General features: G+C 73.6%; 94 protein-coding genes and 2 tRNA genes (1 of these 96 only partly in view). 32 read left to right on the top strand and 64 right to left on the bottom strand.

What is annotated here, in order from left to right; genetic code table 11:
• Together AC6CH9_RS16955 and lpdA are read right to left on the bottom strand one after the other, a co-directional pair.
• Nucleotides 1-837 carry the 5' portion of an SDR family oxidoreductase gene (locus AC6CH9_RS16955; protein WP_498155944.1) on the bottom strand. It extends 54 nt beyond the left edge of the window, so 837 of the gene's 891 nt are visible here — the first part of the coding sequence; its start codon is at nucleotides 835-837; its stop codon lies beyond the left edge, outside the window.
• A gap of 194 nt (nucleotides 838-1031) precedes the next feature.
• On the bottom strand, nucleotides 1032-2438 hold the full coding sequence (lpdA, locus tag AC6CH9_RS16950; RefSeq protein WP_154798340.1) for a dihydrolipoyl dehydrogenase: 1407 nt from the start codon (nucleotides 2436-2438) through the stop codon (nucleotides 1032-1034).
• 269 nt (nucleotides 2439-2707) lie between these two features.
• On the opposite strand from lpdA, the gene AC6CH9_RS16945 reads away from it, so the two are divergent.
• The 4 genes from AC6CH9_RS16945 to AC6CH9_RS16930 all read left to right on the top strand — a co-directional run bounded on the left by AC6CH9_RS16945 (nucleotide 2708) and on the right by AC6CH9_RS16930 (nucleotide 8727).
• Nucleotides 2708-5269, top strand: coding sequence for a leucine--tRNA ligase (locus AC6CH9_RS16945; RefSeq protein ID WP_498155943.1), 2562 nt, complete (start codon nucleotides 2708-2710; stop codon nucleotides 5267-5269).
• Between the two features lie 107 nt (nucleotides 5270-5376).
• On the top strand, nucleotides 5377-6378 hold the full coding sequence (locus AC6CH9_RS16940; RefSeq protein ID WP_498155942.1) for a DUF808 domain-containing protein: 1002 nt from the start codon (nucleotides 5377-5379) through the stop codon (nucleotides 6376-6378).
• Nucleotides 6379-6414: 36 nt separating this feature from the next.
• The gene (locus AC6CH9_RS16935) at nucleotides 6415-7722 is read left to right on the top strand and encodes a hemolysin family protein (protein WP_498155941.1); all 1308 of its coding nucleotides are present in this window, start codon (nucleotides 6415-6417) and stop codon (nucleotides 7720-7722) included.
• Nucleotides 7723-7815: 93 nt separating this feature from the next.
• Nucleotides 7816-8727 carry an LLM class flavin-dependent oxidoreductase gene (locus AC6CH9_RS16930; RefSeq protein WP_498155940.1) on the top strand — a complete coding sequence of 304 codons (912 nt, stop codon included), beginning with the start codon at nucleotides 7816-7818 and terminating at the stop codon, nucleotides 8725-8727.
• A 179-nt stretch (nucleotides 8728-8906) separates the two neighbouring features.
• On the opposite strand, the gene leuD is transcribed toward AC6CH9_RS16930, so the two are convergent.
• Both leuD and leuC read right to left on the bottom strand, forming a co-directional pair.
• Nucleotides 8907-9545, bottom strand: coding sequence for a 3-isopropylmalate dehydratase small subunit (gene leuD, locus AC6CH9_RS16925; protein WP_375807090.1), 639 nt, complete (start codon nucleotides 9543-9545; stop codon nucleotides 8907-8909).
• A gap of 57 nt (nucleotides 9546-9602) precedes the next feature.
• A complete protein-coding gene (leuC, locus tag AC6CH9_RS16920) occupies nucleotides 9603-11084 on the bottom strand; it encodes a 3-isopropylmalate dehydratase large subunit (protein WP_047232599.1) in 1482 nt (493 codons plus the stop codon).
• Between the two features lie 178 nt (nucleotides 11085-11262).
• Here leuC and AC6CH9_RS16915 point away from each other — a divergent pair, with 178 nt between their 5' ends.
• The 3 genes from AC6CH9_RS16915 to AC6CH9_RS16905 all read left to right on the top strand — a co-directional run bounded on the left by AC6CH9_RS16915 (nucleotide 11263) and on the right by AC6CH9_RS16905 (nucleotide 13311).
• Nucleotides 11263-11982 (top strand): IclR family transcriptional regulator, encoded by a 720-nt coding sequence (locus AC6CH9_RS16915; RefSeq protein WP_024840729.1) that lies wholly within the window; start codon nucleotides 11263-11265, stop codon nucleotides 11980-11982.
• A gap of 175 nt (nucleotides 11983-12157) precedes the next feature.
• Nucleotides 12158-12325, top strand: coding sequence for a hypothetical protein (locus AC6CH9_RS16910; RefSeq protein ID WP_498155939.1), 168 nt, complete (start codon nucleotides 12158-12160; stop codon nucleotides 12323-12325).
• Nucleotides 12326-12327: 2 nt separating this feature from the next.
• Nucleotides 12328-13311, top strand: coding sequence for a PH domain-containing protein (locus AC6CH9_RS16905; protein ID WP_498155938.1), 984 nt, complete (start codon nucleotides 12328-12330; stop codon nucleotides 13309-13311).
• 197 nt (nucleotides 13312-13508) lie between these two features.
• Here the strand turns inward: AC6CH9_RS16905 and AC6CH9_RS16900 are convergent.
• Both AC6CH9_RS16900 and AC6CH9_RS16895 read right to left on the bottom strand, forming a co-directional pair.
• Nucleotides 13509-13581, bottom strand: a tRNA-Glu gene (locus tag AC6CH9_RS16900).
• A gap of 99 nt (nucleotides 13582-13680) precedes the next feature.
• A tRNA-Gln gene (locus AC6CH9_RS16895) sits at nucleotides 13681-13752 on the bottom strand.
• Between the two features lie 201 nt (nucleotides 13753-13953).
• Here AC6CH9_RS16895 and AC6CH9_RS16890 point away from each other — a divergent pair.
• Nucleotides 13954-14733: a class I SAM-dependent methyltransferase gene (locus tag AC6CH9_RS16890; protein ID WP_498155937.1), complete on the top strand. Its 780-nt coding sequence runs from the start codon at nucleotides 13954-13956 to the stop codon at nucleotides 14731-14733.
• Entirely contained in the window at nucleotides 14730-15368 is a 639-nt protein-coding gene (locus tag AC6CH9_RS16885; protein WP_498155936.1) for a hypothetical protein, read from the top strand. The genes AC6CH9_RS16890 and AC6CH9_RS16885 overlap by 4 nt, the downstream gene beginning before the upstream one ends.
• Before the next feature lie 25 nt (nucleotides 15369-15393).
• On the opposite strand, the gene AC6CH9_RS16880 is transcribed toward AC6CH9_RS16885, so the two are convergent.
• Complete coding sequence (locus tag AC6CH9_RS16880) at nucleotides 15394-16320, bottom strand: LysR family transcriptional regulator (RefSeq protein WP_498155935.1); 927 nt, start codon at nucleotides 16318-16320, stop codon at nucleotides 15394-15396.
• A gap of 70 nt (nucleotides 16321-16390) precedes the next feature.
• Here AC6CH9_RS16880 and AC6CH9_RS16875 point away from each other — a divergent pair, with 70 nt between their 5' ends.
• Complete coding sequence (locus AC6CH9_RS16875) at nucleotides 16391-17572, top strand: YeiH family protein (protein WP_498155934.1); 1182 nt, start codon at nucleotides 16391-16393, stop codon at nucleotides 17570-17572.
• 105 nt (nucleotides 17573-17677) lie between these two features.
• On the opposite strand, the gene AC6CH9_RS16870 is transcribed toward AC6CH9_RS16875, so the two are convergent.
• The 5 genes from AC6CH9_RS16870 to AC6CH9_RS16850 all read right to left on the bottom strand — a co-directional run bounded on the left by AC6CH9_RS16870 (nucleotide 17678) and on the right by AC6CH9_RS16850 (nucleotide 22015).
• Nucleotides 17678-18472, bottom strand: a complete 795-nt coding sequence (locus AC6CH9_RS16870; RefSeq protein ID WP_498155933.1) for an HAD family hydrolase — start codon at nucleotides 18470-18472, stop codon at nucleotides 17678-17680.
• Nucleotides 18469-19971, bottom strand: coding sequence for a glutamate--tRNA ligase (gene gltX / locus AC6CH9_RS16865; protein WP_498155932.1), 1503 nt, complete (start codon nucleotides 19969-19971; stop codon nucleotides 18469-18471). The genes AC6CH9_RS16870 and gltX overlap by 4 nt, the downstream gene beginning before the upstream one ends.
• A gap of 66 nt (nucleotides 19972-20037) precedes the next feature.
• A complete protein-coding gene (locus tag AC6CH9_RS16860; protein ID WP_498155931.1) occupies nucleotides 20038-20322 on the bottom strand; it encodes a hypothetical protein in 285 nt (94 codons plus the stop codon).
• A gap of 2 nt (nucleotides 20323-20324) precedes the next feature.
• Nucleotides 20325-21107: a fumarylacetoacetate hydrolase family protein gene (locus AC6CH9_RS16855; RefSeq protein WP_498155930.1), complete on the bottom strand. Its 783-nt coding sequence runs from the start codon at nucleotides 21105-21107 to the stop codon at nucleotides 20325-20327.
• 17 nt (nucleotides 21108-21124) lie between these two features.
• A complete protein-coding gene (locus AC6CH9_RS16850; protein WP_498155929.1) occupies nucleotides 21125-22015 on the bottom strand; it encodes a class I SAM-dependent methyltransferase in 891 nt (296 codons plus the stop codon).
• A 140-nt stretch (nucleotides 22016-22155) separates the two neighbouring features.
• Here AC6CH9_RS16850 and AC6CH9_RS16845 point away from each other — a divergent pair, with 140 nt between their 5' ends.
• From AC6CH9_RS16845 to AC6CH9_RS16835, 3 genes are all read left to right on the top strand, one after another.
• The gene (locus AC6CH9_RS16845; RefSeq protein ID WP_498155928.1) at nucleotides 22156-23376 is read left to right on the top strand and encodes a heparan-alpha-glucosaminide N-acetyltransferase domain-containing protein; all 1221 of its coding nucleotides are present in this window, start codon (nucleotides 22156-22158) and stop codon (nucleotides 23374-23376) included.
• 9 nt (nucleotides 23377-23385) lie between these two features.
• Nucleotides 23386-24393 carry an aldo/keto reductase gene (locus AC6CH9_RS16840; protein ID WP_498155927.1) on the top strand — a complete coding sequence of 336 codons (1008 nt, stop codon included), beginning with the start codon at nucleotides 23386-23388 and terminating at the stop codon, nucleotides 24391-24393.
• A gap of 61 nt (nucleotides 24394-24454) precedes the next feature.
• Nucleotides 24455-24835 carry an MmcQ/YjbR family DNA-binding protein gene (locus tag AC6CH9_RS16835; RefSeq protein WP_498155926.1) on the top strand — a complete coding sequence of 127 codons (381 nt, stop codon included), beginning with the start codon at nucleotides 24455-24457 and terminating at the stop codon, nucleotides 24833-24835.
• Nucleotides 24836-24862: 27 nt separating this feature from the next.
• Here the strand turns inward: AC6CH9_RS16835 and AC6CH9_RS16830 are convergent, their stop codons facing one another.
• On the bottom strand, nucleotides 24863-25783 hold the full coding sequence (locus tag AC6CH9_RS16830; protein ID WP_498155925.1) for a hypothetical protein: 921 nt from the start codon (nucleotides 25781-25783) through the stop codon (nucleotides 24863-24865).
• Nucleotides 25784-25811: 28 nt separating this feature from the next.
• A complete protein-coding gene (locus tag AC6CH9_RS16825) occupies nucleotides 25812-26843 on the bottom strand; it encodes a hypothetical protein (RefSeq protein WP_498155924.1) in 1032 nt (343 codons plus the stop codon).
• A gap of 277 nt (nucleotides 26844-27120) precedes the next feature.
• Here AC6CH9_RS16825 and AC6CH9_RS16820 point away from each other — a divergent pair, with 277 nt between their 5' ends.
• Entirely contained in the window at nucleotides 27121-28080 is a 960-nt protein-coding gene (locus tag AC6CH9_RS16820) for a 3-methyladenine DNA glycosylase (RefSeq protein WP_498155987.1), read from the top strand.
• Here the strand turns inward: AC6CH9_RS16820 and AC6CH9_RS16815 are convergent.
• Nucleotides 28058-28528 carry a peptidoglycan-binding domain-containing protein gene (locus AC6CH9_RS16815; RefSeq protein WP_498155923.1) on the bottom strand — a complete coding sequence of 157 codons (471 nt, stop codon included), beginning with the start codon at nucleotides 28526-28528 and terminating at the stop codon, nucleotides 28058-28060. The two genes, AC6CH9_RS16820 and AC6CH9_RS16815, sit on opposite strands and share 23 nt — an antisense overlap.
• Before the next feature lie 126 nt (nucleotides 28529-28654).
• On the opposite strand from AC6CH9_RS16815, the gene AC6CH9_RS16810 reads away from it, so the two are divergent.
• Nucleotides 28655-29464 carry an aminoglycoside 3'-phosphotransferase gene (locus AC6CH9_RS16810; protein ID WP_498155922.1) on the top strand — a complete coding sequence of 270 codons (810 nt, stop codon included), beginning with the start codon at nucleotides 28655-28657 and terminating at the stop codon, nucleotides 29462-29464.
• A 74-nt stretch (nucleotides 29465-29538) separates the two neighbouring features.
• On the opposite strand, the gene AC6CH9_RS16805 is transcribed toward AC6CH9_RS16810, so the two are convergent.
• Nucleotides 29539-29934 (bottom strand): isomerase, encoded by a 396-nt coding sequence (locus AC6CH9_RS16805; RefSeq protein ID WP_498155921.1) that lies wholly within the window; start codon nucleotides 29932-29934, stop codon nucleotides 29539-29541.
• A 143-nt stretch (nucleotides 29935-30077) separates the two neighbouring features.
• On the opposite strand from AC6CH9_RS16805, the gene AC6CH9_RS16800 reads away from it, so the two are divergent.
• The 3 genes from AC6CH9_RS16800 to AC6CH9_RS16790 all read left to right on the top strand — a co-directional run bounded on the left by AC6CH9_RS16800 (nucleotide 30078) and on the right by AC6CH9_RS16790 (nucleotide 31822).
• The gene (locus tag AC6CH9_RS16800) at nucleotides 30078-30887 is read left to right on the top strand and encodes a helix-turn-helix domain-containing protein (RefSeq protein ID WP_498155920.1); all 810 of its coding nucleotides are present in this window, start codon (nucleotides 30078-30080) and stop codon (nucleotides 30885-30887) included.
• Between the two features lie 207 nt (nucleotides 30888-31094).
• On the top strand, nucleotides 31095-31319 hold the full coding sequence (locus AC6CH9_RS16795; RefSeq protein ID WP_498155919.1) for a hypothetical protein: 225 nt from the start codon (nucleotides 31095-31097) through the stop codon (nucleotides 31317-31319).
• Between the two features lie 128 nt (nucleotides 31320-31447).
• On the top strand, nucleotides 31448-31822 hold the full coding sequence (locus AC6CH9_RS16790) for a hypothetical protein (RefSeq protein WP_498155918.1): 375 nt from the start codon (nucleotides 31448-31450) through the stop codon (nucleotides 31820-31822).
• A 6-nt stretch (nucleotides 31823-31828) separates the two neighbouring features.
• Here the strand turns inward: AC6CH9_RS16790 and AC6CH9_RS16785 are convergent, their stop codons facing one another.
• The 4 genes from AC6CH9_RS16785 to AC6CH9_RS16770 all read right to left on the bottom strand — a co-directional run bounded on the left by AC6CH9_RS16785 (nucleotide 31829) and on the right by AC6CH9_RS16770 (nucleotide 42093).
• The gene (locus AC6CH9_RS16785) at nucleotides 31829-32422 is read right to left on the bottom strand and encodes a YdeI/OmpD-associated family protein (protein ID WP_498155917.1); all 594 of its coding nucleotides are present in this window, start codon (nucleotides 32420-32422) and stop codon (nucleotides 31829-31831) included.
• 157 nt (nucleotides 32423-32579) lie between these two features.
• Entirely contained in the window at nucleotides 32580-34712 is a 2133-nt protein-coding gene (locus AC6CH9_RS16780) for an acid phosphatase (RefSeq protein ID WP_498155916.1), read from the bottom strand.
• Nucleotides 34713-34843: 131 nt separating this feature from the next.
• Complete coding sequence (locus AC6CH9_RS16775; protein WP_498155915.1) at nucleotides 34844-38329, bottom strand: GH92 family glycosyl hydrolase; 3486 nt, start codon at nucleotides 38327-38329, stop codon at nucleotides 34844-34846.
• Between the two features lie 80 nt (nucleotides 38330-38409).
• Nucleotides 38410-42093 carry a GH92 family glycosyl hydrolase gene (locus AC6CH9_RS16770; RefSeq protein WP_498155914.1) on the bottom strand — a complete coding sequence of 1228 codons (3684 nt, stop codon included), beginning with the start codon at nucleotides 42091-42093 and terminating at the stop codon, nucleotides 38410-38412.
• 313 nt (nucleotides 42094-42406) lie between these two features.
• Here AC6CH9_RS16770 and AC6CH9_RS16765 point away from each other — a divergent pair, with 313 nt between their 5' ends.
• On the top strand, nucleotides 42407-45142 hold the full coding sequence (locus AC6CH9_RS16765; protein ID WP_498155913.1) for a DEAD/DEAH box helicase: 2736 nt from the start codon (nucleotides 42407-42409) through the stop codon (nucleotides 45140-45142).
• Nucleotides 45143-45220: 78 nt separating this feature from the next.
• Here the strand turns inward: AC6CH9_RS16765 and AC6CH9_RS16760 are convergent, their stop codons facing one another.
• Nucleotides 45221-45646, bottom strand: coding sequence for a carboxymuconolactone decarboxylase family protein (locus tag AC6CH9_RS16760; protein ID WP_498155912.1), 426 nt, complete (start codon nucleotides 45644-45646; stop codon nucleotides 45221-45223).
• A 70-nt stretch (nucleotides 45647-45716) separates the two neighbouring features.
• On the bottom strand, nucleotides 45717-46646 hold the full coding sequence (locus AC6CH9_RS16755) for a GNAT family N-acetyltransferase (protein WP_498155911.1): 930 nt from the start codon (nucleotides 46644-46646) through the stop codon (nucleotides 45717-45719).
• A gap of 120 nt (nucleotides 46647-46766) precedes the next feature.
• Here AC6CH9_RS16755 and AC6CH9_RS16750 point away from each other — a divergent pair, with 120 nt between their 5' ends.
• The gene (locus tag AC6CH9_RS16750) at nucleotides 46767-47492 is read left to right on the top strand and encodes a VIT1/CCC1 transporter family protein (protein WP_498155910.1); all 726 of its coding nucleotides are present in this window, start codon (nucleotides 46767-46769) and stop codon (nucleotides 47490-47492) included.
• 25 nt (nucleotides 47493-47517) lie between these two features.
• Complete coding sequence (gene ybaK / locus AC6CH9_RS16745) at nucleotides 47518-48021, top strand: Cys-tRNA(Pro) deacylase (protein WP_498155909.1); 504 nt, start codon at nucleotides 47518-47520, stop codon at nucleotides 48019-48021.
• Between the two features lie 12 nt (nucleotides 48022-48033).
• Here the strand turns inward: ybaK and AC6CH9_RS16740 are convergent, their stop codons facing one another.
• Nucleotides 48034-48432 carry a YccF domain-containing protein gene (locus AC6CH9_RS16740; protein WP_047232538.1) on the bottom strand — a complete coding sequence of 133 codons (399 nt, stop codon included), beginning with the start codon at nucleotides 48430-48432 and terminating at the stop codon, nucleotides 48034-48036.
• 109 nt (nucleotides 48433-48541) lie between these two features.
• Between AC6CH9_RS16740 and AC6CH9_RS16735 the strand changes: the two genes are divergently transcribed.
• A complete protein-coding gene (locus AC6CH9_RS16735) occupies nucleotides 48542-49297 on the top strand; it encodes a YggS family pyridoxal phosphate-dependent enzyme (RefSeq protein WP_498155908.1) in 756 nt (251 codons plus the stop codon).
• Nucleotides 49298-49323: 26 nt separating this feature from the next.
• Here AC6CH9_RS16735 and AC6CH9_RS16730 read toward each other — a convergent pair whose 3' ends face one another.
• From AC6CH9_RS16730 to lplAB, 7 genes are all read right to left on the bottom strand, one after another.
• Nucleotides 49324-50316, bottom strand: coding sequence for an N-acetylmuramic acid 6-phosphate etherase (locus AC6CH9_RS16730; RefSeq protein ID WP_498155907.1), 993 nt, complete (start codon nucleotides 50314-50316; stop codon nucleotides 49324-49326).
• Nucleotides 50313-51620: an anhydro-N-acetylmuramic acid kinase gene (locus AC6CH9_RS16725; RefSeq protein WP_498155906.1), complete on the bottom strand. Its 1308-nt coding sequence runs from the start codon at nucleotides 51618-51620 to the stop codon at nucleotides 50313-50315. The genes AC6CH9_RS16730 and AC6CH9_RS16725 overlap by 4 nt, the downstream gene beginning before the upstream one ends.
• Nucleotides 51620-53371, bottom strand: coding sequence for a glycoside hydrolase family 3 N-terminal domain-containing protein (locus tag AC6CH9_RS16720; protein ID WP_498155905.1), 1752 nt, complete (start codon nucleotides 53369-53371; stop codon nucleotides 51620-51622). The genes AC6CH9_RS16725 and AC6CH9_RS16720 overlap by 1 nt, the downstream gene beginning before the upstream one ends.
• On the bottom strand, nucleotides 53368-54201 hold the full coding sequence (locus AC6CH9_RS16715) for a carbohydrate ABC transporter permease (RefSeq protein WP_498155986.1): 834 nt from the start codon (nucleotides 54199-54201) through the stop codon (nucleotides 53368-53370). The genes AC6CH9_RS16720 and AC6CH9_RS16715 overlap by 4 nt, the downstream gene beginning before the upstream one ends.
• 56 nt (nucleotides 54202-54257) lie before the next feature.
• Nucleotides 54258-55265, bottom strand: coding sequence for a carbohydrate ABC transporter permease (locus tag AC6CH9_RS16710; protein WP_277513314.1), 1008 nt, complete (start codon nucleotides 55263-55265; stop codon nucleotides 54258-54260).
• 86 nt (nucleotides 55266-55351) lie between these two features.
• Nucleotides 55352-56659, bottom strand: a complete 1308-nt coding sequence (locus tag AC6CH9_RS16705; protein ID WP_498155904.1) for a sugar ABC transporter substrate-binding protein — start codon at nucleotides 56657-56659, stop codon at nucleotides 55352-55354.
• A gap of 258 nt (nucleotides 56660-56917) precedes the next feature.
• Nucleotides 56918-57967 carry a lipoate-protein ligase LplAB gene (gene lplAB, locus AC6CH9_RS16700; protein WP_498155903.1) on the bottom strand — a complete coding sequence of 350 codons (1050 nt, stop codon included), beginning with the start codon at nucleotides 57965-57967 and terminating at the stop codon, nucleotides 56918-56920.
• Nucleotides 57968-58139: 172 nt separating this feature from the next.
• Here lplAB and AC6CH9_RS16695 point away from each other — a divergent pair, with 172 nt between their 5' ends.
• Entirely contained in the window at nucleotides 58140-61157 is a 3018-nt protein-coding gene (locus AC6CH9_RS16695) for a non-ribosomal peptide synthetase (protein WP_498155902.1), read from the top strand.
• A gap of 25 nt (nucleotides 61158-61182) precedes the next feature.
• Here AC6CH9_RS16695 and cimA read toward each other — a convergent pair whose 3' ends face one another.
• The gene (gene cimA / locus AC6CH9_RS16690; RefSeq protein ID WP_498155901.1) at nucleotides 61183-62841 is read right to left on the bottom strand and encodes a citramalate synthase; all 1659 of its coding nucleotides are present in this window, start codon (nucleotides 62839-62841) and stop codon (nucleotides 61183-61185) included.
• A 337-nt stretch (nucleotides 62842-63178) separates the two neighbouring features.
• Here cimA and AC6CH9_RS16685 point away from each other — a divergent pair, with 337 nt between their 5' ends.
• Entirely contained in the window at nucleotides 63179-63760 is a 582-nt protein-coding gene (locus AC6CH9_RS16685; protein WP_498155900.1) for a hypothetical protein, read from the top strand.
• A 102-nt stretch (nucleotides 63761-63862) separates the two neighbouring features.
• Here AC6CH9_RS16685 and AC6CH9_RS16680 read toward each other — a convergent pair whose 3' ends face one another.
• Together AC6CH9_RS16680 and AC6CH9_RS16675 are read right to left on the bottom strand one after the other, a co-directional pair.
• Entirely contained in the window at nucleotides 63863-64996 is a 1134-nt protein-coding gene (locus AC6CH9_RS16680) for a branched-chain amino acid aminotransferase (RefSeq protein WP_498155899.1), read from the bottom strand.
• 210 nt (nucleotides 64997-65206) lie between these two features.
• Nucleotides 65207-66250: a 3-isopropylmalate dehydrogenase gene (locus AC6CH9_RS16675; protein WP_498155898.1), complete on the bottom strand. Its 1044-nt coding sequence runs from the start codon at nucleotides 66248-66250 to the stop codon at nucleotides 65207-65209.
• 130 nt (nucleotides 66251-66380) lie between these two features.
• Between AC6CH9_RS16675 and AC6CH9_RS16670 the strand changes: the two genes are divergently transcribed.
• Nucleotides 66381-67598 (top strand): ROK family transcriptional regulator, encoded by a 1218-nt coding sequence (locus AC6CH9_RS16670; RefSeq protein ID WP_498155897.1) that lies wholly within the window; start codon nucleotides 66381-66383, stop codon nucleotides 67596-67598.
• Nucleotides 67599-67666: 68 nt separating this feature from the next.
• On the opposite strand, the gene AC6CH9_RS16665 is transcribed toward AC6CH9_RS16670, so the two are convergent.
• The 11 genes from AC6CH9_RS16665 to AC6CH9_RS16615 all read right to left on the bottom strand — a co-directional run bounded on the left by AC6CH9_RS16665 (nucleotide 67667) and on the right by AC6CH9_RS16615 (nucleotide 81884).
• The gene (locus tag AC6CH9_RS16665) at nucleotides 67667-68206 is read right to left on the bottom strand and encodes an ASCH domain-containing protein (protein WP_498155896.1); all 540 of its coding nucleotides are present in this window, start codon (nucleotides 68204-68206) and stop codon (nucleotides 67667-67669) included.
• 288 nt (nucleotides 68207-68494) lie between these two features.
• Nucleotides 68495-69520, bottom strand: coding sequence for a ketol-acid reductoisomerase (ilvC, locus tag AC6CH9_RS16660; RefSeq protein WP_047232531.1), 1026 nt, complete (start codon nucleotides 69518-69520; stop codon nucleotides 68495-68497).
• 119 nt (nucleotides 69521-69639) lie between these two features.
• Entirely contained in the window at nucleotides 69640-70164 is a 525-nt protein-coding gene (ilvN, locus tag AC6CH9_RS16655) for an acetolactate synthase small subunit (protein WP_047232530.1), read from the bottom strand.
• 98 nt (nucleotides 70165-70262) lie between these two features.
• Nucleotides 70263-72176: an acetolactate synthase large subunit gene (locus AC6CH9_RS16650; RefSeq protein WP_498155895.1), complete on the bottom strand. Its 1914-nt coding sequence runs from the start codon at nucleotides 72174-72176 to the stop codon at nucleotides 70263-70265.
• Between the two features lie 380 nt (nucleotides 72177-72556).
• Nucleotides 72557-74425, bottom strand: coding sequence for an alpha-glucosidase (locus AC6CH9_RS16645; protein WP_498155894.1), 1869 nt, complete (start codon nucleotides 74423-74425; stop codon nucleotides 72557-72559).
• Between the two features lie 19 nt (nucleotides 74426-74444).
• Nucleotides 74445-75905: a DUF4037 domain-containing protein gene (locus tag AC6CH9_RS16640; protein WP_498155893.1), complete on the bottom strand. Its 1461-nt coding sequence runs from the start codon at nucleotides 75903-75905 to the stop codon at nucleotides 74445-74447.
• A gap of 43 nt (nucleotides 75906-75948) precedes the next feature.
• Complete coding sequence (locus tag AC6CH9_RS16635; RefSeq protein WP_498155892.1) at nucleotides 75949-76929, bottom strand: NAD-dependent epimerase/dehydratase family protein; 981 nt, start codon at nucleotides 76927-76929, stop codon at nucleotides 75949-75951.
• Nucleotides 76926-78719 carry a class I adenylate-forming enzyme family protein gene (locus tag AC6CH9_RS16630; protein ID WP_498155891.1) on the bottom strand — a complete coding sequence of 598 codons (1794 nt, stop codon included), beginning with the start codon at nucleotides 78717-78719 and terminating at the stop codon, nucleotides 76926-76928. Before AC6CH9_RS16630 ends, AC6CH9_RS16635 begins: the two co-directional genes overlap by 4 nt.
• Nucleotides 78716-80008, bottom strand: coding sequence for a cytochrome P450 (locus tag AC6CH9_RS16625; protein WP_498155890.1), 1293 nt, complete (start codon nucleotides 80006-80008; stop codon nucleotides 78716-78718). The genes AC6CH9_RS16630 and AC6CH9_RS16625 overlap by 4 nt, the downstream gene beginning before the upstream one ends.
• A complete protein-coding gene (locus tag AC6CH9_RS16620) occupies nucleotides 80005-80796 on the bottom strand; it encodes a glycosyltransferase family 2 protein (protein ID WP_498155889.1) in 792 nt (263 codons plus the stop codon). Before AC6CH9_RS16620 ends, AC6CH9_RS16625 begins: the two co-directional genes overlap by 4 nt.
• Complete coding sequence (locus tag AC6CH9_RS16615) at nucleotides 80793-81884, bottom strand: 3-oxoacyl-ACP synthase III family protein (RefSeq protein WP_498155888.1); 1092 nt, start codon at nucleotides 81882-81884, stop codon at nucleotides 80793-80795. The genes AC6CH9_RS16620 and AC6CH9_RS16615 overlap by 4 nt, the downstream gene beginning before the upstream one ends.
• Before the next feature lie 128 nt (nucleotides 81885-82012).
• On the opposite strand from AC6CH9_RS16615, the gene AC6CH9_RS16610 reads away from it, so the two are divergent.
• Nucleotides 82013-83332 carry a cytochrome P450 gene (locus AC6CH9_RS16610; RefSeq protein WP_498155887.1) on the top strand — a complete coding sequence of 440 codons (1320 nt, stop codon included), beginning with the start codon at nucleotides 82013-82015 and terminating at the stop codon, nucleotides 83330-83332.
• A 39-nt stretch (nucleotides 83333-83371) separates the two neighbouring features.
• Here the strand turns inward: AC6CH9_RS16610 and AC6CH9_RS16605 are convergent, their stop codons facing one another.
• The 3 genes from AC6CH9_RS16605 to ilvD (AC6CH9_RS16595) all read right to left on the bottom strand — a co-directional run bounded on the left by AC6CH9_RS16605 (nucleotide 83372) and on the right by ilvD (AC6CH9_RS16595) (nucleotide 86736).
• Entirely contained in the window at nucleotides 83372-84193 is an 822-nt protein-coding gene (locus AC6CH9_RS16605; protein ID WP_498155886.1) for a hypothetical protein, read from the bottom strand.
• An 81-nt stretch (nucleotides 84194-84274) separates the two neighbouring features.
• Entirely contained in the window at nucleotides 84275-84949 is a 675-nt protein-coding gene (locus tag AC6CH9_RS16600; RefSeq protein ID WP_498155885.1) for a 4a-hydroxytetrahydrobiopterin dehydratase, read from the bottom strand.
• Nucleotides 84950-85029: 80 nt separating this feature from the next.
• Nucleotides 85030-86736: a dihydroxy-acid dehydratase gene (gene ilvD, locus AC6CH9_RS16595; protein WP_498155884.1), complete on the bottom strand. Its 1707-nt coding sequence runs from the start codon at nucleotides 86734-86736 to the stop codon at nucleotides 85030-85032.
• 118 nt (nucleotides 86737-86854) lie between these two features.
• On the opposite strand from ilvD (AC6CH9_RS16595), the gene AC6CH9_RS16590 reads away from it, so the two are divergent.
• Complete coding sequence (locus AC6CH9_RS16590; protein WP_498155883.1) at nucleotides 86855-87613, top strand: hypothetical protein; 759 nt, start codon at nucleotides 86855-86857, stop codon at nucleotides 87611-87613.
• Between the two features lie 21 nt (nucleotides 87614-87634).
• Here AC6CH9_RS16590 and ilvD (AC6CH9_RS16585) read toward each other — a convergent pair whose 3' ends face one another.
• Nucleotides 87635-89497 carry a dihydroxy-acid dehydratase gene (ilvD, locus tag AC6CH9_RS16585; RefSeq protein ID WP_498155882.1) on the bottom strand — a complete coding sequence of 621 codons (1863 nt, stop codon included), beginning with the start codon at nucleotides 89495-89497 and terminating at the stop codon, nucleotides 87635-87637.
• 320 nt (nucleotides 89498-89817) lie between these two features.
• Here ilvD (AC6CH9_RS16585) and AC6CH9_RS16580 point away from each other — a divergent pair, with 320 nt between their 5' ends.
• Nucleotides 89818-90423, top strand: a complete 606-nt coding sequence (locus tag AC6CH9_RS16580) for a DoxX family protein (protein WP_498155881.1) — start codon at nucleotides 89818-89820, stop codon at nucleotides 90421-90423.
• 89 nt (nucleotides 90424-90512) lie between these two features.
• On the opposite strand, the gene AC6CH9_RS16575 is transcribed toward AC6CH9_RS16580, so the two are convergent.
• Nucleotides 90513-92144, bottom strand: a complete 1632-nt coding sequence (locus AC6CH9_RS16575; RefSeq protein WP_498155880.1) for a peptide MFS transporter — start codon at nucleotides 92142-92144, stop codon at nucleotides 90513-90515.
• 51 nt (nucleotides 92145-92195) lie between these two features.
• On the opposite strand from AC6CH9_RS16575, the gene AC6CH9_RS16570 reads away from it, so the two are divergent.
• The 3 genes from AC6CH9_RS16570 (at nucleotide 92196) to AC6CH9_RS16560 (ending at nucleotide 94538) form a co-directional block, all read left to right on the top strand.
• Entirely contained in the window at nucleotides 92196-93575 is a 1380-nt protein-coding gene (locus AC6CH9_RS16570; protein ID WP_498155879.1) for a cryptochrome/photolyase family protein, read from the top strand.
• A 109-nt stretch (nucleotides 93576-93684) separates the two neighbouring features.
• Nucleotides 93685-94053, top strand: coding sequence for an ArsR/SmtB family transcription factor (locus AC6CH9_RS16565; RefSeq protein ID WP_047232516.1), 369 nt, complete (start codon nucleotides 93685-93687; stop codon nucleotides 94051-94053).
• A complete protein-coding gene (locus AC6CH9_RS16560) occupies nucleotides 94050-94538 on the top strand; it encodes an SRPBCC family protein (protein WP_498155878.1) in 489 nt (162 codons plus the stop codon). The genes AC6CH9_RS16565 and AC6CH9_RS16560 overlap by 4 nt, the downstream gene beginning before the upstream one ends.
• Before the next feature lie 142 nt (nucleotides 94539-94680).
• Here AC6CH9_RS16560 and allB read toward each other — a convergent pair whose 3' ends face one another.
• From allB to AC6CH9_RS16520, 8 genes are all read right to left on the bottom strand, one after another.
• Nucleotides 94681-96045 carry an allantoinase AllB gene (allB, locus tag AC6CH9_RS16555; RefSeq protein WP_498155877.1) on the bottom strand — a complete coding sequence of 455 codons (1365 nt, stop codon included), beginning with the start codon at nucleotides 96043-96045 and terminating at the stop codon, nucleotides 94681-94683.
• 42 nt (nucleotides 96046-96087) lie between these two features.
• A complete protein-coding gene (gcl, locus tag AC6CH9_RS16550; RefSeq protein ID WP_498155876.1) occupies nucleotides 96088-97863 on the bottom strand; it encodes a glyoxylate carboligase in 1776 nt (591 codons plus the stop codon).
• A 42-nt stretch (nucleotides 97864-97905) separates the two neighbouring features.
• Nucleotides 97906-98790 carry a 2-hydroxy-3-oxopropionate reductase gene (locus AC6CH9_RS16545; protein ID WP_498155875.1) on the bottom strand — a complete coding sequence of 295 codons (885 nt, stop codon included), beginning with the start codon at nucleotides 98788-98790 and terminating at the stop codon, nucleotides 97906-97908.
• Between the two features lie 63 nt (nucleotides 98791-98853).
• On the bottom strand, nucleotides 98854-99660 hold the full coding sequence (locus AC6CH9_RS16540) for a hydroxypyruvate isomerase family protein (RefSeq protein WP_498155874.1): 807 nt from the start codon (nucleotides 99658-99660) through the stop codon (nucleotides 98854-98856).
• A 202-nt stretch (nucleotides 99661-99862) separates the two neighbouring features.
• Complete coding sequence (locus AC6CH9_RS16535; protein WP_498155873.1) at nucleotides 99863-100693, bottom strand: bifunctional allantoicase/(S)-ureidoglycine aminohydrolase; 831 nt, start codon at nucleotides 100691-100693, stop codon at nucleotides 99863-99865.
• A gap of 97 nt (nucleotides 100694-100790) precedes the next feature.
• The gene (locus AC6CH9_RS16530; RefSeq protein WP_498155985.1) at nucleotides 100791-102164 is read right to left on the bottom strand and encodes a DUF6986 family protein; all 1374 of its coding nucleotides are present in this window, start codon (nucleotides 102162-102164) and stop codon (nucleotides 100791-100793) included.
• A complete protein-coding gene (aceB, locus tag AC6CH9_RS16525) occupies nucleotides 102161-103807 on the bottom strand; it encodes a malate synthase A (RefSeq protein ID WP_498155872.1) in 1647 nt (548 codons plus the stop codon). The genes AC6CH9_RS16530 and aceB overlap by 4 nt, the downstream gene beginning before the upstream one ends.
• Before the next feature lie 42 nt (nucleotides 103808-103849).
• Nucleotides 103850-105346 carry an NAD-dependent malic enzyme gene (locus AC6CH9_RS16520; protein ID WP_498155871.1) on the bottom strand — a complete coding sequence of 499 codons (1497 nt, stop codon included), beginning with the start codon at nucleotides 105344-105346 and terminating at the stop codon, nucleotides 103850-103852.
• A gap of 129 nt (nucleotides 105347-105475) precedes the next feature.
• On the opposite strand from AC6CH9_RS16520, the gene AC6CH9_RS16515 reads away from it, so the two are divergent.
• A complete protein-coding gene (locus tag AC6CH9_RS16515; protein ID WP_498155870.1) occupies nucleotides 105476-106288 on the top strand; it encodes an IclR family transcriptional regulator in 813 nt (270 codons plus the stop codon).
• Between the two features lie 91 nt (nucleotides 106289-106379).
• Here the strand turns inward: AC6CH9_RS16515 and pucL are convergent, their stop codons facing one another.
• The 7 genes from pucL to gatC form a co-directional block, all read right to left on the bottom strand.
• The gene (gene pucL / locus AC6CH9_RS16510) at nucleotides 106380-107321 is read right to left on the bottom strand and encodes a factor-independent urate hydroxylase (protein ID WP_498155869.1); all 942 of its coding nucleotides are present in this window, start codon (nucleotides 107319-107321) and stop codon (nucleotides 106380-106382) included.
• 1 nt (nucleotide 107322) lies between these two features.
• Nucleotides 107323-107691: a hydroxyisourate hydrolase gene (gene uraH / locus AC6CH9_RS16505; protein WP_498155868.1), complete on the bottom strand. Its 369-nt coding sequence runs from the start codon at nucleotides 107689-107691 to the stop codon at nucleotides 107323-107325.
• Nucleotides 107688-108185, bottom strand: coding sequence for a 2-oxo-4-hydroxy-4-carboxy-5-ureidoimidazoline decarboxylase (gene uraD, locus AC6CH9_RS16500; RefSeq protein ID WP_498155867.1), 498 nt, complete (start codon nucleotides 108183-108185; stop codon nucleotides 107688-107690). Before uraD ends, uraH begins: the two co-directional genes overlap by 4 nt.
• Before the next feature lie 341 nt (nucleotides 108186-108526).
• Nucleotides 108527-109132: a GNAT family N-acetyltransferase gene (locus AC6CH9_RS16495; RefSeq protein ID WP_498155866.1), complete on the bottom strand. Its 606-nt coding sequence runs from the start codon at nucleotides 109130-109132 to the stop codon at nucleotides 108527-108529.
• A gap of 4 nt (nucleotides 109133-109136) precedes the next feature.
• Nucleotides 109137-110642 carry an Asp-tRNA(Asn)/Glu-tRNA(Gln) amidotransferase subunit GatB gene (gatB, locus tag AC6CH9_RS16490; RefSeq protein ID WP_498155865.1) on the bottom strand — a complete coding sequence of 502 codons (1506 nt, stop codon included), beginning with the start codon at nucleotides 110640-110642 and terminating at the stop codon, nucleotides 109137-109139.
• On the bottom strand, nucleotides 110639-112180 hold the full coding sequence (gene gatA, locus AC6CH9_RS16485; protein WP_498155864.1) for an Asp-tRNA(Asn)/Glu-tRNA(Gln) amidotransferase subunit GatA: 1542 nt from the start codon (nucleotides 112178-112180) through the stop codon (nucleotides 110639-110641). Before gatA ends, gatB begins: the two co-directional genes overlap by 4 nt.
• Nucleotide 112181: 1 nt before the next feature.
• The gene (gatC, locus tag AC6CH9_RS16480) at nucleotides 112182-112478 is read right to left on the bottom strand and encodes an Asp-tRNA(Asn)/Glu-tRNA(Gln) amidotransferase subunit GatC (protein ID WP_047232578.1); all 297 of its coding nucleotides are present in this window, start codon (nucleotides 112476-112478) and stop codon (nucleotides 112182-112184) included.
• Nucleotides 112479-113568: the final 1090 nt, after the last annotated feature.

The following is a 113568-nucleotide window of genomic DNA, read 5'->3' as shown; positions in this document are numbered from 1 at the left end:
CTCCTGCGACGCGAAGAACACGTACGCCGGCGCGAGCTCGGCGGGCTGCCCGGCCCGGCCCAGCGGCGTGTCGGCGCCGAACTGCTCGACCTTCTCCTCCGGCATGGTTGCCGGGATGAGGGGCGTCCAGATCGGTCCCGGCGCCACGGCGTTGACCCGGATGCCCTCCGGCGCGAGCTGCTGCGCCAGCCCCTTCGTGAAGTTGAGGATCGCCGCCTTGGTGGTCGCGTAGTCGAGCAGCTGCGGGCTCGGCTCGAACGCCTGCACGGACGTGGTGTTGACGATCGCCCCGCCGCGGGGCAGGTGGTCGAGCGCCGCCTTCGTGATCCAGAACAGCGCGTAGACGTTGGTCTTCAGGACGCGGTCGAGCTGGTCGGTCGTGATCCCGCGCAGACCCTCGTCCTGCGACATCTGGTACGCGGCGTTGTTCACGAGGACGTCGAGGCCGCCCAGCCCCGCGACGGCGTCGGCGACGAGCTGCCGGCAGAACTCCTCGTCGCGGATGTCGCCCGGGAGCAGGACAGCCGTGCGGCCCGCGTCCTCGACCCACCGGGCCGTGGTCCGGGCGTCCTCCTCTTCGTCCGGGAGGTACGAGATCGCGACGTCGGCGCCCTCGCGGGCGAACGCGATCGCGACCGCGCGGCCGATGCCGGAGTCGCCCCCGGTGATGAGCGCGCGCTTGCCCTCGAGCCGGCCCGAGCCCTGGTACGTGGACTCCCCGTGGTCGGGCTCCTGGGACATGTCGCCCGTGAGACCCGGCGGCTCCAGCTGGTCGGCGGGCTGCTCGGGCTGCGGCTGCTGCGTGGTCGGGTCCTGGGGCGTGGTCTGGTCGGACATGTAGATCTCCCCTGTCGACGTCGGGCGGAACGTCCAGCATGCGGGTGCCCACGCCCGCTCGCAGCGCGCCGCCTGACCCGACCGCCTGCTGAAGCACCACCGTCCTGGCCCGGTTCACGGCAGCGCGAAGGGCCCGGACCTGCGGTCGCAGGTCCGGGCCCTTCGGAAAGCACTCCGCGCGGTGTGCCGGTCGATCAGAAGTTGATCATGTGCCCCGCGAGGCCGTGGATCGACTCCTGGACGGCCTCGGACAGCGTCGGGTGGGTGTGCACGTTGCGCGCGACGTCGTAGACGGTGAGGTCCCACTTCTGCGCGAGCGTGAGCTCGGGCAGCAGCTCGGACGCGTCGGGGCCGATGAGATGGCCGCCGAGGAGCTCGCCGTAGGTCTCGTCGGAGATGAGCTTGACGAAGCCGGTCGGGTCGCCGAGGCCGTGCGCCTTGCCGTTCGCCATGAACGGGAAGGTCGCGACCTTCACCTTGTAGCCCTCGTCGCGGGCCTGCTGCTCGGTGAGGCCGAAGCTCGCGACCTGCGGCTGGCAGAACGTCGCGCGCGGCATCATGCGGTAGTCGCCGAGCGTGAGGGTCTCGGCGCCGCCGATGGTCTCGGCCGCGACGACGCCCTGCGCCTCGGCGACGTGCGCGAGCATGAGCTTCGCCGTGACGTCACCGATCGCGTAGATGTGCTCGACGTTGGTGCGCATGACGTCGTCGATCGCGATGGCGCCGCGCTCGGTGAGCTGGACGCCGGTGTTCTCGAGTCCGAAGCCCTCGACGTTGGGCGCGAAGCCGACGGCCATGAGGACCTTGTCGACGACGAGCTCGCCCGGCTTGTCGTCCTTGACGCCCTTGTAGCTGACGGTGACGCCGGCCGTGCCGTTGTCCTTGACCGTCTGGACGGCGGTCGAGGTGAGCAGGTTGATGCCGAGCTTCTTGTACTGCTTGGCGATCTCCTTCGACACGTCGGCGTCCTCGTTGGGCAGCGCGCGGTCGAGGAACTCGATGATCGTGACGTCCACGCCGTAGTTCTTGAGGACGTAGCCGAACTCCATGCCGATCGCGCCGGCGCCGACGATGGCGATGGAGCGGGGCAGGTCGCGCGTGAGGATCTGCTTCTCGTACGTGACGACGTTCTCGGACAGCTCAACGCCCGGGAGCAGGCGCACCTTCGAGCCGGTCGCGATGATGACGTTGTCGAACGTCACCTGGTCGGTCGAGCCGTCGGCGAGCTTCACGTCGAGCGTGTGCGCGTCGCGGAACGTGCCGCGGCCGTCGTACTCGGTGATCTTGTTCTTCTTCATGAGGAAGTGCACGCCCTTGACGCGCCCCTCCGCGACGGTGCGCGAGCGGTCGAACGCCGCGCCGAAGTCGAAGCTGACCTCTCCGGAGATGCCGAAGGTCTTCGCGTCGTGCTGGAAGATGTGCGCGAGCTCGGCGTTGCGCAGGAGCGCCTTGGACGGGATGCAGCCCACGTTGAGGCACACCCCACCCCAGTACTTCTCCTCCACGACCGCGACCGACAGGCCCAGCTGGGCTGCACGGATCGCGGCCACGTAACCACCGGGACCTGCACCGAGGACGACGACGTCGTAGTGGGATGCCATGGCGACCAGCCTACTGGCGCCGGATCGGCCCTGGGGTGCGTGCGCGGGCGACGTCCGCCACACCTGCGCGCCCCGCGCGGGTTGACCCCGCGCCGTCGGGCGGGTCACGATGTCCGGGATGCGACACCTGCGGCTCCTCCTTCGCCGGCCGCGCTGAGCCCGCCGGGCGGGCACGCTCAGCGCGGCGGTGCCTGCGCGTCCCGGTCGAGCTACCGGCGAGCGCACGGCGAGTGCCCGACGACGAAGCCCACCTTCTCGAGGAGCCTCCCGTGGACGCCGCACACCCACCCCACCCCGCAGTACCCCCGTCTCCCCCGTCGATCCGCGAGATCGAGGACCGCTGGCAGCGGTACTGGGCCGAGCACGGCACGTTCCGCGCGCGCGACGACGGCGCGCGCCCCCGCCGCTACCTGCTGACGATGTTCCCGTACCCGTCGGGCGACCTGCACATGGGTCACGCCGAGGTGTTCGCCCTCGAGGACGTCGTCGCGCGGTACTGGCGCTTGCGCGGGTACGACGTGCTCGACCCGATCGGCTGGGACTCGTTCGGGCTGCCCGCCGAGAACGCGGCGATCCGCCGCGGCGAGAACCCCGCCGTCTTCACCGAGACCAACATCGCGACGCAGGCCGCGACGGCGCACCGGTACGGGGTGTCGTTCGACTGGTCGCGCCGCCTGGAGACCCACCGCCCGGAGTACTACCGCTGGACGCAGTGGCTGTTCCTGCGGCTGCTGGAGCGCGGCCTCGCCTACCGCGCGACGGCCCCCGTGAACTGGTGCCCCGCGGACCAGACGGTGCTCGCCAACGAGCAGGTCGTGGGCGGACGGTGCGAGCGGTGCGGGGCGGCCGTCGTGCAGCGCGAGCTCACGCAGTGGTTCGTGCGCGTCACCGCCTACGCGGACCGGCTGCTCGACGACATGGACGCGCTCGAGGGCGCGTGGCCCGCGCGCGTCCTGACGATGCAGCGGAACTGGATCGGGCGCAGCACGGGCGCGCGCGTGCGCTTCGCGGTCGTGCCCGACGACGGCCCTAGCGCCACCGCGAGCGCCGTACCCGGGGCGGGCACACACCCCGAGCATGTCGAGGTCTTCACGACGCGCCCCGACACCCTGCCCGGCGCGACGTTCGTCGCCGTCGCGCCGGACGGGCCGTTGGCGGCGGCGCTGTGCGCGCCCGAGCGAGCGGACGCGCTCGCCCGGCACCGGGAGGCCGCGCTGGCGTCCGGGGAGATCGAGCGGACGAACGCGCAGCGCCCGAGCGCCGGGACGTTCCTGGGCTCGTGGGTGCGCCACCCCGGCACGGGCGCACGACTGCCCGTCTGGGCGGCGGACCATGTGCTGCCCGGCTACGGGACGGGCGCGGTCATGGGCGTGCCCGCGCACGACGACCGCGACGCGCGATTCGCCGCCGCGCACGGCCTGCCTGCGGGGTCGGGCGAGACGTGGCCCGGAGTCGAGGACGCGATCGCCCGGCTGGAGGCCGACGGTGCGGGCGAGCACGCGACGTCGTACCGGCTGCGTGACTGGCTGGTCTCGCGCCAGCGCTACTGGGGCGCCCCGGTGCCGGTGGTGCACTGCCCGGGCTGCGGCGTCGTGCCCGTCCCCGAGGACGAGCTGCCCGTGCGGCTGCCCGACCTGGCCGGCGACGATCTCTTCCCCCGGGGCCGCTCGCCGCTCGCGTCCCCCGCTGCGGACGCGTGGCGGCGCGTGCCGTGCCCGCGCTGCAGCGCGGCCGCCGAGCGCGACCCGGACACGCTCGACACGTTCGTGGACTCGTCCTGGTACTTCCTGCGGTACTGCTCGCTGGGCGAGGGAGCACCCGTCGACGTCCCGTTCCGTCCCGAGGACGCGCGGCGGTGGATGCCCGCGGCGCAGTACGTAGGTGGCGTCGAGCACGCGATCCTGCACCTGCTGTACAGCAGGTTCGTCACGAAGTTCCTGCACGACGAGGGGTGGGTGGACGTCGTCGAGCCGTTCGCGACGCTGCTCAACCAGGGACAGGTCCTGAACGGCGGGCGGGCTATGAGCAAGTCGCTCGGCAACGGCGTCGGCCTCGGCGAGCAGCTCGACCGGCACGGCGCCGACGCGGTCCGCCTCGCGATGGTGTTCGCCGGGCCGCCGGAGGACGACGTGGACTGGGCGGACGTCGACCCCGGCGCGATGCGGCGGTTCTGCGCGCGCGTGCTGCGGCTGACTGACGCCGTCGGCCCGGTCGTGCGACCAGCCCGAGGTTCCGTCGTCGGGCCGGGCGCGCGGTCGGACGCGGCGGCGCACGACGCCGCGCTGGCCGAGGCCGCACCAGCGTCTCGCGCGCACGACCTGCGCCGCGCGACCCACGCGACCGTGCACGACGCGGAGGACCTGCTCGACCGGAGCCGGTTCAACGTGGTGGTCGCGCGTGTCATGGAGCTCGTCACCGCCGCGCGCCGCGCGAACGAGGTCGGCCCGGCACCGGACGAGGACCCCGGTGCACACGCCGCCGCCGTGCGCGAGGCCGTCGAGGCGGTCGCGGTGCTGCTGAGCCTGTTCGCGCCGCACACGGCCGAGGAGGCCTGGTTCCGGCTCGGTCGCGAACCGTCGGTGGCCGAGGCGACCTGGCCCGTCGTCGACCCGGGGCTGCTCGCCGCGGACGAGGTCGAGGCGGCCGTCCAGGTCGACGGGAAGGTCCGCGGCCGGGTCCGCGTGCGCGCGGACGTTGACGAGCGCGCGCTGCACGACCTCGCGCTCGCGACGCCCGGTGTCGCGCGGGCGACTGCCGGGCGGGAGGTCGTGCGCGTCGTCGTGCGCGCGCCGCACGTGGTGAACGTCGTGACCCGCCCTCCGGCGTCCTGACCCACCGACGCGAGCGGGGGGTGAAGTCGCTACGATGCTGCCGCCGCGTCCACTCGAACAGCGGGCCCGTGCGCGGCGACGCGGGCCGGCGCACGGAGCACCTCCCCATGGCCTTCGGACTCGCTGCCCTCCTGGACGACATCGCGGCGTTCGCCAAGCTCGCCGCGGCGTCGATCGACGACGTCGGCGCGGCCGCCGGGCGCGCGAGCGCCAAGGCGACGGGCGTCGTCATCGACGACACCGCCGTCACGCCTCGCTACGTCGAGGGCCTGGCCGCCAAGCGCGAGCTGCCCGTCGTCAAGCGGATCGCGACCGGGTCGCTGCGCAACAAGCTGCTGTTCATCCTCCCGGCGATCCTGCTGCTGAGCCAGTTCCTCCCCGACCTGCTCACGCCGCTGCTCATGCTCGGCGGGACGTACCTCGCGTTCGAGGGCGCCGAGAAGGTGTGGGAGCTCGTCTCGGGTTCCCACCACGCCGAGGTGGAGACGAAGGCCGAGAAGAAGGCCGTCGACGAGGACTCGGTGGTCTCGAGCGCGGTGCGGACCGACTTCATCCTCAGCGCCGAGATCATGGTCATCGCGCTCAACGAGGTCGCCTCCGAGGGCTTCTGGTCGCGCCTGGTCATCCTCGCGATCGTCGCCGTGCTCATCACGGTGCTCGTGTACGGGGTCGTGGCGCTCATCGTGAAGATGGACGACATCGGCCTGCACCTCGCGAAGCGCGAGACGCCGTGGGTCCAGTTGTTCGGGCGCGGGCTCGTCGGCGCGATGCCCAAGGTCATGTCCGTCATCTCGTTCGTCGGGATCGTCGCGATGCTGTGGGTCGGTGGACACATCCTGCTCCAGGGCGCCTACGACCTCGGCTGGCACGGCCCGTACGACGTCGTGCACCACCTCGAGCACGCGGTCACCGGCGTCGCGGGCGTGGGCGGGTTCCTCGGCTGGCTGGTCAACACGGCGTGCTCGGCCGTCGTCGGCATCCTCGTGGGTGGCGTCGTGGTCCTCGTGGCGCACTTCGTCCCCCGCCGCAAGCACGCCGAGCCGGCCACCACCGAGGCGACGACCGACCCCGAGGCCACGGGCACCGACCCGGAGCCCACCGACCGCTGATCCCACCGCGGGCCGGGCGGCCTGCTTGGATGAGGCATGGACTCCGGCACCTGGGCCAACATCGGCCTCGTCCTGCTCTTCATCCTCGTCGGCGGCGTGTTCGCCGGCACCGAGATCGCGCTCGTGTCCCTGCGCGAGAGCCAGGTCTCGCGCCTCGAGAAGCAGTCGGCGCGCGGCGCGCGGGTCGCGGCAGTCGCGCGCGACCCCAACCGGTTCCTCGCCGCCGTGCAGATCGGGGTCACCGTCGCGGGTTTCTTCTCCGCGGCGTACGGCGCCTCGACGCTCGCCCCCGACCTCGCGCCCGCGCTCGAGGGCCTCGGGCTGTCGGCCGCGCTCGCCGACACGGTCGCGCTCGTCGGGCTGACGCTCGTCATCGCGTACCTCTCGCTCGTGCTCGGCGAGCTCGTGCCCAAGCGCATCGCGCTCCAGCGTTCGGCCGGGGTCGCGCTCGTCGTCGCGCCGCCGCTCGACCGGTTCGCGACGCTCATGCGGCCGGTCATCTGGCTGCTCTCGCGCTCGACGGACGGCGTCGTGCGGCTGCTCGGCGGCGACCCGTCCGCGCGCAGCGAGGAGATGAGCGAGGAGGAGCTGCGCGAGATCGTGCTCGCGCACGAGTCGCTGCCCGAGGACGAGCGCCGCATCCTCGACGACGTGTTCCAGGCGGGCGACCGGTCGCTCGCCGAGGCCATGACCCCGCGCGGCGAGGTCGCGTTCCTCAGGGCCGACACGACGCTCTCCGAGGCCGCCGCGACCGTCGCGGCGGGTCCGTACTCGCGCTACCCCGTGACCGGCGACGACTTCGACGACGTCGTGGGGTTCCTCCACGTGCGCGACCTCCTCGGGCGCGACTGCCCGGACCACCCGGCGACCGACCCGACGACCGGGCGCGCCCTGGCGGTGCGCGACGTCGTCCGCCCGATCCTCGCCCTGCCCGCGACGAACACCGTGCTCCCCGCGATGTCGCAGATGCGGCGCGAGGGCGTGCACATCGCCGTGGTCGTCGACGAGTACGGCGGCACGGACGGGATCGTCACGCTCGAGGACCTCGTCGAGGAGCTCGTGGGCGACATCCGCGACGAGTACGACCCCGACGAGCCGTCACCGGCGCGCGAGCACGGCACCGCGACGAGCGTCGACGCCGGCCAGACGATCGAGGAGTTCGCCCGACACACCGGCGTCGAGCTGCCCGACGGCCCCTACGAGACCGTCGCCGGCTTCGTCCTGGCGCAGCTCGGGCGCCTCGCCGTCGTGGGCGACCACGTCGACGCGGACGGCTACCGGCTCACGGTGACCGACGTCGCGCGGCGGCGCATCGTGCGCGTGGACGTCGTCCCGCTCCCCTGACCGGTCAGCGCAGGGAACGGTCGCGTCCCGGCACCTCGGACGCGGCTGTCTCCCGCACCCAGCGGTGTGGGTGGGGTCGCGTAGCGTCGGCGGATGAGCGCAGCGACGTCGGAGACAGGGTCGGGGATCAAGGTCGGGGTGGTCGGGAGCTTCGGCTCCGCGGCACAGGTGCTGGAGATGGCGGTCGGGACGGAGGCCGCGGGCTGGGACGGGTTCTTCTCGTGGGACGGGCTGAGCCTGCTGTCCATGCCGGTCGACACGTTCGACCCGTGGGCGGTGCTCGCCGCGGCGGCGGTCCGGACCGAGCGGATCACGCTGGGCGCGATGGTCTTCGCGCTCCCCCGCCGCAAGCCGTGGGAGGTCGTGCGCCAGGCGCTGACCGTCGACCACCTGTCGGGCGGTCGCCTCGTGCTGCCGGTCGGCGTCGGCGTGCTCGACGACGGCGGGTTCTCCGCCGTGCCGGGTCAGCCGCAGTCGCTGCGCGAGCGCGCCGAGCTGCTCGACGACGCGCTCGCCTACCTCGATCGCGCGTGGACCGGCGAGCGGTTCACGTTCGAGGGGAAGCACGTGCGGACCGGGGAGATGCAGTTCCTGCCGCGCCCGGTCGAGCGCGCGGTCGTCGGCCACCACGTGCCGGAGTGGCCCGTCGGCGTGTGGGACGCCGAGCGCCCGCCGGTGCGCTCGCTCGACCGCACCCTGCGCGCCGACGGGATCGTGCTCCAGCTCCGCGGCGACCGCGGCTTCGACGTGCCCACGCCCGACGACGTCTCCGCCCTCGTCGCGTGGCTCACCACGCGTCGCGCCGAGCTGGGCCTCGACGCGGCCCGGCCGTTCGACGTCGTCGTCCAGGGCGAGCTCCCGGCGGACCGCTCCGCGGCGGCCGACCAGCTCGCCGGCCTCGCCGACGCCGGAGCGACCTGGTGGGTCGAGTCCCGCTGGAACCCCGAGTCCGCAACCCCGGACTCGCTCCTGGCCGCGATCCACGCGGGCCCGCCGCGACACTGACGCCCTGATCCAGGAAGGGACCCGGACGACGTGTCGGCGACACGATCACCGGCGGGCTCTGGGGTGGTGACGACGGGTCGTGGCGGGCCTGGCGGGAGCAGGGCGAGGGACGAGCCCTGCGGATGGTAGACCCGTCGTCACCACCCCAGAGCCCGCCCCGGCCCCGCGACGCAGAATCGTCAGCCGACCGGCCGCGCCGCCTCGATCTCGACCTTGGGCAGCGTCTTCGCCGGCAACGTCTTGGGGCGCCACGACGCGCGCGTCGCCTCGAACGCGGAGATCTCGTCCTCGTGCTGGAGGGTCAGGCCGATGTCGTCAAGGCCCTCCATGAGGCGCCAGCGCGTGTAGTCGTCGATCTGGAACGGCACCGTGACGTCCTGCGCGGACGCGGTGCGGGCGACCAGGTCCACGGTCACCTCGGTGCCCGGGTTGGTCTCGAGGATCTTCCAGAGGAGCTCGATGTCCTCCTGTGCGACGATCCCGGCGACGAGGCCCTGCTTGCCGGAGTTGCCGCGGAAGATGTCGGCGAAGCGCGACGCCAGGACGACGCGGAAGCCGTAGTCCTTGAGCGCCCACACGGCGTGCTCGCGCGACGAGCCGGTGCCGAAGTCGGGCCCGGCAACGAGGACGGAGCCCGCGCGGTAGGCGTCCTGGTTGAGGACGAACGTGGGGTCACCGCGCCAGGCGGCGAACAGCGCGTCCTCGAACCCCGTGCGCGTGACGCGCTTGAGGTAGACGGCGGGGATGATCTGGTCGGTGTCGACGTTGCTGCGGCGCAGCGGGACGCCGACGCCGGTGTGGGTCGTGAACTTCTCCATGGCAGGAACCTCTTCGAGTCTTCGGGGCGACGAGTGGGGCAGCGCGGCGCGGGTGGCTCAGACCTGCACGAGGACGCGCGGGTCGAGCGGCGCGAGCGGCGTGCCGTCGAAGGACGTGATGTCGGTGCCCTCGGGCAGGTCGAGGTCGCTCAGCGAGGAGAGCGTCCCGCGCAGCGCGGTGGCGGCGGCGACGAGCGGCGACACGAGGTGCGTGCGCCCGCCCTTACCCTGGCGGCCCTCGAAGTTGCGGTTCGACGTCGACGCGGCGCGCTCCCCCGGCTGGAGCTGGTCGGGGTTCATGCCGAGGCACATCGAGCAGCCCGCGTTGCGCCACTCGGCGCCGAAGTCGAGGAAGATCTTGTCGAGGCCCTCGGCCTCGGCCTGGAGGCGCACGCGCGCGGAGGCGGGGACGACGAGGACACGCACGCCGTCCGCCTTCTGCTTGCCCTGCACGACCTTGGCGACCGAGCGCAGGTCCTCGATGCGACCGTTGGTGCACGACCCGATGAACACGGTGTCCACGGACACCTCGCGCAGCGGCTGGCCGGGCGTGAGGCCCATGTACTCGATCGCGCGCTCGGCGGCGACGCGCTCGTTCTCGTCCGCGATCTCCTCGGGGACGGGCACGGTCGCGGAGATCGGCAGGCCCTGGCCCGGGTTGGTGCCCCAGGTGACGAAGGGCTCGAGGTCGGACGCGCGGAGCGTGACCTCGGTGTCGAAGACGGCGTCGTCGTCGGAGCGCAGCGTGCGCCAGTACTCGACGGCCGCATCCCAGTCGGCACCCTCGGGCGCGTGCGGGCGGCCCTTGAGGTACTCGAACGTCGTGTCGTCCGGGGCGATCATGCCGGCGCGCGCGCCCGCCTCGATCGACATGTTGCAGATCGTCATCCGCGCCTCCATCGAGAGCTTGCGGATGGCCTCGCCGCGGTACTCCAGGACGTAGCCCTGGCCACCGCCGGTGCCGATCTTGGCGATGATCGCGAGGATGATGTCCTTGCTCGTCGCGCCCGGGGGCAGCTCGCCGTCGACGTTGATCGCCATGGTCTTGAACGGCGCGAGCGGCAGTGTCTGCGTGGCGAGGACGTGCTCGACCTCGGACGTGCCGATGCCGAACGCGAGCGCGCCGAACGCGCCGTGCGTCGAGGTGTGCGAGTCGCCGCAGACGACCGTCAGGCCCGGCATGGTGAGGCCGAGCTGCGGCCCCACCTGGTGCACGATGCCCTGGTCGGCGTCGCCGAGCGAGTGGATGCGGACGCCGAACTCACGCGCGTTGTTGCGCAGCGTGTCGATCTGCGTGCGGCTCGTGAGGTCCGCGATCGGCAGGTCGATGTCCAGCGTCGGGGTGTTGTGGTCCTCGGTCGCGATCGTGAGGTCGGGACGGCGCACCGGGCGGCCCGCGAGGCGCAGACCCTCGAACGCCTGAGGGCTGGTGACCTCGTGCACGAGGTGGAGGTCGATGTAGAGAAGGTCGGGCGACCCGTCGGTGCCTCGTCGCACCAGGTGCGCGTCCCAGACCTTCTCCGCCAGCGTGCCGGCCATGTAGCTCATCTCCTCGTCGTCTGTCACGGTGCTCCTGGGGGTTTGGAGAACCGCCTGGGTCGATGGTCCGCCGTCCGGCAGCCTGCCGGGGAGAACGTCCAGCGGGTGGAACGTCCGTGCCGGACCTGCATCTCAGTTCTGGCTTGCATCTCAGAGCATGAGACGTCAATATCGACCTATGGACAATACTAGCGGAGTCGGAGTGTTGGACAAGGCGGCCTCCGTCCTGGGCGCCCTGGAGTCCGGACCGGCCACCCTCGCCCAGCTCGTCACGGCCACCGGCCTGGCCCGCCCGACGGCGCACCGCCTCGCGGTCGCGCTCGAGCACCACCGCATGGTCGCGCGAGACATGCAGGGCCGTTTCGTCCTCGGCCCGCGGCTCAACGAGCTCGCCACGGCCGCCGGTGAGGACCGCCTGCTCGCCGCCGCGAACCCCGTGCTCACCGCGCTGCGCGACCACACGGGCGAGAGCGCCCAGCTCTACCGCCGCCAGGGCGACCACCGCATCTGCGTCGCGGCCGCCGAGCGCCCGGTGGGCCTGCGCGACTCGATCCCCGTCGGCGCCACGCTCACGATGAACGCGGGCTCCGCGGCGCAGATCCTGCTCGCGTGGGAGGAGCCCGACCGCCTCCACCGCGGCCTGCGCGAGGCCGTCTTCACGGCCACGATCCTCTCGGGCGTCCGACGCCGCGGCTGGGCCCAGTCCGTCTCCGAGCGCGAGCTCGGCGTCGCCTCGGTGTCCGCGCCGGTCCGCGGACCGTCCGGCCGCGTCGTCGCAGCGGTCTCCATCTCCGGCCCGGTCGAGCGTCTGAGCCGTCAGCCCGGCCGCCTGCACTCCGGCTCGGTCGTCGCCGCCGCGAACCGTCTCACCGAGGTGCTGCGCCGCGCCGGCGAGTAGCAGGGGCGTCGGCGCGCCGGGTCGACGTCGGTCGGCGCGCCGTGGGCCGCAAACGGGACGTGCCCTGTCAAAATGTCACCGGCTGCTGCCATGCTGTGCGTGCCCCGGCGCCGGACGGCTCGGTAGCGGCAGGGGGCGAGCCTGACCGTCCGATCCCGAGACACGAGGAGTCCCGATGCATCCGAAGGTGAAGTTGACCCTGATCTGGGTGCTCGTGATCTTCGCCGTCTACGCGGTCATCAGGAGCCCCGACCGCGCCGCCGACATCGTCGAAGGCATCTGGGACGTCATCGTCGGCGCTTTCAGCTCCATCGGCCAGTTCTTCAACTCGCTCCTGGACTGACCGTGGCCCGCGGCCGTCCCCGCAGCAAGATCCTCGACCGCTACGTGCTGAGCGGCGAGCGGGTCGTGGTGGCCACGCGCCACCACTGGGGGATGCTGCTCGAGCCCGTCGCCACGACCGTCGCGGGGGCGGTCGTCGTCGCCTGGCTCGTGGTGCAGGCCGGGCCCGCCGTCGGAGACGGTGTGCTCTTCCTCTGGTGGCTGTGGCTGATCCTCGCCGGGCGCCTGGTGTGGAAGGTCTTCGAGTGGCGCAACGAGTGGTTCGTCGCCACCGACAAGCGCTTGCTGCTGCTGTACGGGCTCATCACGCACAAGGTCGCGATGATGCCGCTGACCAAGGTCACGGACATGAACTACGGGCGCTCGCCGGTCGGACGCGTGCTCGGCTACGGCCAGTTCCTCCTGGAGTCCGCCGGACAGGACCAGGCGCTGCGCCAGATCGACTGGGTCTCCCACCCCGACGCGACGTACCGGCTCCTGTGCGACACGCTCTTCACGCCGGGAAGCCGCCCCGGCGCGGCGCCGTCGAGCGGCTCCGGGCAGGTCCAGGGCGGCGCTCCGGGCGCTGCTCCCGCGTCGATCCCGCCGCCCGGCCCACGCCCTGCCCAGCCGGCCGAGCCGGCGCCCGTGGAGCCCGCGCCCGCGTGGGACGGCCGCAGCCCGGCCGAGACCCTGCCGCCCGTCCCCGCGCCGCCACCCGCCGACCAGCGCCTCGTCGTCGTCCCCGGGCGTGCGGCCGGCGAGTCGAGCGGGCCGACGCAGCCCATCCCGGTCGCAGGGCGGTCGGAGGCGGCGCAGGGCGCCGCCGGAGACAGGGGTGGGTGGCTCGGCGGCGAGCATCCTGCGGAGCCTCACGACGACGAGCCCGGCTGGGCGGTCTCCGGGGAGCACCGGGCGACCTACGTGCCGGTCATCCACCCGCGCCCCACGCCGACGCCGATCCCGAAGCCCTACGAGCCCGGTCCGGGTCGCGACGGCGCGCCCTGACGGCACCTCGACGGGCTCACGAGCGGGCCGACGGTTCCGTCGCGCCCAGCACGGCGATCACAGCTCCCCACCGTGGGCCCCGACCTTCGTCACACCGGCGCGCACCCGCACCACGACCCGTCGCGTCGCGCGCCGCTGAAGCCCCTGCGCACATGACAAAGGCCCGGTCACCGTGATGGTGACCGGGCCTTTCTCTGTACCCCCAACGGGATTTGAACCCGTGTTACCGCCGTGAGAGGGCGACGTCCTAGGCCGCTAGACGATGGGGGCCTGTGGATCTTCGAACCGCTTCCGGTCCGTTTCTCCGTCGAGAACTCTACCTCATGTTTCGAGCGGGTTTGACCACTCGATCTGAGCCGGAGCTCTTCGCTGGGGTACCAGGACTCGAACCTAGACTAAGTGAACCAGAATCACTCGTGCTGCCAATTACACCATACCCCAAGGGGGTAACCAGCCATCGTCGGAGAGCCTTCGCGACGAGTCGAGACTCGTCCCCTGGCTCCCTCCCGTGGAGGTCCCACCGGCCGAGAACATTACCGGACAGGACGACGCGGACCAAATGCTGCCCGAACTGCCGGGTCGGGTGCGCGAAGGGGGGCCTCCGGGTCGACGCACCCCGCCGCCGTCTGGCACCGTCGAGGCATGAGCTCAGGAGACTCTCCCGACCCCGGGTCGCGCGCCGACCGCGCCGCGTCGTTCGAGCAGGGCGCCGCCCAGTACGCGTCCACGCGGCCCTCCTACCCGGACGAGGCGGTCGACTGGCTCCTGCCCGACGGCGCACGCCGCGTCCTCGACCTCGCCGCAGGCACAGGGAAGCTCACCGAGCGGCTCGTCGCCCGCGGGCTGGACGTCGTCGCCGTCGAGCCCTCGGACGCGATGCGCGCGCGCCTCGCGGAGTCGGTCCCGGGCGCGCAGGCGCTGCCCGGCTCGGCCGAGGCGATCCCGCTCCCCGACGCGAGCGTCGACGCCGTGCTCGTCGCCCAGGCGTGGCACTGGTTCTCGCCCGCCGCCCAGCCGGAGATCGCGCGCGTGCTGCGCCCCGGCGGGCGGCTCGGCATCGTGTGGAACGTGCGGGACAACGCGGTCGACTGGGTCGGCCGGTTCACCGAGGTCATCCACCGGGGCGACACCCTCGAGCACAGCTACCGCGAGCCCGTGCTCGCCGAGCAGCTCTTCACCCCGCCCGAGCACCGCACGGTCCCCTGGGCCGACCGCGTGCCGACCTCGTCGCTCCGCCCGCTCGCCGCGTCGCGCAGCTACCTCCTGACGCTTCCCGACGCACGCCGTGAGGAGCTGCTCCGCGAGATCGACGACCTCGTCGCGACGCACCCGGCGCTCGCGGGGCGTACCGACGTGGACCTGCCGTACCTCGCCGAGTGCTGGCGGGCCGACGTGCTCACGACGGCGTCGGACGGCGCGTGAGCGCCCGCACCGACCCCTCCCCCGACGTCGTCGCCGGCGACGACGTCCGGACGGCGACACGCTGGCTCGCGGGCCACCTTGCGCAGCACCCGGTCACCGCGTTCGACGCGCAGGCCGGGCCGGTGCGGTGGTCGTGCTGGACGACGGCGGAGCACGTCGTGGACGACCTGCTCGCCTACGCCCTCCAGCTCGCCGCGCTCCCCCGCCTGGCGTACGTCCCGCTCGTCGGGCCGCGCGGGGAGGACGAGATCGCGCACGTCGACCGCGCGGCGGGGACCGCGGGCCTGTGCGAGGCGCTGCTGGGCGGTGGCGAGCTGCTCGCGACCCTCGCCGAGACCCGGCCGGTGGCCGCACGCGCCTACCACCCCTACGGGACCTCCGACGCCGCCGGCTTCGCGGCGATGGGCGTCGTCGAGGTCCTCGTGCACGGCCACGACGTCCTGCTCGGGCTCGCGGGCGCGCACGTGCCGTTCCCGGATGGCCTCGCGCCGCGGGTCCTCGCACGGCTCTTCCCGGACGTCGAGCCCGGACCGGACGACGACCCGGACCTCCTGCTCCTCTGGGCGACCGGGCGCGGCGAGCTGCCCGGCCGAGAGCGGCGCACGCGCTGGCGCTGGGACGCGTCGGTGCGCTGAGGCGCCGCAGCGGGGGGGGAGCCGGTCAGCCCGACGAGGCGGCCGCCGCGGCCGCGATACGGCGTGCGGACGAGGAGAGCGCGGTGCCGTCCTTCCACACCATGCGCAGGCGTCGGTCGAGCTCGAGCCCCGGGACGGCGACGCGGACCAGTGAGCCGCGCGCGACGTCGTCGGCGACGGCGAGGCTCGACAGGACCGCGACGGCACCGCCGTGCTGCACGGCGGTCTTGAGCGCCGCCGTGGAGCCGAGGTAGGGCAGGTGGTCGGGCAGCCGCTCGCCGACCGCCGCGAGGCCGCGCTCGAGCGTCTCGCGCGTCCCTGAGCCGCGCTCGCGCACGACCAGCCCGCCCGCGAGCAGCTCGTCCAACCGCAGCGCGCTCCGCCGTGCCCACCGGTGCGTCGGCCCGACGACCACGACGAGCCGGTCGTGGGCGACGGTGCGGCTGCGCAGCCCACGGCGCAGCGTCGCGCTCTCGACGAAGCCCAGCTCCACCGCGGCGTCGAGGACGAGGTCGGTCACCTCGCGCGAGTTGCGGACGACGAGCTCGACGTCCGGCGCTCCCCCACCGGGGCCGGACCCCTCGAGCGCCAGGCGCGCGAGCCAGCGCGGCGCGAGGTACTCGGCGACCGTGAGGCTCGCCGCGACGCGCACCCGGGCGGCGGGGGCGTCACGGAGCGCGGCGACCGACGTCTCGAAGCGGTCCGACGCCTCGATCACCTCGCGCGCCCACGCGGCCGTGGCGCGGCCGGTCTCGGTGAGGCGGGAGCCGCGCGTCGTGCGCTCGAGGAGCTCCAGCCCCAGGCGCCGCTCCAGCGCCCGCAAGCCCGCCGACGCCGTTGGCTGCGCGACCCCGAGCGCCCGGGCCGCGGCGCTGATCGAGCCGTGCGAGTCGGTCGCCACGAGCAGCTCGAGCGCGGAGAGCGACGTCCGGTCGCGAGAGGTCTGGGCCATAGGTCCACTCTATGGGTGGCAACGCAGATCGGTCTTCCGCGGCGTCGCCGCGCGCAGCAGGCTCGTGAGCATGGCCCGTCCCGCACCCCGCACGACCCGCACCGCACCGCCCGTCGCGACGGCGACCACGTCCCGCCGCGCCGCGGGCTCCCGCGCGCTGCTGCCCGGCCTCGGGCTGGTCGCCGCGGCGACGGTCGTGGTGCTGCTCGGAGCGCGGCTCGTCCCGACGGCGTCCCCGCTCGTCGTCGCCCTCGTGCTCGGCGCGCTCGTCGCGCCGGTGCTGGGCCGGGTGGGCAGGACCCGGCGCGGGACGGTCGCGGTCGCCGCGACCAGACCTGGGGTCGCGTGGACGTCCCGCGTCGTCCTGCGCACGGGCGTCGTGCTGCTCGGGTTCCAGCTCTCGGTCCCCGAGGTCCTCGCGCTCGGCTGGCGCGGGCTCGTCGTCGTCGCGACGACCCTCCTCGTCACCTTCACCGGCACGCTCACGCTCGGTCGCGTGCTCCGGGTGCCGCGCGTCACGACGCTGCTCGTCGCGACCGGGTTCTCGGTGTGCGGGGCCGCGGCGATCTCGGCCATGCAGGGCGTCGTCGCCGGCCCCGGGCGCACCCCCGGGCAGGTCCGCGAGGACGACGACGGCGTCGCCGCGTCCCTCGCGCTCGTCACCGTGTTCGGCACGCTCGCGATCGGCGTGCTGCCGTGGCTCGCCTCGCTGGTCGGGCTCACCGACGACCAGGCCGGGCTCTGGATCGGCGCGAGCGTGCAGGAGGTCGCGCAGGTCGTCACGGCCGCCGGGACGATCTCCGACCCCGCCCTGGCGACCGCCACCGTCGCCAAGCTCGCGCGCGTCGCCCTCCTCGCCCCGCTCGTCGCCGTGGCAGGGGTCGTCGTCGCGCGCGGCGCGCGGCGCGCCGCTCTCCCCCGGGTCGGCTCGGCTGGTTCGGACCTCGGTGCCGGCACGGTCACGCACCCGACCGCGGACACCGCGGCGCCACGGGTCGCGCCGGTGCCGTGGTTCGTCGTCGGGTTCGTGGCGGCGGTGGCGCTGCGCAGCCTGGGCGTCGTGCCGGCCCCGCTGCTCGCCGCGCTCGCGACCGCGACGACGCTCGCGTTCGTGGCCGCGATGTTCGCGCTCGGGCTGGGCGTGGACGTGCCCTACCTGCTGCGCACGGGGCGGCGCGCGCTCGTCCTCGGCGGGCTGTCGGCGCTCCTCGTCACGACGACAGCCCTCGTCGGCGTCCTGCTCCTCACCTGACCCGTCCCCCGCCGAGGTAGAGGCCCGGTAGGCCGAGGTAGAGGCCAGGTAGGTCGAGGTAGAGGCCTGGTCATGACCACACCTCTACCTCGGCGGACCGGGGCTCTACCTCGGCGTGGGGGATTCGGCCGGGGCCGCGACTGCGAGGGTCGCGGGCAGGTCGGCCAGGGCGTGGACCACGTAGACACCCGACGCTCGGGCCGATTCCGGGTCCTCGGGGTGCGGGCCGCCGCGCCGCGTGCCGGGGCGGTCGAGCCAGACCCCGACCAGGCCGGCCGCGCGCGCGGCGCGCGCGTCGACGTCGAGCTCGTCACCGACGTACGCCGTGCGGGCCGGGTCCGTACCGAGCCGCGCGCACGCCTCGGCGAACACGCGCGGGTCCGGCTTGCCGAAGCCGAGCGTGTCCACGCCGACGAGCAGCGGGACGTCGGGCAGGCCCGCCGCGGCGAGCTTGCGGGTCTGGAGCTCGACGCGCGCGTTCGTCAGGGACCCCACACGGACCCCTGCGGCGACGAGCGCGTCCACGACCGGACGCGCGTCCTCGAACCCTGTCCACGACGCCTCGAACGTGCCCCAGAAGAGCTCCTTCCAGTCCACGTACGTGGCGTCGTCGAGCAGCTCGCCGCCGAACGTCGCCTGGAGCTCGTTGGCTCGCGCCATGCGCTGCGCGTCGAAGTCGACCTCGCCGCGCGTGTACGCGCGGTAGTGCCCGTTGGGGTCGGCGCGCCACAACGCGAGGACCTCGTCGTACCGGTCCTCGGGCAGGTGCGGCAGCCACACGCGCGACGCGGCGGTGATCGCTGCGGCGAACGCGGCGCGCGTGTCGACGAGCGTGTCGTCGACGTCGAACAGGACGCCCTCGAGCGGCGCGGGCGCCGCCGGGGCACCGGGGTCGGTCACAGCGCGTCCCGCAGGCGCACGAGGCGCGCCAGGGTCGAACCCTTGCCGAGCAGCTCCATGGACTCGAACAGCGGCGGCGAGACGCGGCGGCCCGTGAGCGCGACGCGCAGCGGCGTGAACGCGAAGCGCGGCTTGACGCCCATGCCCTCGACGATCGCGTCGCGCAGCCGCTCCTCGATCGCCGCGGTGACGAACTCGCCGTCCTGCAGCACGTCGAGCGCGGCGATCGCCGCGGCGAGGATGTCCTTCGCGTCGTCGCGCAGCGCCCCGCGCGCGTCGTCCTCGACCGTGAGCGCGTCGTCGGCCGTGAAGAGGAAGCCGAGCATCCCGACCGACTCGCCGAGCAGCACCATGCGCTCCTGCACGAGCGGCGCGGCCGCCGTGAGGATCTCCTGGTTGCGCGGCGACAGGTCCGCGAACGAGTCCGCGGGGACCAGGCCGCCCGCGTGCAGGTACGGGACGAGGCGGTCGCGGAAGTCCTCGGGGGCGAGCAGACGCACGTGCGTCGCGTTGATCGCCTCGGCCTTCTTGAGGTCGAAGCGCGCCGGGTTGGGCAGCACGTCGTGGACGTCGAACGCCTCGACCAGCTCCGTGACGGTGAAGATGTCGTGGTCCGGCGAGATGGACCAGCCGAGCAGCGCGAGGTAGTTGAGCAGGCCCTCGGGCGTGAAGCCGCGCTCGCGGTGCAGGAACAGGTTGGACTCGGGGTCGCGCTTGGAGAGCTTCTTGTTGCCCTCCCCCATGACGTACGGGAGGTGGCCGAACTCCGGCATCACCTCGGCCACGCCGATCTCGAGCAGCGCCCGGTACAGCGCGATCTGGCGCGGCGTGGACGACAGCAGGTCCTCGCCGCGCAGCACGTGCGTGATGCCCATGAGCGCGTCGTCGACCGGGTTCACGAGCGTGTAGAGCGGCTGCCCGTTCGCGCGCACGAGCGCGTAGTCCGGGACCGAGCCTGCCTTGAACGTGATCTCCCCGCGCACCACGTCCGTGAACGTGATGTCCTCGTCCGGCATCCGCAGGCGCAGCACGGGCTCACGGCCCTCGGCGCGGAACGCGGCCTTCTGCTCGTCCGTGAGGGTGCGGTCGAAGTTGTCGTACCCCTTGGTCTTGACGCCTGCGGCGGCGTTGCGCGCGTCGGACTCCTCGGGGGTCGAGAACGACTCGTAGACGTACCCGCCCTCGACGAGCCGCGCGATGACGTCCTGGTAGATGTCCGCGCGCTGCGACTGTCGGTACGGCTCGTGCGGGCCGCCGACCTCGACGCCCTCGTCCCAGTCGAGGCCGAGCCAGCGCAGCGCGTCGAGGAGCTGCTCGTAGCTCTCCTCGCTGTCGCGGGCGGCGTCGGTGTCCTCGATGCGGAACACGAACGTGCCACCGGTGTGCCGCGCGTACGCCCAGTTGAACAGCGCGGTGCGGATGAGCCCGACGTGCGGCGTCCCGGTCGGGGACGGGCAGAAGCGGACGCGGACGGGCGAGGAACCAGGTGCGGGGATCACGGTGCCCAGCGTAGTTGCCCGACGCCGTCCGCCGCCCGGGCGTCCGGCGGCGCCTGCGCCGTCGTCTCAGTCCCGGGCGGCACCCGCCGACGGCGCACCGGTCGTCGCCGGACGAGGCCCGTCACGCCGTCGCGACCGTGCGAGCACGACGAGGCCGCCGATCGCGGTACCGACGAGGGCGCAGACCGGGACGCTGACGATCGCGAGGACGATCCCGTACGACAAGGCCTCCCCGGTCGGGACGCCCCCGGCGAGCACGGCGAGGACCACGAGCACGACGACGACCGCGCACGGCACGACCGCGCCCCAGCCTGCTGCTCGCGCGACGGTTCGACCCGGGGCGGGTCGCACGCTCAGGCCCGCCGGACGACCGGGTTGCTCAGGACGCCGATCCCCTCGACCTCGCACTCGACGCGGTCGCCCACGTCGACCAGGCCGACCCCGGCGGGCGTGCCGGTGAGGATGACGTCGCCCGGCAGGAGGGTCATCGCCTCGGAGACGTACGACACCAGGAAGGGGATGTCGAAGATCATGTCGCTCGTCCGGCCGTCCTGCCTGACCTCGCCGTTGACGCGGCTGCGGACGCCCACGTCCTCGGGGTCGAGGTCGGTGTCGATCCACGGGCCGAGCGGGCACGACGAGTCGAAGCCCTTGGCACGCGCCCACTGGCCGTCGGTGCGCTGGGCGTCGCGCGCGGTGACGTCGTTCGCGACGGTGTAGCCCAGCACGTACCCGGGCGCGGCCTCGGGCGACACGTCCTTGGCGAGCCGGCCGATGACGATCGCGAGCTCGGCCTCGTAGGAAACCTCCTGCGAGAAGTCGGGCAGGACGATCGGGTCGTCCGGGCCGACGACCGAGGTGTTCGGCTTGAGGAAGAGCAGCGGGCTCGTCGGGACGTCGTTGCCCATCTCCCTCGCGTGGTCCGCGTAGTTGCGACCCACGGCGACGATCTTGGAGCGCGGGATCACCGGCGCGAGGAGCCGGACGCCGTCGCCCAGCTCGATGCGCTCGCCCGTCGGCGTGACGGGCATGTAGAGCGGGTCGCCCGTGAGGACCGCGAGGTACGTGCGGTCCCCCTCCTGCTGGACGAGGGCGTAGCGGGGGTCGTCTCCGGTGGTGAATCTCGCGATGCGCACGGGCTCAGGCTATCGGCTCACGCGCGGGCGAGGACCTCGCCGTTGAGGACCGCGAACCAGCCCGCGGGCTCTTCGGCCCAGCGCAACCAGTCCTGCGCGAGCTGCTCGAGCGCGACGTCGTCCGCGAGCGCCGACTCCTTCGCCTGCACGGCGAAGTTCGAGGCGACGCAGCGCTCGGCCCAGAGCCCGCCCCACCAGGTGCGGTCGGCCGGGGTCGCGTAGCACCAGGTGCTCGCGGTGGGCACGATGCCGTCGAGGTCGAACCCGGCGTCCTGGACCCAGGAGAAGAGGCGACGACCGGCGTCGGCCTCGAACCCGTACGCGTGCGTGACCTCGTGGTAGAGCGTGTTCCACTCGGTGAGGCCCGGGGACTCCGGGTACCACGTCATGGCGGCGTAGTCGGCGTCGCGCACGGCGACGAGCCCGCCGGGCTTGGCGACGCGCTTCATCTCGCGCAGCGCGGCGATCGGGTCGGACAGGTGCTGAAGGAGCTGGTGCGCGTAGACGACGTCGAACGTGCCGTCCGCGAACGGCAGCTCGTACGCGTTCGCGTGCTGGAACGTGATGTTCGCGGTGCCGCGCTGCGCGGCGAGCTCGCGCGCGCTCTCGAGGACGGCCTCGGACGCGTCGACCCCGACGACGCGTCCTCCGCCCACGCGGTCGGCGAGGTCGACGGTGACCGTCGCGGGGCCGCAGCCCACGTCGAGGACGCTCATGCCCGCGCGCAGGTGCGGCAGGAGGAAGCCGGCCGAGTTCTCCGCGGTGCGCCACCGGTGGGAGCGCAGCACGGACTCGTGGTGCCCGTGCGTGTACGACTCGGACTCCTGCGCGGGGTCGCTGCCGGCCCCGGTAGGGGCGTCGGCGGGGTGCTCGGCGGCCGCGTCGGCGCCGTGGGGGGTGTGCGTCATACCCGCACCGTAGGCCGGACGTGCATCGTTCTCGACCCCGTTCTCACACTCTGGGCGCGCGGTCCGCGCGGGGATCGCACCGTCGTCCGCTCCGGCGTGGCGGCCGGGTGGGAGCGTGCCCGCGCGCGGACAATCCCCCCATGACGGCCGCGACCGGCACGACCCCCGTCCCCGGCGAACCCGCTCGCCCCTCCCTCGGGTTCGCGCGCCGCCACGTCGCGCTCCTGCTCGGCGGCCCGGGCCGCGTCACGGGGGTCGACGTCGCGCGCGGGATCGCCGTCGTCGGCATGTTCACCGCCCATGTGGGGTACACCTCCGACGACTTCGGCGAGGTGGCCGGCTGGCTCTCGCTGTCCCACGGGCGGTCGTCGATCCTCTTCGCGCTCGTGGCGGGGGTGTCGCTCGCGATCGTCTCGGGCGGGCGGACGCCCCTCGACGGGCTGCCCGCGCTCCAGGCCCGCACGCGCATCCTCGTGCGCGCCGTGATGCTTCTCGGGCTCGTGGGCCTGCTGGACCTGCTCGGGACGCGCGTCCTGCTCATCCTCGGCTTCTACGCCGCGTACTTCGTGCTCGCCCTGCCGTTCCTGCGCTGGCGCCGCCGGGACCTGCTCGCGCTCGCGGGCGCGGTCGCGCTGGTCGGGCCGGTGCTCGCCTACTGGCTCCCCGAGGTGCTCGCGCGCGCCGGGCTGCACCTGCCCGACGACGGCTCGGGCGCCTTCACGGACTTCCTCGTGTCCGGGCACTACCCCGCCGTCGTGTGGATGGCGTACGTGCTGGTCGGGATGGCGATCGGACGCTCCGACCTGTCCTCGACCGCCACGCGCGTCGGGCTCGTGGGCGGCGGGCTGCTCGCCCTGGGCATCGGGTACGGGCTCTCGGCGACGATGACCGGCCCCCTCGGCGGGGCACAGGCGGTCGAGGACGCGGCGGCGGCGTGGTCGAGCAGCTTCCGGCCCGAGCCGCTGGACTGGTCCGACCCGTGGCCGACGAGCGCGTACCTGTGGCTCGCCGGCCCGCACACCGACACCCTGCCGGAGGTCGTGGGGTCGGGCGGGTTCGCCGTCGCGGTGCTCGGTCTGTGCCTGTTCGCGGGCCGGGTCGGACGCTGGGCGCTCGCCCCGGTCGCCGCGGTCGGCGCGATGGCGCTCACGGTCTACTCGGCGCAGATCGTCGTGCTGTGGGCGTGGGGCGACGCCGCCTACGAGCAGACGGCGAACGGGCCGCTCCTCGCGCTCGTCCTCGCGACGCTCGCGGCCGCGACGCTGTGGCGCTGGGCCCTGGGGCGCGGGCCGCTCGAACGACTCTTCGCCGCGGTCGCGGCACGTGCGTCGGCGGTCACGCCCGCCCGCGGTGCGTCGTAGGGTCGCCGCATGACGACTGCGAACGACGGAACCGCTCCCCGCCCCGCCCTGCGCCGCCTCGGCCGGTCCGGTCTGGCCGTGTCCGCCGTCGGGCTGGGGTGCAACAACTTCGGCCGCCCCCGCACGGCGACCGAGACGCTCGAGGGGACGCGCGCCGTCGTCGACGCCGCGCTCGACGCGGGAGTGACGTTCTTCGACACGGCAGACACGTACGGTGGCCGCCCCGGGCAGAGCGAGGAGCTGCTCGGCCAGGCGCTCGGGTCACGCCGCGACGACGTCGTGGTCGCGACGAAGTTCGGCATGTCGATGCGCGGCGCCGCGGGCGACGACTTCGACGCCCGCGGGTCGCGGCGCTACGTCGTGCGCGCCGTCGAGGACTCGCTGCGCCGTCTCGCCACGGACCGGATCGACCTCTACCAGTTCCACACGCCCGACCCGCGGACGCCGATCGACGAGACGCTCGCGGCGCTCGACGACCTCGTGCGCGCGGGCAAGGTGCTCTACGTCGGGCACTCCAACCGGGCCGGGTGGCAGATCGCCGAGGCGGAGTTCACCGCCCGCGCCACCGGGACCGTGCGCTTCGTGTCCGCGCAGAACCAGTACAACCTCGTCGACCGCGCGGCCGAGCTCGAGGTGCTGCCCGCCGCGGGCGCGTACGGGCTCGGGGTGCTCCCCTACTTCCCGCTCGCGAACGGCCTGCTCACGGGCAAGTACGCGCACGGCGCGCGGCCCGACGACGGCCGCCTGGTCACGAGCAAGCCGCACCTCCTGGAGTCGGCGCCCTGGGAGGCGCTCGCGCGCCTCGGCGCGTTCTGCCAGGTGCGCGGGATCACCGAGGTCCAGGTCGCGTTCGGGTGGTTGCTGTCTCGCCCGCAGGTGTCGAGCGTCATCGCCGGCGCGACGAAGCCCGAGCAGGTCCAGCAGAACGCGGCGGCGGGTGCCTGGATCCCCACGGGCGAGGACCTCGCCGAGCTGGACGAGATCTTCCCGCCGCTCGGGAAGGTCGCGCCCTTCTGACGGCCCGCCGCCAGGTGGGGGTCGTGTGGTCCGTCGCCGACCGGCGGCCTACCGTGGAGGCATGGCCTCGTGGGAGGACGTCGAGCGGATCGTCTCGGTGCTGCCGGACACGGACCTCAAGGGTCCGCGGCAGTGGACCGTGCACGGCAAGCTGTTCGCCTGGGAGCGGCCGCTGCGGGCGAAGGACCTCGACGAGCTCGGCGAGACGGCGCCCGCGGATCCGCCCGTCGCGTTCCGTGTCGCCGACGAGGGCGAGAAGGCCGCGCTGCTCGGCGACGACCCCGCGGTCTTCTTCACGACGAGCCACTTCGACGGGTACCCGATCGTGCTCGCCCGTCTCGACCGCGTCGCCGTGCCGGCGCTCGAGGAGCTGGTGCAGGACGCCTGGCTCTCGCGCGCACCGAAGCGCCTCGCGCAGGCGTACCTCGACCGCACGGAGTGACGCCCGGCGCACCACCCTGCGCGCGGGTCACCAGGAGAACACGGCCACCGCGTAGTTCGCCCAGGTCGGTTCGACCCCGACGGCGACGTCCTCGGGGTCGTACACGTTGTACACGAGGTCCCACTCGGCGCTCGTCCCCCGGGCGATGGTGTCCGGGTCGTCGAGCAGCACGTCGGGGGCATAGTCGAAGACCCTGCGGGCGACGAGCCCGCCCGACACGGGCTGCAGGTCGAGCCCGCCCGGGTCGACCTCCTGACCGGTACCGTTCGTGACCCGCACGCGGAGGCGGACCGCGTGCGGGTGGTCGTCCTCGCGCACGGAGGCGTCCTCGGTCGGCGTGTACGGCTGGGGCGCCGAGACCGAGACGACGAGGCCGTCCGTGTAGCGCACGGACTCCCCGTACCAGACCCGGTCCGAGGCGGCCCCGATCTCGGGACCCTCGTCGTAGCCGCCGCCGAACGGATAACCGCGCAGCGAGCTGCCAGGACCGTAGCCCGGACCGCCGCCCGTCATCACGTCGACCGTCACCCACGCCGTGAGCACCACGGTCCCGGTGAGGAGCGCGACGAGCGCGCGCGTCGCGCCGGCCACGCCACGCGTGCCGCGCCGCCACACGACCGCACCCACCGCGACCACCGCGGCGCCCGCGACCGCGTAGAGACCGCCGACGTGCGCCCAGCCGCGCCGAGCCGTCACCGTCTCGGTGGCGAGCACGGCGACGACGAGGAGGACGCCGAGCGTCGCGGCCACGAGCGCGGCCGTCGCCCACGACCACCGCCCACGGGGCCGCGCCGTGGCGGCCGGGACGGTCTCACCCTCGCCGCGCGGTGTGGGCGGCGTCCCGGGACCCTCGGGGTCCGGCGCGCGGCCGCCCTCGGCGGGGTTCCGCTCGGTGCCGGGCGCCGTGCCCCAGGCGGGCTCGCGCGCGCTCGCCGCGGGGTCCTTCACGCTCGGTCTCCGTCCTGTGCAGCCGTCGTCAGTACGCGCTCGCCTGCGTCACCTCGAACGTGGCCGTCTTCATGGCCTCGAGGTTCTCGGCGTCGATGAAGTCGAAGATCTCCACGGTCTCGGAGGCGCCCGGCTCCAGCGTCTCGGAGTACGCCCAGTCGCTCTCGATCACGGTGCCGTCGGCGGCGACCGCGTCCACGTCGATGTCGAACGTGAGGGGTTCGTCGGACGTGTTGGTGAACGTGACCGGCAGCGAGGACTCGACCCAGCCGAACTCGTCGGCCGTGCCCTCGAAGGTGCCGAACTCGACGCCGAGGTCGTTGGCGAGGACGTCCTCGGTGGCCTCGCCGAACGCGCGGTCGGAGTCCTCCTGGATCTCGGACAGCGTCTGCTCGTACTGCGTCGACGCCTCGTTCGCCGCGACGACGAACACCACCCACATGAGGATGGTCGCGAGCACGGAGAGCACGCCGAGCACGATCGCCGTGATCGAGAAGCCCTTGCCCGACCGCCCCTGCTTCACCTGCGACAGCCCGACGAACCCGAGCACGACCCCGGTGATGCCGAGCAGGGCCGCGAAGATGTTGACGAACGGGATCCAGCTCCCGAGGAAGCCGAGGATCGCCAGGACGAAGCCGACGATCGCGACCGTGCTCGTCGCCGGCGCGGGCGCGGTGTACGCCGAGTAGCCGTTGCCGTACGGGCTCCCGTACGGCTGCGCCGGGTCACCGTAGGGCTGGCCGTACGCCTGCTGCGCCGGGTCCGGGTACGGCTGCGGGTAGGGCTGCTGCCCAGGATCGCCGTAGGGCTGGCCGTACCCGGGCTGCTGGTCCGCGCCGTACGCGGGCGCCTGGCCCGCGCCGTACGGAGCCTGCTCCGGTGCCGCGCCGTAGCCCGGGGCCGCGTACGCGCCGTCCGCCGAGCCGTACGGCTGCGTCGGCGCGTCGCCCTGCGGTGCCCAGGCGTCGTGCGACGGTGCCTGCTGCGCGGGGTCGGCGCCTTGCGGCCGGTAGGGGTCGAACTGGTACGGGTCCTGCGGTGCCGTGGGCGGCTGCGACATGGTGCTCCTCCGCGGCGTCGCCGCGAGATCGGTCCAACGGGTCGGGTGGCCGGTCGACGGGAGGTCGTCCGGTCGGGCGTGCCGGGTCTTCACAGCACGTTCACGAGCATTCTTCCCGCTCGCGCCCACATCCGGAAAACGCCCGCCCGGGTGAAACCGGCTCGTCGGCCGGCTCGTCGGCACCGCCCCGGCGCTCTCGTACCCTGGAACGGTGCCCCCGACCGTCACCGCGACTGCCTCGACGACCGACCCGACGACCGACGTCGTCGGACCGGTCGTGCTCGCGGCCGAGGCATGGACGGCGTGCGAGCGCGCCCACGCGGAGCGGGCGGACGCCTTCACCGCAGGGTGGCGCGAGCGCAAGCCGCGCGGCGAGAAGCACGCGATCGAGGACTTCCTCTTCACCTACTACCCCACGCGCCCGGCGCAGCTCCGCCGCTGGCACCCGGGCCCCGGCGTCGTGCTCGCCCCGCCGGCGGGCCACGTGCCCGCCCCCCGGACCGCACCTCGGCCCCTCGACGAGCCCGCCGACCCGTACACGGCGCGCGCCGAGTGGCGGTGGTACCGCGAGACCCCCGCGGGACTGACGCTCGACGCCGACGCGTTCCTCGCCGACCGCGGCGACACGGTGCGCTACCTGCACACCCTGCTCTCCGCCACGGCCTCGCGGCCCGGACGCTTCGGGTGCTTCGGGCTGCACGAGTGGGCGATGGTCTACCGCGACCGGGCCACCGGCCGCGACCACCGCCACCCGCTCCCCCTGCGCCTCGGGCACGACGGCACCGACCGCGTCGTCGAGTCCCACCCGGTGCAGTGCTCGCACTTCGACGCCTTCCGCTTCTTCACCCCCGAGGCCGGCCCGCTGAACCGTCTGCGGCCGACGCGCGAGAACCAGCCCGCCCTGGAGCAGCCCGGCTGCCTGCACGCGACCATGGACCTCTACAAGTGGGCCCTCAAGCTCACCCCCGCCGTGCCGGGCGAGCTCGTGCTCGACTGCTTCGAGCTCGCGCGCGACGTCCGCGTCGTCGACATGCAGGCGTCGCCGTACGACGTGTCGTCGTACGGGCTCGACCCGGTCGCGATCGAGACGCCCGAGGGCAAGGCCGAGTACGTGCGCCACCAGCGCGCCTTCGCGGACCGCGGCGCGGCGCTGCGCGCGCGGCTGCTCGCCGTGTGCGACACGCTCGTCGGCGGCGGGCCGGACGCGCGCGGGGTCAGTGCGACAGCATCCCGCTGACCAGGCAGCGCCAGGTCACGGGCCCGACGACGCCGTCGACGGCCACCTCCGGGAAGCCCGCGTGCAGCGCGTCCTGGAAGCCGCGCACCCAGGCCTCGGTGCACGGGCCGAACTGCCCGTCGATGGTGAGCACCGGGTCCGGTCCGCCGGACAGGTCGCGTGCGACGGCCTCGCGCTGCACCGCTCGCACGGCCTCGCCGACGCTCCCCCGGCGCACCACCACGACGAGGGCGGCCCACGTCGCGGGCCCCGCGACGCCGTCGACATCGAGGTCGGCCGCGTCCTGGAAGGCACGGACGGCGCCCTCCGTGCGCGGTCCGAGCAGCCCGTCGACGGCGATCTCGTGCGCGCGGTGGCGCAGCAGGTGCTGGAGCGTCTGGATCGGGTGCCCGTTCGCGCCGCGTCGCACTCGCGGCCAGGTCGGCAGTGTCGTCAGGACGGTCGTCATCGTCGTTCCCTCCGTCGTCGCGGGACCGGCAGGGTGCTCCCGCCGTCGAGGTCTCGCGCCCCCGTCCGGAGGGAGGGCGGCGGCGGCGCTCCTGATGCGTCGGATCGTCGTGCGAGGATCGCGCGCATGACCCGCCCTCCGCTCGCCGCCGTCCCGACCGGACCGGTCGTCGTGCCCGACGCCGTGCGCGCGCTCGCGGGCGACGACGTCGTCACTCCCGTGTGGCGCAATGCGCTCGGCGGCCTGACGTTCCGCCTCGATGGCGCCGACGGGACCCGGTTCGCCAAGTGGGTGCCCGCCGGGACGCCTGAGATCGACCTGCCGGGCGAGGCGGAGCGCCTCGCGTGGGTCGGCGACCGCGCCCTGGTCCCGCGCGTCCTCGCCCAGGGCTCCGACGACGACGGCACCTGGCTCGTCACGCGCGCCGTCCCGGGTCGGTCGGCGGTCGAGCCGCGCTGGGTCGCCGACCCGGCGACCGCGGCCGTCGCGATCGGGCGCGGGTTGCGCGCGCTGCACGACGCACTGCCCGTCGCGTCGTGCCCGTTCACCTGGGCCGTCGAGGACCGCGTGGCGAACGCCGACGCGCGCCTGGCCTCAGGCTCCGGCCCGCACGAGTGGTTCCCCGAGCACCGCCAGCTCACCGTCGCCGAGGCGAGGTCCCGGCTCGACGACCCGCCCGCCGTCGACCGGCTCGTGGTGTGCCACGGCGACGCGTGCGTGCCCAACACGCTCCTGCACGACGACGGTGCGTTCGCCGCGCACGTCGACCTCGGCTCGCTCGGGGTCGCGGACCGCTGGGCCGACCTTGCGGTCGCGGCCTGGAGCACCGAGTGGAACTACGGCCCTGGGTACGACGGCCACGTCTACGCGGGCTACGGCGTCGACCCGGACCCCGAGCGCATCGCCTACTACCGGCTGCTCTGGGACCTCTCCTGACCCCCACCCCCGTCGAGTGCGTGGAACAGTCGCGGTCGTATCGATGCGACCGCGACTGTCTCAGGCACTCAGCGTCAGTGGTGGTGGGTGGCGAAGCCGTCGGGCGCACGGTCGAGGAACGTCGTCACCGACGACACGAGTCCGTCCGGCCGGACGTGCAGGATGTCGGTGCCGGTCGCGAACTCCGACCCGTCGGGGGCGAGCGCGCGCCAGCGCAGCCGCAGCCGGTCGTCCAGCAGGTCCGGCTCCGTGCGCGCCTCGAACCGGTGCCGAGCGACGTGCGTGAGCAGCTCGGTCGCGAACGCGAGGACCGCGTCGCACCCCACGGCGCGCGTCACGGGGGCGACGTACTCGACGTCGCGGGAGAACGTGTCGCACGCGAGCCGGTCGCGGTCGGCCGCCTCCGCCGTGTTCCAGAACTCCAGGTAGCGCTCGACCGCGGTCGCGGTCCGCGTCGTCGTCTCGGTCATGGTCCCTCCTCTGCGGCGCCCGGTCCGCGGCGCCCTGGCGGTCCGGCGGGTGGCCGGAGCACCACCGTCGGCCGGGCCACGACACGGTGTCGATGACCTCGGAGGTAGTTGGCCGGCCCCTCGAGGAACGTCAGAGTGGGTCCATGCCTCCCGTGGACGCCCCCGTCGGATCGATGCTGCGCGAGTGGCGCGTGCGGCGTCGGCGCTCGCAGCTCGACCTCGCGCTGGGCGCCGACGTGTCGCCACGCCACGTCAGCTTCGTGGAGACCGGCCGGGCGCAGCCGAGCCGGGACATGATCGACCGCCTGTGCGACGAGCTCGACGTCCCGCTGCGCGCGCGCAACGACGTCTACGTCGCAGCGGGCTACGCCCCGCGGCATCGCGAGACTCCGCTGTCGACCGCGACGCTCGCGGCGGCGCGCCGCGCCGTCGACCTCGTGCTCGCCGGGCACGAGCCGTTCCCCGCGATGGCCGTCGACGGACGCTGGAACCTGCTCGCCGCCAACGCCGCTGCGGGCACGTTCCTCGACGGCGTGCCCGACCGGCTGCGCGAGCATCCTGTCAACGTGCTGCGCCTGACCCTGCACCCCGACGGCCTCGCCCCGCGGATCGCGAACCTGGCGGAGTGGGGCGCGCACGTCCGCCGACGCGTGCGCCGCCAGCTCGACCGCACGGGCGACCCCGCGCTCGTCGACCTGCTCACCGAGATCGAGGGCTACCTGCCGCACGAGGAGCACCGGCGTGACGACCGCTCCCCGGCGAGCGACGCCGTCGTGCCGCTGCGCCTGACGACCCCGCAGGGCGAGCTCGCGTTCCTCTACACGATGACGGTGTTCGGCTCGCCGCGGGACGTCACGCTCGACGAGGTCGCGATCGAGTCGTTCTTCCCCGCCGACGACGCCACGGCCGCAGCCCTCGGCGTCGTCCGGCGGACCGCGCCGACCGGTCCGTAGCCGTCCCTGGGACGCCGGTCGTGCAGGTCCCGGCTGTTGCCAGGATCCCCGCGACCGGCACGATCGGAGCGGGACTCGTGGCGCGGACCCTGTGGGGCGCGGACGTCGACGCGCTGCGTACGCTCGCCCGTTCCGTCGAGGACGCGGCCCGGCGCCTGGAGAGCGTGCGCGACCACGTCGGCTCGCTCCTAGAACGTGTCGGGACAGGTGACCGTCTACCCGCCCGACTCGCCCGGCGGTCCTTGGCGCTACGAGATGGACACCGGGGTGAGCTACCGGGACCGCTACAACTGGGACGGCACGAAGTCGACCCAGATCGGCGCCCTCACGATCACCGACGCCGAGCTGCAGGAGTTCCACCGCACGGGTCTCGCGCAGGAGTTCACCATGGTCGGGTCGTCGTCGACACGGCACAGCGAAGGGACAGGATGAGCACCTCACAGCGCCGCCGGGGCGCCTCTCTCGTCGCGCTCGCCGTGGCCGGCCTGGCCGTGGCGGGGTGTGGGCCGAGCACCGCGCCCCGCGAACCCGATCCGTCGAGCAGCACGCAGGAGGCCCCGATGTCGAGCGACCCGAGCGAAGTCCTCGCCCTGGCCGGGCTGGAGCTCCCGGACGACGCCACGGACGTCACGGTCGACGACAAGGACGTGCCCGGGTACCACTACGCGTACACCGTGACGTTCACCGCGCCGCGCGAGTCGGTGGACCGGTTCGCGCGGGACGCGTTCCAGCTCCCGCTCGACGACCTCAGCCGGCCCCCTGCCGGTGAGCCCGGGCCCCTCCCTCAGGACACCTCGGTGGTCGAGGTACCCGAGGGATCCCGGTTCGCCGACAGGAGCTTCACGCCGGAGGACGGCTACGGCAACCTCGTGCTCCTCGTCGAGGGCCCCGACCTCACCACGGCGCACGTGGGCGTCGCGAGCTTCCCGAGCTGACACGCGTCAGCGGCGCGGCTGGTTGGCCGCGACGCCCTGCTCGGCCTGCTCGGCGGTCTCCGCGATCCGGCGCGCACGGGTCTCGGGCCGTTTCGCCTCGACGATCCAGCCGAGGATCGAGCGCCGGACCCCGGGCGTGAACGCGTCGAACCGCTCACGGGCGCCGGGCCGCTCCGCGAGCGCCGCGCCGAGGTCGTCGGGCACCACGAGGGCCTCGGCGTCGTCGTGCCGCGTCCACGACCCGTCGGCCTTCGCGGCGTCCACGACGGCGCGTCCCGCGTCGGTCATACGCCCGTCCGCCTCGACGCGCGCGACGCGCTCCTTGCTGAGCCGGGTCCACCGGCTGCCGCGGCGGCGGCGCGTGAACCAGAGCGCGTGCCGGTCGGCGTCGACCGTCGCGGCCTGCCCGTCGATCCAGCCGTAGGACAGCGCCTCCTCGATCCACGGTTCGTACCCGTAGGTCGGGCGGCCGCTCTCGCGGCGCCAGGTGAGCAGCCACACCCCCGGCTCCGGGTCGTCGTGATGAGCCGCCAACCACGCGCGCCACTCCTGCGGCGTCTCGGCGTGCGTCGCCGGCCTGCCCTGGAACTCCTCGGTCACTGCGCCTCCGTCGTCGGTGGGGCACCAGCGTGCCCGACGGGTCGGTCGGGCGCCAGGGAGCCGACCGAGGAGGCGGGCGGCGACGACCGGCGACGACCCGGCGATGACCCGGCGATGACCCGGGAGGCGTTCCCTCGGCGCCTCCCGGGTCGGCCTGTCAGCCGCAGGCGGGGACGACGACGTCCCGGGCGACCTCCTGGGCCGCGCCTCCCGGGCCGGTCGCCGTGACCGTCACGGGCACGTCCACCCCCGTCTCCACGCCACGCACGGCGAACGACTGGTACGCATTCGCACCAGGAGCCACCGCGGAGAAGGTCTTCTCCCCCGCACCGGTGACGAGCACGACGGCGAGCGCGCCGTCGGACACGTTGCGGGCGCGGACCGCGACGTACGGCCCCCCGGCGAGGCAGCGCGCGGACGTCTCGACGTCGACGAGCGGCGCCGTCGGCTCGCCGACGACCCGACCGTCCACGGTGAGCGTGCCGTCCGCGTTCACGACGACGTCCGCCGCCATGGCGGCCGCGAGGTCGAGGCGCTGCCACTCGGCCTCGCCCGCGACGTCGAGCGCGTAGCCCGAGTCGAGCGCGGTCGCGGCGAGGACGAGGCGGCGCTGGTCGCCGGTGAGGTCGGGGAACGCCGTGCGCAGCAGGTCCTCGGCGCCGGCCGGGACCTGGACCTCGCGGCCCGCCTCGCCGACGCGCGGGAACCCGTACGTGAGGCGCTGGTCGTAGACCGCGAGCGCCTGGTCCGTGGGGAGGTAGGGCACCTGGTCCTGGGCGCACACGGCGACCTCGTCGCCGCACGCCCGCTCGAGCACGGTGACGAGCTCGGTACGGGCCTGTTCGAGGAGCACGCGGAACGCGGGGTCGGACCACCTGAGCTGCGCGATGTTCTGCCCGGTCATGCGTCCGCCCATGACGTCGAGCGGGTAGTGGAAGCCGAGCACGAGGCGGTTGTCGCCGTACTCGGACGCGCGCGCGAGGATCTGCGGCGCGAGCTCCGGCAGGAGCGTGGCGAGCACGGTGCCCTGCGCGTAGCCGTGGTTGGTGTGCCCGCTGGGGAACGAGCCGTTGTTGCGCAGGCCCTCGTAGCTGCCGGACGTCTCGAACGCGTTGACGTGACCGCCGGCGGACGTGAAGCCGAGCCGGACGAACGGGCGCTTGTAGTCGTACGCGGCCTTCGCGGGCTCGTGGTTGCCGACCGACTTCTCGACGCGCCCCGACAGCAGGGCCTTCGTCTTGGGGAGCCGGCCGTCGGCGAGCGCGTCGCGGTAGATCGGCCCCAGCTCGCTGCCGAGCGCGTCCGCCATGGTCTCGTACGCCGAGCCACGCCCGTCGGTCAGGGCGCGCTGCACCTGGGGGTCCCCGGCGACGTAGGCGTTGTTGCGCGCGAGCGAGCCGAGGTCGTTGGCGCTCGTGGGCGGGCCCGGCTCGTTGGGCGAGAGGACCTCCGGGTGGCTCGCGCGCAGGTCGGCGAACCCGCGCAGCATCCACGTGAACCAGTCCTGCCCGGCCGGGGCCGACGGCGTCGCGTCGGACGCGTAGGTCCGGTCGAGGACGTCCTGCGGGAACGGCATCGACGGGTCGTCCGTGGTGGAGAGCGCGAGGGAGAAGAAGACGTCCGAGCTCGTCTCGTTGCACTGGTGGATCTCGACCGCGATCGTGTTCTCGCCCGCGACGAGCACGTCGGCCGGGATGACGAGGGTCTCGCGCAGCGGCGCGGTCGCGCCGGCCTTGTCCTGGTACTGCAGGTTGCGGGTGATCATCGAGTCGCCCCACCCGGCGACGCGCTCGCCGTTGACGTACACGGTGGCGGAGTCGTCGTAGACGAGCGTGCCGCGCAGGCCGGTGATCTCGTCGAGCGCGGCCTCGTCGAGGGTCACGGTCGTGCGGAAGAAGTACGCGGGCACGACGACCTTGGGGGTCTGCGTGACCCAGTAGCCCAGCAGCGTGGTGATGGTGTTGCCGCCGCCGATGCCGCTCGCGGTCCCGTTGACCGCGCCGAAGCCCGGTCGGCCGGTCTTCCACGCCGCGTCGTCGAACGCCGGGTCCGCCCACGCGGTCCGGTCGGCGGCACCCGCGGCCGGGTCGGTGTTGTCGTCCAGGTAGCGCCAGGTCGTGCCGGCGCCGACCACCTCGGTCGGTGTGAACGCCTCCGCGGCGCGCGCCGCGGGCGCCTGGAGCGCCGCGGCGAGCACGAGCGCGAGCGTCGTGAGCGCCGCCAGCAGGGCGAGCGGCGCGGGGGTCCGGCGATCGCGGGGTCGCGGGGCCGGGTACGTCGTACCGGTCATGGGTCGTCCCTCTCGTCGTTGTCGGTCGTGCGTCGGTGCAGCCGGTGAGACCGGTCGTGCGGTACGGCGGTGGTGCGGTACGGCAGGTACGGCGGGCACGCACCGAGCGCTCGGTGCGTACCCGCCGTCGGTCAGGAGCAGCGCGGGACGACGACGGTCTGCGTGACCGTCTGCGTCCCCTCCTCCCCCGTGGCCGTGACGGTGACGTCGACGTCCCCGCCCGCGCCACGGGCGGCGAACGACTGGTAGGCGTTCGCGCCGGGGGCGACGGCCGTGAAGGACCGCGAGCCCACGCCCGTGGTGAGGTCGACGTCGACGGCCCCGGCGGAGACGTTCGCCGCGCGCACCGCCACGTACGGGGTCCCGGCGAGGCAGCGCGGGGAGACCGTCACGTCCACGAGGTGCGCGTCCGCGGCCGGCTCGGTCGCGATCGCGAAGACGTGCAGGTCGTCGACGTCGGGGAACGTCACCGCGACCACGCGCCGGCCCTCGGGCGCGGTGTACGGGGCGGTGGCGAACACGAACGCGCTGTCCTTGTCGCCGTTGCGCCGGTTCATCTGCGCGACGACGGAGTTGCCCTCGACCGGGGAGCCGTCCGCGCTCGGCAGCACCCAGTCGCCGAAGCCGATCGTCGTGGTCGCGGTGCTGCCGTCGTCGAACGTCACGACCACGGTCCCGCGATGGGTCCCGTCGGTCGCGGCGCCCACGAACGCGAGCCGGCCCGTCGGCGCGTCGAGCCGCACGGTCTCGCCGGTGAGCGTGACCGAGTCCGGGCGCCCCACGGGTGAGGACGGCCACGTGAACGCGAGGCCGTCGACCTCGTGCGCCGAGCCGGGCGTGAGCCCTGCGTCGGCGAGCGCCTCGCGCGAGAACGAGTTGCCGGCCGCGTCGAAGTTCCCGACGCCACGGTTCGCCTCGGGCGCGGTGCCGACCGTGTCGTACGCCGCGACGAGCGACCCGGGGGCGGCGACGAGGACCGTGAGCGGCATCTCGACCTCGTCGTCCCCTGCCGCGACCACGAGCCGCGCGTCGTGGTAGCCCGACGCGACGCCGACACCCACCTGGACGGGCACCGTCCCGGTGAGGTGGCCCGAGCCGTCGTCGACGAGCGCGGGCTCGCCGACCCCGATGCCCCCGGGCGCGTCGACCGCGACGCGCACTTCCGCGGCGTCGGCGCCGAAGAGCTGCACGGCCACCGATGCCTCGGCCGACCCGCCGGGGGCGACCGTCACGAGGCCCGGGTCCGCCGCGGCGACGACGGCGGACTCGCCGTCGCGCCACGACGGCGGGGCGTCCTCGGCCGCGGTCCCCCACGTCGTGTCGCGCGCGGTCGACATCGCGAGCTCGACGACGCCGCCGTCGTGCGCGACGTGGCGCGGCAGGGAGGTCCCGCCCCAGGCCGCTCCGTCGACCGTGACGCCGCTGATGTACCGGGCGCCGGTCGAGGCGCCCGGCGCGCGCAGGTCGAGGGTCTCGCCCTCGCCGAGGTCGACCACGACGCGGTCGAAGCGCGGCGCGTTGAGCGCGAGCACGTCCGTGCCCGGCGTGGTCGGGTACAGGCCCATCGCGGCCCACACGTACCAGCCGGCCTGGGCGCCGAGGTCGTCGTTGCCGGGCTTGCCGTTCGGCTCGGGCCGGAACAGCGTGGACGTGAGCTCATCCACGAGCTCGCTCGTGCGCCACGGCTGGCCCACGTAGTCGTAGAGCCACGGGACGCCGAAGTTCGGCTCGTTGCCGATCCACAGGTACGGCTCGTTCGGGCCGGCGTTGTGCTGCGCCGTGAAGGCGTCGAGCCGCTCCGCGACGGCCTCGCGCCCGCCGAGCGCGTCGGTGAGCCCCGCGACGTTCTGCGGCGCGAGCCACGTGTACTGCTCGGCGTTGCCCTCGTCGAAGCCCTCCTGCCCGAACCCGCCGCCGCCCTGCGACCGCACGAAGGTGCCGTCGTCGTTCCGGGCGCCCGCCGTGCGGGTCACGGGGTCGTGGACGTTCTGCCACCACTGGCCGCGGGCGGCGTACTCGGTGGCGATCTCGTCCTGGCCGAGCGCGGCCGCGAGCTGCCCGATCGCGAAGTCGGCGATCGACCACTCAAGCGTGATGGACGCGCCGACGACGCGGTGGTCGCCCCGGAACTCCTCGGTCTGCGGCGCGTAGCCGCGCTCGAGGTACGTCTCGATCCCGCGCCGCTGCACGTAGCCGTTCGCGGTCGGGGCGGCGCTCGTCGCGCCCTTGACCATGTGCGCGAGCGCCGACTCCGCGTCGAAGTCGCGCGCCCCGAACGCGTACATGCTCGCGATGAGCGGCACCGAGGAGTCGCCGGTCATCTGGCCCGTGTGCTGGTTCGCGACGGGCCAGCGCGGCAGCCAGCCGGACTGGTCGGCGACCTCGACGAGCGACTGCGCCATGTCCGACGCGCGGTCGGGCGCGAGGAGGGCCTGGAGCGCGCCGAGCGACCGGTACGTGTCCCAGTCGGAGAAGTTCGCGTACCGCTCGTGCCCCTCGGGGGCCTGGTGGATCTCCCCGTCGAACCCGACGAACCGGCCGTCCACGTCGGTGAACGTGTTCGGGTGCAGCAGCGAGTGGTAGAGCGACGTGTAGAACATGGTGAGGTCGTCGGCGTCCTGCCCCGCGACGCGCACCTTGCCGAGCAGGTCGGACCAGGCGGCGCGGTTGGCGTCCCGGACGGCGTCGAAGTCGAAGCCGGGGATCTCGGCCGCGAGGTTGGCACGCGCGCCCTCGACGCTCACGTAGGACATGCCGACCTTCGCGTGCACCGTCGCGCCGGGCGCGAAGGTGAGCCACGCGCCCGCGCCGTTCCCGTCGGCCGACGGGTCGCCGGGCGAGACGGTCGAGCCCTGCCACGTGCCGAACGCCTCCGCGTCCTGGTCGAGCTCGATCGCGAAGTACGTCGTGTGCGTGTTGTTCTTGCCGCAGAACCCGCCGCTCGTCACCGAGCCGGTGACCGTGCGCGCGTCCTCGACCTCGACCGTCGCGTTGCGCACGCTCGCGAGCGAGCCCGCGGCGTTGACGATCACCTGCGACGCGGCATCGCCCTCGGGGTAGTCGAACGTCAGTCCGCCGGAGCGGGTCGCGGCCGACAGCTCCGCCTCGATCCCCGACGACTGGAGCGTGACCGCGTACCGGCCGACCTCGGCGCTCTCCGCGTCGTGGCTGAACGCCTCCTTGCGGTCCCACGGGTACTGCCCGACGTCGCCCGTCACGGGGAGGACGGGGACGTCGCCGAAGATCCAGCACCCGGCAGCCGCATGGGTCATGGAGAAGCCGCGGATCGCCTGGTGCGAGTAGCGGTAGCCCGCGTACGCCTTGTCGCCGTCGCCCACGGAGACCTGGGTGTCGGGCGAGAGCTGCATCATGCCGAACGGCATCGACGGCCCGGGGAAGTTGTTGATCTCCCCGACGACGCCCGTCGCCTGGCCGGTGCCGACGAACGGGTCGACGAAGGAGACGGGGTCCTCGACGAGGTCGGGTGCGGCGGCGACCGCCGGGACCGCGAGGCCGACGGCGGGGGCGAGCGAGAGGCCGGCGGCCAGGACCGCCGTGGCGGAGAGCGCGGCGACGGTGCGCCGCACCGTGGTGCGCGCGGGACGTGTTCGAGACATGCGGGTCCTCACGGGACGAAGGAGCGGGAAGGAGCGTGGAGGACGGTGGCGCGGGACCGTACGGCCCGCGCCACCGTCGATCAGGAGCAGGCAGCGGCGTCGTACGCGGCCGTGACCTGCTGGGGCTCGCCGTCGGGCGTCGTCACGGTCACCGTGACCTCGCCCGCCTCGACGGCGGCGGCGCGGGTGGCGAACGACTGGTACGCGTTCGCCCCGGGGGCCACGTCACCGGAGAGCTTCGAGCCGTACGGGGTCGCCAGCTCGATCGCGGCGGGCTGCTCGCCGGTGTTGAGCGCGCGCACCGCGACGAACGCCTTGCCGCCGAGGCAGCGGGCCTGCGCCGTGACCTCGACCTGCGGCGCGGGAACCACCCCGGTCGCGTCGGTGGCGATCGCGAACACGTGGAACCGCTCGTCGTTCGGCAGCGTGATCGACGTCAGGACCTTGCCCTCCGGGATCGCGACGGGCGCGGTGGCGTAGAGCCCGCAGCCAATCTTCTGCACGTTCTCGCGGTCGCCGCGCGCCCCGGCCTTCGCGACCGTGATGTTGCCGGGCTCGGGCGAGCCCGTGCACCAGTCGCTGAGCCGCACGTCGACGGTCTGCGACGTGCCGTCCGCGAACCCGAGCACGAGGCCTCCCCCGTGCGTGCCGTGCGTGCTCGTCCCGACCACCGAGAGGTGGCGGGCCGAGCGCAGGTGCTCGGGCACCTCGAGGACCTCGCCGCTCGCGGCGACGTTGTCGGGCGCGCCCGCCGGCGGGGCCCCGAGCGTGTAGGTGAGGTCCGTGCCCGGCACGGTGAGCTCCAGGCCCTGGACGGCCCCGAGGTCGGCGAGCAGGTCGCGCAGGAGGTACGCACCCGAGCCGTCGAGGTTCGCGTTGGCCGCACCGGCGTCGCCGATGCCGACGTTGTCGAACGCGTCCGCGATCCACGACTCGCCAGACACCACGACCTGCACCTCGCGCACCGCCTCGGTGCCCGCGGCGTCGCGCACGACGAGCCGCACGGTGTGGAGCCCCGGCTCGGCGTCCGCGGGCGCGCCGAGCGTGACCGTGCCCTCGACCGTAGCCGGCAGGCCGTCCGACTCCGCGGTCCAGTCGGCGAGGTCGGTCGTCGCGGTGACCGCGCCGTCGGACGTCACCGCGAGCGTCCCGCTGGACGTCCCCGCGCCCTGCGCGACGACCTGGACGGCGACGTCGGTCTGCCCGCCCGGCGCGAGGACCGGCTGCCGCGGCGTCGCCCCGACGAACAGGCGCTCGACCGTGCCGTCCGCGGGCACGACGGCGCCCGGCGAGGCGGCGGGGTCGGTCGCCCACGCGGACGGCTCGGTGCCCACGGTCACGTCGAGCGTGCCGGCCGCGGTGAGCTCGTCGCCCGTGACCCACGCGCGGTCGAGCGGCTCGCCGCCGAGCGACACCGACTGCGTGTAGTGCGCGTCCGGCGCGACGCCGTCGGCCGTGAGGTGCAGCGTGTCGCGGCCGAAGACCTCGGGGTCGAGCGTGATCGTCACGTCGTCGAACAGCGGGGTCGTCAGGCCCCACAGGTCGGTGCCCGGCACGATCGGGTACACGCCGATCGACGACAGCACGTGCCACGCGGACATGGTGCCGAGGTCGTCGTTGCCCGTCACGCCGTCGGGGCCGTCGGTGAAGAGCGTCGCCGCGGCGCGCACGACGTCCGTCGTCTTCCACGGCTGGCCCGTCCACAGGTAGACGTACGGCGCGTGGAGGTTCGGCTCGTTGTTCGGGTTGTAGGTCTCCCAGCCGTAGTAGTCGTACGTGCCGTTGACCCAGACCTCGCTCGCGACCCGCGCGGGGTCGGCGACGAGCTCGTCGTACGCGAAGAACGCGTCGAGGCGCTCGATCGCGGCGTCGGTCCCGCCCATGAGGTCGAACAGACCGGGGACGTCCTGCTGCGCGAGCCACTGGTACTGCACGGCCGTGCCCTCGTGGAACCCGTCCGAGTGCGCGGGGTCCGCGTCACCCACGAAGAACCCGTCGGCGTTGCGCGCCCGGAAGTTGCCCGTGCGCGGGTCGAACACGTTGCGGTAGCTCTGGCCGCGGGCCGCGTAGCGGTCGGCGTCCTCGTCGTGGCCGAGGCCCCGCGCCATCGTCGAGAGCATGGCGTCGGCGAGGGCGTACTCCATGGTCGCGGAGGCGCCGTGCTGAAGGTCGTAGTCGCCCGGCTTGCCCGAGCGTGCCGGCTCGTGCGGGACGAACCCGTCGCGCAGGTACTCGACGTTCGCCGCACGCCCGTTGAACGGCGAGTCCGCTGGCGGGACGCCGTCGGCGTTCTCCCTCAGGACGGCGTACGCCTCCTCCTCGTGGCCCGCGAGCAGGCCCTGGCGCCAGGCGCTGACGAGGAACGGCGTCGCCGGGTCGCCGGTCATGATGTTCGTCTCGACCGTGCCGTAGCCCCATCGCGGCAGCCAGCCGCCCTGCTGGCCCTGGCGCACGAGCGAGAGCGCCATGTCGGCCGACTCGTCGGGCGCGAGCAGGTACAGGAGCTGCTGCTGCGTGCGGTACGTGTCCCAGAGCGAGTAGTTCTGGTAGTAGGTGAAGTCCGGTTCGGCGGCGTGGACCTCCTGGTCCCAGCCGCGGTAGCGCCCGTCGACGTCGGAGCCGACGTTCGGCGCGAGGAAGCTGCGGTAGAGCGAGGAGTAGAAGGTGCGGAGGTCGTCCTGGTCACCCTGCGCGACCTGCACCAGGCCGAGGCGCGCCTCCCAGGCCGAGCGCGCGGCGTCGTGCACGGCGTCGAACGTCCCCGTCTCCGCCGCGAGGTTCGCCGCGGCGCCGTCGGCGCCCACGTAGCTCATCGCGGTGACGGCCTCGACGTCGAGGTCGCCGCCGGTCGTGTCGAACGTGACGTACGCGCCGCGCCGCCCCTCGCCGCCGGACGCGGCGTCCGAGCCCGCGGTGACGGTCGAGCCGTCCCACGTGCCGTGCGCGACGAACGGGCGGTCGAAGGTCGTGCGGGTCCAGATCGTCTGCGGCTCGGTGTCCTGGCAGAAGCCGCGGACCGTGATGCGCGTCTCGACGGTGCGGTCGTCGACGACGCGCACGTCCGACTCCGTGACCCGGTTGAGCGCCTGGCCCGCGTTGAGCAGGACGTTGGCCTGCGCCGTCGCCGGGAACGTGTAGCGCTGGACGCCCGTGCGCGCGGTCGCGGTGAGCTCGGCCTCGATCGTGCCGGCCGCCGCCTGGAGGCCCACGCGGTAGTACCCCGGCGAGGCGTCCTCGTCGTCGTGCGAGAAGCCGAGCGCGTACTGGCCGTAGTCGGTCGAGGTGATCGCGCCCGTCGTCGGCAGGGTCGGGAGCGGGCCGCCGAGCCCGCAGCCGACGCCGGACAGGTGCACGAGCGAGAACCCGCGGACCGACGTGCGGTCGTAGTCGTACCCGACGTTGTGCCCGTTGTCCGGCGAGAGCTGCACCATGCCGAACGGGACGGCGGCGCCCGGGTAGGTGTTGCCGTCGTCCTTGGTCCCGATGAACGGGTTGACGTAGTCGACCAGCGGGCCGTCGACGGCGGCAGCGGCGGCATCGGACCCCGTCGCTGCCTCCGCCCCGGCGGTGGTCGTGGGCGACGCCGCGAGCTCGGGCGCCGCGTACGCGGCCAGCGGGAGCGCGAGGCTCGCCGCGGTGGTCAGGGCGACGACGGCGCCCGCCCGACGCCGACGTCCGCCAGGACGCGACGGACGAGAGCGTGCTGGTCCGGTGCGTGCCGAGAATGGATCGCGATCAGCGTTGACAGCGCTGTCTGCCCGCATGTGGTGCTCCCCTTGGTCCCACGGCGGCGTGGGGTCGGTGGTCGTCGATGACTCGGAGGCCGGGACCGGCCTCGACGCCGGTCCCGCGGCATACCCTCGCACAGGTTGACAGCGCTATCAACCCTCAGCGCCGACCTCGCACCCCAGCCGAGCACTGGGTTGTTCCCCGTTCAGCCTCGAACCGGGGAACAACCCCGGGTTCGGCAAGCCCTCGTCCCCGGGTCCGGCACGTGTCGAGCCCCCGAGCGGCCCGGCACGCCGCTCGACGGGCCCGGCCGACGTCCCGGGCGCTCCAACCTGACAGACTCGTCCCGTGACCACCACGACCGGCCGCACCCCGGCTCTCCTCGCCCACGTGCCCGCACCGACGGGCAAGGCCCCCGACCCGGACGCGCTCTACGAGGGGTTCACCACCTGGGCGACCGAGCAGGGTCTGGAGCTGTACCCGCACCAGAGCGAGGCGCTCATCGAGCTGGTCACCGGCTCGCACGTCATCCTCTCGACGCCCACCGGCTCGGGGAAGTCGCTCGTCGCGATGGGCGCGCAGTTCGCCGCGCTCGCCGCGCACCGGTCGGGCCGCGGCGGCCGCACGTACTACACCGCTCCGCTCAAGGCGCTGGTCAGCGAGAAGTTCTTCGCGCTCGTGGCGGCGTTCGGCTCCAAGAACGTGGGCATGACGACGGGCGACTCCGCCGTGAACCCCGACGCCCCGATCATCTGCTGCACGGCCGAGATCCTCGCGAACATCGCGCTGCGGCGTGGCGGCGAGGGCGCCGGGGCCGACGACGACGACGCGATCTCGCAGGTCGTCATGGACGAGTTCCACTTCTACGCCGACCCGCAGCGCGGCTGGGCGTGGCAGGTGCCGCTGCTCGAGCTGCCGAACACCCAGTTCCTGCTCATGTCCGCGACGCTCGGCGACACGACCCGGTTCGTCGAGGAGCTCGAGGAGCGCACCGGCCGGCCGGTCGCCGAGGTGACCACGGCCCAGCGGCCGGTCCCGCTGCACTTCAGCTACGTCGTCGAACCGTTGACCGAGGTCATCGAGGAGCTCGTCAGCACACGCCGCGCGCCCGTGTACGTCGTGCACTTCACGCAGAAGGACGCGGTCGAGCGTGCGCAGTCGCTGCTGTCCATGAACGTCGCGACGAAGTCGGAGAAGGAGGCGATCGCCGCCGAGCTCGGCGACTTCCGCTTCGGCACCGGGTTCGGCAAGACGCTCAGCAAGTTCCTGCGGCACGGCGTCGGCGTGCACCACGCGGGCATGCTGCCCAAGTACCGGCGCGTGGTCGAGCGGCTGACACAGGCCGGTCTGCTCAAGGTCGTGTGCGGCACGGACACGCTCGGCGTCGGCATCAACGTGCCGATCCGCACCGTGCTGCTCACGAGCCTCGTGAAGTTCGACGGCGAGCGCATGCGCCACCTCACGGCGCGCGAGTTCCACCAGATCGCGGGTCGCGCGGGCCGCGCCGGGTACGACACCGTGGGCGAGGTGCTCGTCATGGCGCCCGACCACGTCATCGAGAACCGCAAGATGCTCGCCAAGGCCGGCGACGACCCCAAGAAGCTCAAGAAGATCGTCCGGAAGAAGGCGCCGCAGGGCTCGGTGAACTGGACCGACGCGACGTTCGAGCGCCTGCGCGACGCCGAGCCCGAGCCCCTGACCAGCCACTTCACGGTGACGCACGCGATGGTGCTCAACGTGCTCGCGCGCACGGCGCAGCACGGTCGCGGCGGGCACCTCGACGCGTCCGACCCGCGCCGCGACCCCGTCGAGGCGATGCGGCACCTGCTCCTCGCGAACCACGACACCGACACCCAGCGCCGCGAGCACGTGCGCCAGACGCTGCGCATCTACCGCTCGCTGCGCGTCGCGGGGATCGTCGAGCGCGTGCGCGTGCCCGACCCGTCGCGCCCGGAGGGCTACCGCCCGAGCGTGCGGCTCGTCGGCGACCTGCCGCGCGAGTTCGCGCTCAACCAGCCGCTCTCGCCGTTCGCGCTCGCGGCTCTGGACCTGCTCGACGTCGAGGGCGCGACCCACGCGCTCGACGTCGTCTCCGTCATCGAGGCGACGCTCGACGACCCGCGCCAGGTGCTCTACGCGCAGCAGAACGCCGCCAAGGGCGAGGCAGTCGCGGCGATGAAGGCGGAGGGGTACGAGTACGAGGAGCGCATGGCGCTGCTCGAGGAGATCACGTGGCCCAAGCCGCTCGAGGAGCTGCTCGCGCCCGCGTTCGCGATGTACAAGCGGTCCAACCCGTGGGTCGCGGACGCCGAGCTCTCCCCCAAGTCCGTGGTCCGCGACATGGTCGAGCGCGCCATGACGTTCGCGGAGTTCGTGTCCGTCTACGGGCTCGAGCGCACGGAGGGCGTCGTGCTGCGCTACCTCGCGGACGCCTACCGCGCGCTGCGCCAGGTCGTCCCCGAGGAGCACCGCACCGAGGAGGTGCAGGAGATCGTCGAGTGGCTCGGGGAGCTCGTGCGCGGCGTCGACTCCTCGCTCCTCGACGAGTGGGAACGCCTCGCGCACCCCGTCGACGACGACGCGGACACCGAGGTCGGCGACGGCCCGCTCTCGGGCGCGGGCGCCGAGGCGCCGACCCGGCCGGTCACGGGCAACCCACGCTCGTTCCGGCGCCTCGTGCGCAACGCGCTGTTCCGCCGCGTCGAGCTCGCGTCCCGCGAGGACTACCGGGCGCTCGGCGCGCTCGACGGCGGCGCGGGCTGGGACGCGGACGCGTGGGGCGACGCGCTCGACCCGCTGTTCGAGGACCAGGGCGACCACGCGGTGGGCATCGGCCCCGGAGCCCGTGCCGCGGCGCTGTTCCAGGTCGTCGAGGCCGGCGCGGAGGTCCCGGCCGGCCACGAGGGTCCGACGGCGGAGCACGCCCCGGGCGGGGTCGTCCCCGCGGGCACGTGGCTCGTGCGGCAGGTGCTCGACGACCCGGCGGGCGACCACGACTGGGCGATCACGGCGAGCGTCGACCTCGCGGCGAGCGACGAGGCGGGCGAGCCGGTCGTGACCGTGCTCGCGGTCGGGCCGCTCTAGGCCGCGGCAGACGGGCGCCGCGGACGGGGTGGCACGGCCGCTCGCCACGGACCGGGGCGCCGTCGGCCCCGACCGCGCTCAGGTGAGCGGCAGCAGCCCGCGCTCGGCGAAGACCTGCTTCGCCACGGCCGTCGCGTTGAGCGCCCGCGGGAACCCGCAGTAGACGGCCGCCTGGAGGAGCGCCTCGACGATCTCGGCCGGCGCGAGCCCGACGTCGAGCGCGGTGCGGACGTGGATCTCGAGCTGGGGCTCGCACCCGCCGAGGGCACTGAGCATCCCGAGCGTGACGAGCTGCCGGTCGCGCGGCTCCAGGTGCGGCCGCGCGTAGATCTCGCCGTACGCCCAGGCCGAGATCTGGTGCTCGAGCTCGGGCGACACGTCCGCGAGCGCCTCCGCGAGGACGGCGCCCGCCGTCGCGTTGACCGCGCCGAACACTCCTCTCCCGTGCTCGTAGCGCTCCGCGCGTGTGGTCGGTCGGTCGGTCGTGGAGTTCCCCTGCGTCACGCCGAGCAGCGTAAGGGACGGGGCGCGACCTGCGCCGACGGTCTCGCTCCCGGCGTCGCGGGCAGCGTGGTCAGGAGCCGTCGCGCCGCCGGTCGAACCGCTCCGGCAGGTGGGCGAAGCCCGCGGAGACGTACGTGGCCACGCCTCCGACGTTGGACGCCGGCGTCGCGACGAGCGCGCTCGAGGCGCCCAGCTCGCGGAGCGCCGCCAGCCCGGCGAGGGTGACCGCCCGGCCGAGACCCCGGCCGCGGTGGTCGGCGTGCACCCCCATGGGCTCGATCAGCCCGGGTCGTCCCGGACCCGCCGACCACACGCCGATCACGGCCACGGCGGGCCCCGTGCCGACGTCCGCCGCCGCGCCGTCCGGGGGACCGCCGGCGGGCGGGCCGGCGACGGGCGGGCCGTCGTGCACGACGAGGCAGCGCGCATCGGCGTACGGGAGCCCGGACGCGAGCGCGTGCCAGCGCTCCGGAGCGGCCCGCCTCCCGCCGAACGACGAGCGGAGCGTCTCGGCCCACGCGGCGGCCTCCGTCGGCCCGACCCCACGCACCCGGACCCCGGGTGCCTCGACCGGGTCGGCCAGGTCGCGGCGCAGGAGAGCCCACCGCTCGTCGACGCGCCAGCCCGCCGCGGCCAGGTGCTCGTCCACCCGAGCTCCCACCGGCGCCTCGACCGACGCCCCGCCCTCCCCCAGCACGCCGCGCTCGGGCCGGGCGGCGTCGTCGGCGAGGCGGCGCGCGAGCTCGTCGTCGCGCTGCAGGTCCGGTGCGATCCCCAGGCGGAGCAGGCCGGGGCCGTCGAGCAGCCCGACGGCGACGACCCGTCCGTCGCGGCGCCACGTCCGGACCGCGGCGGCGGTCGCCGTCGCGCCGAACCGCCAGAACCAGCCCACGTCGCCGGGGTGCAGCTGCAGCGGCGCCGCGTCGTCCTGCCACGTCCGCAGCGCGTCCAGGGCCTCGCCCAGGCCGTCGACCTCCGGGGTCTCCAGCTCGATCACCATGTGCCGATCAGACCTCACCGCGCCCTCGGCGCGCACGCTCATTGCGTCGGGCCGGCCGCTCGCCCAGGAGCCCGCGCGGCCCCCGGTCGCGCCGCGCCGGAAGGCCCCTACGGTGAAGCCATGAGCGACGCACCGCGCAACGGCCAGCACCCCGGCGAGCCCCACCACCCCGAGAGCACGGGGTCACGGCTCAACCGGCTGCGTGCCGGGGTCCTGGGCGCGAACGACGGCATCGTGTCGACCGCGGGCGTCGTCGTGGGCGTCGCGGCGACGAGCACGTCGATCCCCGTCATCGCGACGGCGGGCGGCGCGGCTCTCCTCGCGGGCGCGCTGTCCATGGCGGCGGGCGAGTACGTCTCCGTGAGCACGCAGCGCGACACGGAGAAGGCGCTGCTCGCGACCGAGCGGCGCGAGCTCGCCGAGATGCCGGACGCCGAGCTCGCGGAGCTCACGGGGATCTACGAGGCGAAGGGACTGACGCCGGACCTCGCGCGCCAGGTCGCCGTCCAGCTCACCGAGCGCGACCCGCTCGCCGCGCACGCCGACGCCGAGCTGCACATCGACCCCGACGAGCTCACCAGCCCGTGGGAGGCCGCGGTCGCCTCCATCGTGTCGTTCACGGTGGGCGGCCTGCTCCCGCTCGCGGCGATCCTCCTCGCCCCCGCGAGCGTGCGCATCCCGCTGACGTTCGTCGCCGTCGTGCTCGCGCTGGTGCTCACGGGCTGGGGCTCGGCCCGCCTCGGGAACGCACCGACCCGGCGCGCGACGGTCCGGACCGTCGTCGGCGGCGCGGTCGCGATGGGCGTGACCTACGCGATCGGCTCCCTGCTCGACGTCAACGTGTAGCGCGCCGCTGCGGCAGAATCGGCCCGTGGCCAAGAAGTCGAAGTCGTCCGCGCACGCCGGCACGCCCGCGATCGCGCTCCTCGAGCGCGAGGGCGTCGCCCACACGCTGCACCCGTACGAGCACGACCCGTCGAGCGACCTGTCCTACGGCCTGGAGGCCGCGGCGGCGATCGGGGTGCCGGCGGAGCAGGTGTTCAAGACCCTGCTCGCCGTGGTCGACGGCGCCGCGCTCGTCGTGGGGATCGTGCCGGTCGACCGCCAGCTCGACCTCAAGGCGCTCGCCAAGGCGGCGGGCGGCAAGAAGGCGACCATGGCGGAGCCCGCAGCGGCCGAGCGCGCGACGGGCTACGTCGTCGGCGGCATCTCGCCCCTGGGCCAGAAGCAGCGTCACCGCACGTTCCTCGACGACACCGCGCTCGCGTTCGACGCGGTCTACGTCTCGGGCGGACGCCGCGGCCTCGACGTCGGCCTCGCGCCGTCGGACCTCCTGCGCCTGACGGCTGGCACCACGGCCCCGATCGCGAGGTAGAGGCCTGGTCGGTCAGCGCTGGTAGGCGGTGTACGGAGCGTCGGTCGGGACGATGTCCTTGCCGAGCGGCAGGAGCGAGACCGGGATCATCTTGAGGTTCGCGATCCCGAGCGGGATGCCGATGATCGACACGAACAGCGGGATCGCGGTGACCACGTGCCCGATCGCCAGCCAGATGCCGGCCACGACCACCCAGATGACGTTCCCGATCGTCGACCACGCGCCCGCGGTCGGCTTGTCGACGACCGTGCGGCCGAACGGCCACAGCGCGTAGCCCGCGATGCGGAACGACGCGATGCCGAACGGGATCGTGACGATGAGGATGCAGCAGATGATGCCCGCCAGGACGTAGCCCAGGGCGAGCCACAGCCCGGCGAACACGAGCCAGATGATGTTGAGCAGTGTCTTCACGGCACCGTCCTTTCCCCACCATTCTCGCCGATCGAGCCGCCGGTGCCGATCCGGGACCACCCTGAGACGACCCGGATCTCGGACGGCCCGGCCGACCTAGACTGACCGCATGCCCCTCCCCGAGCCGTCGTCCGTGCTGCCCGCGCAGATCGCGCAGAACCTCGCCCGGGTGCGGTCCCGGGTGGACGACGCCGCGCGCGCGGCCGGGCGCGCGCCGTCGGACGTGCGGCTGCTCGTGGCGACCAAGACGCAGCCCGCAGACGCGGTGCGCGCGGTCGTCGAGGCCGGCGCGGACCTGATCGGCGAGAACCGCGTGCAGGAGCTCGTCGCGAAGGCCCCCGACCTCGCGGACCTGGTAGCCGACGGCCGCGTCGAGGTCCACATGATCGGGCACCTCCAGCGCAACAAGGTCAACCAGGTCCTCGCGACGGCGACGGGGGTCGAGAGCGTGGACTCGCTCGCGCTCGCCGAGGCGCTCGCGGCGCGCTCCGCGCGCGACGGCCGGGCGCTCGACGTCCTCGTCCAGGTGAACGTGTCGGGCGAGGAGTCCAAGTCGGGCGTCCGCCCCGACGACGCCGTCGCCCTCGCGACCGCCGTCGCCGCGCTCGACGGTCTGCGCCTGCGGGGCTTCATGACGATCGGCGCGAACTCGCCGGACGAGTCGGTGGTGCGCGCGGGCTTCGCGCGCCTGCGCGAGGTGCGCGAGGCCGTCGCAGTCTCGGGCGCACCGGGGACGGCGGCCGCAGGCGAGCTCTCCATGGGCATGAGCGGCGACCTCGAGCTCGCGATCGCCGAGGGCGCGACGATCGTCCGCGTCGGCACCGCCGTCTTCGGCCCGCGCCCCGCCGAGGTAGGGGTCCGGTAGACCGGACCTCTACCTCGGCAGGATCGTCATCGTGCGGGGAGGGCGCCCAGCCGGGCGAGGGCGTCGCGGACTCCCGCGGCGCCGTCGCCACCGAGCGCGGCGCGCGCCGTGTCCGCGTCAGCGTCCGCCAGCAGCATGACGAGCGCGACGTGCACCTCGCCGCCGGCCGAGTGCAGAACCTCCTCGCACTCCGGGGCGCCGAGTCCCGTCGCCTGCACGAGCATCCGGACGATGCGGGCGCGCAGCTTCTGGTTGGTCGGGCGCACGTCGATCATGAGGTTCGAGTACGTCTTGCCGAGGCGGATCATCGTCGCGGTGGAGAACGTGTTGAGCACGAGCTTCTGCGCGGTCGCGGCCTTCATGCGCGTCGAGCCCGTGACGACCTCGGGACCCGTGTCGACGAGGATCGCGACGTCGACACCCGCCGCGAGCGGAGCGGCCGGGTTCGCGGAGACGAGCACGGTGCGGGCGCGCCGCTCGCGCGCGACGTCGAGCGCTCCGCGCACGTACGGCGTCCGGCCGCTCGCCGCGAGACCGACGACGACGTCGTCCGGACCGACCGCGTCGACGTCCGCCCGTCCGAGCGACACGTCGTCCTCGGCACCCTCGACCGCGAGCATCATCGCGCCGACGCCCCCGGCGAGGTGGGCGACGAACCACTCCTCCCCCACGCCGTAGGTGGGCAGGAGCTCGACCGCGTCCAGGACGCCGAGACGTCCCGAAGTCCCCGAGCCCACGTAGTGCACGCGCCCTCCCGCGCGCAGCGCCGCCACCGCGAGATCGACGGCCTCCGCGATACGGTCGCGCTGCGCGCGCACGGCGTCCGCGACGCCCGCGTCCTCGTCCGTGATGAGGCCGACGACGTCCGCGGTAGGCAACAGGTCGACGTCGGTGGTGCGCGGGTTGCGCTCCTCGGTGGGTGAGGCCAGGCGCACGAGCTCCTGCCACTCGTCGGCGCTCGGGACGGCGCCCGGGACGGGTCGCGAGGCGGCGTCTGCGGCGACGGTCGGGTCGGTCATCGGGTGCTTCCCTTCGTCGGGTCCGACAGCGGGCCCTTGGTGCGCGGGCCCGGTTGCAGCCCGTGCGGAGTGTTGGCGAGCGCCAGACGGCGCACGGGCCCGCTCGCGGCGGGCCACGGCAACGGCGTGGGCGGGGTGAGCGAGCCGAGGACCACGGCGCGGCGGGCGCCGGTCGCCCGACGGCGGTGCTCGCCCGCCGCGGTGCCCGGCAGGCCGTGTGCCGAGAGGAAGCCGAGGAGCGCGAAGAGGTACGCCTCCTTCGCATCCACGGGCAGCCCGAGTGCGTCGGACGTCACGACGTCGCACGCGTGCGGCACGCGCGCGGCGAGCGCCACCCGCAGACGGTCGAGCAGCACAGGGTTGCGGGCCCCGCCGCCCGACGCGACGACGCGGCGTACGTCGCACCCGGCGAGCGCGTCCGCCACGCTCACGGCGGTGAGCTCGGTGAGCGTCGCGACGAGGTCGGGGCCGGTGAGGCCGGGCCGCACGGACGCGAGACGGCGTGCGGTGTACGTGGTGTCGAAGTGCTCGCGCCCGGTCGACTTGGGCGCGGGCGCGGCGAAGTACGGGTCGTCGAGCAGCGCCGCGAGCGCGCCGGGGTCGACGGTTCCCTGCGCAGCGAGCTTGCCGTCCTCGTCGTACGCGAGACGGCCGTCGGTGATCGCCGTGACCGCGACGTCGAGCAGGCAGTTCCCCGGCCCGGTGTCCCAGCCCGTGACCGGGTCGTCGATGCGCCCGACGAGCGACACGTTCGCGATCCCGCCGATGTTGAGCGCGGCGGTGAGCCCGGAGCCCTGCGCACCGCTCCCCCCGGTCGCGGCGTCGTCGCGCCCGAGCCACAGCGCGTCGAGCACGCTGACGAGGGGCGCGCCGTGGCCGCCCGCGGCGACGTCGGCGACGCGGAAGTCGCTGATGACGGGCCGCTTGGTGTGCTCCGCGACCCACGCCGCGTTCCCGAGCTGGAGCGTGCCCCGAGCGCGGGCGCCGACCACCCAGTGGTAGATCGTCTGCCCGTGCGACGCGACGAGGTCGACGTCGCCGCCGGCGACGTCGTCGATCGCGCGGCGGCCCGCGCGACCGAGCTCCTGGCCGATGAGGGTGTCGAGCTGCGCGACCTCGGCCACGTCGACCGCGGCGGGCGGCAGGGCCTTGAGGATGCGCTCGCGCAGGGCGAGCGGCCACGCGTACTCGGTGTGACCGAGCGGCCGCAGGCGCAGCACGCCGTCGCCGCCGAGCGTGAGCTCGGCCGCTGCCGCGTCGATCGCGTCGACCGACGTGCCGGAGGACAGGCCCAGGACGATCATCAGTGCGCCTCACCCTCGATGTCCGACGCGAACGCGCCCCGACCGGCCTCGGACGACCAGCGTGTGCCGGTGAGCAGCGCGACGGCGGCGCGCGCGTTCGCCCGCCCCGTCCCGCACGCGGCCACGACGACCGGTCGCGCGCCGTCGTCGGGCACGGCGTCCACGGGCACCGCCTCGTCGGCACCCCGGCCGAACCACTGTGCGACGGCGCCCGGGAACCCGGTGTGGACGACGACGGCGTCCGGGCGGTCGGCGAGCAGCGCGTCGAGCCGCTCGCGCTCGTCCGAGCCGGGTACGGGCTCGCGCGTGAGCACGACGAGCGGGCGGTCGCTCGACCGGACGGCGTCGAACGCCTGCGTCCATGCGGCGGCGTCGGTTGGTCGCAGGTGCCGGACGCCGGTGCCGAAGGCGTCGTCGAACGCGCGCTGGACGTGCTGGGCCGTCCGTCCGGCGGCGTGGTCGAAGCGCAGTCGGAGGTCGACGACGTCAGGCGCCGCGGTCAGGACCGGGCCAGGGCCCGGCGCCGGGTCCGCGAACCGCACGGCGCGAGCCGCGACGTCGGATCCCACGCGTTCGAGCGCGTCGAGCGCGGTCGCCGCCGACTCCGGCGAGGGCACGATTCCGCTCGCGGCCTGGCGCCTGCGGATCGCGGTCCGCGCGGTCGCGGTGCGCGCGACCGACGCACGCAGCCGAGCGAGCGGGACCCGCCCCGACGCGACGGCGGAGACGAGCGCGGCCTGGGCTTGGCGGAACAGCGCCTCGTCGTCGCGGCCGACGGTCGTGCCGAGGCACAGCAGGTCGGCACCCGCCTCGATCGCGCGCACGGCGACCTCGCCGATCCCGTGGGTCGGCACCCCCTCGGCCCCGGTCTCGCCCGGCCCCGTCTCGGCGTACGCGGCGACGGCGCCCATGTCGAGCGCGTCGGTGACGATCGGGCCGTCGTAGCCGAGCTCACGCACGAGTGCGCCGACCGCGGGCTCGAGCGTCGCCGGGAGCGGGCCGAGAGCGGGCACGACGACGTGGGCGGTCATGACCGCGTCGAGCCGGGCGTCGTCGTCCGCCCCCGCCCCGGAGGAGCCTCCTGGCGTCATCGTCGCGACGAACGGCGGCAGGTCGCGGGCGCGCAGCTCGGCGAGGCTCGCGTCGACGACCGGCAGGGCGAGGTGCGAGTCGACGCTCGTCGCACCGTGGCCGGGGAAGTGCTTGCCGCACGCGCCCGCACCCCCCGCGTGCAGCCCGCGCACGAACGCCACGCCGTGCCGGGCGACGAGCGCCGGGTCGGCGCCGAAGGACCGCACGCCGATGACCGGGTTGCCCGGGTCGGAGTTCACGTCGAGGTCGGGGGCGAGGTCGAGGTCCACGCCGGTCGCGGTGAGGAGGCGGCCGAACGCGGCGCCCACCTCCTCGGTGACCGCGACGTCGTCGACCACGCCCAGGGCGGCGCTGCCTGGCAGGCTCGACCCGGTCGCCGCCTGGAGGCGGGACACGTCCCCGCCCTCCTCGTCGATCGCGACGAGGACGTCCGGCGACGCCCCGCGCAGGAGGCTCGTGAGCCGGGAGGCCGTCGCGACGTCGGGCGTGTTGTGCCCGAAGAGGACGACGCCGGCGAGCCCGTCACGCGCAGCCTCGTGGAGCCAGGCGGGCAAGGAGTCGGTGCCGGTGAAGCCGGGCAGGAGCACACCGTTGACGGCGCGGACGACGTCGTCGTCGTCCACCGGTGCGAGGACCGGGGCGGAGGTCGCGTCGCTCATCCCTTCACCGACCCAGCGGTCAGGCCCGACGAGAGGTTGCGCTGCACCAGCACGAAGAACACGAGCACGGGCAGCGTGATGATGGTCGACGCCGCCATGACGGCGCCCCAGTCGGTCGTGTTCTCGCCGAAGAACTTCTGCAGACCGATCGGCACGGTGTACTTGCTCGACTGCTGCAGGAACGTCAGGGCGAAGATGAACTCGTTCCATGCCGTGATGAAGGAGAAGACGCTCGTCGCGACGACGCCGGGCGCCACGAGCGGGACGAGGATCCTCCAGAACATGCGGCCCCATGAGGCACCGTCGAGGTACGCAGCCTCCTCGAGCTCGACGGGCACCGCCGCGACGAAGCCGCGGAGCGTCCAGATCGCGAAGGGCAGGGCGAACGCGAGGTAGACGATCGTCAGGCCCAGGAGCGAGTTCAGCATGTTGAGGTTGCGCATCTGGAGGAACAGCGGGATGACCAGGGCCTCGAGCGGGACCATCTGCACCATGAGGATGAGCACGAGCATCGACTTGCGGAACCGGAAGCGGAACCGGCTCACCGCGACGGCGGCGAGCAGCGCGACGACCGACGACGCCAGGACGGTGCCCACCGCGACGAGGACCGAGTTGCGCAGGTACTGACCGAACCCGCCGTCGTCGATCACGGTGACGAAGTTCTCCCACGTGACCCCGGCGGGGAGCAGTCGCGCGCCGCGGGTCGCGGCCTCAGGGTCGATCGCCGAGGAGAACATCCAGTAGGCGGGGAAGAGCGAGAAGGCGAGCAGGGCGACGAGCCCCGCGATCTTTGCGGTCGCGACGCCGGGTCGGCGCGGGTGGGTACGCAGGACCTGGTCCGTCCGGGGGGCGGGCCGGGGCGGGGTGCGGGTGTCGACGGCGGCGCTCACAGCTCCTCCTCCTTGAACAGGGTGCGCATGTACACGAGCGTGATGCCGAGCAGGATGAGCGTGAGCAGGACCGCGATGGCCGAGCCCATGCCGTACTTGCCCTGCGCGAACGACTCGATGTACGACCACACGCCGAGGTTGAACACGTCCTTGTTGCCGCCGTTGCCGCCGGGCATGAGGTAGATCTGCGTGAAGACCTTGAAGTCCCAGATGGTCGACAGGATGGTGACCACGGCGAACACCGGACGCAGGATCGGCGCGGTGATCGCCCAGAAGCGCCGCCAGGCGGTCGCGCCGTCGACCTTCGCCGCCTCGTGGAGCTCGTGCGGGATCGTCATGAGCCCCGCGAGCACCGTGATCGCGACGAACGGGAACCCGTGGTGCACCACGTTGAGCGTCGCGATGGCGTAGAACGACAGTCGCTCGGTGAACCAGTTCACGGTCCCCGGCTCGATCGCGCCGACGCCCTCGAGGACCGACGCGACGAGTCCGTTGAGCGGGTCGAAGATCCACACCCACACGTATGTGCCCGTGATCGCGGGCACCGCCCAGGCGACCATGATCGCCGTCGCGCCGACGCCCCGCCAGAACCCGCCGAGCGTGTTGAGGAACAGCGCGACCGCGGTGCCGAGCGCCACGGTGAGCACGACGCACGCGAGCGCGAAGAGGACCGTGTTGGGCAGGACGACGGTCCACAGGTAGCTGTCGCCGAGGATGTCGGCGTAGTTCTGCAGCCCGATCCAGTTCGACTCGCCGCTCGCGATCTGCCGCAGCCCGTAGTCCTGCAGCGAGAGCAGGAACACCCGCACGAGCGGCCACAGCAGCAGTACGCCGAGCACGAGGAGTCCCGGTGCCAGCAGCAGCCAGGGACGCAGCGGGGAACGGTGGCCGAGGCCGCCGGGCCGGCGCCGGCGCGCGCCGGTCGACGGGGTGCCCGATGGCGGCCGGTCGGCCGGGGCGGCCGGGGCCGGCGAGGCGCCGGGCACGGCTCGGAGGTCTGCCATGGAGATGGTCCTGTCGCGTGGTACGGGAGGGCGGAGGAGCGCGGCGTCCGGCCGCGGGGTGTCCCCGCGGCCGGACGCGGGTCGGCTCAGGAGCCGAACGTCTCGTCCATGTCGGCGGCCGCGGTGTCGGCGGCCTCCTGGACGGTGGCGCTGCCCGAGAGGATCGACTGGAGCATCGTCTCGAGCGTCTTCTTGCCCTGGATCTGGCCGTAGAGCGGGGTCACCGGGACGGACCGGCCGGCCTCGACCATCTGCTGGGCGAACGGCGCGACCAGCGGGTCGTCCTCCTCGATGACCTTCTCGAGGAGCGACGTCTGGCCCGGGAAGTAGCCGGACTGCTGGCCCCACTCCTCCGCGAACTCGCCGGTCGTCATCATCTCGACGAACTCCCAGGCGAGGTCCTGCTTCTCGCTCGCCTCGAAGACACCGAGGTGCGAGCCGCCGAGGAACGAGTCGGCCAGTCCCTCGGTCTGGCCGGGGATCGGGAAGGCGCCGATCTTGCCCTCCATGTCCGGGACGTCGGCGACGATCTTGCCCGGCGTCCAGCTCCCGGAGATCATCATGCCGACCTGGCCCTGCTCGAACGCGGCGAGGAGGTCGGTCTCCTTCCACGTCGTCGCGGCAGCGGTCGAGAAGCCGTGCTCGGTCGCGAGACCCGTGTAGAACTCGAGGCCCTCGACAGACTCGGGCGAGCTGATCGCCGACGTCCAGGTGTCGCCGTCCTGCACCGCGAGGTCGCCGCCGGCGCCCCAGACGAAGGGCATCGCACCGTACTGGCTGTCACCGGCGACCGGGAACGGGATGATCTCGGGGTTCGCGGCCTTGAGCGCGTCCGCCGCGGCGACGAGCTCGTCCCACGACGTCGGCGCCTCGATGCCCGCGGCCTCGAACAGGTCGGCGCGGTACACGACCGAGCGCACGCCGGCGTACCACGGCATGCCGTAGGTGCCACCGTCGAGCGTCGCGGACTCGACGAGACCCGGGACGAGGTCGTCCTCGAGGCCGGCCTCGGCGATACGGTCGGAGAGGTCAGCGAGCGCACCGACGTCGGCGAACTCACCGGTCCAGGTCGTCCCGACCTCGGCGACGTCCGGCGTCGTGCCGCCCGCGATGGAGGTCGTGAACTTGTCGTGGGCGCTGGCCCACGGCTGGAACTCGATCTGGAGGTCGGCGCCGGTCTCCTCCTTGAACGCGGTCGTCACCTCGTCGAAGAACGCGTCGGCGTCGGGGTTGGTGCCCTCCATGATCCAGACGGTGAGGGTCTCGCCCGAGAAGTCGGTGGCGTCGTCGCCCCCGGTCGCCTCGGATCCGGACCCTCCGCCGGAGCTGCACGCGGCCAGGCCGAGCGTGAGGACGAGGGTGCCCGTGACGGCCACCGTGCTGCGTCGCTGCATGCCGTGACACTTCCTTTCTGTCGGCCGATGGGGGACGGCCGGTTCGGGTGTCCTGACGGTCCCGCGCGGCCGGTCGGCCTGCGCGGCGTGAAACTAACTTCCATCAGAGGACGTATGCGTGAAGATTACTGCCATCGTCGCGCGAACGAAAGCCCGGTCGACAGATGTTGCACGTTCTTAACAATCGGCGGCGGGGCAGCCACCCGGTCGCGCGAGGGAGAGCCCTGGCTGGTCGGGCGAGACCCCGCTACGTCGGGGTCACGGCACGCGCGCGGTCCACTCCGGCGTCGAGAACTTCGTGCGCGCGAGCTCCTCGGCCTGCGCCCGCTCCTCGGGCGTGACCTTGCCTTCGACCGTCCGGTACCGCGACCGGAAGTGGTCTTCGAACGCCTCGATGACGGCCTCGCGGGACATGCCCGTCTGCGAGCGCAGGGGGTCCACGCGCTTGTTCGCGCTCTTCGTCCCCTTGTCCGAGAGCTTCTCCCGGCCGATGCGGAGCACCTCGGTCATCTTGTCGGCGTCGATGTCGTACGCCATCGTCACGTGGTGGAGCACCGCTCCCCCGCGCAGCCGCTTCTGCGCCGCCCCGGCGATCTTGCCCGCGGGCGACGCGATGTCGTTGAGCGGCTTGTACGTCGCGTCGATGCCGACCGACGCGAGCGCACCCAGCACCCAGTCGTCGAGGAACGCGTACGACCGCTCGAAGCTCAGGCCCTCGACGAGCGACGCAGGCACGTAGAGGGAGTACGTGATGGTGTTGCCCGGCTCGACGAACATCGCCCCGCCGCCCGAGATCCGGCGCACGACCGTCACGCCGTGCCGTGCCGCGCCCTCGGCGTCGACCTCGTTGCGCAGCGACTGGAACGAGCCGATGATCACGGCCGCCGACGCCCACTCCCAGATCCGCAGCGTGGGGCCGCGTCGACCGGCGTCGAGCTCCTCGGTGAGCACCTGGTCCAGCGCCAGGTGCATCGCCGGGCTCTCCGGCCCCTCGTGGATCAGCTCGAACGTGTGGTCGTGCCACCCCGTCGCGTGCCCGAGCGCACGGCGCACCGCGATCGCGACGGCCTCGGGCGAGAAGCCGATCATCGTGACGTCCTCGCCGAGCGCGCCCTGCACGGCACTCGCGAGCTGCGCGACCGTCGCCGTCTCCGGCATGCCGGTGAGCGCACCGTCGATGTCTTCGAGCGCGTCGTCCGGCTCGAGGAAGAAGTCGCCGCTCACCGCGACGCGGGCGAGCCGCCCGGCCTCCACCTCGACGTCGACCGCCACGAGCTTGCCACCGGGGACCTTGTACTCACCACGCACCCGTCCACCCTAAGCCCGCGAGACGCCCGCTCGGCGGGAGACGTCGGTCACGGCCGCCGTCGCCGCGCGCATGCGGCGCGACGGTCCCGGTGCGATCGTGTGAGTACGTCCACGGGACGATCGTCGTGCAGGGGCCGGCGCGCCGTGGACGTCTGCGAAGCAGGGGGAACTCATGGACGACGCCCGTACCCTCGTCGCGCTCTTCGACGACCGAGTGCGCACCCACCCGTCGACACCCGCTGTCGTCGAGGGCGACCGGACCTACTCCTACGTGGAGCTCTTCGCGGCGTCGTGCGACGTCGCGGCACGCCTCGTCGACGGCGGCGCACGACGCGGCGACGTCGTCGCCGTGCTCGGCCCGCGGGGCTTCGACACCCTCGCGGCGCTGCTCGCGGTGCTGCGCACGGGCGCCGCCTACCTCCCGCTCGACGAGGCGACGCCGCGCGACCGCGCCGCGACGATGCTGGGCGCCGTCGGCTGCCGCCTCGTCGCGCGCACGTCGGCCGCGACGCCGACCGTCGTGGGCGACGTCCCGGTGCTCGACGTCTGCGGGCCGACGACGACACCGACATCGACACCACCGCACGGCACGACGGACGGGGCGGACCCGCTCGCCTACGTGATGTTCACCTCGGGGTCGACCGGGACACCGAAGGCGGTCGGCGTCGGGCAGCGTGCCGTCCGCCTCCTGGCCACCCGCGGCGGCTTCCTGGACATGGGACCGGGACGCAGGTTCCTGCACGCGTCAGCCCTCGCGTTCGACGCGTCGACGATCGAGATCTGGACGACCCTGCTGCGAGGTGGCTGCCTCGTCGTCGCCGAGTCCGAGCTCCTCCTGGCGCCGGAGGCCCTGGAGCGGCGGCTGCGCCGCGACGCGGTCGACACCGCCTTCTTCACCACGAGCCTGCTGCACCATCTCGCGCGAACCCGGCCGGAGGTCTTCGACGGCCTCGCCCAGGTCGTCACGGGCGGCGAGACGCTCGCCGCAGGCCCGGCCGCCGTCGTCGCGGCGCGCGCAGGACGCCTCGTCAACGTCTACGGCCCCACGGAGTGCACCGCGGTGACCACGACGCACGACGTCGCCCCCGGGTCTCAGGACCCCGTGCCGATCGGCCGCCCCGTCCCCTACGCCCGCTGCGTCGTCCTGCGGCCCGACGGCACGCCCGCCGAGGACGGCGAGGACGGCGAGCTGCTGATCGGCGGCGACGGCCTCGCCGTCGGCTACCTCTCCGACCCCGAGCTCACCGCGCGCCGGTTCGTCCGCCTCGCGGTGGGCTCCGTCGCCGAGACGCGCTGGTACCGCACGGGCGACCGGGTGCGCGGTCGCGGCGACGGGACGTTCGAGTTCCGCGGGCGCCACGACGACCAGGTCAAGGTGCGCGGCTTCCGGATCGAGCTCGGTGAGGTCGAGCACGCCGTACGGACGGTCCCGCAGGTCGACGACGCCGCGGTCGTCGCGGTCGGCAGGGACGCCGACGCGCGGCTCGTCGCGTTCGTCGTCCCCGCGCCGGGCGCGGTCGTGGACCTCGCCCTCGTCCGCGCCAGCACCCGGGACAGGCTCCCCGCATGGATGATGCCGTCGTCCGTGCTCGTCGTCGACGAGCTCCCGCGCACGACCAACGGCAAGACGGACAGGCGACGGCTCGAGCGCAGTGCGCGAGAGACGGACCTCACCGGTCCCGACGCCGCGACGCCCGCCACGGGAGGGAAGTCGTCCCCCGAGGCGGTCGTGCGCGCAGCCTGGACCGAGACGCTCAGGCTTCCGGGCGGTGCCGACGTCCACTTCTTCGAGTCGGGCGGGACGTCGCTCGACGCCGCTCGTCTGGTCGCGCGGATCCAGGCCGAGCTCGACCTGGACGGTGCGAGCGGCTATCCGCTGATCCAGTCCCTGCTGTCGGAGCCTCGGCTCGGACCGTTCACGAGCGCCGTGGCGCACGTCGCCGCGCACGGCGCGCTCGTGCAGGAGGCGAGCGACCGGTGGCGCGCCGACGTTCACCTCCCGCAGACCGCCCCGCTCGGCGACCGGCCCGAGGGACGGCGCGTCCTCCTCACGGGCGCCACCGGCTTCTTCGGCTCCTACCTCCTGCGCGAGCTGCTCGCACGCACAGGTGCCGAGGTGGAGTGCCTCGTCCGCGCGCCGGACGAGGAGGCTGCCCGGCGCCGGATCTCCGCGGCGCAGGAGCGGTACGGTCACCCGCCGCTCGGCGACGCGCACCGCGTGCACGCGTTGCCGGCCGACCTCTCGGCGCCTCGGCTCGGGCTCTCCCCGGACGAGCTGGACGCGCTCGCGCGACGCACGGGACGCATCTACCACTCGGCCGCACAGGTCAACTTCGCGTACCCGTACGAGTGGCTCCGCGCCACCAACGTGGACGGCACCCGGGGCGTCGCGAGCCTCGCGCTCCGGGGCGGCGGCATCCCGGTGCACTACGTCTCCACCATCGCCGTGCTCTCCGGCGCAGGGTCGGCACGCGTCCCCCACGTGTCCGAGCGCGACGCCGTCGAGCACGTCGAGCGGATGTCGATGGGCTACCCGGAGAGCAAGTGGGTGGCCGAGCGCATCCTCGGTCTGGCGCGCGAGCGCGGCGTCCCGGTGTCCGTGTACCGCCCCTACGAGATCACCGGCCGCACGACCGACGGCGCCTGGAACACGGACGCCGCCATCGTCGCGTTCTTCAAGGCGATGGCCGAGATGGGTTCGGCTCCCGACGTCGGCCTCCCGCTCGACCTCGTCCCCGCCGACCACCTCGCCCGGGCGCTCGTCCACCTCGCGGAGCACCCGGTCGATCCCCGCGGCGCGACGTTCCACCTCACCAACCCGCGGTACGGGCTGCTCGGGGAGATGGTCGATCGGCTCCGCGCCGCCGGGCACCGGATCGAGACCGTCGACTACGACACCTGGGTCGGCCGGCTGCGTGAGCTCTGCGCCGCGTCCCCGGACCACCCCGTGGTCCCGTTCCTGCCGATCTTCACGACGGTCGCCGCCGCTCGGGACGTCACGGTCAAGGAGCTCTACTTCGAGGGGACGTTTCCTCGGTTCGGCAGGGAGAACGTGGAGGCCGGGCTCGCGGGGACGGGGATCGAGTGCCCCCCGGTGGACGCGTCGATGCTCGACTCCTACGTCGCGTGGTTCCACCGCACCGGGTGGATCACGCCCGCCACCGCGCCGGTGGCGGGCGCCTCGACGTGACCCCGCACCGGCGGCAGCGCCGGCCTCAGCGGGGGTCGACGCCCGCGTGGACCAGCCCGTAGATCGCGGAGTCGGTCAGTGCCTCCCACGCGGCCTCGATGAGGTTCGGCCCGACGCCGACGGTCGACCACGACGTCGAGCCGTCGGTCGTCTCGATGAGGACGCGCGTGATCGCGTCCGTGCCCTGCTCGGTGTCGAGGATGCGGACCTTGAAGTCGATGAGCTCGAACACGTCGATCTCGGGGTAGACGCGGCCGAGCGCGAGCCGGAGCGCGTGGTCGAGCGCGTTGACAGGCCCGTTGCCCTCGCCGGTCGTGACGATGCGCTCTCCCCCGGCGTGGAGCTTGACGGTGGCCTCGGCCGTCGCCTCGGTACCGCGCGACCCCGCCCGCTCGACGATCGTGCGCCAGCTCTCGACCCGGAAGTACGGCGGGCGCTCACCCGTGATCTCCTCGCGGAGCAACAGCTCGAACGACGCGTCCGCGGCCTCGTACGTGTAGCCGTTCGCCTCGTCGTCCTTGACCCTGTTGGTCACGCGCGTGAGGAGCTCGCCCTGGCCCGAGAGGTCGAACCCGAGCTCGCGCCCCTTGAGCTCGATCGACGCGCGGCCGGCCATGTCGGAGACGAGCATGCGGATGTCGTTGCCGACCGCCGTCGGGTCGATGTGCTGGTAGAGGTCCGGGTCGACCTTGATCGCGCTCGCATGCAGACCGGCCTTGTGCGCGAACGCGCTCGCGCCGACGTACGGCTGGCGCGCGTACGGGGAGATGTTGGTGATCTCGCTGATCGCGTGGGAGATGCGCGTGGCCTCCTCCAGCCCCTCCCCGGTGAGCGTGCGCAGACCGTGCTTGAGCTCGAGGTTCGCGACGACCGTGAGGAGGTCGACGTTGCCCGTGCGCTCCCCGTACCCGTTGACCGTCCCCTGCACGTGGGCCGCGCCCGCCTCGACGGCCGCGAGGGTGTTCGCGACGGCGCAGCCCGAGTCGTTGTGCGCGTGCATGCCGAGCAGCGCGTCGCCCGGGAGCGCGTCGCGCCCGTGCGGGAGCCCGACGGCGTCGCGCAGCTCCTCGACGATCTCGACGACCCACGTGGGCAGCATCCCGCCGTTGGTGTCGCACAGGGCCACGACCTCGGCCCCCGCCTCGAACGCGGCCTGCACGGCGGACCGCGTGAACGCGGCGTCGTACCGGTAGCCGTCGAAGAAGTGCTCCGCGTCGACGACGACCCGGCGCCCCTCGCCCACGAGGAACGACACGGTGTCGGTGATCATCGCGAGGCCCTCGTCGGGCGTCGTGCGCAGCGCACGCTCGACGTGCCGGACGTCGGACTTGGCGACGAGCGTCACGACCGGCGCCTCGGAGTCGACGAGCGCCCGCACCTGCGGGTCGTCCCACGCGCGCAGCCCGGCCTTGCGGGTCGAGCCGAACGCGGCGAGCACGGCGTGACGCAGGTCGAGCTCCTTGGCGGCGCGGCGGAAGAACTCCGTGTCCTTGGGCACCGCGCCCGGCCAGCCACCCTCGATGAAGCCGACGCCGAGCTCGTCGAGAAGCGGGGCGATGGCGAGCTTGTCGGCGACGGAGAGGTTCATGCCCTCCTGCTGCGCGCCGTCGCGCAGGGTCGTGTCGTAGACGTGGAAGACCCGGGGCTCGCGGGGGCCGGTCACGGGGGTCGTCGCCGAGGTCATGGTGCCTCTTCCTGCCGTTCGTCGTGTCGCGGACGCCGCAGCGTCCGTCCCTCTGGTCCGTCTCCCAGGACGCCGGGCGGGGCCCTCGTGAGGCGGGAGGCCCGGCATCCGTGCCGCCGGGCGGGGGTGGTGCCCAGCAACAAAAAGACCCCCCGAGGGTGCGGGAGGTCTGCGCGTCCGGTGAGTGCTACCGGGCGCGCTACTCGATAATGAGCTGGGAGACGAGGTGTGTCACAGGGCACATGGTGCCACAGGTTCCGCGAGGATGGACACGAGCGTCCATCCACTGAGCCGCCCATCGCCCTCGGGCGCGGCGGCGACCGACCGAGGAGTGACGATGAGCGACCCGACGCCGGGCGGCTACGACCCGCAGAACCCCCCGACGCGCCGCTACGGGCAGCCGCCCGTACCGCAGCAGGCCCAGCCCCCCGCGATCCCCCCGACCGGCTTCCCCGAGCAGAGGCCCCCGGTCAACCCCGCGGACCCGCGCCTCGCGGTCGAGGCCGGCCGGTTCTGGGCGGGCGCTGCGGCGACGGCGCTCGTCGCCGCGCTCATCGGGCTGCTCGGCGTGATCATCTTCGAGCGGATCTTCTCGATCACGCTGGTGCCGCCGCCGGACCTGTTCGGCACAGGGTCGCGCCAGGCGGCCTGGGCGATCGACGGGGCGATCCTCGCGGTCCTCGCCGCAGGCGTGCTGCACCTGCTCATCCTCAGCACGCCGCGCCCGCGCGCGTTCTTCGGCTGGATCATGGCGCTGGTCGTCGTGGTGATCGCCGTGCTCCCGTTCGCCTGGTCGAGCGACGTCACGGCGGCGGCACTGTCCGGGCTCATCAACCTGCTGATCGGCATCGCGGTCTGGTCGTTGCTCGCGGGCGTCGCCGGGCGGACGATCGTCGTGCGGCCGGCGACCGCCCTCTGACCCACCGGCCGGCGCGTCCACGCTGACCGGCCCGCACGACGACGGGGCGCGCCTCCCGCGGGAGGCGCGCCCCGTCGTCGTGCAGGGTCCGGAGGACGCGCCTCAGGCGAGGCGGCGCAGCCAGCCGTGGCGGTCGGCCGCGCGCCCGGTCTGGATGTCGGTGAGCTCGGTCCGGATCGCCATCGTGAGCGTCCCGGCCTCACCCCCACCGATGGTGTGGTCGAAGTCGGACCCCGCGAGGCGTCCGATCGGGGTGATGACGGCGGCCGTGCCGCACGCGAACACCTCGGTCACGGAGCCGTCCCGGATCCCGGCGAGGACGTCGGTGAGGGGGATCCTGCGTTCGACCACGTCGTGCCCGCGGTCGGTGAGGAGGCGGATGATCGACGAGCGCGTGACGCCCTCGAGGATCGAGCCGCTGAGCTCGGGCGTCTCGACCGAGCCGTCCGCCTTGACGACGAACACGTTCATGCCGCCGAGCTCCTCGAGGAACGTGCGCGTCCCGGAGTCGAGGAAGCACACCTGCTCGCACCCGTGCTGCTGCGCCACCACCTGCGGGAGCAGGCTGGAGGCGTAGTTGCCACCGCACTTGGCGTCTCCCGTGCCACCGGCGCCCGCGCGGCTGTACTCGCGGTCGACCCAGATCGACACGGGCTTCACGCCGCCCGAGAAGTAGGGCCCGACCGGCGACGCGATCACCAGGTACTCGGCCTCGAGCGACGGGCGCACGCCGAGGAACGCCTCCGACGCGTACATGAACGGCCGCAGGTACAGGCTCGCCTCCTCGCCCGACGGGACCCAGTCCACGTCGGTGCGCACGAGCGCGGTGATCGAGCCGACGAAGTCGTCGACCGACAGCGCGGGCAGCGCGAGCCGGTGCGCGGAGCGCGCGAAGCGCGCGGCGTTGGCCTCGGGGCGGAACGTCCACACCGACCCGTCCGCGTGGCGGTACGCCTTCATGCCCTCGAAGATCTCCTGCGCGTAGTGCAGGACGGCGGTCGCCGGGTCCAGCAGGAGGGGGCCGTACTTCTCGATGCGGCGGTCGACCCAGCCGTCGGTCGAGTTCCAGCTGATCCGCGCCATGTGGTCCGTGAAGACCGTGCCGAACTTCGGGGCCGCGATCGCGGCCTCGCGCTCGGCGGGCGGCGTCGGGGCGTCCGTGGGGCGGACGTCGAACAGGGCGATGAGGTCCTCCTCCGAGGAGGACGGCTGGTGCTGCGCTGCGAGGGTGCTCATCATGAGGCCTTTCACCTGGCGACCCGGGTGGTCTCCGCCTAGTTTTCCACGACCGTACGGCTCGTGCGGCGATCCGCGCGAGGGTACGACGACGGCAGGGGCGTCACCGGGTCAGAACGGGAGGGATCCGGTCCTGGGGCGATGACGACCGAGGTGCGGGGACTGCGGGCGAACCGGTGCCCGGGTCCGTGCAGGACCCGGGCGGGGGTGTCAGCCGGCGACGCGAGCGGCGAGCTCGCGGCCCACCTCGGCCGTCGAGCGTACTCGGCTCCCCCGGTCGGCGAGGTCGGCCGCGACGGCCGCCTCGACGCGCTTCGCCTCGTCGCCGAGGCCCAGGTGGTCGAGGAGCAGCGCGACCGACAGCACCGTGGCGGTCGGGTCGGCCTTGCCCTGCCCGGCGATGTCCGGAGCGGAGCCGTGCACCGGCTCGAACATCGACGGCGCCGTGCGGTCGGGGTTGATGTTCGCGGACGCGGCGAGGCCGATCCCGCCCGTGATCGCGGCGGCCTGGTCGGTGAGGATGTCGCCGAACAGGTTGTCGGTGACGATCACGTCGAAGCGCGAGGGCTTCGTGGTGAGGAAGATCGTCGCGGCGTCGACGTGCAGGTAGTCGGTCGTGACGTCGGGGAACTCGGCGTTGACGGCCTCGACCGTGCGCCGCCACAGGTGGCCAGCGTGCACGAGGACGTTGTGCTTGTGCACGAGCGTCAGGTGCTTGCGCGGGCGCGCCTGGGCGCGGCCGAACGCGTCGCGCACCACGCGCTCGACGCCGAACGCCGTGTTGAGGGATACCTCGGTCGCGATCTCGTGCGGCGTGCCGGTGCGCAGCGATCCGCCGTTGCCGACGTACGGACCCTCGGTGCCCTCGCGCACCACGACGAAGTCGATCTCGCCCGGGTCGGCGAGGGGTGAGGTGACACCCGGGTACAGCTTGCCCGGTCGCAGGTTCACGTAGTGGTCGAGCGCGAACCGCAGCTTGAGCAGCAGACCGCGCTCGAGCACGCCCGACGGGACGCTGGGGTCGCCGATCGCGCCCAGCAGGATGGCGTCGTGGCCGCGGATCGCCTCGAGGTCCGCGTCGGTGAGCGTCTCGCCCGTCGTGTGCCAGCGGCGCGCACCCAGGTCGAACGGCGTCGTGGAGACCTTCACGTCCGAGCCGGCCACGGCGGCCTCGAGCACGGCGAGGCCCTGCTCGACGACCTCGGTCCCGATGCCGTCCCCGGCCACGACTGCCAGATCAATGGTGCGCGTCATGCGGCGAGCCTACGCTGCCGCGCCACCCCTCGGGACGGCGGTCTCACGTCTCGGACCGCGCCGAGTTGCGCGACGGGACGAGACAGGGCACTATTAGGAAACTTTCCTAAAGCCTGCTCGAAGGAACGCCATGACCGCGCCCCCCTCGTCGAGGATCCCCGGCACGCCGGGGCTGCTCCGCACGATCAACGATCGCGCGGCGCTCGAGCTCCTGCTCGACGCCGGGCCGCTCACCCGGTCCCAGATCGGCGACAGCACGGGCGTGTCACGCCCGACGGCCTCGCAGATCGTCGCGCGGCTCGAGCAGTCCGGTCTCATCGAGCCGACCGGCTCCGTGCAGGGGGCGCGCGGGCCGCAGGCGACACAGTACGCCGCTCGCACCGACGTCCTCGTCGGGCTCGCGCTCGACGTCGTGCCCGACGGCGTGCGGGCGAGCGTCGTGGACGCGCTCGGCCGGACGCTCGGCGAGACCACCGTCGCGGCCGGCCCGGACCGCGCCGCCGCGACCGACGTCCGCACGGCGCGCGACGAGGCCTGCGCAGACGCAGGCATCCCGGTCGCCCGCGTAGCGACCGCCGTCGTCGGCGTCCAGGCCGCCGTCGCCCCGCGCACGGGCGACATCGCCCTCGTCGGCGAGCTCCCCGGCTGGCCGCGCGCGGGGCTGCGGGGCCACCTCGAGGACGCCCTGGGCATCGACGTGCGCGTCGAGAACGACGTGAACCTCGCCGCGATCGCCGAGCGCGACGCCGGTCGGGACGAGCAGAGCTTCGCGCTGCTGTGGCTGGGCGAGGGCATCGGCATGGGAGCGTGGCTCGACGGGCGCGTCCACCACGGCACCACGGGCGGCGCCGGCGAGATCGGCTACCTCCCCGTCCCCGCCGCCGGGGTCGACGACTCCGTCAACGTCCAGGACCTCGTCGGGGGTCTGCGGCTCGTCGAGCTCTGCGCCCGAGCGGGCGTCCCCGGGGTCACGGAGGGCACCCCGTACGCCGCAGCCGTCGCCGCCGTCCGGGAGCACCGAGACACCGACGCCGTCCACGCGCTCGTGCAGGACCTCGCCCGCCGCGTCGCGATCGTGCTCCAGCCGGTCGTGGCGATCCTCGAGCCCGACGCCGTCGTGCTCGGCGGGCCGACGGGGGTCGCGTGCGGCGCGGAGCTCGCCGAGGCCACGGCCGCCGTGCTCCGCGGCACCGACCAGCGCACCGGCGCGGTCCTCGCGAGCGCCGTGCCCGAGCTCGCGGTCCTGCGCGGCGCACGCTCCGTGGTCGCGCAGGACGTGCGCACGCTCCTGCTCACCGCGGCGGGCCGACCGGACCACCGTGTCGGCGCGTCACCAGTCCCGGGGTAGACCTCTTCACTGCCCCGCGAGCGGTGGCCGGCCGACCGTGGCACGGCCGGCCACCGCTCATCCCCCGCTCAGCGCGGGTAACGCAGCTCGAACCGCTCGCACACGAGCGGCATGTCGGGAGCGAACTCGCGCTCCAGCACGCGCTTGAAGTACGTCTCGTGACCGTCGCGCCACGCCTCGAGCGAGCCGTCGTCCTCCCCCTCCGCCAGGGCGAAGTCCGCGTCGACGTCCTCGAACGCGACGATCTCGACCGAGGTCGTGCGGACGAGCGCCCGCGGGTGGCCCGCGCCGTCGAGCAGGATCGACAGCTCCCCGACGCGCGGGACGGGCTCCCCCGAGTCCTCGTACTCCCACAGGGCCGAGGACGTCGCCGTCTTCTCGCCGCTGAGGACCGCCGCGAGGAGGCCGTCCGCGAGCTCGGGGTTGTCGCCGAACGACCACGCGGGCGGCGGCACGGTCTCGGAGACCGTGGTGCCGGTGACCACACCCACGCGCGCCATCCCGGCGCTCGGCCGCGCCAGCTCCCAGAACGCGAGGATCTCCGCCGCCCTCTCGTCCACCACCACGTCGTCCGTCACCGGTTCCCCCTCGTCCGCCTGTCGGGTCATGCCCCTATCGTGGCGCACCCGGGGTCGATCTGCCCGGTCTCCCGCCATTCGTCCCACCCGTGTCGCGCCGGTGCAATCCCCTACCTCCGCGGACGCCGCGACCAGCTCCGGGCCTGGCGGCCTGCCGGCCCGCGCCCGGGTGAGCCGACGGCAAGGGGGCGGGTGACCCCTGTCGCGCGATCGTGGCGGGCCTGGCGGGAGCGGTGCGAGGAACGAGCACCGCGGATGGTAGATCGCGCGACAGGGGTCACCCACCCCCAGAGGTGAGCCGAGCTCCGAGGTCGAGGATCAGCGCGCGGCGCTGCCCTCGGTGTAGTCGGCGTCCTGCTGCTTCCACGCGAACAGCGAGCGCAGCTCCTTGCCGACCTTCTCGATCGGGTGCTGCGCGGCCTTCTCGCGGAGCTCCGTGAACTCCGGCGCGCCGGCGTCCTGGTCGTCGATGAAGCGCTTGGCGAACGCGCCCGACTGGATGTCCGCGAGGACGCCCTGCATGTTCTCCTTGACGTGCGGGTCGATGACGCGCGGGCCGGAGACGTAGTCGCCGTACTCGGCGGTGTCGGAGACGGACCAGCGCTGCTTGGCGATGCCGCCCTCCCACATGAGGTCGACGATGAGCTTCAGCTCGTGCAGCACCTCGAAGTAGGCGATCTCCGGCTGGTAGCCGGCCTCGGTGAGGGTCTCGAAGCCGTACTGGACGAGCTGCGACACGCCACCGCACAGGACGGCCTGCTCGCCGAACAGGTCGGTCTCGGTCTCCTCCGTGAAGGTCGTCTTGATGACGCCGGCGCGCGTGCCGCCGATCGCCTTCGCGTACGACAGCGCGACGTCCCACGCCTGGCCCGACGCGTCCTTCTCGACGGCGATGATGTCGGGGATGCCGCGACCCGCGACGAACTCGCGGCGCACGGTGTGGCCCGGGGCCTTGGGCGCGATGAGGATGACGTCGACGCCGTCGGGAGCCTCGATGTAGCCGAAGCGGATGTTGAAGCCGTGCGCGAAGGCGAGCGTCTTGCCGGCGGCGAGGTTCGGCTTGATCTCGTCGTTGTAGATGGAGCGCTGGTGCTGGTCCGGCGCGAGGATCATGATCAGGTCCGCCCACGCCGCGGCGTCGGCGACGGACTTCACCTCGAAGCCCTCGTCCTGGGCCTTGGCGGTCGACTTCGAGCCCTCGCGGAGGGCGACGACGACCTCGACGCCGGAGTCGCGCAGGTTCTGGGCGTGCGCGTGGCCCTGGCTCCCGTAGCCGACGATCGCGACCTTCTTGGCCTGGATGATGGACAGGTCGGCGTCGTCGTCGTAGAACAGCTCAGCCACGATGGATCTCCTCGGTTCTTCGTTTGCGGTGCAGGGGTCTGTTGCGACGTCTCGCGGTGGAACGACGATCGGGTGCGCACCGACGCCCGTGCGGGTCTTGGTGCGAGGGTAGGCGATCGTCAGGCGGAGCGGACCACGCGTTCCAGCGCGCGGTCGGTGATCGAGCGGGAGCCGCGCCCGACGGCGACGGTCCCCGACTTCACGATCTCGCGCACGCCATAGGGCTCGAGCGCCCCGAGCAGGGCGTTCAGCTTCTCGCCCGTGCCCGTCGCCTCGATGGTCACGGCGTCGGGCACGACGTCGACGACCTTCGCGCGGAACAGGTTCACGACCTCGAGCACGCCGGTGCGGTTCGCGCCGTCGGCGCGCACCTTGACGAGCAGGAGCTCGCGCTGCACGGACGCGGCCGCGTCGAGCTCGACGATCTTGATGACGTTGACCAGCTTGTTGAGCTGCTTCGTCACCTGCTCGAGCGGGCGCTCCTCGACGTCGACGACCACGGTGATGCGCGAGATCTCCTCGTGCTCGGTCGGGCCGACCGCGAGCGAGTGGATGTTGAAGGCGCGACGGGCGAACAGGCCCGCGACGCGCGTCAGCACGCCGGGCTTGTTCTCGACGAGCACGGAGAGGGTGTGGCGGGACATCGGTCAGTCCTCCAGTGACATGGGTCGGATCGAGACTGCATTCCGCTGCAGCCGAGTGCCTTGCTTCGCTGCGGCCCTCAACCTCCGCTGCATTCCGCTCAATCCTCCCGATCCCAGGCGGGCGAGATGCCGCGCGCGTACTGGATGTCGTCGTTGCTCACGCCGGCGGCGACCATGGGCCACACCATCGCGTCGCGCGAGACGTTGAAGTCGATGACCACGGGGCGGTCGTCGATCTCCATCGCGCGCTTGATCGCGGCGTCGACCTCGCCCATCGACTCGACGCGGATTCCCTCGCACCCGTAGGCGTCGGCGAGCTTGACGAAGTCGGGGACGCGCGCCGTGCCGTGCCCGGTGTGCAGGTCGGTATTGGAGTAGCGCTTGTCGTAGAACAGGGTCTGCCACTGGCGCACCATGCCGAGCGAGGAGTTGTTGATCAGCGCGACCTTGATCGGGATCTCGTTGATCGTGCAGGTGGCGAGCTCCTGGTTGGTCATCTGGAAGCAGCCGTCGCCGTCGATCGCCCACACCGTGGCGTCCGGGCGGCCGACCTTCGCGCCCATCGCCGCGGGGATCGAGAAGCCCATGGTGCCGAGGCCGCCGGAGTTGATCCAGGTGCGCGGGTGCTCGTACCGGATGAACTGCGCGGCCCACATCTGGTGCTGGCCGACGCCCGCGACGTAGATCGACTCGGGGCCGGAGATCTCGCCCAGGCGCGAGATGACGTGCTGCGGGGCGAGGTGGCCGTCGTCGGGCTCGGTGTACCCGAGGGGGTAGGTCTCACGCCAGTCGTCGATCTGGCGCCACCAGGCCTCGACGTCCGGCTTCCCCTTGGCCTCGTGCTCGCGCTCGAGCTCGGGGAGCAGGTCGGCGATGACCTCCTTGAGGTCGCCGACGATCGGGACGTCCACGTCGCGGTTCTTGCCGATCTCCGCCGGGTCGATGTCCGCGTGCACGACCTGCGCGTGCGGCGCGAAGCTCGAGAGCTTGCCCGTCACGCGGTCGTCGAAGCGCGCGCCGAGGGACACGACGAGGTCGGCCTTCTGGAGCGCCGCCACAGCCGGGACGGTGCCGTGCATACCGGGCATCCCGAGGTTCTGGGGGTGCGTGTCGGGCACGGCGCCGCGCGCCATGAGCGTCGTGACGACCGGCGCGCCCGACAGGTCGACGAGGCGCCGCAGCTCGGCCGACGCGTTCGCGCGGACCACGCCGCCGCCCACGTAGAGCACGGGCCGACGGGCCGACGCGAGCAGGCGCGCGGCCTCCTTGATCTGCTTGCTGTGCGGCTTCGTCACCGGGTGATAGCCCGGGAGCTGCACGTCCTGGGGCCACGAGAACGTCGTGCGCGACTGCATGGCCGACTTCGCGATGTCCACGAGCACCGGACCGGGGCGGCCCGTCGAGGCGATGTGGAACGCCTCCGCGATGGTGCGCGGGATCTCGTCGGGGTCGGTGACGAGGAAGTTGTGCTTGGTGATCGGCAGCGTGATGCCGACGATGTCCGCCTCCTGGAAGGCGTCCGTGCCGATCGCGCCCGCGGCGACCTGGCCGGTGATCGCGACGAGCGGGATCGAGTCCATGTTCGCGTCGGCGATGGGGGTGACGAGGTTCGTCGCGCCGGGGCCCGACGTCGCCATGGTCACGCCGACCCTGCCGGTCGCGTGCGCGTAGCCCTGCGCGGCATGGCCGCCACCCTGCTCGTGGCGCACGAGGATATGGCGCAGTCGCTGCGAGTCCATGAGCGGGTCGTACGTCGGGAGGATCGCACCACCCGGGATGCCGAAGACGACGTCGGCGCCGACCTCCTCGAGCGAGCGGACGATCGACTGCGCGCCGGTCATCTCCTCACCCGTCGAGGTGCCCTGCGTGCTGCCGGCCGGGCGAGCCGTGGCAGCGCGCCGGACGTCGCCGCGCGGGGCGACCGACGCGGGTGTCGGGGCGGGCTTCGGCGCCTGCGCCGCGGGCGTCGGGGCCCCCGGTCGCGGAGGTGCCGGGGTGGGACCCTGGGCCATGGTGTCTCCTGCGTGTCGTGGCCTCGGCCCGGCGGGCGCCCCGTGGGGGGCGCTCCGCCGGATACCGGAGCCGACCGTGGTGGTGCGGTCGTGCTGGTCGCGGTGTGCGGTGCCGGTGCTCGCGGGTCTCGCGGGTGCGGCGCTCGCGGTGGCCGGGGTGGGCCGTCCGCGGTCCTGTGTGGTGTTGTCGTGCCGGTGTGGTGGCAACAAAAAACCCCTCGGACCCGGGATGCCGGGCTGAACGAGGGGTGAGCGCGCTGACGAAGCCTGGTGGCGTGGCCTCAGCCGGCGCGCTCAGGAAGTACTACAAGGAGGATCGTCTGCACGTCATGGGACTGTACGCCCATGTTTCGGGGATGTCACGTGTCGAGGCGCCCGTCTCACGAGATGGGACGTGAGGTGCTCTTCCGCCCCCGCCGGAGCACCCGTCCCTCCCACGGGAAGAGGTGCCCGACGGCGCTCGGCCGGCCCTCGTCGTCGGCCGCCCCCGGATGCGTGGCCACCAGGGTCGACGAGTCCTCCCAACCGGAGAGCACGCCGTCGGGGACGTCCTGCGGCTGTCCGCTCACGTTCACGAGGACGAGGAGCTCGTCCCGCCGGGTACCGCGCTCGGTGTCCGGGGTGTCGAGGGCCCGCGTGAACGCGTACAGCGCCTCGTGGTCCGGCAGGAGCATGCGGAAGTCGCCGAGCGCGACGACGGGCTCCTCGCGACGCAGGGCGACGAGCCGCCGGTAGAAGTGCAGGACCGAGTCCTCGTCGGCCCACGCAGCCTCCGCGTTGATCGTGGTGTGGTTGGGGTTGACCTCGAGCCACGGAGTCCCCGTCGTGAACCCGGCGCTCGCGGTCGCGTCCCACTGCACGGGGGTGCGGGCGTGGTCGCGGCTCGCGTGCGCGAGCACGGCGAGCATCTCACCGTCGGTGCGCAGCCGTGGGCCACCCGTGCGCCCGGTGAGCTCGCGGAAGTACCCGAGCGACTCGACGTCCTGGTACTGCTCGACCCGCGTGAACGGTGCGTTCGTCATACCGAGCTCCTCGCCCTGGTAGACGTACGGCGTGCCGCGGTGCAGGTGCAGCAGGAGCGCGAGCGCCTTGGCCGACGCGACGCGGTGCGCGGGCGAGTCGTCGCCGAAGCGCGAGACGACGCGCGGCTGGTCGTGGTTGTCCCAGTACAGGGCGTTCCAGCCCCTGTCGGCGAGACCCGCCTGCCACCGGCCGAGCGTCGCCTTGAGGTCGGCGAGGTTCCACCGGACCGGGTCGTAGCGCGTCGCCCCGTGGTCGATGCCCATGTGCTCGAACTGGAACACCATGTCGACCTCGCGGCGGTCGGGGTCGGTGTACCGGACGCCGTGCTCGACCGTCACCCCCGGCGTCTCCCCCACCGTGAGGATCTCGCGGCCCTGCCCGAGGTAGGGCGCGAAGACCTCGCGGTGCATCTCGGCGAGGAACTCGTGCACGCGCGGCCCGTCCGTGTAGTGCGGGCTCCCGTCCCCGTACGTGCCCCAGTGCACCTCGCCGTCGGGCAGCGAGCCGTCGGGCGCGACGTCCTTGGAGATGAGGTTGATGACGTCCATGCGGAAGCCGTCGACGCCGCGGTCGAGCCACCGCCGCATCATCGCGTAGACCGCCTCGCGGACGTCGGGGTTCTCCCAGTTGAGGTCCGGCTGCTTGGTGTCGAACAGGTGCAGGTAGTACTCGCCCGAGGCCTCGTCGAACCGCCACGCGCTGCCCCCGAAGAACGAGCGCCAGTTCGTCGGCTCGGCGCCCGGGGCGCCGGGCTCCATGCCCTCGCGCGCGGGGCGCCACCAGTACCAGTCGCGCCGCGGGCTCTGCGCGGACGAGCGCGACTCGACGAACCACGGGTGCTCGTCGCTCGTGTGGTTGACGACGAGGTCCATGACGAGCTTCATCCCGCGCGCGTGCAGGCCCTCGATCAGGGCGTCGAGGTCCGCGAGCGACCCGAACAGCGGGTCGACGTCCTCGTAGTCGCTGATGTCGTAGCCGTTGTCCGCCTGCGGCGACCGGTACACCGGGGACAGCCACACGACGTCGACGCCCAGCCGCTCCAGGTGGTCGAGGCGTCGCGTGATCCCCGGGAGGTCCCCGATGCCGTCGCCGTCGGTGTCCTGGAACGAGCGCGGGTACACCTGGTAGACGACCGAGCGCGTCCACCAGGGGGCGTCACCGGGCGTCTCGGCGCCGGGCCACCCGCCGCGGGGCAGGGGGTCCGGGGTGGGTGCGGACGAGGTCATCGCACGGCTTCCTCTCAGGTCAGGGGGTCCTGGTCCCAGCCTGCCCGACGCCGCGCGCCGCGGCGACGCGACGGGCGGGGTCCGTGAGGACGTCGACGTCGTCGACCCACTGCTCGACGGTCCCGACGCCCGGTGGCAGCGCCCGCACCACCGGGTCCTGGATCGCGGACGTCACCACGTCGGCCACCGGCCCGAGCCCCCGGAAGGGCCGGTCGAAGAACGGGACGACGACGTCGGTCACGGTCGGGAGGCCCACCTCGCCCTGGAGGTCGTGCAGGGTCTCCAGCCCTCGGCACAGCGCCGCCTCGCGCGCCCGCCAGTCGTCGGCCGCGAGCGCCTCCGCGAGGTCGGGCCCGGCGGCGCCGGCACGCGGGAGCGCGGCGAACGTCGTCCCGAACCACTTCGCGTACGGCGTCCAGCGCCGCTCGAGCAGGAAGCCGAGGTGCATCGCTGCGCGCACGAGCCGGGCGGCGACGACGCGCGACCCGAGGTCGTCGCCGCGCTCCGCCGTCCGGCCGACGAACGGCAGCTCCTGCCCGATCCGCGCCCAGTCGACGGCGACCGCGTACCGCCACAGGTCGTCGGGATACCAGGCGAGGCGCTCGCGCGCCGCGGTGACCTGACCGCCGGTGTCCACGAACACCGGCCCGGCCGTCACCTCGAGGACCGCCTGACCGGTGAGCGTGAGCCAGTCGTCGACGGCGAGCGGTCGCGTCGCGTCGACGCCGAGGCGGGACGTGACGAAGCCCGACGGCGACGCGACCTCGACCTGGTGCGGACCGTGCGGGCTCCACGTGGTCGGGAACCGGGTCGGGTGCCCGGCGAACGTGTCGGGCAGCGCCGCGCCGAGCAGCGCGTCGACCTCGTCGACCATCGGCTCGTCGACCAGCAACGTCAGGCGCAGACCCCAGTCGTGGTCGCGCGACGTCGCGTCGTCGAGCCCGAGGACGTCGGACCCGCTCCCGAGGCGTCCCGCCGCGTGCGGCAGCCCGGGCCAGCGGCCGAGCAGGATCGGCCCGACGACCTCGTCGTAGTAGCGCCGCGCGAGGTCGGTCCCGGACGCCGCCTCGGGGTGAGGTCGCAGATGATCGTCGCCGGGGTCGTGACCGAAGGTCCGCACCACCTCGATCCGTCCGACGATGTTGGCGTTGAGCTCGTCGAGGCGCTCGGCCGGGATCCAGTACTCGAGGATCGTCTCGCCGCCTGCCTGCTGCACGTCGAACTCGTCGAGGAACCTCCGGCGCACCTCGAAGCGCGTCACGTATCCCGCACCGGACGCCGGGACGTTCCAGTCCCGGGCGATCCGGACCGCGTAGTCCTCGTTGAGGACCGGGTAGAAGATCGGCTGCTCCGGGAGCCGCGGAGGCCAGGCGCGCCACCCGGACTGCCGCACCATGTCGAGCTCGGTGGGACCGGTCGGGCGCCAGAGGGTGACGGTCTCTCCCGACGCGGCGGGTCTCGGACGGGGCGGCGCGTTCACGGGTCCATCCTGGTCGCTGCGCCCTCGCGCGCGCAGCACCATTTCACCAGGCCGTGGCGCCCATGAACGACGTCGGGGCCGGGTCGACGCCCAGCACCTCGCGCAGGACCGTGAGGTCGTAGGTGCGCTCCATCGCGAGGTGGCTCAGCGCGTACCTGGTGAGGCGCGGCGGCTCGGGGCGTCGCAGCCGCCGGGCGGCCGTCTCGACCGCACCCGCGAGCGCCCACGCGGGGCGCACCGGGACGGCGAGGACTCGGACGTCGGTGCCGCGGCGGCGCAGCGCGTCGACGAGCGCGTCACGCAGCACGACCGGCTCGGCGTCGGCGACGTTCGCGACGAGCAGCCCCGGGATGGGCCCTTCCCCGCCGCCGGGTGCCCGGACCGTCTTGTCGGGCAGCACGACGGCGGCGCGCACCGCGGTGAGCAGCGTGTCGACGTGCGTCAGCGACTGGAGCACGCGGCCGCCTCCGGGCAGGACGAGGCGTCCGAGCCGCACGGCGGCCTCGACCCGCGGAAGCAGCGTGGTGTCGCCCGGGCCGTAGACGGCGTGCGGGCGCAGGATCACGACCGCACCCCGTCCGGGACGGCGTGCGACGTCGCGAGCCAGCGCGCGCTCGGCCTCCGCCTTGGTCGTCCCGTACGCGTCGAGGTATCGGTCGACCGGCGCCTCGTGCTCACGAGCACGCACGCTCGGGCGGAACGGGTCGTACACGCTGCCGGACGACACGTGCACGAACCGCGCGCCCGGGTACGTGTCGCGCACCGCGAGCGTCCCGCCGACGTTGGTCGCGCGCGCGACGTCGAGCGCGCACCAGTCGGACACGGCGGCACCCGCGTGCACGACGGCGTCCACCGCGGGCGGGTCGACGAGCGGGCCGGCGGTGAGGTCCCATGCGAGGTGCCGGGCGCCCGGGACCCCCGGGTCGCGGCGGGACGACGTCCAGACCTCGTGGCCGTCGGCGACGAGACCGCGCGCGACCGCTCCCCCGACGAACCCCGACGCCCCGGTGACGACGATCCTCACGCGCGGACGCCGTGAGCGTCCCGACCGGCGGCTCTCGACGCGGCGGGCACGAACGGCGCGGCGGCGCGGGAGAGCGCCGCACGGTCGGGCTTGCGCGAGCGACCCGCGAGCGGGACGCGGTCGGCGTGCAGCACGACGTCGGGCAGCGCGTCGTGGTCGAGCACGCGCGGCAGCGCGCCACGCACCCGGTCGACGAGCGGGTGGTGCGGGTCGAGGCGGACCGCCGACCCGCCGCCGGACCGTGGACCTCGCCCGGCGGCCCCGTCCGGCCGCGGGTCGCCCGTCGCCGGGTCGCCTGCCACCGCGGTGACGACCAGCGCGACCCGCTCGTCGCCGTCCACCTGCGGCACCCCGACGAGCAGCGCCTCACCGACGCCGTCGAGCGCCGCGACGCGCGGCTCGTACAGGCCGGGGTAGATGTTCGTCGTGCCGCGGATGATCATGTCTCGCGTGCGGCCGACCAGCACGAGCCGTCCGGCGTCGTCGACGCGCGCGAGGTCGCCGGTGCGGTGCTCCGCGGCCCGTGTGCCCAGGCCACGTGCGGGAGCGTCGAGGTCGTGCAGGTAGCCCGCCATGAGCGACGGCCCGGACAGCACGAGCTCACCGACGACGTCCGGGCCGCCGTCGGCCGGGCGATCCGCCGGGTCGTCCGGCCCGTCGCTCTCCACCGGGTCGAGCCGCGCGACCGTGCCCGGCAGGGGTACGCCGACGAGGTCGCCGTCACCCGCGTGCGCGAGCTTCTCCCGGGCCTCGACCACCGCGACCGGCAGGATCTCCGTCATCCCGTACACCGCGACCCAGCGCGTCCCGGGCAGCACGCGCGTCGCGCGTTCCAGCAACGCCCGGGTCACGGGGGCCCCGCCCACGAGCGCGACCCGCGGCCCGCGCGCGGGCACCGTCCCGTCCTCGACCGCGTCGAGCAGCGCCGTGACGTCCGCCGGCACGAGGTAGGTGCCGGCGGCACCGTCGAGCTGGCGCGCGAACGTCGTGATGTCGCGGCCCGGCGGGTCGGCGGGCACGGACCACGTCGCGCCCGCGAGCAGCGCGGGGACGCCGAGCAGCATCTGGTCGGTGTGCACGACGTCGCCCGGTGCGAGCGCGAACACGTCACGCAGCAGGTCGCACCCGGCGAGCAGCGACCCCGCCGTGTGCACGACGGCCTTGGGCTGCGCCGTCGTGCCGGACGTGAAGACGGTCAGGGCCTCACGGTCCGGGTCGAGCACCGGCAGCGCGGCGCGGTCGACCGGGCCCTCCGCGAGACGGCGCGCCGCACGCGAGCCGCGCGGCACCCCGGGGAGCCACGGCCCCGCGTGCACGTGCCGCAGGGGCAGGCTCGCGTAGTCCGGCAGGAGCAGGCCGCGCGAGCGGGCCAGACGGCGCAACGGCCCCTGCGACACCGCGTACAGCAGCGACTCGGTGGTCGCGAGCGACGGCCGGGCCGCGCCCACGCGTGCGGTGAACAGCTCGGGGGTCGAGCCGGGGTCGACGAACACGATCGTGCCGCCCGCGCGGACGACCCCGAACGCGAGCACGACGCCCGCCGGCCGAGGGCGCACCGAGAACAGCGCCCGGTCGCCGGGCGCGAGACCGTCGGCCGCGAGCGCCGTCGCGGTCGCCTCGACGCGGCGCGCGAGGTCGGTATACGTGACCTCCTCGCGCACGCGCGCGCCCCGACGTCCGGGCCGCGTCCAGCGCCGGAGCGCGACAGCATCGGCGGACGCGTGCCCGGGGGTGCCCCGCTCGAGGATCGGGCCCAGCAGGTGGCGGGCCGCGTCGTCGGGCGCAGTCACGCCGCCTCCCCTGCCGACGACGCGGCCGATCCGGCGACCGGGCCCGACGCGCGCACTTCGCCGCCGACCGCCCGCACGACGAGCGACCGGTACGCGGGGATGAGCACCCCGCGCGCGACGGCGCGGTCGGCGACCTCGACGCTCCGCCCGGCGGCGGCGACGGGACGCAGCGCGTCCAGCACCGCGTCGACCTGGGCCATGGCGAGCGGCATGCCGAGGCAGAAGTGCGGTCCGGCGCCGAACCAGAGGTGCCGCACGGCCGGGTCGACGGGGGTGTCCGGGTCGAAGGGGCCCGCGTCCTTGCAGCACGAGATCGTCGCGATCACCACCCGGTCTCCCGCGCGGACGCGGACGTCGCCGACGGTCGCGTCGGCGCGCACCGAGCGCAGCATCGCGGGGGTGGGGGCCGTGACGCGCAGCGCCTCCTCGACGACGCGGCCGCGCAGCGCGGCGGACCCCGGTCCGGCGCCGGGGTCGGCCGCGAGGAGCCGGTCGAGCCAGCCGGTGTCCGCGGTGAGCGCGACGAGGCGTGGCACGAACGACTGGATGGTCTCGGTGCCGGTGAGGACGAACGCGCCGACCGCCCCCATCGCCTCGTCCTCCGAGAGGCCGAGCTCGCGCATGCGCCCCGGCACCGTCGCGGGGTCGCCCCCGCGGTAGGCGTCGCGGGCCGGGGCCGAGAGCCGGGCGAGGAGGGCGCGCGCGTGCCGCACCTGCGCGGGTGTGAGGCTGCGCCGGTGCAGCCGCACCAGGCCGACCACGGACTGCGCGGCCGTCATCGCGTCGCGCACGGCGGCGTCGGTGGGCGGCAGCCCGGTCATGGCGCAGATGACGGTGCCCGCCATGGCCGCGGTCTCCGCGACGAGATCCACGTGCTCGCCCGCGAGGAGGCGCGGGGCGAGGCCCGCGAGGACGTCGGGGACGCTCACCGCGACGAGCTCGCGCACCGCGCGCGGCGTGAACAACCCGGACAGGGCCCGGCGCAGACGCGCATGGTCCGCGCCCTCCATGTTGAGCAGCACCGACGGCCCGAGCACGGGCGTCCACAGGTCCGACGGCGACCCCGGACCCACCTTGGTGAAGCGCCCGACGTCGAGCAGCACGGCCCGCGCGGTCGCGGCGTCGGACACGACCACCCCGATGCCGGGGACGCGCACGACCGGACCTCGGTGGCGCAGCGCCCGGATCGCGGGGTAGACGAGCGGGTGGGCCCCGCGCTGGACGCGCTCCTCCCAGCGCATCGCCGCGGCGAGCCCCGTGGGCGCGGGGGCGAGCGTCGTCCCGGTCACCGGATGTCCACCACCTCGGGCCGGTAGCGGTGGTCGGCGTACCAGCCGAGCGTGCGCACGAGGCCCCACTCGTGTGCACGGCGTGCCGACGCGAGCACGACGATCTCGCGGTGCGCACCGTACCGCCGCGTGAGGCGGCGCACCGCGTTGACGAGCGCTCGGTCCTCGTGGACGTCCTCGATCGCGGTGCGCGGGAACCCGCCCGCGGCCTCGTAGAGCTCGGCCGTGATCGCCATGTTGCAGCCCGGCGCCATGACGTAGGGGCCGAGGTAGGACGGGTCCTGGTTGCCGGGGCGGAAGCGCCCGAACGTGCTCGCGACGTTCACCGCCGCCGACAGCACCCCCTGCTGGACGCGCGAGACGGGCCGGTCGTCCGTCCGCGCCACGAGCCGGCCGGCGACGAGGTCGTGGCCGCTCGCGAACGCGGCCCGCACCCGCCGGGTCCAGTCCGGCAGCGGCAGGCAGTCGGCGTCCGTGCGCGCGAGGTGCGTCGCCCCCTGCTCGATCGCCGCCCGCATCCCCGTGTCGGCCGCCGCCCCCGTGCCCTTCTGCGGCTCGTCGACGACGCGCCACCGCGTCATGCCCCACGCCGCGGCCGTCTCCCGGACGAGGTCTCCCGTCCCGTCCGACGAGCCGTTGTCGACGACGACGAGGTCGAAGTCGGTGTCCTGCTGGTCGCGCAGCGCCTCGAGCGTCGCGACGATCCCGTGCGCCTCGTCGCGCGCGGGCACGACGACCGCGAGCCGCTGCGGGCTCGCGACGTGCCGCGTGAACCGGCGCGCGGTCACAGCCGCACCACCGTCGCGCCGATGCTGATGCCGCCCGCGAGCCCGACCAGCACGACGACGTCTCCCGGCCCGACCCGGCCGGTCTCCAGCGCCGTGGCGAGCTGCAACGGGAGCGTCGCGGAGGCGACGTTGCCGTGATCGGCGACGGTGACGAGCGTGCGGCCCGTCGGCAGGCCGAGCGCGGCGTGCACGTCGTCGAGGTACGCGACGGCGACCTGGTGGACCGCGACGAGCGCGACGTCGTCCCACCCGAGGCCCGCACGGCCCAGCGCGTCGAGGACGACACCCGGCCCGAGGGCGAGGAACGCGTCGCGCAGGCGCGACCCGTCGATCTCGAAGTAGGTGCGCTCGAGGTCGCGCGGGTGCGCGGTGCCGCCGCCCGGGAGCATGCCGACGTCCCAGTGCGTCGACTCCGCGCCGAACGCGCTCGCGAGGATGCCGCGCGGCGCGGGGGCCCCGGTCACGTCGCTGGAGCCGGCCTCCGCCGGGGTGGCGCGGCGCACGAGGACGGCCGCGCCGGCGTCGGACATCGTGTAGCCCGGCGCGGAGAGCAGGTACGTCGCGCGGTCCGGGACGTCCCACCGCACCGCGCGCGACGGCGCCTCGCCCGACGCGATCAGGACGGTCGTGTACCGGCCGGTCCCGATGAGCGCCTCCGCGACCTCGATCGCGTTCAGCACCGAGTTGCACGCGTTCTTGACGTCCATCACCGGCGCTCGGACCCCGAGCTTCGCGGCGACGATGTGGCTCGTCGCCGGCTCGACCATGTCCTGGCTCGCCGAGGCGAAGAGGAGCAGGTCGACGTCGTCGGTCGCCAGCCCCTCGGTCGCGAGCAGCTTCTCCGCCGCCGCGACGGCGAGGTCGGACGCGTCCCAGTCGTCCGGGAGCACGTGCACCTGCCGCACGCCCGTGAGGCGCGAGACCATCGGCACGCGCGGCGCCGCGCCCGGGTTGCGCGCCGCGAGGGCGCGTTCCGCCTCGCGCACGTCGACCGTGCGCTCGGGCAGGTGCACCCCGACCGCGGCGAGCACGGCCGTCGGGGCTGCGAGGGGCGGGCGGGACGCCGTCCCGGCAGGGTTCTCTGGCACGCGCGACACAGTAGCCAAGCAGACCCCCTCCGAGGGCGGTCGTCCACAGGATCCGATGGGGTGAACTGCCCATCCCCAGATCGCGGCGCGTGCCCCCGGGCGGGCTCGGCGTGCGCCACACTGACCCGGTGACCGCGACCACGACCACGCCGTCGGAGACCGACCACCGACGCCGTGCCCTGCCCACGACCCGGCGCGAGCTCCAGGTGCTCGCCGCCGCACGGCCCGCGATGGCCGGCGTCCTCCTCGCGGGCGGCGCGCTCGCCGGAGCGCGCGAGGGTGGTGGCCTGCGCAAGGTCCCAGGGCTCGGCTGGGTCACTGCCGACCCGACGGTCGGGCGCCGCGTCCTCACCGACCACCGGCACTTCACGATCGTCGGCGAGGGCGGGGTCGGACACCTGTGGGCGCAGATCCTCGGCGACTGGGTGCTCGACCTGTTCGACGGCCCGGGTCACCACGACCTGCGCACACGCTCGCGCGAGCTCTTCACCGAGGCGAGCGCGGCGGCGCTCGTCGACGGCGCGTGGTCGGTCGCCCTCGACGAGGCGCGCCGCACCCTCGCGGCGGGCGGTACGGTCGACGTCGGCAGGCTCGCCCGCGTGCTCGTGGGGCGAATGATGATCTCTCTGCTCGGCATCCCGACGCTCGGCGGGAGCGCCGGTCGCGACGGCGCGAGCGTCGTCGTCCCCGGCGATGACGACGCGCTCACGGCCTTCGCGACCGGCGAACGCCTCGCGTCGATCGCGCTCGGCAGCGCGGGCTCGACGTACCTGTCGGCGGAGCAGGTCAGCGCGGCGCGGGCGATCGTCGCGGAGCTGACCCGGGGCGTGCCCGACGGGTGGCGGAACGCCCCCACCGACCGCCTGCTCGGCCGGTGCCGCGAGCTCGGCCTCGGGCTGGAAGAGACCACAGGGCTCGCGAGCCTGCTCATGGTGGCGGGCACCGAGACGTCGGCGTCCGCGATGGCCCGCACCACGGCGCTCCTCATCGACACGGGCGAGCAGCACCGTCTGCTGCGGCTCATGGCCGACGAGCGCGCGCACCCCGTCGAGCGCGCCGCGGGCGAGCCTGACGTCGTCGAGAACACGGTCCGCGAGGGACTGCGCGTGACCAGCCCGGCGTCGGTCATCGGGCGCGGCGTCTCCGCGGACGTCGAGGTCGCGGGGCGCACGCTGCGCGCCGGGGAGCGCGTCATGATCCTCACGTGGGCGGCGAACGTCGCCGCCGGGCCGTTCCGCGCGGACCGCCCCTACGTGCGCGAGACCCGGCAGCTCTGGTTCGGCGCGGGCCGCCACCTCTGCCTCGGGGCCGCGCTCGCACGCGCCGAGATCGCCGCGCTGCTGCACGCGCTGTGGGACGACGGCGTGCCCCTGCGGATCGTGTCCCGCCGGGCCAAGCGGCGCGTGCTCGTGCCGGGGTACGACGAGCTCGTGGTCGCGCGCGCCTGACGCGGCGCGCCAGGGCCGCGACACGCGGTGCGCCGTGCGTCAACCCTGCGGGGTCACGCTCCACGTGCCCGCGGTCTTCACGGCCAGGACGCCGGGCAGCACGAGGTCGAACGTCTCGGTGAACGCCTCGGTGTCGCCGAACACGCGCGACGCCTCGCGCGTGACGCCGAAGTACCGGCCCTGGAACGAGTCCGCAGGGCCGGCAGGCGTCCACGACACCTCAGAGCTCGACGCCGTGCCGTCCAGCCGCAGGACGGTCGACCCCGTGCCCGACTGCGCTCCGGTGACGGGCGGGAGGTCGTTCCAGCTCTCGAACCGCACCGACCAGTCCCCGGGCGTCTCGAGCCAGATCGACTGCTGCGGCGCGGAGTCCTCGAAGACGTCCATGAGGTACGAGCCGGTCGCCTCGCCGAGGGTGCCGGGGTACGGGGTGACACCCGTCGGCGCCGTGAAGGCCCGGGTGTCGGCGCACTCCCCGCAGTCGAGGTGCACGACGACGGCGAAGTCGCCGTCGCGCACGAACGACACCGCCACGCTCCCCCTGCCGCTCGCCGCGGCAGGCGAGCCCGGCGCGACCGTGCCCGCGACGACCGACTGCGCCGGAGGCTCGGTCGGTCGGTCGGCGAGCGGGTCCGCGACCTCGTCGGTCGCGTCCTCGGACGGCTCGTCCGTCACGTCCGTCGCGTCGTCGGTGGCAGACGGGCTCGGCGCGCCGGCCGACGTCGTCGACCCGGGTCCCGGCTCCGTCGCGGTCGAGCAGGCACCGAGCACGACGACGCAGGCGGCGGCGACGAGCAACGGTACGACCGGCGGCGCGATCGGGCGACGACGACGCGGGGACCTCGCGGGACGGGCTGTCATGGGATCAGCGTCGCAGGCCTGGAGCGCACCACCCTCACCCGTCTCGAACCAGTCGAAACCCGGTCGCGCCTCAGCAAGTCGTCAGTCACGCGCCTGCCACGTGCACACGCACGCCTCGTTGCCCTCGGCGTCGGCCAGGACCCAGAAGGCCGGCGCGCGCCGGTCGGAGACGAGGTGGCCGCCCGCCGCGATGGCGGCCGTCACGCGCGCCTCGGCGACGTCGTGCGGCACCGTCACGTCCACGTGGATGCGGTTGCGCTGCTCGCGCGGCGCGTCCATCTGCTGGAACCAGAAGGCGGGAGCGTGGGTCGTCGGGTCACGGAGCTCGGGCGCGGGCAGCTCCGGGGAGCCCTCGTCGAACCCGAGGACCGCACGCCAGAACGGCTGCACCGCCGTGCCGACGAGCGTGTCGATCGCGATCTCGAGGTCCTGCACCGCCGTCGGGTCCGCGACGAGGTCGAGCTCGCGCGCCGCGGCGGAGATCTGCCGCGCGAGGTCGACGTCGCGCGCGCTCACGCCGCCGACGTCGTGCGAGGTCAGCCGGACCGTCACGGTCCCGTAGCGCAGGTCCACGTCGGGGTGGTGGTTCGCCGCCTCGGCGAGCTCGCCGATCGCGTCGACCAGCTCCACCCCCGCGGTGAACGAGCCCGTGCGGAACAGCGTCTGCACCGTCCTGAGGATGACCCGCCAGTCCTCGACGCCGTCGCTGTCGTGGAACTGCCGCGCGGTGATGCGGTCGTCGGCGGTCTCGGTCATGGCGGTCCTCCGGGTGGCGTCGCTGCGGCGAGGTGCGACACCACGCTAGTGCGCGCCTCCCCCGCCCGCGCGCCCCCGGGTCACTCGAGGATCGCGCCGCGCGACGCGGACTGGACGAGCTTGGCGTACTTGGCGAGCACGCCGCGCGTGAACGTCGGCGGCAGCGGGGCCCACCCGTCGCGGCGCGCGGCGAGCGTGTCGGCGTCGACGAGCAGGTCGAGCGTCTTGTTCGCCACGTCGAGCCGGATCGGGTCGCCGTCGCGCACGAACGCGATGGGTCCGCCGTCGACCGCCTCGGGCGCGACGTGCCCGACGCACAGGCCGGTCGTCCCGCCGGAGAAGCGGCCGTCGGTGAGCAGCAGGACGGTCTTGCCGAGCCCGGCGCCCTTGATCGCGCCCGTGATCGCGAGCATCTCGCGCATCCCCGGACCGCCCTTGGGCCCCTCGTACCGGATGACGACGACGTCCCCGTCCGTGATCGTCCCGTCCTCCAGGGCGTCGAGCGCCGCGCGCTCGCGCTCGAAGACGCGCGCCGTCCCCTCGAACACGTCCTCGTCGAACCCGGCGGACTTCACGACGGCTCCCTCGGGCGCGAGCGACCCGTGCAGGATCGTGATGCCGCCCGTGTGGTGGATCGGGTTGTCGAGGGCCCGCAGGATCTTGCCGTCCGGGTCGGGCGGGTCGATGTCGGCGAGGTTCTCCGCGACCGTACGGCCGGTGACGGTGAGCGCGTCGCCGTGCAGCAGCCCGGCGTCGAGCAGGGCCTTCATGACGACGGGAACGCCCCCGATGCGGTCGACGTCGTTCATCACGTAACGCCCGAACGGCTTGAGGTCGCCCAGGTGCGGCACGCGGCTCGCGACCCGGTCGAAGTCGGCGAGCGTGAGGTCAACCTCGGCCTCGTGCGCGATGGCGAGCAGGTGCAGCACCGCGTTGGTGGACCCGCCGAACGCCATGACGACGGCGATCGCGTTCTCGAACGCCTCCTTGGTCATGATGTCGCGCGCCGTGATGCCGAGCCTCAGCAGGTTGACGACGGCCTCGCCGGAGCGGTGCGCGAACGCGTCCCGGCGTCGGTCCGCCGACGGCGGCGCCGCCGAGCCGGGCAGCGACATGCCCATCGCCTCCGCGACCGACGCCATCGTGTTCGCCGTGTACATGCCGCCGCACGCGCCCTCGCCGGGGCAGATCGCACGCTCGATGCGGTCCACGTCCTCGCGGCTCATGAGCCCGCGCGCGCACGCGCCGACGGCCTCGAACGCGTCGATGAGCGTGACGTCCTTCTCCGTGCCGTCGGAGAGCTTGACCCAGCCGGGCATGATCGAGCCCGCGTAGAGGAACACGCTCGCCAGGTTCAGCCGCGCCGCTGCCATGAGCATCCCCGGGAGCGACTTGTCGCACCCGGCGAGCAGCACCGTCCCGTCGAGGCGCTCCGCCTGGACCACCGTCTCGACCGAGTCCGCGATGATGTCGCGGCTCACGAGCGAGAAGTGCATCCCCTCGTGGCCCATCGAGATGCCGTCGGAGACGGAGATCGTCCCGAACTGCAGCGGGTACCCGCCGCCCGCGTGCACGCCCTCCTTGGCGCCCTGCGCGAGCCGGTCGAGCGACAGGTTGCACGGCGTGATCTCGTTCCACGAGCTCGCGATGCCGATCTGCGGTTTGGTGAAGTCCTCGTCGCCCATCCCGACGGCGCGCAGCATCCCGCGCGAGGCCGTCGCCTCCAGGCCGTCCGTGACCTGGCGAGAACGAGGCTTGAGGTCGGGTGCGGCTTCGGTGTCCGTCATGCGTCCAGACTAGGGAGCGACGAGCCGCGCGGCCCGCCGAAGACGGGCTGTGTCGAGCGGAGACGCGGTCGAGCACGACCTTCACGGCGTCCGCGTCCCCGCGACTAGGGTCGCGTCTATGGTAGAGCGCATCGTCGAGGGCCGGGTAGGAGCCGACTACTCGCAGTTCGAGCTGTGGGCAGGTGACGGAGGGCACGTGGCCACGGACATCGCGACCGGGCTGGCGAGCTCGGAGATCTCCGGTCCGGACCGGGCCACCCTGACCACGGCACGGCAGTGGGGCACGATCACGGTGCGCGCGGAGTTCCACGACGAGGAGCCTCCGCTCGATCGCGCGTGGGACGCCGTCGTCGACTTCTCCGCACACCTTCGCGAGGGGGCCGCCGCCGTCGGCTGGGGTGGTGACGGGCTCCTCCCCCTCCCCGCACCGGACGCGACCGACGTCCGCGTCCGGTACGTCGTCGTCGACGGGCAGGACGGCAGCGACCGATGGCACGCGGGTGACGAGCACGTCATCGAGCAGTACCTACTCCAGCTGTGGCCGGCACCGCCATGTCAGTCGCAGGTCGTCGTCTCGTCATGCCCGTGGAGCCAGTACTGGACGTTCGGTCGCGAGGCGGAGGCGGTCGCGCTCGAGGTCGCCTCTCTGCCCGCCCCGGACGGACTGGTCGCTGCGGTCGACCGCGCGCTCGCCGCGCATCCCGACGTCGCCGAGCGGCTCCGCGCCGGGGACACGAGATACCGCTCCGGCGTCATCCGCTTCGCGCACGAAGTCCTTCAGGTGACGCACGGATCGCCCGCGTACGCCGAGGCCCGCCACGACCACACGCTCGTGGAGCGGCTCGTGGACGAGCGGGCTCGGCTCGCAGGACCGTGACGCCGAGCGCGCCGCCGGCGGTCAGCGGCGCTTGATGAGCGACACGTCACGGACGGCGCCGCGGTCGGCGGACGTCGCCATGGCGGCGTAGGCCTGGAGGGCCGGCGAGACGTACCGGTCGCGGTCGACCGGCTGCCACGGGTTCTCGCGCGCCTCCATCTTGGCGCGGCGCTCCGCGATCACCTCGTCCGGGACGTTGAGGCGGATGAGGCGGGTGTCGACGTCGATCTCGATCTCGTCGCCGTCCTCGACGAGGCCGATGACGCCGCCCGCGGCGGCCTCGGGCGAGACGTGGCCGACGGAGATGCCCGACGACCCGCCCGAGAAGCGGCCGTCGGTGATGAGCGCGGTGACCTTGCCGAGGCCGCGGCCCTTGATGAACGACGTCGGGTACAGCATCTCCTGCATGCCCGGGCCGCCCGCGGGGCCCTCGTAGCGCACGACGACGACGTGCCCGGGCTCGACCTGCTTGGTGAGGATCTTCTCGACCGCCTCGTCCTGAGACTCGCAGACGAGGGCCTTGCCGACGAAGTGGAACACGTCGGGGTCGACGCCGGCGGTCTTGAAGACGGCACCGTCCTCGGCGAGGTTGCCGCGCAGCACGGCGAGGCCGCCCTCGACGGTGTACGCGTGCTCGAGGTCGCGGATGCAGCCGTTCGCGGCGTCGGTGTCGAGCGACTCCCAGCGGTTCGACGTCGAGAACGCCTGCGTGGTGCGCACTCCCCCGGGCGCCGCGTGGAACAGCTCGATCGCCCGCTCGGTCGCCTTGCCGCCCCGGACGTCCCAGTCGTCGAGCCAGGCGCGCAGCGTCGGCGTGTGGACGCTCGTGACGTCGTGGTCGAGCAGGCCCGCGCGGTCGAGCTCGCCGAGGAGGGCGGGGATGCCGCCGGCGCGGTGCACGTCCTCCATGTGGAAGTTCGGGTGGTTCGGCGCGACCTTGGACAGGCACGGCACCTGGCGGCTGATGCGCTCGATGTCGGTGAGGTCGAAGTCGACCTCACCCTCCTGCGCCGCGGCGAGGATGTGCAGCACGGTGTTGGTCGAGCCGCCCATGGCGACGTCGAGCGCCATGGCGTTGGAGAACGCGGCCTTGGTCGCGATCGAGCGCGGCGCGACGGAGTCGTCCTCGTCCTCGTAGTAGCGCTTGGCGAGGTCGACGATCGTGCGGCCGGCCTCGAGGAAGAGCTCCTTGCGCGCGGCGTGCGTCGCGAGGGTCGAGCCGTTGCCCGGCAGCGACAGGCCGAGCGCCTCGGTGAGGCAGTTCATCGAGTTCGCGGTGAACATGCCCGAGCACGACCCGCACGTGGGGCACGCGTTCTCCTCGACCTGCGCGAGCGCGGCGTCGGACACGTCGTCGTCCGCCGAGTAGTTGATCGCGTTGACGAGGTTGAGGGGGGTCTTCGCGACGCCGTCGGCGATGACCGCCTTGCCCGCCTCCATGGGGCCGCCGGACACGAAGATCACGGGGATGTTGAGCCGCAGCGCGGCGTTGAGCATGCCGGGCGTGATCTTGTCGCAGTTCGAGATGCACACGAGCGCGTCGGCGCAGTGGGCGTTGACCATGTACTCGACCGAGTCGGCGATGAGGTCGCGGCTCGGCAGCGAGTAGAGCATGCCGCCGTGGCCCATCGCGATGCCGTCGTCGACGGCGATGGTGTTGAACTCCTTGGAGACACCACCGGCCTCGCGGATCGCCGACGCGACGAGGTCGCCCATGTCCTTGAGGTGGACGTGGCCGGGGACGAACTGCGTGTACGAGTTCGCGATCGCGATGATCGGCTTGCCGAAGTCCTCCGAGCCCATGCCGGTCGCGCGCCAGAGGGCGCGGGCGCCGGCCATGTTGCGGCCGTGGGTGGACGTCCGGGAGCGCAGGGGGCGGCTCATGTCGGTTCAGCTCCTTCGACGGGTGGCCGCGGCCGATCCTCCGGCCGCCGGGTCACATTACGCCTGCCGGCGACCGGACGAACCGGGCGTCCGTCTCGTGGTCGTCGGGCTACGTACGTGGACCCCGTACCCACCGAGGGATCTCCACCTAAACGTTACGTAAGGGTTGAACCGCCACGGGTACCCCTGCCACCGTGGACGAGCACGTCACGGCCAGGGACCTGCGCGACGCCTCGACGGAGAGCGACACCGCGCAGGGGCAGCAGGCCAGGTCCTGGCACCGACCCGATCCGCAGATCCCGTTCCCGAGGGGGCACCTCATGTCCACGTCCACCACCCGCACGACCTCACCGCCCGACGCGTCGTCCGGGGCCGCTCCCGGCGCCACCGCCCCGGCGGCGCCCGGCCTCGTCACCCAGGACGACGTCGTCACGCGCTCCTCAGCCCGGCACGCCCTCGCGCTCGCCCGGCTCGGCGGCGCCGTCGTCTTCCTCTGGCCGTTCGCCGACAAGCTCGTCGGCCTCGGCTACGCGACGCCGCGCGACCGCGCGTGGCTCGCGGGCGCCGCCCCGGCGCAGGGCTACCTCGAGCACGGGGTCCAGGGCCCGCTCGCGGGGACGTTCACCGCGATGGCCGGCCCGGTCTCCGACTGGCTCTTCATGCTCGGGCTGCTCGGCGTGGGGCTCGCGCTCCTGCTCGGGATCGGCCTGCGCGTGGCCGCGGTGAGCGGCGCCCTGCTCTTCGGGATGCTCTGGCTCTCGCAGTGGCCGTTCACGGCCGGTTCGAACAACCCGGTCGTCGACCAGCACGTCCTCGTGGTGCTGCTCCTCGTCGTCCTCGCGACGACGCTCGCGGGCGACACCTGGGGGCTCGGACGTCGCTGGGCCGCGCTGCCCCTGGTCCGCCGGGCGCCCTGGCTGCGCTGACAGCAGGACGCCGGGCCCGGAACCGCGCGAGGTCGCAACGGCGCGGCCTCGCGCGCCCCGGTCGCGGTGCGCACGCCCGCACCGCCCCGTCAGGCCCCGGCGGTGTGCGCGCCCTCGAGCTCGTCGGCGTGACGGATGTGCCGCGTGACCCACGGCGCGAGCGCGAACAGCGCGAGCGCGAACACGAGCGTCACGGCGCCGATGCTGCCGAAGTACGCGGTGTCCGACGCCCCCTCGGTGACCTGCACGACCTGCGCCGTGATGGCCTGCCCCGCCGCGGGCGCGAGGAACCACAGCGCCATCGCCTGGGAGCGGAACGCCTTGGGCGCGAGGAGTGTCGTGGCCGCGAGACCGACGGGAGACAGGCACAGCTCACCGAGCGTCTGGATGACGTAGACGAGCACGAGCACCCACGACGGCGCCTTGCCGTCGCCGACGACCGCGGACGCGACGGCGAGGAAGAGGAACGAGACCGACGCGAGCGTGAGGCCGATCGCGAACTTGTTGGCCGTCGTCGGGCGGTCACCGGTCTTGATCCAGATCCACGCGAACACCGGCGCGAGGACGATGATCGACAGCGGGTTCACCGACTGGAAGAACTCGGGGCTGATGCCGACCCCGAAGAACGTGAGGTCGGTCCGGTCCTTGGCGAACGCAGAGAGCGTCGTCGCGGCCTGCTCGAAGATCATCCAGAAGAGCATCGCCGCGACGAACAGCGGGATGTACGCGATGACGCGGGGACGCTCGGCGTCGGTCACGCGCGGCGAGCGGTACATGACGACGAAGTACGCGATCGGCGCGAGGAACGCGAGATAGGACATCGTGTCGATGAACGTCGAGATGTCGAAGCCGCCGGCCACCAGGACCGCGATCAGTCCGACGAGCACGACGCCCGCGGCGATGAGCAGGAAGATGCGCGCGATCTTCGCCCGCTCCTCGGGGCGCACGGGGTTGGGCACGTGCGCGCCCGCCTCGCCGAGGTAGCGGCGGCCGGCGACGAAGAACACGAGCGCGACGGCCATGCCGACCGCCGCGACGGCGAACCCGGCGTGGTAGCCGCCCCAGGCACGCGCCGCCCCGACGAGGAACGGCGCGATGAACGACCCGAGGTTGATGCCCATGTAGAAGATGGAGAAGCCCGAGTCGCGGCGCGGGTCGTCGCGCGCGTAGAGCTCGCCGACCATCGAGGACACGTTGGGCTTGAGCAGGCCGGTCCCGAGCGCGACCATCGCGATGCCGGCCATCGAGAAGCCCGCGCCGGGGACCGTCAGGCTCACGTGCCCGGCCGCGATGATGATCCCGCCGTACAGGACCGAGCGCCGCGAACCGATCACGCGGTCCGCGAGCCAGCCGCCGACGACCGAGAGCAGGTACACGCTCGTGCCGTAGATCGACACGAGCGCGAGCCCGGTCGTCTCCCCGATGCCCAGCCCGCCGTTCGCCACGGTGTCCGTGAGGTAGAACAGCAGGATCGCGCGCATCCCGTAGTAGCTGAACCGCTCCCACAGCTCCGTGGTGAAGAGCGTCAGCAGGCCGCGCGGATGCCCGAAGAACGCGTGGTCCCCGACGATGGCGCCCGCCGCAGGCCCCTCGGTGACCTCTACACCGGCCGCGGTCCCCGGCCCGAGGGGCGGTGTCCCGGCCTCCGGCTCGGTGCGCGCCTCGCGCCCGAGCGCGCGGCGTCGCGCGTCGTCCTGCTCTCGTCGGTCGTCACCACCCATCCTGCGATGCTCCCACCGGCGTGCACCGCCTGCGACCGTTAGCGTGGCCGGATGCCGACGCTCTGGTGGTGCCGCCGCGACCTCCGCCTCGCCGACAACCCGGCCCTCGTGGCGGCGGTGCAGGCCGCCCGGGACGCGGACGACGAGGTCGTCGCGCTCTACGTGCTCGACCCCCGCCTGTGGGGCTCCGCGGGCGACCCGCGCCGCGCCTACCTCGCGCGGAGCCTCGCCGCGCTCGACGAGGCGACGGGCGGCCGGCTCGTCGTCCGGCACGGCGACCCGCGCGCCGTCGTGCCCGCCGTCGCGCGCGAGGTCGAGGCGCGCGAGGTGCACGTCGCGGCGTCGTCCGAGCCCTACGGCGTGGCCCGCGACGTCGCGGTCGAGGAGGCGCTGCCCGACGCCGGCGCGCACCTCGTGCGCACCGGCTCGCCCTACGCCGTCGCGCCGGGACGCCTGCGCACGCGCACAGGGACCCCGTTCCAGGTCTTCACGCCGTTCCGCGAGGCGTGGGTCGCGCACGGGTGGCGCGACCCGGTGCCGCGCCCGCGCGACGTGCCGTGGGCGTCGCTGCGGTCCGACGGCGTCCCGGAGGACCCGGGGACCGACGCCCGGCTCCCTGCCGCGGGCGAGACGGCCGCGCGCCGGCGGTGGCGGGACTTCCTGGCGGACCACCTCGCGGGCTACGCGACCGAGCGCGACCGCCCTGACCGGCCCGCGACGTCGGGCATGTCGATCCCGCTCAAGTGGGGCGAGCTCCACCCCCGGACCCTCCTCGCGGACGTGCGGAGCGCCCTGCACGAGGGTCTCGCACCGTCCGACGACGTGCTCGCCTACCGCTCGGAGCTCGCGTGGCGCGAGTTCCACGCGGACGTCCTGTTCCACCACCCGGGGGCCGCGCGGCGGTCGCTGCGCACGGTCGTGCCCGACGACGCGTGGGCGACCGGCGCGGACGAGGACCGGTACCTCGAGGCCTGGGCGGCCGGGCGTACCGGCTACCCGCTCGTCGACGCGGGGATGCGCCAGCTCCTCGGCGAGGGGTGGATGCACAACCGCGTGCGGATGGTCGTGGCGTCGTTCCTCGTCAAGGACCTGCACGTGCGGTGGCAGCGCGGCGCGGAGCACTTCATGGCGCACCTCGCGGACGGCGACGTCTCGCAGAACCAGCTCAACTGGCAGTGGGTGGCGGGGACTGGCCGGGACGCCGCGCCGTACTTCCGCATCTTCAACCCCGTCACCCAGGGCAAGAAGTTCGACCCGGTCGGCGCCTACGTGCGCCGCTGGGTGCCGGAGCTGCGGGGCGTCGAGGGCCGGGCGGTCCACGAGCCGTGGACGCTGCGCGAGCAACCGGCCGGGTACCCCGAGCGGATCGTGGATCACGCCGTCGAGCGCAAGGTCTCGCTCGACGACTTCGAGCGCGCACGACGGACCTGACACTTTTATCAACCGTAGGGTTGACGACGGCACGACGCCGGCGTAGCGTCATAGTCAACCAAACAGTTGACGACGGGCGGCCGCTCGCGGCGCCCGACGAGGAGGTCCCGTGACGGCCGACCCGCTCTCCCGCGTGTTCTCGGCGCTGGCCGACCCCACGCGCCGCGACATGGTGGCCCGGCTCGCGTCGGGCGACGCCAGCGTGGGCGAGCTCGCCCGGCCGTACGACATGTCCGTCCAGGCCGTGTCCAAGCACCTGCGCGTGCTCGAGGACTCCGGCCTGGTGACCCGCACGACGGACGCCCGACGCGCCCCCGTGCATCTCGAGGCGGAGGTCTTCGACCTCATGACGAAGTGGATCGAGCGTTACCGGCGCGAGGCGGAGGACCGCTACCGCCGCCTCGACGACGTCCTGCGCGACCTGCCCGACCCGGCGGCCGCACCCGAGAACGACCCGACGACAGGAGCAGCACCATGACCACCACCGGCACCCGCGAGACCGAGATCGTCGTCCCGAAGGACCTCCCGATCGTCCGCATCGTGCGCGAGTTCGACGCGCCCGCGGCGAAGGTCTTCCGCGCCCATCTCGACCCGGAGCTGTTCGCGCGCTGGAACGGCCCGCGCTACCTCACCCAGCGCAACGAGCACTGGGACGTGCGCACGGGCGGCGCCTACCGCTACGTCCAGGTGGACCCCGACGGCAACGAGTACGCGTTCTTCGGCAGCGTCCACGAGGTGCGCCCGGACGAGCTCATCGTCCAGACGTTCACCTACGAGGGCTTCCCCGACGGCGTCTCGCTGGACCGCCTCGTGTTCGAGGACCTGCCCGACGGTCGCAGCCGTCTCACCGCGACGTCGCTCGTCGACTCGATCGAGGGTCGCGACAGCTTCGTCGCGAGCGGCATGGAGGTCGGCGTCCGCGAGGGCTACGAGCAGCTCGACGAGCTCCTCGCGGAGTCCTGACCCGCACACCCGCACCCAGCCGAGGTAGAGCCCTGGTAGGCCGAGGTAGAGCCGTGGTCATGACCAGGGCTCTACCTCGGCGAACCAGGGCTCTACCTCGTGAGATCGAGGCGGCACCCACCAGCGGTGCCGCCCCAGGCCCTCACGCCTCGCCGCGCGCGAGGAGGCGGCCCGTGGGGCGGTCGAACGTGATCTCCTCGCCCCGCAGGTACGTCGCGACGACGGCGCCCGAGAGCGCGCGGTCGGCGTACGGCGTGACGGGGTTCTTGTGGTGCAGGGCCTTGGGGTCGACGACGAAAGCCGTGTCCGGCTCGACGACCGCGAGGTCGGCGTCGAACCCGAGCGCGATCGAGCCCTTGCGCTGGAGCCCCGCGATGCCGGCCGGCCGGGACGACATCCACTCGACGACGCGCGCGAACGGCACGCCCCGCGTCCGCGCCTCGGTCCACACGATCGCGAGCCCGAGCTGGAGCGACGAGACCCCGCCCCAGGCCGTGCCGAAGTCCCCGGTGTCGAGGTCCTTGAGGTCGGGCGTGCTCGGGGAGTGGTCGGAGACGATGCAGTCGATCGTCCCGTCGAGCAGCCCCTCCCAGAGCAGCTCGCGGTTGTCGATCTCCCGGATGGGCGGGCAGCACTTGAACTGCGTCGCGCCGTCCGGGATCTCCTCCGCCGCGAGCGCCAGGTAGTGCGGGCACGTCTCGACCGTGAGGCGCACGCCCTCGCGCTTCGCGCTCCGGATCATCGGCAGCGCGTCCGAGCTCGACAGGTGCAGCACGTGCGCGCGCGCCCCGGTCCAGCGCGCCGCCTCGATCACCGCCGCGATCGCGACGTTCTCCGCGCCGCGCGGGCGCGACGCGAGGAACGCGTCGTAGTGGTCGCCGTGCGGGGTGGGCGCCCGCTCGATCGCGCGCGAGTCCTCCGCGTGGACGAGCATGAGGCCGTCGAAGTCGGCGAGGACGCGCAGGTCGGCCTCGAGCTCGTCGGGCTCGAGGTACCCGTACTCCTCGACGCCCGAGTGCAGCAGGAAGCACTTGAAGCCGAACACGCCCGCGTCCCACAGGGGTCGCAGCTCGTCGGCGTTGCCGGGCACGGCGCCGCCCCAGAACCCGACGTCGACGAACGCCTGGTCGCGCGCGACCTTCTGCTTGGTCTCGAGCGCCTCGACGTCGACCGTCGGCGGGATGGAGTTGAGCGGCATGTCGACGATCGTCGTCACGCCGCCCGCCGCGGCGGCCCGCGTCGCGGACGCGAAGCCCTCCCACTCGGTGCGCCCGGGCTCGTTGACGTGCACGTGGGTGTCCACGAGGCCGGGGACCAGCACCTGGTGCGGCTCCAGCTCGACGACGCGTGCGCCGTCGAGCCCCGCGCCCAGGGGCTCGATCGCCCGGACCACTCCCCCGCTGACCCCGACCTCGCGCGGCTGCTCGCCCGACGCGACGAGCACGCGCTCGCCCCGCACGACGAGGTCGTACTCGTGCTCGCGACCGCTCACCTCACCCGCACTCATCGCATCCTCCTCCATGTCGTCTGCTCCTCCGGTGCGGCACGCTCAGTCGAGCAGCGCGACGGCGGTCGGCGCGTCGTCGGCCGAGATCGCGAGGTCCTCGAACTCGTTGACGCCCGTGAGCTCGACGCCCATCGCGATGTTCGTCACGCGCTCCAGGATCACCTCGACAACGACCGGGACGCGGAACTCGGCGGCCATGCCCTGCGCCTTGGCGAACGCGTCGCCGAGCTCGTCGGGGTCGGTCACGCGGATCGCCTTGCAGCCCAGGCCCTCGGCCACCTTGACATGGTCGACGCCGTAGCCGCCCACCTCGGGCGAGTTGATGTTCTCGAACGACAGCTGGACGTGGTAGTCCATGTCGAACGCGCGCTGCGACTGCCGGATGAGGCCGAGGTAGGAGTTGTTCACGACGACGTGCACGTACGGCAGGTTGAACTGCGCGCCGACGGCGAGCTCCTCGATCATGAACTGGAAGTCGTAGTCGCCCGAGAGCGCGACGACCGGCTCGTCCGGCACGGCCTTCGCGACGCCGAGCGCCGCCGGTCCGGTCCAGCCGAGCGGACCCGCCTGGCCGGCATTGATCCAGTGCCGCGGCTTGTACACGTGGAGGAACTGCGCGCCGGCGATCTGCGAGAGACCGATCGTCGTGACGTAGCGGGTCTCGGGCCCGAACGCCTTGTTCATCTCCTCGTACACGCGCTGCGGCTTGATGGGGATCTCGGTGAAGTGCGTCTTGCGCTGGAGCGTGCGCTTGCGCTCGGCGCACTCGGCGGCCCAGCCGGAGTAGTCGCGCGCCTGCCCGGCGTCGCGGCGCTCGCGCGCGACCTCGACGAAGAGCTCGAGGGCGGCCTTCGCGTCGGAGACGATGCCGTAGTCGGGCGCGAACACGCGCCCGATCTGCGTCGGCTCGATGTCGACGTGGACGAACGTGCGGCCCGCGCGGTAGGTGTCGAGGCCGCCCGTGTGGCGGTTGGCCCAGCGGTTGCCGATCCCGAGCACGAAGTCCGAGGCGAGCAGGTTCGCGTTGCCGTAGCGGTGCGACGTCTGGAGCCCGGCCATGCCGGCCATGAGCGCGTGGTCGTCGGGGATGACGCCCCAGCCCATGAGGGTCGGGATCACGGGGACGCCCAGGGTCTCGGCGAGCTCGACGAGCAGGTCCTCGCCGCCCGCGTTGACGATGCCGCCGCCCGCGATCAGCAGGGGGCGCTCGGCCGCGAGCAGCAGGTCGATCGCCTTCTCCGCCTGGGCGCGCGTCGCCGTCGGTCGGTGCACGGGCAGGGGCTGGTACGTCGCCGGGTCGAACTCGATCTCCGTGAGCTGCACGTCGATCGGCAGGTCGACGAGCACCGGGCCGGGACGACCCGAGCGCATGAGGTGGAACGCCTGCTGGAAGACCTGCGGCACCTGGCCGGCCTCGAGGACGGTCTTGGCCAGCTTGGTCACCGGAGCGGCGATGCTCGCGATGTCGACGGCCTGGAAGTCCTCCTTGTCGAGCTTGGCGACCGGCGCCTGGCCCGTGATGCAGAGCATCGGGATCGAGTCGGCCCACGCGGCATAGAGGCCGGTGATCATGTCGGTGCCCGCGGGCCCCGACGTGCCGATGCAGATGCCGATGTTCCCCGGCTTCGCGCGGGAGTAGCCGTCGGCCATGTGCGACGCGCCCTCGACGTGGCGGGCGAGCACGTGGTCGATGCCGCCGTGCGCGCGCATCGCGGAGTAGAAGGGGTTGATGGCGGCGCCGGGCAGGCCGAACGCCTGGGTCGCGCCCTCGATCTCGAGGATCGCCACTGCGGCGTCCACCGCACGCATACGAGGCATGGTTTCTCTCCTTGCTGGAGGTGACGTCGTCGTCAGGGAAGGTCAGGAGCCGTCGCGGCCGGACAGGCGCTCGACGCCGCGGAACAGGCCGGAGTGGTCGAGGCCGCCGTCGCCGTTCGCGCGGGCGGAGGCCATGAGCTGGGCGACGAGGCCGCCGAGCGGCGCCACGACGCCCGCCTCGCGGGCCGCGGCGGTGACGATGCCGAGGTCCTTGTGATGGAGCTCGATGCGGAACCCGGGGCCGAAGTCGCGGTCGAGCATCTTGCGCGCCTTCTGGTTCAGCACGGCCGAGCCCGCGAGCCCGCCGCCGAGGACCTCGATCGCGGCCTCGGTGTCGACGCCGTACGCCTCGAGGAACACGATCGCCTCGGCGAGCGCCTGGATGTTCGCGGCGACGATGAGCTGGTTGGCGGCCTTGACGGTCTGTCCGGAGCCGTTCGGGCCCACGTGCACGACCGTCTTGCCGACGACGTCGAGGAACGGCTTGGCCGCCTCGAAGTCCTCGGGCGTGCCGCCGACCATGATCGACAGCGCCGCGTTGATCGCGCCGGGCTCGCCGCCCGAGACGGGGGCGTCGATGATGCGCAGCCCCGCGTCGGTCGCCTGCCGCGCGAGCGCGACCGTGACGTCGGGACGGATCGAGGAGAAGTCGATGACGAGCGCGCCGGGCTTGGCGTTCGCGAGGACGCCGTCGTCGCCGGTGAGGACGGCCTCGACGTCGGGCGAGTCCGGGACCATGATCGCGACGACGTCGGCGCCGGAGACGGCGTCGGCGACCGACTCCGCCGCGCGACCGCCGGCCTCGACGAGCGGCGCGGTCTTCTCGGGGCTGCGGTTGTAGCCCGCGACGTCGTGGCCGGCGGTCTGGAGGTGGACGGCCATGGGGCTGCCCATGATGCCGAGTCCGATGAAGGCGATGGAGGCCATGGTGTGCTCCTCTGGGGGGTTCAGGTCGGGGGGTCTGTGTCGGCCGGTGGACGAGCGTGGAGGTCAGCGCTCGGCTGCCGGGAGCCACGCGAACGGGTCGGCGGCCTCCGTCTTGTACTCGAGGCCGATCCAGCCGTCGTAGCCGCCGGCGCGCAGGTCCTTGGTCCAGCGGTCGATCGGCAGGTCGCCCGTGCCGGGCTCGCCGCGCCCGGGGGCGTCGGCGATCTGCACGTGGGCGATGCGCCCGCGGTAGGTCGAGAGCGCCGCGTCGACGTCGTCGCCGTTGACGGACAGGTGGTAGACGTCGAACAGGAGACCCAGGTTCGTCTCGCCGTGGTCGGCCGCGACCCGGTCGATGACGCGCACGGCGTCGGCGGCGGTCTTGAGCGGGTAGGCCGGGGCGCCGCTCACGGGCTCGACGAGCACCGTGCCCTCGATGCGCCCGACGGCCCGGGCGGCGAGCGCGAGGTTCTCGGCACCCAGCTCGTCCTGCGCCTCGGGCGTCGCGTCCTCCTGGCGGTTGCCGTAGAGGGCGTTGAACGCGCGGCAGCCGGTGCGCTCGCCGATCGCGGTGACGACGTCGAGGTTGGCGCGCAGATCGGCCGAGCGCGCGGGCCACGACACGAGGCCGCGGTCACCGCCGGGCATGTTGCCGGCGTCGAAGTTCAGCCCGGTGAGCTGGACGCCCGCCCCCTCGATCGCATCGACGAACGCGTCGACCTCGTCCTTCGCCGGAACGGGCGACGCGAACGGCCACCAGAACTCGACGCCGCGGAAGCCCGCGGCCGCCGCGGCGGCCGGCCGCTCGAGCAGCGGCAGTTCCGTGAGCAGGATCGAGCAGTTGACGGTGTACGTCGGTGCGGGGCTCATCGTCGTCTCCCTGGGTCCATCCGCGTCTCGCGACCTTGCGATTCCATACTGCGGAACTTTTCTTCTGCTGTATGGAAGTGTAGGCACGCCCACGGCGGAGCGTCAACAGCCGGTGCGGCACCCCGTCCGGTTGTGGGCATGGAAAGGGCCCGGTTCCGCGTGCGGAACCGGGCCCTTTCCATGCCCACATCCGGGTGCTGCGTCAGCGGCGGCGGTCGAGCTTGACCTGCCGGTTCACGTCCTTGTAGAGCAGGTAGCGGAACGGCTTGGGGCCGCCGGCGTAGCAGGCCTGCGGGCAGAACGCCCGGAGCCACATGAAGTCGCCCTCCTGGACCTCGACCCAGTCGCCGTTGAGGCGGTAGACGGCCTTGCCCTCGAGGACGTACAGACCGTGCTCCATGATGTGCGTCTCCGCGAACGGGATGGACCCGCCGGGCTGGAACGTCACGATGTTGACGTGCATGTCGTGCGCGAGGTCGTCGGGGTCGACGAACCGGGTCGTCACCCACACGCCGTCGGTGTCCGGCATCGCGCGCGGCTCGACGTCCTGCTCGCGCGTGACGAACGACGTCGCGGTGTGGCCCGGGATCGGCTCGTACACCTTGCGGATCCACTGGAACGCGGCCTTCGCGTCGGAGCGGTTGCGCAGCGCCCACCGCTCCCCCGCCGCGAGGTACGCGTACCCGCCGGGCTCCAGCACGTGCTCGACCCCCGCGAGCGTGAGCACGAGCGTGCCCTCGGTGACGAAGACGACGGACTGCACGGTCTCCTCGTCCTCGCCCTGGTCCGACCCGCCGCCGGGCGAGACCTCCATGGCGTACTGCGCGAACGTCGTCGCGAACCCCTCGATCGGCCGGGCGAGCACCCACAGCCGGGTCTTGTCCCAGCCCGGCAGGTTGCTCGTGACGATGTCGCGCAGCACGCCGCGCGGGATCACCGTGTAGGCCTCGGTGACGATCGCGCGGTCGGTGAGCAGCTCGGTCTGGCCGGGCAGGCCACCCTGCGGGGTGTAGTAGGGGGTGGTCTGGGTCATGGGTTCACTCCTCGAGATGATGGCCCGGGCCGACGGCGGTCGGTCGCGGCGGGCTGGACGGGGGCGGCGGGCGGACGGGAAGGTGCGCGGGCGTGGGTCAGCCCGCGACGGGCTGCGGGGCGTGCCCCGAGACGCGGACAGCGTCGAGCCCGACGCGGTCGAGACCGGTCGCGGCACGGACCTCGGCCTCGGTGAGCGCGCCGCAGTCGACGCCGCGCCCGAGGAACCAGGCCATCGCCTTGGCCGTGGCGGGCTCGTCGAGCACGCCGCCGGCGTCGGGCACGAACCCGACGTACGCGGCGAGGCGCGCGAGCGCCGAGGCCGCGCCCTCGCGGTAGAACGCGTACGTCGCGGCGAACCGGCTCGGGAGCTGCGCGGGGTGCAGGTCCCAGCCCTGGTAGTAGCCGCGCTCGAGCGATCGGCGCACGAGTCGACCGTGCAGGCGCCACGCCGCGTCGACGGCCTGCGGGTCGCCGACGGGGAGCACGTTGGTCGAGCCGTCCGACAGGCGCACGCCTGTGCCCGCGACCGCGAGCTGCATGACCGACTTCGCGTGGTCGGCCGCGGGGTGCTCCATCGACTGGTACGCCGCCGCGATGCCGAGCGACGCCGAGTAGTCGTACGTGCCGTAGTGCAGCGCCGTGACGCGCCCGGGTGCCGCGTGCACGAGCCGCGCGACGGTCGCCGTGCCGTCCGCCGCGAGCAGCGCCTGCGGCGTCTCGACCTGCACCTCGAACCGCAGGCTGCCCGGCTCCAGGCCGTTCGCCTGCTCGACGCGCTCGCACGCGACCGCCATCGCCTCGACCTGCTGCGGCGCGGTGACCTTGGCGAGCGTGACGACGAAGCCGTCGGGCAGGCCCGTCCGGCCCAGGGCCGCGCGGGCCGCCACGAGCTCCGCGACGAACAGCGCGAGGGTGCGTACCCCGCGCCGACGCGTCGCGGCCTCGAGGCACTTGATGCGGATCCCGCTGAACGGCGTCGCGGTGCCCTGCGCCTCGGCACGAGCGAGCTCGCGTGCGGCCGCCGCGACCGCAGCGTCCTCGGCCGCGTCGCCGCGGTCGCCGAACCCGTCCTCGAAGTCGATCCGCAGGTCCTCGATCGCCTCGACGGCGAGCTTGGCACGCACGCGCTCGGCCACGGCGTCGGCGAGGCCGCCCCCGGATCCCGCACCGATCCCGAGCAGGTCGACGAGCCGACGTACCCCCTCGGCACCGCCGCCCGCTGCGTCGACCGCCTCGCGCGCCCGGGCCGCCCACTCGGGCGCGAGGCCCGCGGTGTACCGGTCCCCCGGCACGTAGACGGTGTGCACGGGCTGGCGCGTGCCGTCGTCGCCCGGGTACCGCGCCTCGAGCTCCGCGTCCCACGGCGCGAGCAGACCGTCGAGCGTCGCGTGCAGCGCGGCGACGCCCTGCTCGCTGAAGGCCTGCCCCGATGTCGAGCCCGACCCCTCCGGGAACCCCGCCGGCATCAGGAGGCGTCCTGCTCGTGCGCGACGACGTCCTCGTACGCCGGGAGCGTGAGGAAGTCGACGTAGTGCTCGTTGAGCGCGATGTCCTCGACGAGCGCGGCGGCCCGGTCGTAGGGACCGGCGTCGTACGCCTCGTGCCCGACGTCGTCGCGCAGCCGCGCGGTCTCCTCGCGCAGGAGCGTGCGGACCAGGTCCGCGGTGACCGTCGTGCCCGCGCTCTCGCCCGCCGTGAACGACGCGCCCGAGCGCACCCACTGCCAGACCTGCGAGCGCGAGATCTCCGCGGTCGCGGCGTCCTCCATGAGGTTGTGGATGGCGACCGCGCCGTTGCCCGCGAGCCACGCCGCGACGTACGCGACGGACACGTAGAGGTTGTTGCGCAGCCCGGCCTCGGTGATGTCGCCCCCGGCGGTCGAGACGTCGAGGAGCTGGTCGGCCGTGACGTGGACCTCGGGGCGCTGTCGGTCGAGCTGGTTGGGCCGGTCGCCGAGCACGCCGTCGAACACCTCGCGGCACACGGGCACGAGGTCCGGGTGCGCGACCCACGAACCGTCGAACCCGTCGCCGGCCTCGCGCTGCTTGTCGGCGCGCACCTTGTCGAACGCCTGGGCCGTGACCTCGGGCTCGCGACGGTTCGGGATGACCGCGGCCATGCCGCCCATCGCGAACGCCCCACGCTTGTGGCACGTCTGCACGAGCAGCTCGGTGTACGCGCGCATGAAGGGCGCGGTCATGGTGATGGCGCCGCGGTCGGGCAGCGTGAACGACGGGCCCGAGTCGCGGAAGTACTTGATGACGGAGAACAGATAGTCCCAGCGGCCTGCGTTGAGCCCCGACGCATGGTCGCGGAGCTCGTAGAGGATCTCGTCCATCTCGAACGCTGCCGGGATGGTCTCGATGAGCACCGTCGCGCGGATCGTCCCGTGCGGGATCCCGAGCGCCTCCTGCGCGTACGTGAAGACCTCGTCCCACAGGCGCGCCTCGAGGTGCGACTCCATCTTCGGCAGGTAGTAGTACGGCCCGGAGCCGCGCGCGAGGAGCTCCGCGGCGTTGTGGAAGAAGTGCAGGCCGAAGTCGACGAGCGCACCGACGGCGGGCGTCCCGTCCACGGTCAGGTGCACCTCGTCGAAGTGCCACCCACGCGGTCGGACGACCATGACGGCGAGCGCGTCGCCGTCGGCCTCGGGACGCAGCGCGTACTGCTTGCCCTCCGGCGAGGTGAACGCGAGCGTGCGCCGCGTGGCGTCGTGCAGGGCCACCTGGCCCCCGACGACGTTGGCCCAGTGCGGCGTCGACGCGTCCTCGAGGTCCGCGAGCCACACCTTCGCGCCGGAGTTGAGGGCGTTGATCGCCATCTTGGGCGTCGGCGGACCGGTGATCTCGACACGGCGGTCCCGGAGGTCGGCGGGCGCGCCGGCGACCGTCCAGTCCCCCGCGCGCACGTCGGCGGTCTCGGGCAGGAAGTCGAGGCGACCGCTGCGGGAGACCTCCTCGCGCCGCGCCGCGCGAGCGGCGAGCAGCTCGTCGCGGCGCGCGCCGAACCGGCGCTGGAGCGCGGCGACGAAGTCGAGCGCCTCCGGGGTGAGGATCTCGTCGGACCGCTCGACGGCGGGTCCGTGGACGGCGACGGCCGTGGTGGTGGTCATGGTGTGTCCTTTCTGCGGGGCGGCCGGGCTGACGACGCTGCGTCAGGACCGGGGCGCCGACCCGACGTGGTGGCCCGACGTGGTGCTCCCCTGAGCCTGCTCCGCGCGACCGCGCTCCGCGACCTCGGCGACGGCGCGCGCGACGGCCTTGGAGACCGCGGGCTCGAACACGCTCGGCACGATGTAGCTCGCGCTGAGCTCCTCGGGCGCGACCGCGTCCGCGATCGCGACGGCCGCGGCTCGCAGCATCTCGTCGGTGATCTCGCTCGCGCCGACGTCGAGCAGGCCGCGGAACAGGCCGGGGAACGCGAGCACGTTGTTGATCTGGTTCGGGTAGTCGCTGCGGCCCGTCGCGACGACGGTCGCGTGCTGCGCCGCGGCGATGGGGTCGACCTCGGGCGTCGGGTTCGCCAGCGCGAAGACGATCGCGTCGTCGGCCATCGTGGCGACGTCGTCGCCCGTGAGGATGTTGGGGCCGGAGACGCCGATGAACACGTCGGCGCCGGCCAGGCCCTCGCGGAGCGTGCCGGTGAAGCCCTCGGCGTTGGTGGTCTCGGCGAGGCGACGACGGTGGTCGTCCGTGAGGTTCGCGCCCGGGTGGATCGCGCCGTGTCGGTCGAACGCGACGATGCGGCGAGCACCCTGGCCCTGGAGCAGCGAGATGATCGCGTTGCCCGCGGCGCCCACGCCGGAGACGACGATGCGCACGTCCTCGATCGTCTTGCCGACGACGCGCAGCGCGTTGGTCAGCGCCGCGAGGACGACGATCGCCGTGCCGTGCTGGTCGTCGTGGAACACGGGGATGTCGAGCTCCTCGCGCAGCCGGCGCTCGATCTCGAAGCAGCGCGGCGCCGAGATGTCCTCGAGGTTGATCCCGCCGTACACGGGCGCGATGGCCTTCACCGTGCGGATGATCTCCTCGGTGTCGGTCGTGTCGAGGCACACCGGCCAGGCGTCGACGCCCGCGAACTGCTTGAACAGCGCGGCCTTGCCCTCCATGACGGGCAGCGCGGCGGCGGGGCCGATGTCGCCCAGGCCGAGGACGGCGGTGCCGTCGGTCACGACCGCGACGGTGTTGCGCTTGACCGTCAGGCGGCGCGCGTCCTCAGGACGCTCGGCGATGGCCAGGCACACGCGCGCCACGCCGGGCGTGTAGGCGCGGGCCAGGTCGGCGCGGTGGCGCAGCGGGACCTTGGGGTTGACCTCGAGCTTGCCGCCGAGGTGCATGAGGAACGTCGCGTCGCTCACGTGCCGCACGGTGAGGCCGTCGAGCGCGCTCAGCGCGTCCCGGATCTGCTCCACGTGCGCAGCGTCGACGGTGTCGGCCGTGATGTCGACGACGAGGCGGTCGGCGCCCGACTCCGAGACGTCGACGCCCGTGATCGCGGCACCCGTCGCGCTCACGGCCGCGACGAGGTCGCTCGCCGTGCGGTGACCGCTGGGGGCCTCGACGCGCAGCGTGATGGAGTAGCTCGGGCTGGTCGCGGCGCTCTTCGCCGTCGTGGCCTGCGTCTCCGGGGCCTTCGTCTCGGACGTCATGTTCGTTCCTTCTTCTCGTATGCTGATGCGTGTCTTCCGTGATGCGGAAGGGAGCGCGGGAGGTTCCCGCACTGCTCAGGCGGGGTGCGCCCGCCGTCGGGCGGCACCTGGTGGACAGGAGATGGTGAGATGGCCGAGACACCGGCGGCGACGGAGCCGACGGAGACCGTGCCGGGTGCTCGGGCGGCGAAGCCGGCCGGGGGCGTGCAGTCCGTGGACCGCGCGATCGAGCTGCTCGAGCTGCTCGCCGACTTCGGCGGCGAGTCCGGGCTGAGCGAGCTCGCGCAGCACGCCGGGCTGCCCCTGCCGACGATCCACCGCCTGCTGCGCACGCTGCTCGCTCAGGGCTACGTGCGCCAGACGCCGTCGCGGCGGTACACCCTCGGCCCGCGCCTCATCCGGCTCGGCGAGTCGGCGGGCCGCCAGCTCGGCGCCGGCGCCCGCCCCTACCTCGAGCAGCTCGCCCGCGACCTCGGCGAGTCGGCGAACCTCGCGATGATCGACCGCGACATGGCGGTCTACGTGGCCCAGGCGTCGTCGAGCCACTCCATGCGGATGTTCACCGAGGTGGGCCGGCGCGTCTTCACCCACTGCACGGGCGTCGGCAAGGCCGTGCTCGCCCAGCTCCCCGACCAGACGGTGCGCGAGATCATGGGCCGGGTCGGCATGCCGCCCGCGACCGACCAGTCGATCACCGACGTCGACGCGCTCCTCACGGAGCTCGCGGCGACGCGCGAGCGCGGGTACGCGATCGACGACGGCGAGCAGGAGCTCGGCGTGCGCTGCTTCGCCGTCGCGGTGCCGGACGCCCCGACCCCCACCGCCCTGTCCGTCTCGGGCCCCGCGGCCCGGGTGACGTACGAGTTCGGGGAGCGAGCCGTGCCGGTGCTGCACCGCGTCGCGAGCGAGCTCACGCGCGAGCTCATCACCGCCGCGCCCTGAGGCGGCGCCGGCGTGCGACGGTGCGGGCGCGCCCTGCCGGGCCGCGGGTGCTCCGCGGTCCGGCAGGGCGCGTCCGTCCGTCACGGTCGGCTCAGCAGAACCCGGTGACCGTCGCCCAGGCGCGCGGCTCGGCCGGCTCGCCCTCGCGCAGGACCGTGGCCTCGATGAGGCCGTACGGGCGGTCCGCCGCGTAGAAGACCTCGTTCGGGTTGTCGAGGCCGAACGGCGCGAGATCCACGAGGAAGTGGTGCTTGTTCGGCATCGAGAACTTGATCTCGGCGATCTCGGGGATCGCCTCGAGGACCGCCTTGCCCATCGCGAACAGCGTCTGCTGGAGCGCGAGAGAGTGGGTCGTCGCGAACGCCTCGAGCTGGATCGCGCGGACCTTCGCGTACACGGCGTCGAAGTCGACGTCCGTCGTCGTGTAGCGCCACCGCGAGGTGACCGACGTCGCGAGGATGCGGTCGTTCGTCTCCACGAGCGTCGTGTAGCGGTCGCGCGGGAACCCGTGGAACTCCGAGCCCGTCGACTTGAGCACGACGAGGTCCGTGAGGCCCGAGACGACGAAGACCTCGGCACCGTCGCGCTGGACGACCGTCGTGCGCGTCTCCTGGTTGTTCCGGACGAACGCATGGTCGTGCTCGCCGTCCGCGGTCTCGATGCGGTTCCAGGAGTACTGCTCGATCTCCCAGCGGCCGCCCTCGATCCAGTCGAAGTCCTCGACGAAGTGCCGGCCGAGGCGGATCGCGAAGTCCTCGATCGCGCCGACGCCGTCGCGGGCGAACGCGTAGATCGTGTTCTTCTGGGTGTCGGTGGCGACGCACTTGGAGTTGTCGCCCTCCAGGTGCGTGGCCTCCTGCCCGCCTCGCAGCTGCGAGGAGACGTTGAGGTCCGTGATCTCGTGGCGAGGCGTGGCGCGGTCGACGCGCACGAGGCGCACCTCCGCCTTGCCCCACTGGTTGTCGCCCAGGACGATGGCCCCGCTGCTCTGCGTGGCCGCCGGCTGCGCGGCGGTCGTGGTGGTGGTGCTCATGTCAGCTCCCTCGATAGGTCGAGTAGGCGAACGGGCTGAGCAGGACGGGGACGTGGTAGTGCTGCTCAGCGCTCGCCACCCGGAAGACGATGACGACCTCCGGGTAGAAGGACACGGTGTCTTGCCGGTCGAAGTACTCGCCCGTGTCGAACACGAGCCGGTACGTACCGGGGACGAGGGTCTCGGGCCCGAGCTCGGGCACACGACCGTCGTCGTTCGTGCGGGAGGACGCCACCAGGGACCAGCCCTGCCCCGTCGTCCTGTCCGCGATCTCCGGAGCCGCCTCCAGGCGGACGGCGATCCCCTCGGCGGGCCTACCGCTGGCCGCGTCGAGTACGTGCGTGGTGATGTGGCTGGCGTGGGTGCTCATGCCCTCAGCATTCCCTTCAGCCGCAGCGCGGCGATCTCGCGCAGGTTCCGGGCGGCGTTCGCCCGCTCGGTGTCGGCGTCGTTGCCGAGCCGCTCGGTGAGCTGCTCGAGGATCTCCTCGGCGCTGCGGCCCGCGGCCCGGATGAGGAACACGTGCCCGAACCGCTCCTCGTACGCGCGGTTGCCCTCGGTCAGCCGGCGCTGGACGTCGTCGTCGGACGTGTCGACGCCGGACTGCTCGGACCGCGACATGCTCGCGTCCGCAGCGTCGCCCCGCGCGCGCTCCCCGATCCGGGGGTGGCGGGACAGCGCCGAGTCGACCTCGTCGTCGGTCCAGGGGTCGGCCGCGGAGAGGGCGGCGTCGGCCGCGTCCTCGACGCTCGCGTACGGGCGCCCGGCGGCGACCGCGTCGGCCCACCGCCCGACGTGCGCGCACGCGAGCAGCGCCTCGCGCGCCTCCTCCGGTGACAACCGGTTGAACTCGTCCAGCGTCATCGCTGCGCGTCCCTCTCGACGTCCGGCCCGGTCGGCGGTGTGCGACACCGCCGGGCTCTGTTGATTCCACATCTCGGAAATTTGTTTCCGTCTTATGAATGTACGTCGTGGGCGTCCTTCATGTCAACCACGGTCCCCCGCGGCGGGCACCAGCGCACGTCGCGCGCCCGCGCACCACGAGGCCGGACCACGCGCCGCCGCAGGACGTGCCCCAGTCCGCACGTCCCGCGCACCGCACGCCCCCGACAACCGCACGTCCCTGGGGACGGCGAAGGGCCCGGCAGCCGATGCTGCCGGGCCCTCCCGTGTCGTCCTTGCGTCGACCGTCGTCGTCCGACGGTTCAGGGTGCGCCGAGCCCCGCCCGGAACTCGTCCTCGAGGATGCTCATCACCGTCGCGTCCGCCCACCCGTCGCCGTCGCGGTAGACGTCGCGCAGCCGGCCCTCCTCACGGAAGCCCAGCGACTCGTAGAGCATCCGCGCCCGCGGGTTGATGCTCAGCACGTCGAGGCTCACACGGTGCAGGCGCGGCCCCTCGTGGCGGATCCCTTCGACGTCGGTCACGCCCTCGAACGCGAACCGCAGCACCTCGAAGATCGCCTCACGACCGTAGCCGCGGCCCCGGTAGTTCGGGAGCAGCGCGAGGCGCAGGTTCGCCGAGCGGGCGTCCTCGTCGAGGTCGTTGAGCACGATCTCGCCGATCATCTCGTCGCTCACCAGCTGACCGTCGCGCACCGCGCCCGCGGTGATGGCCCAGTCGTAGCGCCCCTCGCGGTCGCTGATCGTCGCCGACCACTCGTCGATCTGGTCGCGCGTGAACGTCGCCGTCGTCCCCGTGAGCCGGTTGGACTCCGGGTCCTGGAGCGACTCCCACATGCGGTCGGCGTCCCGCGCCTCGATCGGGCGCAGGCGCACCATCTCCCCGAGCAGGACCGGTCCGCGCGTCACGGCGTCAGCCGATCCGCTCGAGGATGAGCTCGCGCACCCGACCGGCGTCCGCCTGACCGCGTGTCGCCTTCATGACGGCGCCGATGATCGCGCCGACCGGACCGAGGTTGCCGCCCCGGACCTTCTCGACGACGTCCGGCTGCGCGGCCAGCGCCTCGTCGATCGCGGCGAGCAGCGCGCCGTCGTCGGACACGACCTCGAGCCCCCGGGCGGTCACGACGGCCTCCGGGTCCCCCTCGCCGGCGAGCACACCGTCGAGGACTTGGCGCGCGAGCTTGTCGTTGATCCGGCCCGCGTCGACGAGCCCCTGGAGCGCCGCGACCTGGGCGGGGGTCACGGGCAGCTCCTCGAGGGTGACCTCGTCCTGCTTCGCGCGGCGGGCGAGCTCTCCCATCCACCACTTGCGCGCGCCGGCCGGGCTCGTCCCGGCGGCGACGGTCGCCTCGATGAGGTCGATCGCGCCCGCGTTGACGACGTCGCGCATCTCCGCGTCGGCGTAGCCCCACTCGCCCTGGAGGCGACGGCGGCGCGCGACCGGGAGCTCCGGGAGACCGGCACGGATCTCCTCGATCCACTCGCGCGGAGGCGCGATCGGGACCAGGTCCGGCTCCGGGAAGTACCGGTAGTCCTCGGCGTCGGACTTCACGCGCCCGGACGTCGTGATGCCCGTGTCCTCGTGCCAGTGCCGCGTCTCCTGGATGACGGTGCCGCCCGCGTCGAGCACGGCGGCCTGGCGCGAGACCTCGTACCGGACGGCCCGCTCGACGGAGCGGAAGGAGTTGACGTTCTTCGTCTCCGTCCGGGTGCCGAGCGGCGACTCGGGCGTCGGACGCAGGGAGAGGTTCACGTCGGCGCGGACGTTGCCGCGCTCCATGCGGGCCTCGGACACGTCGAGCGCGCGGAAGATGTCGCGCAGCGTCTGCACGTACGCGCGCGCGACCTCGGGGGCGCGGTCGCCCGCGCCCGTGATGGGACGCGTGACGATCTCCACCAGCGGGATGCCGGCGCGGTTGTAGTCGACGAGCGAGTACTCTGCGCCGTGGATGCGGCCGGTCGCGCCACCCACGTGGGTGTTCTTGCCCGCGTCCTCCTCCATGTGCGCGCGCTCGATCTCGACGCGGAACACGGTCCCGTCCTCGAGCTCGACGTCGATCCACCCGTCGTACGCGATCGGCTCGTCGTACTGCGACGTCTGGAAGTTCTTCGGGACGTCCGGGTAGAAGTAGTTCTTGCGCGCGAACCGGCACGTCTCGGCGATCTGGCAGTTGAGCGCGAGGCCGATGCGGATCGCGTACTCGACGGCCTTGCCGTTGACGACCGGCAGCGCGCCCGGGAGACCGAGGGAGACCGGGGTCACCTGGGTGTTGGGCTCCGCACCGAAGCTCACCTCTGCGGGGCAGAACATCTTGGTCAGCGTGCCGAGCTCGACGTGCACCTCGATCCCGATGACGGGGTCGTAGCGGCGCGTGGCGTCGGCGTAGTCGACGAGGTCGACGGTCGTGGCGGTCATCCGACCTGGCCTTCCTTCTCGATGGTGGCCGTGGGCAGCGCCGGCGCGCGGTCGAGCAGCGGGCCGCCCCACGCGCTCAGGAGCGCGGACTCCAGCGCGGCACCCACCCGGTACATGCGGTCGTCGGCCTTGGCCGGCGCGAGGATCTGGAACCCGACGGGCAGCCCGTCGTCCGACAGGCCCGCCGGGACCGACATGCCGGGGACGCCCGCGAGGTTCGCGGGGATCGTCGCGACGTCGTTGAGGTACATCGCCAGCGGGTCGTCGAGCTTCTCGCCGAACCGGAACGCCGTGGTCGGCGCCGTCGGGGAGACCAGGACGTCCGCGTGCTCGAAGGCCGCGGCGAAGTCGCGCTGGATGAGCGTGCGGACCTTCTGCGCGCTCCCGTAGTACGCGTCGTAGTAACCCGCCGACAGCGCGTACGTGCCGAGGATGATGCGGCGCTTCACCTCGTCGCCGAAGCCCGCACCGCGGGTCGCGGCCATGACGCGCTCGGCGGTCACCGGGCCCTCCTCCGGCTCGACGCGCAGGCCGAAGCGCATGCCGTCGAACTTCGCGAGGTTGCTCGACGCCTCCGACGGCATGATGAGGTAGTACGCGCCGAGCGCGTACTCGAAGTGCGGGCAGGAGACCTCGACGATCTCCGCGCCCAGACCGCGCAGGAGGTCGAGCGACTGCGCGAACCGCGCGCTGACACCCTCCTGGTAGCCCTCGCCGTTGAGCTCCTTGACGACGCCGACGCGCACGCCCGACAGGTCGCCCGTGGCGCCCTGGACCGCCGCCTCGACGAGCGCCGGCGCGCGGCCAGGGATGGACGTCGAGTCGCGCGGGTCGTAGCCCCCGATGAGCTCGTGCAGCAGGGCCGAGTCGAGCACGGTACGCGTGACGGGACCCGCCTGGTCGAGCGACGACGCCATCGCGATGAGCCCGTAGCGCGAGACCCCGCCGTAGGTGGGCTTCACGCCGACGGTGCCGGTGACGGCACCGGGCTGGCGGATCGAGCCGCCCGTGTCCGTCCCGATCGCGAGCGGCGCCTCGAACGCGGCCACCGCGGCGGCCGAACCGCCACCCGACCCGCCCGGGATGCGGTCGAGGTCCCACGGGTTACGCGTGTTGCCGAAGGCCGAGTGCTCGGTCGACGAGCCCATGGCGAACTCGTCCATGTTCGTCTTGCCGAGGATCGGCAGCCCCGCGGCGCGGATCTTCTCGACGAGCGTGGCGTCGTAGGGCGGGATCCAGCCCTCGAGGATCTTGGAGCCGGCAGTCGTCGGCATGCCCTGGGTCACGACGACGTCCTTGACGGCGATCGGCACACCGGCCAGCGGGTGCAGCTCCTCGCCCGCGACGCGCCGCTCGTCGACCGAGCGCGCCGTCGCCAACGCCTCCTTCGCGTTCACGTGCAGGAATGCGTTCACGGCACCGTCGACGGCGGCGATCCGGTCCAGGTGCGCCTGGGTCGCGTCGACGCTCGAGAAGTCACGAGCGGTCAGTCCCTCCGCCAGCTCGGCGGCGGACAGTCGGGTCAGGTCCTCACTCATCTCACTCCTCCCCGAGGATCTGCGGGACGGCGAAGCGTCCGTCCTCGGCCGACGGCGCCGCGGCGAGGACGTCCTCGACCGGCAGCGGCGGCTCCGGGATGTCGTCCCGGAAGACGTTGGTCATCGGGAGCGGGTGGCTCGTCGCGGGGACGTCGGGTGTCGCGACCTCGCTGACCTTGGCGATGGCGTCGACGATCACGTCGAGCTCGCCGGAGAGCCGGTCCAGCTCCTCGGGTCGCAGATCGATGCGGGCCAGCGCGGCGACGCGCGCGACCTCGTCACGGGAGATGGTGGACATGGTCGCCATTCTAGTGGGGACCGACGCCGTGCCCACCGCGCCGTCGGCCCTCCCGGCACGCGGGTGTGACCGAGAGCGTGCCGCCGAGGAGAGAGCCCCAGCCGCACGGGTAGGACCGTGGTCGCGGGAGGTAGAACCGTGGTCGCACAGAATAGAACCGTGGTTCGACAGGGTGGACGCGGTCGGGCTTCAAGCCCGCGGGGTCGGGTCCGCGGCGCGGGTGGCCTCGGTGCTCGGGGCTGCGGTGCCGTCAACCGGGTCCCTCGGCCGTGGGTTCTAGGAGCGCCGCTCTGACGCCCCTCCGCATCCGAGGCCACCCCCACCGCTCAGCAGTCGGTCGGCCATGGCCTGGGGACGGGCCGCCACGCGGTCCCTTGCCAGGACGAACAGGCGACCATAGCTCAGGCATCCCGGGCCGGCCGAAACCACCAGACCGGCAAGACGTGGCCACCACGAGAGCGGGTCGCGACGGCGACGCACTCGGCGACTCACGGCCTGCGGCGCAGCGGTGCGGAAGGCGGTGGGCAGCAACTCGCGTCGACTGGATGCGGCAGTGGGGAGTTGCGCTCGCGAAACCGACAACGCGGCCGGTCGTCCGCGTAGAGCGACAGTAACGCGACCCACGACCCAGCTGCAGCAGCGCGATACGGCCGCGGAAACGTACCAGCGAGACCGACACCGCGGGCAGGCGCCCGAGTGGGCGCCGACCATGGTGGGACGACGCCGGGCGGGGTGGGTGGTGGTGCCGCGTCTACCATCCGCCGCTCGTTCCTCGCGGCTCCCGCCAGGCCCGCCACGACGCGGCACCACCACCCACCCCGACCACCCGACGCAACCACGCGCCGTCGGGCATGACCACGGCTCTACCTCGCGCGACCACGGCTCTACCTCGCGCGACCACGGCTCTACCTCGCGCGACCACGGCTCTACCTCGCGCGACCACGGCTCTACCTCGCGCGACCACGGCTCTACCTCGCGCGACCACGGTTCTACCTCGCGCGACCACGGCTCTACCTCGCGTGGGCGCGGGTCTACCTCGCGTCAGCGCGTGTCTGTCTCGGCCGGCCGGGAGATCAGCGAAAAGAGTTCG

The organism is Cellulosimicrobium sp. GQ32 (assembly GCF_059758455.1).
Note: the sequence above shows the minus strand (reverse complement) of the source record. Positions and strands in the feature narration are given on the sequence as shown.

What these genes read in the sequence shown, in the direction of transcription:
- AC6CH9_RS16710 (WP_277513314.1), bottom strand. Translation starts at nt 55,265, where the DNA reads ATGGCAGACCTCCGAGCCGTGCCCGGCGCCTCGCCGGCCCCGGCCGCC.
- uraD (WP_498155867.1), bottom strand. Translation starts at nt 108,185, where the DNA reads ATGACGCTGGACGAGTTCAACCGGTTGTCACCGGAGGAGGCGCGCGAG.
- AC6CH9_RS16930 (WP_498155940.1), top strand. Translation starts at nt 7,816, where the DNA reads ATGAGCGCAGCGACGTCGGAGACAGGGTCGGGGATCAAGGTCGGGGTG.
- AC6CH9_RS16665 (WP_498155896.1), bottom strand. Translation starts at nt 68,206, where the DNA reads ATGACCCGACAGGCGGACGAGGGGGAACCGGTGACGGACGACGTGGTG.
- AC6CH9_RS16805 (WP_498155921.1), bottom strand. Translation starts at nt 29,934, where the DNA reads ATGACCGAGACGACGACGCGGACCGCGACCGCGGTCGAGCGCTACCTG.
- AC6CH9_RS16750 (WP_498155910.1), top strand. Translation starts at nt 46,767, where the DNA reads ATGAGCGACGCACCGCGCAACGGCCAGCACCCCGGCGAGCCCCACCAC.
- AC6CH9_RS16645 (WP_498155894.1), bottom strand. Translation starts at nt 74,425, where the DNA reads ATGACCTCGTCCGCACCCACCCCGGACCCCCTGCCCCGCGGCGGGTGG.
- AC6CH9_RS16560 (WP_498155878.1), top strand. Translation starts at nt 94,050, where the DNA reads ATGACCACCACCGGCACCCGCGAGACCGAGATCGTCGTCCCGAAGGAC.
- leuC (WP_047232599.1), bottom strand. Translation starts at nt 11,084, where the DNA reads ATGGCCGGCACGCTGGCGGAGAAGGTCTGGGACGCGCACCTGGTGCGA.
- AC6CH9_RS16520 (WP_498155871.1), bottom strand. Translation starts at nt 105,346, where the DNA reads ATGACGTCCGAGACGAAGGCCCCGGAGACGCAGGCCACGACGGCGAAG.
- AC6CH9_RS16755 (WP_498155911.1), bottom strand. Translation starts at nt 46,646, where the DNA reads ATGGTGATCGAGCTGGAGACCCCGGAGGTCGACGGCCTGGGCGAGGCC.
- AC6CH9_RS16605 (WP_498155886.1), bottom strand. Translation starts at nt 84,193, where the DNA reads ATGACAGCCCGTCCCGCGAGGTCCCCGCGTCGTCGTCGCCCGATCGCG.
- AC6CH9_RS16575 (WP_498155880.1), bottom strand. Translation starts at nt 92,144, where the DNA reads ATGGGTGGTGACGACCGACGAGAGCAGGACGACGCGCGACGCCGCGCG.
- AC6CH9_RS16540 (WP_498155874.1), bottom strand. Translation starts at nt 99,660, where the DNA reads ATGAGCCCCGCACCGACGTACACCGTCAACTGCTCGATCCTGCTCACG.
- aceB (WP_498155872.1), bottom strand. Translation starts at nt 103,807, where the DNA reads ATGACCACCACCACGGCCGTCGCCGTCCACGGACCCGCCGTCGAGCGG.
- AC6CH9_RS16940 (WP_498155942.1), top strand. Translation starts at nt 5,377, where the DNA reads ATGGCCTTCGGACTCGCTGCCCTCCTGGACGACATCGCGGCGTTCGCC.
- AC6CH9_RS16695 (WP_498155902.1), top strand. Translation starts at nt 58,140, where the DNA reads ATGGACGACGCCCGTACCCTCGTCGCGCTCTTCGACGACCGAGTGCGC.
- AC6CH9_RS16850 (WP_498155929.1), bottom strand. Translation starts at nt 22,015, where the DNA reads ATGACGCACACCCCCCACGGCGCCGACGCGGCCGCCGAGCACCCCGCC.
- AC6CH9_RS16705 (WP_498155904.1), bottom strand. Translation starts at nt 56,659, where the DNA reads ATGCAGCGACGCAGCACGGTGGCCGTCACGGGCACCCTCGTCCTCACG.
- AC6CH9_RS16570 (WP_498155879.1), top strand. Translation starts at nt 92,196, where the DNA reads ATGCCGACGCTCTGGTGGTGCCGCCGCGACCTCCGCCTCGCCGACAAC.
- uraH (WP_498155868.1), bottom strand. Translation starts at nt 107,691, where the DNA reads ATGAGCACCCACGCCAGCCACATCACCACGCACGTACTCGACGCGGCC.
- AC6CH9_RS16835 (WP_498155926.1), top strand. Translation starts at nt 24,455, where the DNA reads ATGGCCTCGTGGGAGGACGTCGAGCGGATCGTCTCGGTGCTGCCGGAC.
- AC6CH9_RS16790 (WP_498155918.1), top strand. Translation starts at nt 31,448, where the DNA reads ATGTCGAGCGACCCGAGCGAAGTCCTCGCCCTGGCCGGGCTGGAGCTC.
- gatC (WP_047232578.1), bottom strand. Translation starts at nt 112,478, where the DNA reads ATGTCCACCATCTCCCGTGACGAGGTCGCGCGCGTCGCCGCGCTGGCC.
- AC6CH9_RS16720 (WP_498155905.1), bottom strand. Translation starts at nt 53,371, where the DNA reads ATGAGCGACGCGACCTCCGCCCCGGTCCTCGCACCGGTGGACGACGAC.
- ilvN (WP_047232530.1), bottom strand. Translation starts at nt 70,164, where the DNA reads ATGTCCCGCCACACCCTCTCCGTGCTCGTCGAGAACAAGCCCGGCGTG.
- AC6CH9_RS16825 (WP_498155924.1), bottom strand. Translation starts at nt 26,843, where the DNA reads ATGTCGCAGCCGCCCACGGCACCGCAGGACCCGTACCAGTTCGACCCC.
- AC6CH9_RS16880 (WP_498155935.1), bottom strand. Translation starts at nt 16,320, where the DNA reads ATGGCCCAGACCTCTCGCGACCGGACGTCGCTCTCCGCGCTCGAGCTG.
- AC6CH9_RS16915 (WP_024840729.1), top strand. Translation starts at nt 11,263, where the DNA reads ATGGACAATACTAGCGGAGTCGGAGTGTTGGACAAGGCGGCCTCCGTC.
- AC6CH9_RS16845 (WP_498155928.1), top strand. Translation starts at nt 22,156, where the DNA reads ATGACGGCCGCGACCGGCACGACCCCCGTCCCCGGCGAACCCGCTCGC.
- AC6CH9_RS16670 (WP_498155897.1), top strand. Translation starts at nt 66,381, where the DNA reads ATGACCGCGCCCCCCTCGTCGAGGATCCCCGGCACGCCGGGGCTGCTC.
- AC6CH9_RS16580 (WP_498155881.1), top strand. Translation starts at nt 89,818, where the DNA reads ATGTCCACGTCCACCACCCGCACGACCTCACCGCCCGACGCGTCGTCC.
- gatB (WP_498155865.1), bottom strand. Translation starts at nt 110,642, where the DNA reads ATGACCGCCACGACCGTCGACCTCGTCGACTACGCCGACGCCACGCGC.
- AC6CH9_RS16680 (WP_498155899.1), bottom strand. Translation starts at nt 64,996, where the DNA reads ATGAGCACCCTCGCAGCGCAGCACCAGCCGTCCTCCTCGGAGGAGGAC.
- pucL (WP_498155869.1), bottom strand. Translation starts at nt 107,321, where the DNA reads ATGAGCACCACCACCACGACCGCCGCGCAGCCGGCGGCCACGCAGAGC.
- AC6CH9_RS16545 (WP_498155875.1), bottom strand. Translation starts at nt 98,790, where the DNA reads ATGGCCTCCATCGCCTTCATCGGACTCGGCATCATGGGCAGCCCCATG.
- lpdA (WP_154798340.1), bottom strand. Translation starts at nt 2,438, where the DNA reads ATGGCATCCCACTACGACGTCGTCGTCCTCGGTGCAGGTCCCGGTGGT.
- ilvD (WP_498155884.1), bottom strand. Translation starts at nt 86,736, where the DNA reads ATGACGGACACCGAAGCCGCACCCGACCTCAAGCCTCGTTCTCGCCAG.
- AC6CH9_RS16770 (WP_498155914.1), bottom strand. Translation starts at nt 42,093, where the DNA reads ATGCGGGCAGACAGCGCTGTCAACGCTGATCGCGATCCATTCTCGGCA.
- AC6CH9_RS16675 (WP_498155898.1), bottom strand. Translation starts at nt 66,250, where the DNA reads ATGACGCGCACCATTGATCTGGCAGTCGTGGCCGGGGACGGCATCGGG.
- AC6CH9_RS16600 (WP_498155885.1), bottom strand. Translation starts at nt 84,949, where the DNA reads ATGACCGAGACCGCCGACGACCGCATCACCGCGCGGCAGTTCCACGAC.
- AC6CH9_RS16815 (WP_498155923.1), bottom strand. Translation starts at nt 28,528, where the DNA reads ATGACGACCGTCCTGACGACACTGCCGACCTGGCCGCGAGTGCGACGC.
- AC6CH9_RS16730 (WP_498155907.1), bottom strand. Translation starts at nt 50,316, where the DNA reads ATGACCGACCCGACCGTCGCCGCAGACGCCGCCTCGCGACCCGTCCCG.
- gatA (WP_498155864.1), bottom strand. Translation starts at nt 112,180, where the DNA reads ATGAGTGAGGACCTGACCCGACTGTCCGCCGCCGAGCTGGCGGAGGGA.
- AC6CH9_RS16910 (WP_498155939.1), top strand. Translation starts at nt 12,158, where the DNA reads ATGCATCCGAAGGTGAAGTTGACCCTGATCTGGGTGCTCGTGATCTTC.
- AC6CH9_RS16890 (WP_498155937.1), top strand. Translation starts at nt 13,954, where the DNA reads ATGAGCTCAGGAGACTCTCCCGACCCCGGGTCGCGCGCCGACCGCGCC.
- AC6CH9_RS16840 (WP_498155927.1), top strand. Translation starts at nt 23,386, where the DNA reads ATGACGACTGCGAACGACGGAACCGCTCCCCGCCCCGCCCTGCGCCGC.
- AC6CH9_RS16725 (WP_498155906.1), bottom strand. Translation starts at nt 51,620, where the DNA reads ATGATCGTCCTGGGCCTGTCCTCCGGCACGTCGGTCGACGCGATCGAC.
- AC6CH9_RS16535 (WP_498155873.1), bottom strand. Translation starts at nt 100,693, where the DNA reads ATGACCCAGACCACCCCCTACTACACCCCGCAGGGTGGCCTGCCCGGC.
- gcl (WP_498155876.1), bottom strand. Translation starts at nt 97,863, where the DNA reads ATGCCTCGTATGCGTGCGGTGGACGCCGCAGTGGCGATCCTCGAGATC.
- AC6CH9_RS16735 (WP_498155908.1), top strand. Translation starts at nt 48,542, where the DNA reads ATGCCCCTCCCCGAGCCGTCGTCCGTGCTGCCCGCGCAGATCGCGCAG.
- ilvD (WP_498155882.1), bottom strand. Translation starts at nt 89,497, where the DNA reads ATGAGCCGCCCCCTGCGCTCCCGGACGTCCACCCACGGCCGCAACATG.
- AC6CH9_RS16515 (WP_498155870.1), top strand. Translation starts at nt 105,476, where the DNA reads ATGGCCGAGACACCGGCGGCGACGGAGCCGACGGAGACCGTGCCGGGT.
- AC6CH9_RS16800 (WP_498155920.1), top strand. Translation starts at nt 30,078, where the DNA reads ATGCCTCCCGTGGACGCCCCCGTCGGATCGATGCTGCGCGAGTGGCGC.
- AC6CH9_RS16780 (WP_498155916.1), bottom strand. Translation starts at nt 34,712, where the DNA reads ATGACCGGTACGACGTACCCGGCCCCGCGACCCCGCGATCGCCGGACC.
- AC6CH9_RS16775 (WP_498155915.1), bottom strand. Translation starts at nt 38,329, where the DNA reads ATGTCTCGAACACGTCCCGCGCGCACCACGGTGCGGCGCACCGTCGCC.
- AC6CH9_RS16810 (WP_498155922.1), top strand. Translation starts at nt 28,655, where the DNA reads ATGACCCGCCCTCCGCTCGCCGCCGTCCCGACCGGACCGGTCGTCGTG.
- leuD (WP_375807090.1), bottom strand. Translation starts at nt 9,545, where the DNA reads ATGGAGAAGTTCACGACCCACACCGGCGTCGGCGTCCCGCTGCGCCGC.
- AC6CH9_RS16590 (WP_498155883.1), top strand. Translation starts at nt 86,855, where the DNA reads ATGGTAGAGCGCATCGTCGAGGGCCGGGTAGGAGCCGACTACTCGCAG.
- AC6CH9_RS16935 (WP_498155941.1), top strand. Translation starts at nt 6,415, where the DNA reads ATGGACTCCGGCACCTGGGCCAACATCGGCCTCGTCCTGCTCTTCATC.
- AC6CH9_RS16875 (WP_498155934.1), top strand. Translation starts at nt 16,391, where the DNA reads ATGGCCCGTCCCGCACCCCGCACGACCCGCACCGCACCGCCCGTCGCG.
- AC6CH9_RS16650 (WP_498155895.1), bottom strand. Translation starts at nt 72,176, where the DNA reads ATGGCCCAGGGTCCCACCCCGGCACCTCCGCGACCGGGGGCCCCGACG.
- cimA (WP_498155901.1), bottom strand. Translation starts at nt 62,841, where the DNA reads ATGACCTCGGCGACGACCCCCGTGACCGGCCCCCGCGAGCCCCGGGTC.
- allB (WP_498155877.1), bottom strand. Translation starts at nt 96,045, where the DNA reads ATGAGTGCGGGTGAGGTGAGCGGTCGCGAGCACGAGTACGACCTCGTC.
- AC6CH9_RS16685 (WP_498155900.1), top strand. Translation starts at nt 63,179, where the DNA reads ATGAGCGACCCGACGCCGGGCGGCTACGACCCGCAGAACCCCCCGACG.